The sequence below is a fragment of the Pseudomonas sp. MDT2-39-1 genome (assembly GCF_054898085.1).
In genome coordinates this window covers 4,105,172-4,220,514 of record NZ_CM142716.1, presented here as the reverse complement: position 1 = coordinate 4,220,514, position 115,343 = coordinate 4,105,172, and the positions used below count along the sequence as shown (strand labels likewise).

98 protein-coding genes, 3 tRNA genes, 1 other RNA gene and 2 pseudogenes (2 of these 104 running past the window's edge) are annotated in these 115,343 nt (G+C 57.2%); 40 read left to right on the top strand and 64 right to left on the bottom strand.

What is annotated here, in order from left to right; genetic code table 11:
- The 4 genes from ACYZTM_RS19725 to ptsP form a co-directional block, all read right to left on the bottom strand.
- Positions 1-40, bottom strand: partial view of an alkaline phosphatase D family protein gene (locus tag ACYZTM_RS19725; protein WP_461984184.1) — the start only. Its footprint begins 1,502 nt before the window's first position; the window shows 40 of its 1,542 coding nt (coding positions 1-40); its start codon is at positions 38-40; the stop codon falls past the left edge of the window.
- A gap of 166 nt (positions 41-206) precedes the next feature.
- Positions 207-1,946 carry a PTS fructose-like transporter subunit IIB gene (locus ACYZTM_RS19720; RefSeq protein WP_461984182.1) on the bottom strand — a complete coding sequence of 580 codons (1,740 nt, stop codon included), beginning with the start codon at positions 1,944-1,946 and terminating at the stop codon, positions 207-209.
- A gap of 11 nt (positions 1,947-1,957) precedes the next feature.
- Positions 1,958-2,899 (bottom strand): 1-phosphofructokinase, encoded by a 942-nt coding sequence (gene pfkB, locus ACYZTM_RS19715; protein ID WP_461984180.1) that lies wholly within the window; start codon positions 2,897-2,899, stop codon positions 1,958-1,960.
- Positions 2,899-5,760, bottom strand: coding sequence for a phosphoenolpyruvate--protein phosphotransferase (ptsP, locus tag ACYZTM_RS19710; RefSeq protein ID WP_461984178.1), 2,862 nt, complete (start codon positions 5,758-5,760; stop codon positions 2,899-2,901). Before ptsP ends, pfkB begins: the two co-directional genes overlap by 1 nt.
- A gap of 283 nt (positions 5,761-6,043) precedes the next feature.
- Here ptsP and cra point away from each other — a divergent pair, with 283 nt between their 5' ends.
- Entirely contained in the window at positions 6,044-7,039 is a 996-nt protein-coding gene (cra, locus tag ACYZTM_RS19705; RefSeq protein WP_131062975.1) for a catabolite repressor/activator, read from the top strand.
- A gap of 3 nt (positions 7,040-7,042) precedes the next feature.
- A complete protein-coding gene (locus ACYZTM_RS19700) occupies positions 7,043-7,819 on the top strand; it encodes a TatD family hydrolase (RefSeq protein ID WP_461984175.1) in 777 nt (258 codons plus the stop codon).
- 127 nt (positions 7,820-7,946) lie between these two features.
- Here the strand turns inward: ACYZTM_RS19700 and ACYZTM_RS19695 are convergent, their stop codons facing one another.
- From ACYZTM_RS19695 to ACYZTM_RS19680, 4 genes are all read right to left on the bottom strand, one after another.
- A complete protein-coding gene (locus ACYZTM_RS19695) occupies positions 7,947-8,651 on the bottom strand; it encodes a methyl-accepting chemotaxis protein (protein ID WP_371928437.1) in 705 nt (234 codons plus the stop codon).
- 1,645 nt (positions 8,652-10,296) lie between these two features.
- Positions 10,297-11,133, bottom strand: coding sequence for a regulatory signaling modulator protein AmpE (gene ampE / locus ACYZTM_RS19690; protein ID WP_131062956.1), 837 nt, complete (start codon positions 11,131-11,133; stop codon positions 10,297-10,299).
- Positions 11,130-11,690, bottom strand: coding sequence for a 1,6-anhydro-N-acetylmuramyl-L-alanine amidase AmpD (gene ampD, locus ACYZTM_RS19685; RefSeq protein WP_131062955.1), 561 nt, complete (start codon positions 11,688-11,690; stop codon positions 11,130-11,132). Before ampD ends, ampE begins: the two co-directional genes overlap by 4 nt.
- A gap of 64 nt (positions 11,691-11,754) precedes the next feature.
- Positions 11,755-13,953 (bottom strand): DUF1631 domain-containing protein, encoded by a 2,199-nt coding sequence (locus tag ACYZTM_RS19680; RefSeq protein ID WP_131062954.1) that lies wholly within the window; start codon positions 13,951-13,953, stop codon positions 11,755-11,757.
- A gap of 284 nt (positions 13,954-14,237) precedes the next feature.
- Between ACYZTM_RS19680 and nadC the strand changes: the two genes are divergently transcribed.
- Entirely contained in the window at positions 14,238-15,086 is an 849-nt protein-coding gene (gene nadC / locus ACYZTM_RS19675) for a carboxylating nicotinate-nucleotide diphosphorylase (protein WP_461984172.1), read from the top strand.
- A gap of 40 nt (positions 15,087-15,126) precedes the next feature.
- Here the strand turns inward: nadC and ACYZTM_RS19670 are convergent, their stop codons facing one another.
- Positions 15,127-15,432, bottom strand: a complete 306-nt coding sequence (locus ACYZTM_RS19670) for a DUF6388 family protein (RefSeq protein ID WP_059403417.1) — start codon at positions 15,430-15,432, stop codon at positions 15,127-15,129.
- Between the two features lie 315 nt (positions 15,433-15,747).
- Between ACYZTM_RS19670 and ACYZTM_RS19665 the strand changes: the two genes are divergently transcribed.
- Positions 15,748-16,539 (top strand): hypothetical protein, encoded by a 792-nt coding sequence (locus ACYZTM_RS19665; RefSeq protein WP_461984170.1) that lies wholly within the window; start codon positions 15,748-15,750, stop codon positions 16,537-16,539.
- Between the two features lie 180 nt (positions 16,540-16,719).
- Here the strand turns inward: ACYZTM_RS19665 and ACYZTM_RS19660 are convergent, their stop codons facing one another.
- Both ACYZTM_RS19660 and ACYZTM_RS19655 read right to left on the bottom strand, forming a co-directional pair.
- Positions 16,720-16,857: a hypothetical protein gene (locus tag ACYZTM_RS19660; protein ID WP_461984168.1), complete on the bottom strand. Its 138-nt coding sequence runs from the start codon at positions 16,855-16,857 to the stop codon at positions 16,720-16,722.
- A 41-nt stretch (positions 16,858-16,898) separates the two neighbouring features.
- Positions 16,899-17,090 (bottom strand): hypothetical protein, encoded by a 192-nt coding sequence (locus tag ACYZTM_RS19655; protein WP_461984166.1) that lies wholly within the window; start codon positions 17,088-17,090, stop codon positions 16,899-16,901.
- A 627-nt stretch (positions 17,091-17,717) separates the two neighbouring features.
- Between ACYZTM_RS19655 and ACYZTM_RS19650 the strand changes: the two genes are divergently transcribed.
- From ACYZTM_RS19650 to ACYZTM_RS19640, 3 genes are all read left to right on the top strand, one after another.
- Positions 17,718-19,109, top strand: coding sequence for a clostripain-related cysteine peptidase (locus ACYZTM_RS19650; RefSeq protein ID WP_461984164.1), 1,392 nt, complete (start codon positions 17,718-17,720; stop codon positions 19,107-19,109).
- A 125-nt stretch (positions 19,110-19,234) separates the two neighbouring features.
- Entirely contained in the window at positions 19,235-20,995 is a 1,761-nt protein-coding gene (locus ACYZTM_RS19645) for a matrixin family metalloprotease (protein ID WP_461984162.1), read from the top strand.
- Between the two features lie 24 nt (positions 20,996-21,019).
- Complete coding sequence (locus ACYZTM_RS19640) at positions 21,020-21,850, top strand: hypothetical protein (RefSeq protein WP_461984160.1); 831 nt, start codon at positions 21,020-21,022, stop codon at positions 21,848-21,850.
- Positions 21,851-22,358: 508 nt separating this feature from the next.
- Here ACYZTM_RS19640 and ACYZTM_RS19635 read toward each other — a convergent pair.
- Both ACYZTM_RS19635 and ACYZTM_RS19630 read right to left on the bottom strand, forming a co-directional pair.
- Positions 22,359-22,553 carry a hypothetical protein gene (locus ACYZTM_RS19635; protein ID WP_461984158.1) on the bottom strand — a complete coding sequence of 65 codons (195 nt, stop codon included), beginning with the start codon at positions 22,551-22,553 and terminating at the stop codon, positions 22,359-22,361.
- A complete protein-coding gene (locus ACYZTM_RS19630; RefSeq protein WP_461984156.1) occupies positions 22,550-22,741 on the bottom strand; it encodes a hypothetical protein in 192 nt (63 codons plus the stop codon). Before ACYZTM_RS19630 ends, ACYZTM_RS19635 begins: the two co-directional genes overlap by 4 nt.
- 366 nt (positions 22,742-23,107) lie before the next feature.
- Here ACYZTM_RS19630 and istA (ACYZTM_RS19625) point away from each other — a divergent pair, with 366 nt between their 5' ends.
- The 3 genes from istA (ACYZTM_RS19625) to ACYZTM_RS19615 all read left to right on the top strand — a co-directional run bounded on the left by istA (ACYZTM_RS19625) (position 23,108) and on the right by ACYZTM_RS19615 (position 26,056).
- A complete protein-coding gene (istA, locus tag ACYZTM_RS19625) occupies positions 23,108-24,622 on the top strand; it encodes an IS21 family transposase (protein ID WP_461983466.1) in 1,515 nt (504 codons plus the stop codon).
- Between the two features lie 20 nt (positions 24,623-24,642).
- Positions 24,643-25,398, top strand: coding sequence for an IS21-like element ISPsy14 family helper ATPase IstB (gene istB / locus ACYZTM_RS19620; RefSeq protein WP_025163932.1), 756 nt, complete (start codon positions 24,643-24,645; stop codon positions 25,396-25,398).
- Between the two features lie 97 nt (positions 25,399-25,495).
- Positions 25,496-26,056: a recombinase family protein gene (locus ACYZTM_RS19615; RefSeq protein WP_461984154.1), complete on the top strand. Its 561-nt coding sequence runs from the start codon at positions 25,496-25,498 to the stop codon at positions 26,054-26,056.
- A gap of 93 nt (positions 26,057-26,149) precedes the next feature.
- On the opposite strand, the gene ACYZTM_RS19610 is transcribed toward ACYZTM_RS19615, so the two are convergent.
- The 5 genes from ACYZTM_RS19610 to ACYZTM_RS19590 all read right to left on the bottom strand — a co-directional run bounded on the left by ACYZTM_RS19610 (position 26,150) and on the right by ACYZTM_RS19590 (position 30,354).
- Entirely contained in the window at positions 26,150-26,971 is an 822-nt protein-coding gene (locus ACYZTM_RS19610; protein ID WP_165557509.1) for a hypothetical protein, read from the bottom strand.
- 92 nt (positions 26,972-27,063) lie between these two features.
- Positions 27,064-27,279, bottom strand: coding sequence for a hypothetical protein (locus ACYZTM_RS19605; protein ID WP_131062944.1), 216 nt, complete (start codon positions 27,277-27,279; stop codon positions 27,064-27,066).
- A complete protein-coding gene (locus ACYZTM_RS19600; RefSeq protein ID WP_165557508.1) occupies positions 27,266-27,436 on the bottom strand; it encodes a hypothetical protein in 171 nt (56 codons plus the stop codon). The genes ACYZTM_RS19605 and ACYZTM_RS19600 overlap by 14 nt, the downstream gene beginning before the upstream one ends.
- Before the next feature lie 645 nt (positions 27,437-28,081).
- On the bottom strand, positions 28,082-30,028 hold the full coding sequence (locus ACYZTM_RS19595; protein WP_461984151.1) for a hypothetical protein: 1,947 nt from the start codon (positions 30,026-30,028) through the stop codon (positions 28,082-28,084).
- Positions 30,025-30,354, bottom strand: coding sequence for a hypothetical protein (locus ACYZTM_RS19590; RefSeq protein WP_461984149.1), 330 nt, complete (start codon positions 30,352-30,354; stop codon positions 30,025-30,027). The genes ACYZTM_RS19595 and ACYZTM_RS19590 overlap by 4 nt, the downstream gene beginning before the upstream one ends.
- 634 nt (positions 30,355-30,988) lie before the next feature.
- On the opposite strand from ACYZTM_RS19590, the gene ACYZTM_RS19585 reads away from it, so the two are divergent.
- Both ACYZTM_RS19585 and ACYZTM_RS19580 read left to right on the top strand, forming a co-directional pair.
- Positions 30,989-31,231, top strand: a complete 243-nt coding sequence (locus ACYZTM_RS19585; protein ID WP_172792239.1) for a hypothetical protein — start codon at positions 30,989-30,991, stop codon at positions 31,229-31,231.
- Positions 31,224-31,892 (top strand): hypothetical protein, encoded by a 669-nt coding sequence (locus ACYZTM_RS19580; protein ID WP_461984147.1) that lies wholly within the window; start codon positions 31,224-31,226, stop codon positions 31,890-31,892. The genes ACYZTM_RS19585 and ACYZTM_RS19580 overlap by 8 nt, the downstream gene beginning before the upstream one ends.
- On the opposite strand, the gene istB (ACYZTM_RS19575) is transcribed toward ACYZTM_RS19580, so the two are convergent.
- Complete coding sequence (gene istB, locus ACYZTM_RS19575; protein ID WP_461984145.1) at positions 31,853-32,641, bottom strand: IS21-like element helper ATPase IstB; 789 nt, start codon at positions 32,639-32,641, stop codon at positions 31,853-31,855. The two genes, ACYZTM_RS19580 and istB (ACYZTM_RS19575), sit on opposite strands and share 40 nt — an antisense overlap.
- Positions 32,638-33,660, bottom strand: coding sequence for an IS21 family transposase (gene istA, locus ACYZTM_RS19570; RefSeq protein ID WP_461984143.1), 1,023 nt, complete (start codon positions 33,658-33,660; stop codon positions 32,638-32,640). Before istA (ACYZTM_RS19570) ends, istB (ACYZTM_RS19575) begins: the two co-directional genes overlap by 4 nt.
- Before the next feature lie 23 nt (positions 33,661-33,683).
- On the opposite strand from istA (ACYZTM_RS19570), the gene ACYZTM_RS19565 reads away from it, so the two are divergent.
- From ACYZTM_RS19565 to ACYZTM_RS19555, 3 genes are all read left to right on the top strand, one after another.
- Positions 33,684-34,121: a hypothetical protein gene (locus ACYZTM_RS19565; RefSeq protein WP_461984141.1), complete on the top strand. Its 438-nt coding sequence runs from the start codon at positions 33,684-33,686 to the stop codon at positions 34,119-34,121.
- On the top strand, positions 34,118-34,630 hold the full coding sequence (locus ACYZTM_RS19560) for a hypothetical protein (RefSeq protein ID WP_461984139.1): 513 nt from the start codon (positions 34,118-34,120) through the stop codon (positions 34,628-34,630). Before ACYZTM_RS19565 ends, ACYZTM_RS19560 begins: the two co-directional genes overlap by 4 nt.
- 360 nt (positions 34,631-34,990) lie before the next feature.
- Entirely contained in the window at positions 34,991-37,738 is a 2,748-nt protein-coding gene (locus ACYZTM_RS19555; protein WP_461984137.1) for a pentapeptide repeat-containing protein, read from the top strand.
- A gap of 406 nt (positions 37,739-38,144) precedes the next feature.
- Here the strand turns inward: ACYZTM_RS19555 and istB (ACYZTM_RS19550) are convergent, their stop codons facing one another.
- The 19 genes from istB (ACYZTM_RS19550) to rlmE all read right to left on the bottom strand — a co-directional run bounded on the left by istB (ACYZTM_RS19550) (position 38,145) and on the right by rlmE (position 57,635).
- A complete protein-coding gene (istB, locus tag ACYZTM_RS19550; RefSeq protein WP_461984078.1) occupies positions 38,145-38,900 on the bottom strand; it encodes an IS21-like element ISPsy14 family helper ATPase IstB in 756 nt (251 codons plus the stop codon).
- Between the two features lie 20 nt (positions 38,901-38,920).
- Positions 38,921-40,435 carry an IS21 family transposase gene (gene istA, locus ACYZTM_RS19545; RefSeq protein WP_461984080.1) on the bottom strand — a complete coding sequence of 505 codons (1,515 nt, stop codon included), beginning with the start codon at positions 40,433-40,435 and terminating at the stop codon, positions 38,921-38,923.
- 302 nt (positions 40,436-40,737) lie between these two features.
- On the bottom strand, positions 40,738-41,958 hold the full coding sequence (locus tag ACYZTM_RS19540) for a tyrosine-type recombinase/integrase (protein WP_461989165.1): 1,221 nt from the start codon (positions 41,956-41,958) through the stop codon (positions 40,738-40,740).
- Between the two features lie 165 nt (positions 41,959-42,123).
- Positions 42,124-42,199: transfer RNA gene (locus ACYZTM_RS19535), tRNA-Thr, on the bottom strand.
- Positions 42,200-42,329: 130 nt separating this feature from the next.
- On the bottom strand, positions 42,330-44,435 hold the full coding sequence (pnp, locus tag ACYZTM_RS19530) for a polyribonucleotide nucleotidyltransferase (protein WP_007942868.1): 2,106 nt from the start codon (positions 44,433-44,435) through the stop codon (positions 42,330-42,332).
- A gap of 195 nt (positions 44,436-44,630) precedes the next feature.
- Complete coding sequence (rpsO, locus tag ACYZTM_RS19525) at positions 44,631-44,900, bottom strand: 30S ribosomal protein S15 (protein WP_003176135.1); 270 nt, start codon at positions 44,898-44,900, stop codon at positions 44,631-44,633.
- Positions 44,901-45,017: 117 nt separating this feature from the next.
- On the bottom strand, positions 45,018-45,935 hold the full coding sequence (gene truB, locus ACYZTM_RS19520; protein ID WP_461957185.1) for a tRNA pseudouridine(55) synthase TruB: 918 nt from the start codon (positions 45,933-45,935) through the stop codon (positions 45,018-45,020).
- A 3-nt stretch (positions 45,936-45,938) separates the two neighbouring features.
- Positions 45,939-46,340 carry a 30S ribosome-binding factor RbfA gene (gene rbfA, locus ACYZTM_RS19515; RefSeq protein ID WP_007942872.1) on the bottom strand — a complete coding sequence of 134 codons (402 nt, stop codon included), beginning with the start codon at positions 46,338-46,340 and terminating at the stop codon, positions 45,939-45,941.
- A 159-nt stretch (positions 46,341-46,499) separates the two neighbouring features.
- Positions 46,500-49,031 (bottom strand): translation initiation factor IF-2, encoded by a 2,532-nt coding sequence (gene infB, locus ACYZTM_RS19510; protein WP_131060781.1) that lies wholly within the window; start codon positions 49,029-49,031, stop codon positions 46,500-46,502.
- Between the two features lie 27 nt (positions 49,032-49,058).
- A complete protein-coding gene (gene nusA / locus ACYZTM_RS19505) occupies positions 49,059-50,540 on the bottom strand; it encodes a transcription termination factor NusA (RefSeq protein ID WP_131060782.1) in 1,482 nt (493 codons plus the stop codon).
- A gap of 47 nt (positions 50,541-50,587) precedes the next feature.
- On the bottom strand, positions 50,588-51,046 hold the full coding sequence (gene rimP, locus ACYZTM_RS19500; RefSeq protein ID WP_010463487.1) for a ribosome maturation factor RimP: 459 nt from the start codon (positions 51,044-51,046) through the stop codon (positions 50,588-50,590).
- Positions 51,047-51,184: 138 nt separating this feature from the next.
- Positions 51,185-51,261, bottom strand: a tRNA-Met gene (locus ACYZTM_RS19495).
- A 96-nt stretch (positions 51,262-51,357) separates the two neighbouring features.
- Positions 51,358-51,443 (bottom strand) — tRNA-Leu (locus tag ACYZTM_RS19490).
- A gap of 22 nt (positions 51,444-51,465) precedes the next feature.
- Positions 51,466-51,849, bottom strand: a complete 384-nt coding sequence (gene secG / locus ACYZTM_RS19485) for a preprotein translocase subunit SecG (protein ID WP_017336473.1) — start codon at positions 51,847-51,849, stop codon at positions 51,466-51,468.
- Between the two features lie 4 nt (positions 51,850-51,853).
- Positions 51,854-52,609 carry a triose-phosphate isomerase gene (tpiA, locus tag ACYZTM_RS19480; protein ID WP_461984134.1) on the bottom strand — a complete coding sequence of 252 codons (756 nt, stop codon included), beginning with the start codon at positions 52,607-52,609 and terminating at the stop codon, positions 51,854-51,856.
- 66 nt (positions 52,610-52,675) lie between these two features.
- Positions 52,676-54,013, bottom strand: coding sequence for a phosphoglucosamine mutase (gene glmM / locus ACYZTM_RS19475; protein ID WP_131060784.1), 1,338 nt, complete (start codon positions 54,011-54,013; stop codon positions 52,676-52,678).
- Between the two features lie 16 nt (positions 54,014-54,029).
- The gene (gene folP / locus ACYZTM_RS19470; RefSeq protein WP_131060785.1) at positions 54,030-54,881 is read right to left on the bottom strand and encodes a dihydropteroate synthase; all 852 of its coding nucleotides are present in this window, start codon (positions 54,879-54,881) and stop codon (positions 54,030-54,032) included.
- 8 nt (positions 54,882-54,889) lie between these two features.
- Positions 54,890-56,803 carry an ATP-dependent zinc metalloprotease FtsH gene (gene ftsH, locus ACYZTM_RS19465; protein WP_109627910.1) on the bottom strand — a complete coding sequence of 638 codons (1,914 nt, stop codon included), beginning with the start codon at positions 56,801-56,803 and terminating at the stop codon, positions 54,890-54,892.
- 202 nt (positions 56,804-57,005) lie between these two features.
- Complete coding sequence (rlmE, locus tag ACYZTM_RS19460; RefSeq protein ID WP_008005470.1) at positions 57,006-57,635, bottom strand: 23S rRNA (uridine(2552)-2'-O)-methyltransferase RlmE; 630 nt, start codon at positions 57,633-57,635, stop codon at positions 57,006-57,008.
- Positions 57,636-57,740: 105 nt separating this feature from the next.
- Between rlmE and ACYZTM_RS19455 the strand changes: the two genes are divergently transcribed.
- The gene (locus tag ACYZTM_RS19455) at positions 57,741-58,049 is read left to right on the top strand and encodes a YhbY family RNA-binding protein (RefSeq protein WP_008057408.1); all 309 of its coding nucleotides are present in this window, start codon (positions 57,741-57,743) and stop codon (positions 58,047-58,049) included.
- A gap of 9 nt (positions 58,050-58,058) precedes the next feature.
- Here the strand turns inward: ACYZTM_RS19455 and ACYZTM_RS19450 are convergent, their stop codons facing one another.
- The 8 genes from ACYZTM_RS19450 to grpE form a co-directional block, all read right to left on the bottom strand.
- On the bottom strand, positions 58,059-58,463 hold the full coding sequence (locus ACYZTM_RS19450) for an MFS transporter (protein WP_131060786.1): 405 nt from the start codon (positions 58,461-58,463) through the stop codon (positions 58,059-58,061).
- 28 nt (positions 58,464-58,491) lie between these two features.
- Positions 58,492-58,968 (bottom strand): transcription elongation factor GreA, encoded by a 477-nt coding sequence (gene greA / locus ACYZTM_RS19445; RefSeq protein WP_131060787.1) that lies wholly within the window; start codon positions 58,966-58,968, stop codon positions 58,492-58,494.
- Positions 58,965-62,186 carry a carbamoyl-phosphate synthase large subunit gene (gene carB / locus ACYZTM_RS19440; protein ID WP_131060788.1) on the bottom strand — a complete coding sequence of 1,074 codons (3,222 nt, stop codon included), beginning with the start codon at positions 62,184-62,186 and terminating at the stop codon, positions 58,965-58,967. Before carB ends, greA begins: the two co-directional genes overlap by 4 nt.
- A gap of 121 nt (positions 62,187-62,307) precedes the next feature.
- Positions 62,308-63,444, bottom strand: a complete 1,137-nt coding sequence (carA, locus tag ACYZTM_RS19435; protein ID WP_131060789.1) for a glutamine-hydrolyzing carbamoyl-phosphate synthase small subunit — start codon at positions 63,442-63,444, stop codon at positions 62,308-62,310.
- Between the two features lie 258 nt (positions 63,445-63,702).
- Positions 63,703-64,506 (bottom strand): 4-hydroxy-tetrahydrodipicolinate reductase, encoded by an 804-nt coding sequence (dapB, locus tag ACYZTM_RS19430; protein WP_131060790.1) that lies wholly within the window; start codon positions 64,504-64,506, stop codon positions 63,703-63,705.
- 10 nt (positions 64,507-64,516) lie between these two features.
- The gene (dnaJ, locus tag ACYZTM_RS19425) at positions 64,517-65,641 is read right to left on the bottom strand and encodes a molecular chaperone DnaJ (RefSeq protein WP_109627906.1); all 1,125 of its coding nucleotides are present in this window, start codon (positions 65,639-65,641) and stop codon (positions 64,517-64,519) included.
- A 297-nt stretch (positions 65,642-65,938) separates the two neighbouring features.
- Positions 65,939-67,855 carry a molecular chaperone DnaK gene (dnaK, locus tag ACYZTM_RS19420; RefSeq protein ID WP_131060791.1) on the bottom strand — a complete coding sequence of 639 codons (1,917 nt, stop codon included), beginning with the start codon at positions 67,853-67,855 and terminating at the stop codon, positions 65,939-65,941.
- Positions 67,856-67,957: 102 nt separating this feature from the next.
- Positions 67,958-68,524, bottom strand: coding sequence for a nucleotide exchange factor GrpE (gene grpE, locus ACYZTM_RS19415; RefSeq protein ID WP_131060792.1), 567 nt, complete (start codon positions 68,522-68,524; stop codon positions 67,958-67,960).
- A 239-nt stretch (positions 68,525-68,763) separates the two neighbouring features.
- On the opposite strand from grpE, the gene recN reads away from it, so the two are divergent.
- Complete coding sequence (recN, locus tag ACYZTM_RS19410; RefSeq protein WP_131060793.1) at positions 68,764-70,437, top strand: DNA repair protein RecN; 1,674 nt, start codon at positions 68,764-68,766, stop codon at positions 70,435-70,437.
- Positions 70,438-70,512: 75 nt separating this feature from the next.
- Here recN and fur read toward each other — a convergent pair whose 3' ends face one another.
- Positions 70,513-70,917, bottom strand: a complete 405-nt coding sequence (gene fur / locus ACYZTM_RS19405) for a ferric iron uptake transcriptional regulator (protein ID WP_003197684.1) — start codon at positions 70,915-70,917, stop codon at positions 70,513-70,515.
- Between the two features lie 97 nt (positions 70,918-71,014).
- Between fur and ACYZTM_RS19400 the strand changes: the two genes are divergently transcribed.
- Entirely contained in the window at positions 71,015-71,542 is a 528-nt protein-coding gene (locus ACYZTM_RS19400) for an outer membrane protein assembly factor BamE (protein WP_010463534.1), read from the top strand.
- 61 nt (positions 71,543-71,603) lie between these two features.
- Here ACYZTM_RS19400 and ACYZTM_RS19395 read toward each other — a convergent pair whose 3' ends face one another.
- The 3 genes from ACYZTM_RS19395 to ACYZTM_RS19385 are packed head-to-tail and all read right to left on the bottom strand — an operon-like array spanning position 71,604 to position 73,756.
- On the bottom strand, positions 71,604-71,918 hold the full coding sequence (locus ACYZTM_RS19395; RefSeq protein WP_461984128.1) for an RnfH family protein: 315 nt from the start codon (positions 71,916-71,918) through the stop codon (positions 71,604-71,606).
- The gene (locus ACYZTM_RS19390) at positions 71,911-72,345 is read right to left on the bottom strand and encodes a type II toxin-antitoxin system RatA family toxin (RefSeq protein WP_131060795.1); all 435 of its coding nucleotides are present in this window, start codon (positions 72,343-72,345) and stop codon (positions 71,911-71,913) included. Before ACYZTM_RS19390 ends, ACYZTM_RS19395 begins: the two co-directional genes overlap by 8 nt.
- A 7-nt stretch (positions 72,346-72,352) precedes the next feature.
- Positions 72,353-73,756: a sodium-dependent transporter gene (locus ACYZTM_RS19385; protein WP_461984126.1), complete on the bottom strand. Its 1,404-nt coding sequence runs from the start codon at positions 73,754-73,756 to the stop codon at positions 72,353-72,355.
- Between the two features lie 118 nt (positions 73,757-73,874).
- On the opposite strand from ACYZTM_RS19385, the gene smpB reads away from it, so the two are divergent.
- Positions 73,875-74,357 carry an SsrA-binding protein SmpB gene (smpB, locus tag ACYZTM_RS19380; RefSeq protein ID WP_131060797.1) on the top strand — a complete coding sequence of 161 codons (483 nt, stop codon included), beginning with the start codon at positions 73,875-73,877 and terminating at the stop codon, positions 74,355-74,357.
- Positions 74,358-74,488: 131 nt separating this feature from the next.
- Here the strand turns inward: smpB and ACYZTM_RS19375 are convergent, their stop codons facing one another.
- A complete protein-coding gene (locus ACYZTM_RS19375; RefSeq protein ID WP_131060798.1) occupies positions 74,489-75,256 on the bottom strand; it encodes a GntR family transcriptional regulator in 768 nt (255 codons plus the stop codon).
- 261 nt (positions 75,257-75,517) lie between these two features.
- Between ACYZTM_RS19375 and ACYZTM_RS19370 the strand changes: the two genes are divergently transcribed.
- The 15 genes from ACYZTM_RS19370 (at position 75,518) to ACYZTM_RS19300 (ending at position 94,059) form a co-directional block, all read left to right on the top strand.
- Positions 75,518-77,212, top strand: coding sequence for a lactate permease LctP family transporter (locus ACYZTM_RS19370; RefSeq protein ID WP_461984123.1), 1,695 nt, complete (start codon positions 75,518-75,520; stop codon positions 77,210-77,212).
- Positions 77,213-77,358: 146 nt separating this feature from the next.
- Positions 77,359-78,183: a (Fe-S)-binding protein gene (locus ACYZTM_RS19365; RefSeq protein ID WP_461984121.1), complete on the top strand. Its 825-nt coding sequence runs from the start codon at positions 77,359-77,361 to the stop codon at positions 78,181-78,183.
- Entirely contained in the window at positions 78,180-79,634 is a 1,455-nt protein-coding gene (locus ACYZTM_RS19360; protein ID WP_461984119.1) for a LutB/LldF family L-lactate oxidation iron-sulfur protein, read from the top strand. Before ACYZTM_RS19365 ends, ACYZTM_RS19360 begins: the two co-directional genes overlap by 4 nt.
- Positions 79,634-80,305 (top strand): LutC/YkgG family protein, encoded by a 672-nt coding sequence (locus ACYZTM_RS19355; RefSeq protein WP_461984117.1) that lies wholly within the window; start codon positions 79,634-79,636, stop codon positions 80,303-80,305. The genes ACYZTM_RS19360 and ACYZTM_RS19355 overlap by 1 nt, the downstream gene beginning before the upstream one ends.
- Entirely contained in the window at positions 80,302-83,121 is a 2,820-nt protein-coding gene (locus tag ACYZTM_RS19350; protein WP_461984115.1) for an FAD-binding and (Fe-S)-binding domain-containing protein, read from the top strand. The genes ACYZTM_RS19355 and ACYZTM_RS19350 overlap by 4 nt, the downstream gene beginning before the upstream one ends.
- Positions 83,122-83,239: 118 nt before the next feature.
- Positions 83,240-83,515, top strand: coding sequence for a hypothetical protein (locus tag ACYZTM_RS19345; RefSeq protein WP_461957164.1), 276 nt, complete (start codon positions 83,240-83,242; stop codon positions 83,513-83,515).
- Positions 83,516-83,928: 413 nt separating this feature from the next.
- On the top strand, positions 83,929-84,207 hold the full coding sequence (locus ACYZTM_RS19340) for a hypothetical protein (RefSeq protein WP_461957163.1): 279 nt from the start codon (positions 83,929-83,931) through the stop codon (positions 84,205-84,207).
- Between the two features lie 95 nt (positions 84,208-84,302).
- Positions 84,303-84,700, top strand: a transfer-messenger RNA (tmRNA) gene (gene ssrA, locus ACYZTM_RS19335).
- A 562-nt stretch (positions 84,701-85,262) separates the two neighbouring features.
- Positions 85,263-85,469, top strand: a complete 207-nt coding sequence (locus ACYZTM_RS19330; protein ID WP_461984113.1) for a hypothetical protein — start codon at positions 85,263-85,265, stop codon at positions 85,467-85,469.
- Positions 85,469-86,356 (top strand): hypothetical protein, encoded by an 888-nt coding sequence (locus ACYZTM_RS19325; protein WP_461984111.1) that lies wholly within the window; start codon positions 85,469-85,471, stop codon positions 86,354-86,356. The genes ACYZTM_RS19330 and ACYZTM_RS19325 overlap by 1 nt, the downstream gene beginning before the upstream one ends.
- 183 nt (positions 86,357-86,539) lie before the next feature.
- A complete protein-coding gene (gene hsdR, locus ACYZTM_RS19320) occupies positions 86,540-88,906 on the top strand; it encodes an EcoAI/FtnUII family type I restriction enzme subunit R (protein WP_461984109.1) in 2,367 nt (788 codons plus the stop codon).
- An 88-nt stretch (positions 88,907-88,994) separates the two neighbouring features.
- Positions 88,995-90,464 (top strand): type I restriction-modification system subunit M, encoded by a 1,470-nt coding sequence (locus ACYZTM_RS19315; protein WP_461984107.1) that lies wholly within the window; start codon positions 88,995-88,997, stop codon positions 90,462-90,464.
- Positions 90,461-92,812 carry a restriction endonuclease subunit S gene (locus ACYZTM_RS19310; RefSeq protein WP_461984105.1) on the top strand — a complete coding sequence of 784 codons (2,352 nt, stop codon included), beginning with the start codon at positions 90,461-90,463 and terminating at the stop codon, positions 92,810-92,812. The genes ACYZTM_RS19315 and ACYZTM_RS19310 overlap by 4 nt, the downstream gene beginning before the upstream one ends.
- 281 nt (positions 92,813-93,093) lie before the next feature.
- Positions 93,094-93,297: a hypothetical protein gene (locus tag ACYZTM_RS19305; protein WP_461984103.1), complete on the top strand. Its 204-nt coding sequence runs from the start codon at positions 93,094-93,096 to the stop codon at positions 93,295-93,297.
- Positions 93,298-93,681: 384 nt separating this feature from the next.
- Positions 93,682-94,059: a DUF6124 family protein gene (locus ACYZTM_RS19300; protein ID WP_131060806.1), complete on the top strand. Its 378-nt coding sequence runs from the start codon at positions 93,682-93,684 to the stop codon at positions 94,057-94,059.
- Between the two features lie 131 nt (positions 94,060-94,190).
- Here the strand turns inward: ACYZTM_RS19300 and ACYZTM_RS19295 are convergent, their stop codons facing one another.
- The 9 genes from ACYZTM_RS19295 to ACYZTM_RS19255 all read right to left on the bottom strand — a co-directional run bounded on the left by ACYZTM_RS19295 (position 94,191) and on the right by ACYZTM_RS19255 (position 107,920).
- A complete protein-coding gene (locus tag ACYZTM_RS19295) occupies positions 94,191-94,613 on the bottom strand; it encodes an organic hydroperoxide resistance protein (RefSeq protein WP_131060807.1) in 423 nt (140 codons plus the stop codon).
- 149 nt (positions 94,614-94,762) lie between these two features.
- Positions 94,763-96,133: an exopolysaccharide Pel transporter PelG gene (pelG, locus tag ACYZTM_RS19290; protein ID WP_461984100.1), complete on the bottom strand. Its 1,371-nt coding sequence runs from the start codon at positions 96,131-96,133 to the stop codon at positions 94,763-94,765.
- On the bottom strand, positions 96,134-97,648 hold the full coding sequence (pelF, locus tag ACYZTM_RS19285; protein WP_461984098.1) for a GT4 family glycosyltransferase PelF: 1,515 nt from the start codon (positions 97,646-97,648) through the stop codon (positions 96,134-96,136).
- The gene (locus ACYZTM_RS19280) at positions 97,645-98,634 is read right to left on the bottom strand and encodes a HEAT repeat domain-containing protein (protein ID WP_131060810.1); all 990 of its coding nucleotides are present in this window, start codon (positions 98,632-98,634) and stop codon (positions 97,645-97,647) included. Before ACYZTM_RS19280 ends, pelF begins: the two co-directional genes overlap by 4 nt.
- The gene (locus ACYZTM_RS19275) at positions 98,612-99,979 is read right to left on the bottom strand and encodes a PelD GGDEF domain-containing protein (protein WP_461984096.1); all 1,368 of its coding nucleotides are present in this window, start codon (positions 99,977-99,979) and stop codon (positions 98,612-98,614) included. Before ACYZTM_RS19275 ends, ACYZTM_RS19280 begins: the two co-directional genes overlap by 23 nt.
- Before the next feature lie 5 nt (positions 99,980-99,984).
- A complete protein-coding gene (locus ACYZTM_RS19270; protein ID WP_461984094.1) occupies positions 99,985-100,506 on the bottom strand; it encodes a penicillin-binding protein activator LpoB in 522 nt (173 codons plus the stop codon).
- A gap of 28 nt (positions 100,507-100,534) precedes the next feature.
- Positions 100,535-104,134, bottom strand: coding sequence for a tetratricopeptide repeat protein (locus ACYZTM_RS19265; RefSeq protein ID WP_461984092.1), 3,600 nt, complete (start codon positions 104,132-104,134; stop codon positions 100,535-100,537).
- Positions 104,112-106,925, bottom strand: a complete 2,814-nt coding sequence (locus ACYZTM_RS19260) for an endo alpha-1,4 polygalactosaminidase (RefSeq protein WP_461984091.1) — start codon at positions 106,923-106,925, stop codon at positions 104,112-104,114. The genes ACYZTM_RS19265 and ACYZTM_RS19260 overlap by 23 nt, the downstream gene beginning before the upstream one ends.
- 62 nt (positions 106,926-106,987) lie before the next feature.
- The gene (locus tag ACYZTM_RS19255) at positions 106,988-107,920 is read right to left on the bottom strand and encodes an NAD-dependent epimerase/dehydratase family protein (RefSeq protein ID WP_131060815.1); all 933 of its coding nucleotides are present in this window, start codon (positions 107,918-107,920) and stop codon (positions 106,988-106,990) included.
- 247 nt (positions 107,921-108,167) lie between these two features.
- Here ACYZTM_RS19255 and ACYZTM_RS19250 point away from each other — a divergent pair.
- The 5 genes and pseudogenes from ACYZTM_RS19250 (at position 108,168) to ACYZTM_RS19230 (ending at position 111,719) form a co-directional block, all read left to right on the top strand.
- Positions 108,168-108,584, top strand: a pseudogene (locus ACYZTM_RS19250) (hydrolase).
- 235 nt (positions 108,585-108,819) lie between these two features.
- A complete protein-coding gene (locus tag ACYZTM_RS19245) occupies positions 108,820-109,263 on the top strand; it encodes a Panacea domain-containing protein (RefSeq protein WP_131060817.1) in 444 nt (147 codons plus the stop codon).
- Between the two features lie 485 nt (positions 109,264-109,748).
- Positions 109,749-110,672 carry a hypothetical protein gene (locus ACYZTM_RS19240; RefSeq protein ID WP_461984088.1) on the top strand — a complete coding sequence of 308 codons (924 nt, stop codon included), beginning with the start codon at positions 109,749-109,751 and terminating at the stop codon, positions 110,670-110,672.
- A 385-nt stretch (positions 110,673-111,057) separates the two neighbouring features.
- On the top strand, positions 111,058-111,429 hold the full coding sequence (locus tag ACYZTM_RS19235) for a DUF6124 family protein (RefSeq protein ID WP_461984086.1): 372 nt from the start codon (positions 111,058-111,060) through the stop codon (positions 111,427-111,429).
- Between the two features lie 35 nt (positions 111,430-111,464).
- On the top strand, positions 111,465-111,719 hold the full coding sequence (locus tag ACYZTM_RS19230) for a hypothetical protein (protein WP_438657976.1): 255 nt from the start codon (positions 111,465-111,467) through the stop codon (positions 111,717-111,719).
- A gap of 53 nt (positions 111,720-111,772) precedes the next feature.
- Here ACYZTM_RS19230 and ACYZTM_RS19225 read toward each other — a convergent pair whose 3' ends face one another.
- From ACYZTM_RS19225 to ACYZTM_RS19215, 3 genes and pseudogenes are all read right to left on the bottom strand, one after another.
- Positions 111,773-112,675 (bottom strand): nucleotidyl transferase AbiEii/AbiGii toxin family protein, encoded by a 903-nt coding sequence (locus ACYZTM_RS19225; protein ID WP_461984084.1) that lies wholly within the window; start codon positions 112,673-112,675, stop codon positions 111,773-111,775.
- Positions 112,662-113,231 (bottom strand): type IV toxin-antitoxin system AbiEi family antitoxin, encoded by a 570-nt coding sequence (abiEi, locus tag ACYZTM_RS19220; protein ID WP_461984082.1) that lies wholly within the window; start codon positions 113,229-113,231, stop codon positions 112,662-112,664. Before abiEi ends, ACYZTM_RS19225 begins: the two co-directional genes overlap by 14 nt.
- A gap of 96 nt (positions 113,232-113,327) precedes the next feature.
- Positions 113,328-114,029 (bottom strand): annotated as a pseudogene (locus tag ACYZTM_RS19215) (HipA domain-containing protein); the annotation flags it as partial.
- Positions 114,030-114,231: 202 nt separating this feature from the next.
- Between ACYZTM_RS19215 and istA (ACYZTM_RS19210) the strand changes: the two are divergent.
- Positions 114,232-115,343: the 5' portion of an IS21 family transposase gene (istA, locus tag ACYZTM_RS19210; protein WP_461984080.1), read on the top strand. The gene runs 403 nt beyond the window's last position; only the first 1,112 of its 1,515 coding nucleotides appear in the window; it begins with the start codon at positions 114,232-114,234; its stop codon lies beyond the right edge, outside the window.

Below are 115,343 nucleotides of genomic sequence, written 5' to 3'. Positions count from 1 at the left end.
CTTGCATGACACGACGGCGGCCGAGGTCGAATTCGCTCATGGTGTTCTCCCTGAAAAGGAAAACTAAAGCACGTGTGCATGAAACCGGTGTGACACCACGACTTGTTGGAGCGAGGCTTGCCCGCGAAGGCGATTTAACATCCAACAAAGATAGTGACTGTCAGGCCGTCTTCGCGGGCAAGCCTCGCTCCTACAAAGGTTTTGTGTCAGGCCTTTACGGGTTCCAGTGCCAGCTCTACCGTTTCCGGTCGCTTGAGCAGCGCATACGCCACCGCCGTCAACAGACTCCCCGCCACAATCGCGAACAGATACAACAGCGCATGATTGATCGCATTCGGGATCGCCAGAACGAACAACCCACCGTGCGGCGCCATCAGTTTGCAGCCGAAATACATCGACAACGCACCGGTCAGCGCCCCCCCGGCAATGCTCGCCGGAATCACCCGTAGCGGGTCTTTGGCGGCAAACGGAATCGCGCCTTCGGAGATGAAACACAGCCCCAATACCAGCGCCGCCTTACCTGCCTCGCGCTCGGTCTGGGCAAACTTGCGACGCGCAATAAACGTGGCAATCCCCAAGCCAATCGGCGGCACCATGCCGGCGGCCATGGTCGCGGCCATCGGTGCATAACTTTGCGAGGCCAGCAGCCCGACCGAGAACGCATACGCGGCCTTGTTGATCGGCCCGCCAAGGTCGACGCACATCATCCCGCCGAGCAGCACACCGAGCAGAATCGCGTTGGTGGTGCCCATGCTGTCGAGGAAGTGCGTGAGACCTTCAAGCATCCCCGAAACCGGTTTGCCGACGATGTAAATCATTACCAGACCAGTGAACAGGCTCGCCAGTAACGGGATGATCAGAATTGGTTTCAGCGCTTCAAGACTTTGCGGCAAGCGTGCATAACGATTGATCGCCTGCGCCGCATAACCGGCGATGAAACCGGCAATGATTCCGCCGATAAAACCGGCGCCCAGGGTGCTCGCCAGCAGGCCACCGATCATCCCCGGTGCCAGGCCCGGACGGTCGGCGATCGAGTAGGCGATGTATCCCGCCAGCAACGGCACCATCAACTTGAACGCCGTCTCGCCGCCGATCTGCATCAGGGCTGCCGCCAACGTGCCCGGTTCCTTGAACGCGGTGATGCCGAACACGAACGACAACGCAATCATCAGACCGCCCGCCACCACCATTGGCAGCATGAACGAAACGCCGGTCAGCAGGTGTTTATAGACGCCAGTCTTCTCCTGCTTGGTCGGGCCTTTAGCACCGGTCGCAGCGGTTTCCTGCTTGCCTTCGGCCAGCGCCTTGTTCAGCGTCGCTTCGGCTTGCTTCAGGGCAATGCCAGTGCCGCAACGGTAAATCTTCTTGCCGGCGAAACGTTCGGTGGCGACTTCGATATCGCAGGCCAGCAGCACCACATCGGCATCGGCAATCGCTGCGGCGCTGAGTGGATTGCGCGCACCGACCGAGCCCTGGGTTTCCACTTGCAGGTCGTAGCCCAGACGCTTGGCCGCTTGCTGCAAGGCTTCGGCGGCCATGAACGTGTGAGCGACACCGGTTGGACATGCGGTGATCGCCACCAGACGTGGTGCGCTTTGAACAGTGACGGCAGATTGCGCGACAACTTCGGGCGCGACATACACCTGAGCTTCTTCAGCACCTCGGCGCAACACCGCTTCTACATCCTGCAGGGCGTGCGCGGGTGTGCTCTGGAACACTTTCTTGCCGACGAATCGCGACATGTCCACCGGCGTGCTGGTCACCAGCAACACCCACTCCGCGGCCTCAATCGTAGCCGCCGACAGCTGACGTTCCGGATGCGCGGCATCAACCACTTCGACGCTGGTGCTCCAGCCCTGACGCTGGGCCGCTGCATCGAGCAAACGGGCGCACAGCACACTGGTGACCATGCCGTTCGGGCAGGCCGTAACAATGGCTAACTTCATGACAAACCCTCTTATTGTTCTGTCAGGGGGCGCACGCGCACACCCTGTTCGAGCCGCGCCAACTGCGCTGCATCGCCAATACCGAAACCGATCTGCGTGACCGCCATCGCGGCAATCGCCGTGGCGGTGCGCAGGGTCTGTTCAGGCGTGTCGGCGCTGAGCAAACCGTGGAGCATGCCGGCCAGCAACGAATCGCCCGCGCCCACCGTGCTGACGACGCTGACCTTGGGCGGCGTGGCATGCATCGCCGAGCCGACACTGAACCAGTTCACACCATCGGCACCGTGGGAGATCACCACATGCTCGATGCCTTGAGCGTGCAAACGGCTCGCCGCTTCGGCTTGTGCCGCCACCGATATCACCTCGCAGCCCAGCGCATCGGCCAGCTCTTCGGTGTTCGGCTTGATCAGCCACGGGCCAGCCTTGAGCGCCACACGCAAGGCTTCACCACTGGTGTCGAGAGCGACCTTCAAACCGAGGTTTTTCAAACGCTCAATCAACGCCTGCAACCACTGAGGACTGATCCCTTGCGGCAGGCTGCCGGCGACGACGACCGCGTCATGACCGGGGGCAATCTGATCGAGTCGATCCAGCAACGCTTGCTGCGCCGCCTCATTGACCATCGGCCCCGGACCGTTGATGTCGGTGATGCGCCCATCATTTTCCGCCAGTTTGATGTTGCTGCGCGTCTCGCCGGGAACCCGAATGAACGCATCGACAAAACCGCGCCTGGCGAAAAGGGTCTCGAACGCTTGGAGGTTGTCCTCACCGAGGAAACCGCTGACCGTCAGCTGATGCCCGAGGTCTGCCAGCACCTGCGCCACGTTCACGCCTTTACCGGCGGCGTGGGTGTGCATTTCGTCGCTGCGATTGACTTGGCCGGGCTCAAGGCGCGGCAGCTGCACCGTCAGGTCCAGCGCCGGGTTGAGCGTCAGGGTCAGTATCCTGGCCATTACAGGGCCTCCACTAATGCGCGCACTTCATTGGCGCTGCCCACGGCCAGGGCCTGTTGGGCGAGAATTTTGGTTTGGCTCAGGCTGAGTTCGCGGATGCGCGCCTTGACCTCGGCAATGCTGCGACCCGACACGCTCAGCTCATCCACGCCGAGGCCGACCAGCACCGGCACCGCCAGCGGATCGGCCGCCAGCTCGCCGCACACGCCCACCCACTTGCCGTTGGCATGGGCCGCGCGCACGGTGATGTCGATCAATTGCAGTACCGCCGGATGCAAGCCGTCAGCCTGGGCCGACAAGGTTGGGTGACCCCGGTCGATGGCCAGGGTGTATTGGGTCAGGTCATTGGTGCCGACGCTGAAGAAGTCGACTTCCTTGGCCAGCACCGGAGCAAGCAGCGCCGCCGACGGCACCTCGATCATGATCCCCAGTTGCAGGTCGGAGACCGGGATTTCCAGACGCAGACGTTCGGTCATGTCCCGCGCCTGGCGCCACTCATCGACGCTGCCGACCATGGGGAACATGATCCGCAGCGGGCGGTTGTCCGCCGCTCGGAGCAAGGCGCGCAATTGCGCTTCCATGATCTGCGGACGCTGCAAGGTCAGGCGGATGCCACGCACACCGAGGAACGGGTTTTCTTCTTTCGCAATCGGCCAGTACGGCAGCGGTTTGTCGCCCCCGACGTCGAGGGTGCGAACCACCAAGGGACGACCGGCCAGGCCATCGAGGACGCGACGGTATTCGACTTCCTGGGTCGCTTCGTCGGGCGCCTGGGAATGGGCCATGAAAATCAGTTCGGTGCGCAGCAAACCGATGCCTTCGGCGCCCTGCTCCACCGCGCTGGTCACGCCAGCGCTTTCGCCGATGTTAGCGAACACTTCGACCGCGTGACCGTCAGTGGTCAATGCCGGTTGATGGCGTTGTTCGGCCGCCGCCTTCAGGCGTTGCTCGCGGGTGTCACGTTCTTCGGTGGCGCGCTGCAAGGTTGCTGCGTCGGCGTCCACGTGCAGGCGACCGCGCTGACCATCAATCAGCAACGGCGTGCCCGGCGCCAGCAGCAACACCGCTGCACCGGCGCCGACCAGGGCCGGAATGCCAAGCGCCCGGGCGACAATCGCGCTGTGAGCGGTCGCGCCGCCACGGGCCGTGAGAATACCGGCCACGCGGGTCGGATCGAGACGGGCGACGTCGGACGGACCGACCTCGTCCATCACCAGAATGTACGGCTGATCGGGTTCATTCGGGGTTTCGACGCCACTGAGTTGCGCCAGCACCCGACGGCCGATGTCGCGCAAGTCGGCAGCCCGTTCGGCGAGCAACGCATCCTGCAGCGATTCCTGTTGCTTGGCCGCCGCTTCGATCACCGCCATCCACGCCGCTTCGGCGCTTTCGCCTTGCTTGAGGCGGGTGTCGACTTCATCGGTCAGTTCCGGGTCGTCGAGCATTTCCTGGTGGGTGATGAAAATCTCGCGAATGGCCTTGGATTTGCTGCGCTCGATCAGGCCTTCGATGTCGCCACGCACGTGCACCAACGCCTGCTTGAGACGCTCGCGCTCGATCGCGGCAGACTCGCCACGCAGCGGGTAATCGATGGTTTGCAGCACTTGAATGTGCGCCGGACCGATGGCGATGCCCGGTGCGGCGGCAATCGCCTGAACCAGACTACCGGACGCTGGCGCGAGGAGCACTTGGGCCACATCGGCAAACACTTCGCGCTGCTGGCTCACGGCTGGCAACGGTTCGACTTCTTCGCCCAGGCCTTCTTCGATGGCGGCGAGCAAGGCTGGCAACGCATCAGCGGCGATGCTCGGTTCGGCGACGAACTCCAGCACCTGACCGCGACGGGCGCCGAGGCTGAGCAGTTTGCTCAAGCTCTTCACCGACACGGCGCTGTCCTGGCCATCGACGATGCGCACGCGGATTTCGCCTTCAAAACTCTTAGCCAATTGCGCGAGGATTTTCGCCGGGCGGGCATGCAAACCGTGGGCGTTGGCCAACGCAATGCGCGCGCTCGGCCAATCCGCCGGCAGTTCACCGCCCAGCACTTCAAGAACTTTACGGCTGCTGGTGGCGCGGCCCAATTCGTGGCCACGACCTTCGATCAGCAACGCACAAAGGCGTTCGAGCAAGGCCTGATGCGCCTCGCCGAGGCTGGCCAGACAGAACAGGCCACTGAGCGGCTGGCCAAGGTAGCGCATGGGTTTGTCCGGCGTGACGAAGGCGAGGCCCGGGCGCTTGACCGTTTGCTCGCTGTGCAACCACCACAGGCCATCGCCCAGCGGCAGCGCTTCGACTTGCTGCAACACGGCGGAGAAACCGTTGCTCACGCAATCTGCCTGGCGCAGCAAACGCGCACCGCGCCACACCAGCTCTTCGAAGTCATCGGCGGAGACACCGAGGCCGATCATCTGTGCATCCAGCGCCAGTTCTTGCGGTGCGCCTTGCAGCAGCTTCAATAAAGCTTCGGCGGAACTGGCGCGACGCAAGGCCTGGCCCAGGTCGGTCTCACCGAGGGCCCGGGTCAGCAGTTGCAGCAGTCGCAAGTGTTCATCGGATTTGGCGGCGATACCGATCGCCAGGTAAACAATCTGGCCGTCGCCCCAGTCCACGCCTTCGGGGAACTGCATCAGTCGCACGCCAGTGGAATACACCTGATCGCGGGTTTCCGGCGTACCGTGGGGGATGGCAATACCTTGACCGAGAAAGGTCGAGCCCTGGGATTCGCGTGCTTGCAAACCGGCAAGGTAACCCTCGGCCACCAGGCCATCGGTGACCAGATGCCGGGCCAGCAGTTGCAAGGCTTCGGATTTATCCACCGCCGATTGGCCCATGGATATCTGCTCTATAGTGAGCTCGAGCATACTTTCTCCTTTTTGGCGTCTGTTGGCGCCAGGTATTGTTTTGAATGATTCCAGCTTAGGCGCTTAGCCATCACTTTTGGCGGTTTCGCGGCAGAACCGGCCAAATGCGCTTATAACGTGGAAAATACGCTTGCTGAAACGTTTAATCTAGAATGATTGGCACGTTACTCGATTATGTCCCATCCTTGAAGTCCAACTTGTCGGAAGCGTTGCGACAATGGTCGTCTACCGTAATCGGTTAGGATTGGCGAAAATGTCGGCCGAAAAACAAGGAAAGCCCGCGTTGAAACTCAGTGATATCGCACAATTGGCCGGTGTGTCCGTTACCACCGCCAGTTATGTCATTAATGGCAAGGCCGAACAGCAACGTATCAGCAGTGCCACCGTCGAGCGCGTTCGTGCGGTCGTCGAACAACATGGCTTCACACCCAACCCCCAGGCCGCCGGGCTGCGCAGCCGGCACACGCGCACCTTGGGCTTCATTCTGCCGGACCTGGAAAACCCCAGTTACGCACGCATTGCCAAACTGCTCGAGCAAGGCGCCCGGGCTCGCGGCTATCAACTGCTGATCGCCAGCTCCGACGATGCGCCGGACAGCGAACGGCAATTGCTGCAACTGTTCCGCGCCCGGCGCTGTGATGCGTTGATTGTCGCCAGTTGCCTGCCGGCCGGTGACGACAGCTATCGTCAGTTGCAAGCCAAGGGCATGCCGATCATCGCCATCGACCGGGTGATGGAACCTGAACATTTCTGTTCGGTGATCAGCGATGATCGCGAGGCCAGCCTGCAACTGACCCGCAGCCTGCTCGATCCGCTGCCCAAGCAGATCGCGCTGATCGGTGCACGGCCCGAGCTGAGCATCAGCCAGGAACGTGCCGCCGGGTTTAAGGAAGCCCTGACCGGGTTCAAAGGCGAAGTGCTGATCGAGCACGCCGAGTCGTTCAGTCGCGAGTGCGGCAAGCAGTTGATGGAAGAACTCCTTGAGCGTCTGGGGCATTTGCCGGATGCGCTGGTGACCACGTCCTACGTGCTGCTTCAAGGCGTGTTCGATGCCTTGCACGACTTTCCGCTGAAAACCCGCCCGCTGCGCCTCGGCACCTTCGGCGACACGCAGTTGCTGGACTTCCTGCCGCTGCCGGTCAACGCCATGGCTCAGCAGCATCAGTTGATCGCCGACAAGGCACTGGCACTGGCACTGGCCGCCATCGAGCAGTCCGATTACCAACCCGGCGTGCAGGCCATCGCGCGGACCTTCAAGCAGCGTATTCGCCAGGACTGAACCGTGGAGCTGATCGACAGCCACACTCATCTGGATTTTCCGGACTTCGACGAGGACCGCTCGGCGCTGCTCGCCGAGAGCCGTACCCTTGGAGTGCGCCGGATGGTGGTGCTGGGGGTTTATCAGGGGAATTGGCAGCGGGTCTGGGACCTGGTGCAAAGCGATCCCGATCTGCATGCGGCGTTCGGGTTGCACCCGGTGTATCTGGACCAACCTCGCCCTGAAGACGTACCCGAACTCGGTGATTGGCTGACCCGCCTGGCGGGTCATCGGCAACTGTGTGCGGTGGGCGAGATCGGTCTGGATTACTTCATCGAAACCCTGGACCGTGAACGCCAGCAGGCCTTGTTTGACGCGCAACTGCAACTGGCGGTGGATTTCAATCTTCCGGCGCTGATTCATGTGCGGCGCAGCCATGCAGCAGTGATTGCCACGCTCAAACGTTTCCGGCTGAAACGCGCGGGAATCATTCATGCCTTCGCCGGTAGCAAGGAAGAGGCTCGCGAGTACATCAAGCTCGGCTTCAAGCTGGGCCTGGGCGGTGCCGCGACCTGGCCGCAGGCGTTGCGCATGCACCGCGTGCTCGCCGATTTACCCCTTGAGTCGGTGGTGCTGGAAACCGACTCGCCGGACATGGCGCCTGTCATGTTTCCCGGCCAACGCAACAGCCCGGCGCATTTGCCGGCGATCTGCTCGGCACTGGCCGGGATCATGGGGATCACTTCGGAGCAATTGGCTGCGGCCAGCACGGCCAATGCCTGCGAGTTGTTCAGCTGGTAATCAGCCCTGCACAAAAACCTGTGGGAGCGAGCCTGCTCGCGATAGCGGTATGACAGCCGACACTGATGTCGACTGAAAGACCGCTATCGCGAGCAGGCTCGCTCCCACTTTTGGTCCCTGTGTGCTGTCAGACCCGGAACGCGCTGATCAGTTGTTTGAGTTCCACCACCTGGGCCGACAACGCGCGACTGGCATCCTCGGTCTGGTGCGCACCTTCGGCGGTGCGTTCGCCAGCGCGGTTGATCTCGACGATGTTCTGGTCGATGTCATGGGCCACCGCGGTCTGCTGCTCCACTGCCGCGGCGATCTGCTGGTTCTGGTCGACGATCATGCCGACGGCGCCGAGGATGTTTTCCAGCGCTTGCTGAACCTTTTCCGACTGCCCGACGGTGCCATCGGCCACCTGATGACTGACACCCATGGCTTTCACGGCCGCGCCGACACCGTTTTGCAGCTTGGTAATCATCTGCTCGATTTCTTCGGTCGATTGCTGGGTGCGCTTGGCCAGTGTCCGGACCTCATCGGCCACCACCGCAAATCCACGCCCCTGCTCACCGGCCCGAGCGGCTTCGATCGCGGCGTTGAGCGCCAGAAGATTGGTCTGCTCGGCGATGCTTTTGATCACTTCCAGTACCCGACTGATGGATTGGCTGTCGCTGGCCAATTGATTGATCACCCGCACCGACTGATCGATCTCACTGGCCAGTTGCGCGATGCTGCCCTGCTGGGACGCCACCAGGCCGCGACCGCTGATGGTCTCGTCGTTAACGCTGTGAGCGCTGCTGACCGCCGCGGCGGCACTGCGCGCCACCTCAAGTGAGGTGGCCGACATCTGGTTCATGGCCGTGGCGACCTGCTCGATCTGCGAGCGCTGCCCCGCCACCGCCTGGTTGCTTTGGGCAGAAACACTTTCGACCTGCCCGGCCTGACGCTCGACCTCATTGACGGTCTGGCCTACGCGTTCGATCAGGTCATGGATTTTCTTCACGGTGCCGTTGAACACCTCGCCCAACTCGCCCAACTCATCGCGGCTTTCGGCGCGGAAGGTCACTGTCATGTCGCCCGCCGCGACTTTGTCCAGCGTCGCGCCAAGTCGCTTGAGGGTGGTGCGGGTCGAGGCGTAGAAGCCGCCGTAGAGGTAAAAAATCAACACAAACACCACCGACAGCGCCACGGCCTGCAAGACTATGTGGGTGCGGTTCTGCTCCAGTCGTTGCTGTAACTGGGTGCCGAGAAAGGTCAGGGTGGCTTCGTTGAGTTGGTAGGTCTGGTCCATCAGGCCGGTGACCTGATCATAAAAGGCCTGCCATGGCGCATCGAGGGTGTCCGCCATCACTACCTGTTCTTCGAACAGTTCACTGGCCTTTTTCAGGGAGGCCTTGCTGCTCTCGGCCTGGGCCGCCAGGGTTTCACGCGCCGCTTTGCTGGAGCCCAATGCATCATTCAGCTTCAGACCGTATTCACCCTGGAGCTTTTCGATCTGCGCCAGCAGCTCATCGAACCGGGTGCTTGACGACGAATTCAGAAAACCTTGCCCCAGCGAATAAGAACCCATCGCGCGGCCGTCACCCAGGATCTGGGTCACCGGCGGAGTGACGTTGGTAATGAGTTCGCTCAGCTGACGCATGTCGCTTTGACTGTCGCGGCTCAGGCCGGCTTGAGTGGCGATGATCTGACTGAAAATCTGTGCATTGCCGAGTAATTTGCCGATCAGCGCACTTTTACTTTGCAGGGAGCTTTCCGCTTGCTGGGCCTTGAAGCCGGCGATCATTTCATCGCGTTTGCCGTCGAAAACGGTGATCTGTTCCGGGTCCGAGGTCATCGCCGCCAGCCCTTGCAGGCGGGCCAGAACACCTTGCTCCAGCGTGCTGATCTTCGTCTCGACGTTGCCGGCCTTGCCGGACTGGCCAAGGGTGACGTTGATTTGCACCAGATTGTTCAGGGTTTCCAGATCACGCCGCAGGGTCAGGCTGCTGCCGAGCAGGTCGAGGCTTTGCAGTTCGACTTGGGTGCCCTGAAATTCACGATAGGAATCGCGGACCAGATAGAAATTGGTCACCAGCATCGGCACGAGGAACAGCACACTGATCAGGCTGAACTTCATGCCGAAGCTCAGGCGATTCATCAGTGCGACGGCGGGATAGAGCAAGCTCTTCACTGGAAGTCTCCCTTTTGATTCTTATTTTTATTGGCAGGCGCGGGTCGACGGCAGATAGCCACTATTTAGCGCTGACTCTGTATAGCTTAAATCGGCAGGGGGTTTTGTAACTTAAGGTTAACGGCAGGATGCGCACCTGGGACGATTGATATCCCTGTGGCGAGGGGGCTTGCCCCCGTTCGGCTGCGAAACAATCGTAAATCCAGACAACTCGGTCTGTCTGAAGGGACACTGGGGCCGCTTCGCGACCCAACGGGGTGATGCAGCATTCCGACAAGCCCCTCGCCACAGGGAGCCCGTTCACCCCAATGGATTTGGGTTAAGGCAACACCGTCCACAACGCAAAACCTGCATACCAGAGCACCGCCGCACGCAGCAGTAACTCCCAGATCCGGTCCAGGCTGTTAATGCCATCCGGTCCGACGACCGGCGCAGGAATTTCACCGGCCACCAGCCCGACTTTCTCAATTAGCTGAGCGGCGCTGATGTTCCAGTTCAGCAGTTCATGCAGCATGACGCGGCTGACTGCAACAAAGTTTCCGACCAGCGCGAAACTCGCCGCCAACAGACGCACCGGCACCCAATCAAACGCATGACGCAACTGTGCAGCGCGTTCGACCACGGCCGGGTTCTGCCCGTGTTCTTCGGCCAACGCCAGCAGTCGGTAGCTCAGGGCTGCGACCGGGCCCAGCACGAAGTACCAGAAAATCACCGCGAAGAAGCTCTGGTAAGCCTCCCACAGCAAATGGCCTTCGACCCGTTCAAGCAGTTGCTCGCCGTTATCGGCGCAGATGTCCAGGTCGCGCTTGGACACATGGGCAGCCGCTTGCAGGTCTTCCCTGCGCCAGGCATCGCGAAACGGCCCGAGGCCGGCCAGCAAATCGCCGCGGCCCAGGCTGTAAATCACCACCAGCAAGTGCACTGGTAACGCCAGCAATCCGTAGGCCACCGGCTCAAGCACCACCAACAACAAACCCAGCAGCGCTACCGGCAGCAACACCAGCACCACCAATATCAGCCATGGCCGATTGATCAGACGTGGACTGACTTCAAGCTTGTTCAGTTCACGTACCCAACCGCCATCACGTTGGACCCGATGGCGCAGGGCCGAGAATTTCTCGATCCAGACTGCCAACAGCAACACCAGAAAACTCATTGTCCTTCCTCTTTTGCCAGGGCCGCGCGATAGCGTGCCCAGTCGAACGCGGGTCCCGGATCCGTCTTGCGCCCCGGTGCGATGTCGCTATGCCCACAGATGCGCTGTGCGGTGATCGCCGTAAACGTGCTTTGCAGCTGTCGGGTCAGCGTCGTCAACGCTTGATATTGGGCGTCGGTGAACGGCAGATCATCCGTGCCTTCGAGCTCGATGCCCACGGAAAAATCGTTACAGGTTTCACGCCCCTCGAAACTCGAGACACCGGCGTGCCAGGCGCGCTCAAGACAAGAGACAAACTGAGTGACCGTGCCGTCACGCTCAATCAAAAAGTGCGCAGACACCCGCAGGTCAGAAATCCCTTCAAAGTAGGGATGCTCCGTGACATCCAGACGATTCTGGAAAAATTCCTGCACCTTGCCGGTGGCGAACTGCGCGGGCGGCAGGCTGATGTTGTGGATCACCAGCAGGGAAATTTCGCCCGAGGGGCGCGCATTGAAGTTGGGCGAGGGGCATACATCCACGCCCTGACACCAACCGCTCGCGGGGTCCAACTGCATACAGGTTCCTTCAACGACGACTGTGTTGGCGACCAGTATGCCGCGATAGGCCCTCGGGGCGCGATCACTTGCCGCGATTGAGTCGCCGCAGATTGCCCAGCACCGACTCCAGGGCCCGATCGAACAGCAAGGTGTCGTCCAGCGCCCGCACCGCGCCACGGCTAAATTCCAGGGCCAGGCCGGTGCGGTTGCGCTCCAGCACCTTCATCCCGGTGCGGTTGACGAAGATGTATTTCCCGGTCGCTTCGATGATCGCTGCCAGCTTGCAACGCAGGGTATTTTCATCGTCTTCCTGAAACTCGACCCAGCAGCCGGGACGCAGTTGATCGACCTGGACCAAACCGGCATCGTCCGCCGGCAACCGTACTGACACCGTATCGGCGGGGCCCTCGTCGGCGGTGCGCAGCACGACTTCCTGCAGCACTTCGACCATCACCGGCTGCTCGGCGAGCGGTTCAACCGCATGGTCCGGACGCTCGAACAATTGCACGTGCAAGGTTTCCAACTCACTGAAAAACTCACTGGTGGCGAACGGATCGAAGGCCGAACTGCTCAGCCCGTCACGCAAGGACTTCAGCAACCCCGGCACCAGCGCCAACAGACGCAGGCCAGCATCGGGCTCGTCATGGCGCTGCACGCTCCAGATCAATTGCTCCATGGTCTGCACATCGGCATGCCATTGCGCCGACGCGTCACCGTGCTTGAGGCAAGTCAACAACAGCACTTTGCTCCAGGCTTCCTGGACGAAGACCACCACACCTTGCGGCAGCATTTTGCCCAACAACGCCTGATTCAGCGCCTGCTCGACACGCTGGCGAGCCAGTTCGGTCCTGGCGCGGCCTTCTTCGGCGTCACGGGTGCGCTGCTCAAGCAGTTCACTGCGACGGCGCTCGTCACTGGTGAAGGCGAGAAAATCCGCCAGCAACTCGGAAAAGATCGCCGGATCGTCAACAAAGTCATTCAACAGGCGCTGCACCACTTGCTCGATGCGCAGGTACAGGCTGTCACGCTCGTGGTCATCGCACTCGCCCCAACCCATGGCGGCAGCGGCGATCTCGTTAAGCAGACGCCGGGCCGGGTGACTGGCACGGCTGAAGAAGCTCTTGTCGAGCACCGCCACTTTGAGCATCGGGATCTGCAAACGGGCAATCAGCGCCTTGAGGGAGTCCGGCAGGTTGCGGTCATCAAGGATGCATTCGAAGAGCATCGCGATCAGGTTGATCACGTCTTCGTCAGCCACGCCGACCACACGCGACTTGCCACTCTTGACGCTGACCCGGGTCAGCAGTTGTTCGAGCTGGTTACGCAGATCGAAGTCGTCCTGTGTCGCCAGCGCCGGCACGTATTGCTGCAAGTGCGAGAGCAGGCGCAACAGGTCGCGGGTGGAAATGGGCTGGGTCTGGGCACTGGCTTCGAGGGTGGGTGCGACACTGCCGCGCACGTGTAACAGCAGCTCCTGCAACGCGGCGAAGACTTCCTGCACACCGTCGTCGATCGGCGTGTGGATGCCGGCCTCGATAGGTTCGGCATGGGCACTGGCGGCCGCCTGATCGGTGGCTCGCCTCGCGGGCGCGGGCTTGAGGTCCGGCAACACCCCGGTAGCGATGAGCAGTTGATTGGCTTCGGCGTACAGCTGATCAGCGCTGCTGAGCACGTAGCGGTCGAACAGCTTGAGAATGATCAGCTTGACCTTGATCTCCACCCCCAGGTTGCGCCAAGCCTGCAAGAAATACTCACAGAGCCTCGCCGGCCCCAACGGGTTGTGCTGATCGTCCAGCGCATTGCCCAGCAGAGCACTGAGTCGGGCCGTCAGTTGGTCAAGGGCGAAACCGTCGCGGTTTCGAACTTTGCTGACCATGGCCTCCACCGCAACGCGGCGCTCCAGGTCGTCATTGGGCGCAGCACCGGCATCGAACGCCAATGCTCGAGGCAAGGCCTCTTGGGTGCTGTCGTACTGCGAGAGGCTGACGAATGCTTCAAAGAATTGTTCGAGAAATCCGCGCTCGATGCTTTTTCGCTTCAGTCGCAAGTCGCGCATGGCTTCGAAGAATCGGTTCTGCTCGACGTCGTTGCGAGCCCGATCGGCCATTTCGAACAGCGTGTCGTCGGCGTTATCAAACAGTTCCTGCAAGCCATGCCTGAGCTGTTGAGTGGCCTTGTCGCGAACCTGAAGCAGAATCACAGGCAGGCGGGCGAGCGGCGATTGAATCGCCTGATCCGTAGCTGCCTTGTGCAAAGGCACTACATTCCCGTCGTTGTGCATCCGAGCCTCCTGAAACGGTGATTCTGCGAACAATCGTGAACCCAAAACACGTCAAACCCATGACGTCAAAAGCAAGGCGGATTATCTTGCAAAAGCGCCCCCGTGTGCCAGCAGACTCTGTGCTTCGCATTGATATAGACGCGTAGGGAAGACGCAGACTTAGTGCCGATGATTCAAGGGAATCGACCAAATGCAGGTTTGCATGCGACGGGAACGCCTCTGATGCCTTGGGTTGCCTCACGCCATGGCCCTATAATCGGGCCACTTTGTTTGTGGAGCCCGTTATGCCGAATCTACGTCTCGCCGATTTGACCGCCGAAATCGAAGCCAACGTGCGCCGTGCGTTGCTCGAAGACATCGGCAGCGGCGACATCACCGCGCAGCTGATCCCGGCCGAACGCCTGGCCAAAGCCACCATCATCACCCGCGACGCTGCGATCATTGCCGGCACCGCATGGGTCGATGCCGTTTTCCGGCAACTCGATCCACGGGTCGCGGTGCACTGGCAGGTGCGCGACGGCGAACGGGTGAAACCCAATCAGGCGCTGTTTCACCTCGAAGGTCCGGCACGCTCGTTGCTGACCGGCGAACGCTCTGCGCTGAACTTCCTGCAATTGCTCTCGGGCGTGGCCACACGCGCGCAATACCTGGCGGATTTTGTCGCCAAGACGCAGGTGAAGTTGCTCGACACCCGTAAAACCCTGCCGGGGCTGCGTCTGGCGCAGAAGTACGCCGTGACCTGCGGCGGTTGCCACAACCACCGTATCGGCCTGTACGACGCCTTCCTGATCAAGGAAAACCACATCGCTGCCTGCGGGGGCATTCCTGAAGCCATTAACGCTGCGCACAAGATCGCCCCGGGCAAACCGGTCGAGATTGAAGTGGAAAGCCTGGATGAGCTCAAAGAAGCCCTGGCGGCGGGTGCGGACATCATCATGCTCGATGAGCTGAGCCTGGATGACATGCGTGAAGCCGTGCGCCTGAACGCAGGCAAGGCAAAACTGGAGGCCAGCGGCGGTATCAACGAAAACACGCTGCTGCCGATCGCCGAAACCGGGGTAGATTACATTTCGATTGGTGCGATGACCAAGGATGTGAAGGCTGTCGACCTGTCGATGCGTCTGAGCCTCTGAGAATGAAAAAACGCCAGCCTCATTGAGGCTGGCGTTTTTGTCAGACCACCAGATTGTTCATCTCGCAGTACTCTTCCCACTCGACGCCCAACACCTCGGCCGCCTCCTTGTGCAGCACCAGGCGCGCAGCCTCGAACTCCTCCGGAGTCGAGGTGTACTTGAGCGTCAGCTCCCACGGCTGCAAGCCCTGGGATTCCGCCTCATCCTCGAACGCCCACTGGATCTGGTCTTTCTGATCGTCGGCTGGCAAGTCCTTGATCTCTTCGGCTAACTGGGGCGAATCCAGCAAGTACTTTTTCAGCGCTTCTTCGTGTCTGGCTTCTTGAGTCAATTCTTTAACGGTCATGTCGTTCTCGCTGATCTGGGGAATGGAAGATGGATCTGGATCATCAAGGATCTCTCTGACGCAAAAAACCGTTTGAAGCCCGGTTTGTCTGGCCTTCAGAACCATTCGGGGATCATCTGAAAACTGCAAAGTGGTGCGTGTTCAACGTTCGAATATAGGACGTTTGGACGACGATTTATATGGACTTTTACATCAAATCTACAAAAAAACCGTTGATCGGGCTTTCTGAAAATTTTCCTTCGCTAACCAGGAACAACGTTCAAAAGGTAAAGTCATAGCGATGTGCCATATAGGCACCTCACAAGGAACCCGGTGATGCGCAATTTTTCCAAGCTTCCGTCTACCCTGTTTGCAACCGGCATGACTGTCCTTCTTCTCGGCAGCCTGGCATTGCCCAATACCGCTCAAGCCGGTCTGGAATACAAATCCGACAGCGCTAACTCTTCTGATAAATTACTCGCCTTCCATAATTATTACGGCACATACGTGATGGTCAGATCCGACGTCAGTACTGATGACGTGGAACAACTGCAACGCATTGTCAAAACCAATACGGCTGATCTGGAGGTTCTGAAGAAAACCGTCAGTGAGCAGGCGCGCCTCATCGAAGAGTTCAAAAAGAACACGGGTTCCAGTTCAAGCTCGAATGCCAGCGAAGTGGACAAACTCAAGCGCACCGTCAGCGAACAGGACACTGGCCTGAAAAACCTCGCCAAGGCCATGGACGAACTCAAACGCAATAGCAGTTCGAATACCAGCTCCAGTTCCAGCGAAGTCAGCGACCTCAAGCGCACGATCAGCGAACAGGAAAACGGGCTGAAAAAACTCGCCAGTCAGATGGACGATCTGAAACGCAGCGGCGGCTCGAACTCCGGTTCAAGCTCCAGCTCGAGCGAGGTGAGTGACCTCAAGCGCACCGTCAACGGGCAGGAAAACGACCTCAAAAGACTTGCAGGCCAGGTGGAAGACCTCAAGCGCAGTGCAGGATCGAGTTCCAGTTCAAGCTCCAGCGACCTGTCCAGCCTTAAGCGGGAAGTCAGCGATCAGGATAATCAACTGGATCAGCTCAAACGCACCTTGGAGGATCTGAGCAGAAAAGTGAAATAACAGGGGGAATGGTGCCCGAGACAGGAATCGAACCAATCGACTCAAGCTCAGTAAAAACGGTAAGACTTATAGCTACAAAAACAAAATAGGTACTCATTAAGGGACTCAGCCAAAACCAAGCCCTGCCGTCAGCTCTTAACTGCTGTGCCACATCAGCTTAGCCCAGGCGCTGCGCTTGGGCTACTGTTCCATCATCACGGTCAGGCTGCGCATGTATTCGTCATCCTGGCGATTCCGCATCTGCTCGGCCTGCCATGGATCGACCTTGGCGATTGATTCGTTCCAAGCGGCTGTTTGTTGCTCGTCGGTGTGGTGCATGGTGTTGCTCCTTTGTTAGAGGATTCCATGCTACGGGGCCGCTAGCGGTGCTTTACGAGCGACTTTCCCAAATCGGCGGCGGCCTCGCGGGCCTGCTCTTCCTCAAACTCCAGAAGCCAGTTCTGCGCGTTGTCCAGGATGAGGAGCGCCATGTGTTTCCCGCGACCAAGCTGTCTTGCCAGCGTGGCCATGACGGGCTGTATCCACTTGAATGAACCAGGTTCACCAGCCATCGGCCTTTGCTCTTGGGCACCAGGCGTAATTGCATGGACTTGACCACCCATTTACATTGCCACTGACCAGTCAATTGCATCCGTGCTGACCAACCGTTTACATTCGACTTGACCAGCAGGCGCCGCAGTGACGACAGGCAGAGAACGGCCAGAAGCGGCCGGTGAGCCATATCCACCCGTGCAGGACATGGCAAGAGCGCGACACAAAAATGTAATCAAAGGTCGAACGTTCATGAGCGGAAGCGAACGCAGGACATTCATATGTCAGGACACCGCGGACGGAAGCGGCGAAATCATCGTCGATTCAACGTCAGAATTACTTGCAAAATTGGGCTTTGGCTATGCAGACGAGCTAACTATCGCGGTAACTGATGGCGCGATGTCCTGAAGCCAATACGCAGTACATCTCCCTCGCACTGAACTCTATCCCCTTCGAAAATTCGATTTCCACTTTACACCCAGCTTGCATATTCAAAAAGTGAGCTATGGTGTTCATATAGGCAAAGATACCTAAGTCAGTGTTTCTCGACTGGGTGCCCGACGCGTTTCCAGGTCTTTGTCATCACCAGCGTTAAACTGCTATCGCTGTGGACTAGGTAAAATGCCTAATCCTGGCTGGGAGGAAGGATGCGTATCTCATTGGGCTGGGCGTGGGTTTACGTCTTCGTCAGCATGACCAGCAATCTCTTTGTAGAAAGTGCAACAGCACAAGGGATTCCAGAGCGTGAGTGGACGGTCATGGTTTACATGAACGCCAAGAACAACCTTGAACCTTACGCTCTGTCCAACTTTCACAGCATGGCGCAAGTAGGAAGCTCGACAAAAGTAAACTTGGTGGCGCAACTTGGAAGACCCAAGTGTGATCGGAAGCTCATAAGCACTTGCTATACCACTGAAGACGGCAACTGGTCGGGGGTATATCGCTTTCTGGTTAACAAAAACACAAACCCTAGACCGGAACAGGCACTGGTAAATGTAGCAGCCTCAGGAGACTCCACTGACATGGGTTCTCCATTGGCTTTAAAACAATTCATTCGCTGGTCCAAAAAAACTTACCCGGCCAAGCGCTATATGCTGGTTATATGGAACCATGGGCAAGGTTGGCGTTTCCAGCTCGCCGCAGATCGGAGCCTTCGTAGTAAAACAACACGCTCCCCACTTCCACAAGAGTTTGCAAACGCAGTTCCTGAAACGACCCCAATTGCTGGCGGGTTCCGTGCAGTGTCTAGCGACGACGACACTGGTTCAATTTTGTACAACCGCGATGTTCAGGACGTCATTGCTAGCGAGTTTTCCTCTTCCAAGCTTGACCTGTTGGGCTACGACGCTTGCTTGATGGCTATGATCGAGACTGCCTACGGCTTAGTTCCTTCGGTTGATGTCATGGTTGCTAGTCAAGAACTTGAGCCCGGTACTGGATGGCGATATTCGACTTGGCTGGATAAGCTTGTAGCAAACCCTACGATGGGATCAAGTGATCTTTCTAAGGCAGTTATTGAATCTTACAGGCAACAGTATGGGGACGAATATCTAACCACCCTATCAGCTGTTAGGTTGTCAGATGTCACCGAGATTGCAAAAAGCCTCAGTGGATTTTCTGATGCTCTACATCAAGCTGGAGATATTGAACTAAGTGCTATGCGAAAGGCAAGAGCAAAAGTTCAGGCCTATGGTGCCTCCACCAATCCTCCTCTGCGAACATCGGTGGACATTACTGCACTTCTGAAAGCATACGAAAACAACACAAATAACGCTGGACTGCGCACAAAATCCGCCAAGGTTCGATTTGCTTTAGCCAAGTCTGTCATTAGCAACTACGCAAGTGCTAGAAGCCAATATCCAGACTATGATCTGCCATACGGCTCCGAGGGGCTGGCTATTTACTACCCCAAATCGGCCGACGAATTCTATAAAGACTATTACCACAAGGGCTACTTAAAGCAAAACAATGACCGGCCTGTAGACTTTGTCCAAAAAGAAAGCTGGGCAGACCTTCTATATAAACTTCTCGAAATTTAAACGCCGTGCGCTCCGGTACTAGCTTCTTCGTTAGTTTGGTCCTGTTCGCATTTCTTGCCTTAACAGAGGCTGTAGCAGCACCAACTATGTTACCGGTTGCCGATCACGAATACCGGGACTTAACAATGCCATTCGATGGACAGCGAGTTGCCCACTTTTTTGGTGTATCCAAACCTCCCTTTGGCGAGTCGGTAATTCTTCGAGCAAGAGGCTCAGTTTTATTGCAACTCCATCGCAATGGCTCCGAATTACCAGGAGGAGTCCAAGTCCATGTCTTAGTCAAAAATGTAGCCGGAGCCACACTTGCCAGCTGGGTGACTGATCTTAATCCAATAACCATACTTGGTTTCATCCGCCGCCTCGACCTTCCTGACGATGCGGCGTCAATTATGGTAACCGCGATTGATAGTGCGGAGGGAGGCCCAACCGGCCGATTACCTTACACACTGATTCTGGAGACTTGGCCACTCAATGCAGAGTCGATTGTGGAGCTTCCGGCCGAGGCTGTTGATGCCGAGTCGGCCTTTCCCTTCCGGCTCCCTTCTGTGGCAACGTGCAAAATGGTAGATGCACCTTCGAAGCGTCACGATTACATCGAAAAATTCGCCAGTGTTAACCTCTCCAGCCTTCCTATGAATGTACCTATTCAGAGGCTCTTTTCTGCGGGTGGGTACTTGTTGGTTTCGCCCCCCAGCGGAATGGATCTAGGGGAAAAACTGTCGGTACGACTATTAGTTAAGCACTCTGGGGATGGTCCGTACGTAGAAGTCTGCCCGCCGACAATTATTCTGGGTGAGTCAACTCAGGCGTTAGAGGCAACACTTACAGGACAGCAAGATTATTCGATCTGGCGGGTGGAACTCGTAATGGAGAGTTCAACTGCCACCACGAATAAGGCAAAACTGGACTTTACCCGCGAACGTGTCATGGTTTCTCCTGACCCCTTCCGCGCAGAGCCTGGCTGGAACAATGCACGAGGATTGGTCTGTTTCGACAGAACAGTGCAAGGCGCGGGAACGACTCAGTCCACGAGCGCTTTTGCAGGTCGAACTCGACTCAAAATTGTTCTACCTTCAGCGGGATCCGTCCCAATTGACGAAGCCCAGCGAAAGGCTGCAGAAACCGTATTGCTGCAAGCAGCGTCTTTATGGGTGTACTCCTGTGTTGCCTGCATGCCGGATAACCTCGCTATCGTCTCAATTAATGACAGGGTGTACGTTTCCGAAACTCTTTACGCGATGATGGGGCCCGGCCGAATACCTTCGCCTGCCAAGGGTCTTACCTCGTCTGATTTAGAGCACATGTTTGTCGATTTCCTAGGTAATTCACGCGTTGGCACAGGCAACCCGTTTTTACCGTATCGACTCACCGAAACTCCCCAGAAAGACTTCGAGTCTGTCTGTTCACTCAAGGCAGATGAGAAAAGCACACCAACACTTAAGCGAATACAGGATGCCCTGTGTACAAGTTCCTTATTCGGATCGACTGCCACTATTCGTGTGAGCTTTAAATATGGTGACACCTCATGTGGTGACGATCCGAATATCGTTGGATGTAGAGCGGATCATGAACTAACCCAATACAACATCCGCGACTATCGCTTCGTAGCCCAGCCAAGTGGAACTCAAACTGGTAATGGGCCAGTCGAAGTCGACCTGCTACAAGCTATAGTGCATGAAATGGGGCATTGGATTGGGCTTAGCCACCTCAATTCGACGGAGTCCATTATGGCCGCATCTTTAGAGCAGGCTAGATGTATTGATTTTGAGACGGTGAAGGCTCTGGCCAATCAGACAAAAAATCCTGAGGACGCAGGTGAGTTGGAGGAACCGCAAGCATTTATGCTACGCAAGCATTCTACGACTATATTACCAACTGCCAACTGACAACCTTACATAAATGGGCTAAGCATGAGAACTAAAACTATCAGCATATTGGCTACGGCCACATCGCTTTTACTCGCTGGCTGCGGAAGTCTGACACCACCAAAGTACGAAAATGGACAATATGTTCCACCGCCAGCGAAGCATTCGCTTCAGGTTGATCTTGCACCCTCAGCCTGTGGCGCAAGCGGACCACCTAGAGCTCTGCTTACGCCACTGATTGCGGTACTTGGAACAGCCGTGATTAACCAGAGTTACGACAGGTTCGTAAACTGGTTAGATGAGAAAAAGGCGAATATGTCAGCCTCCTCAACCGGGATCACAACCACAAACTTCCTGGTCGGTCAAAATCCGAAACGATGTCTGACATTGGTACGGGACAGCTCCATGGTAGCGATGTTCTCCATTGAACCGACAGCTTCCGGTGGCTACTGGCACATGAGTCCATATTCGCTAAAATTCCTAAGCTCAGAAGCAAAGGAAGATGCGGATGGTGAGAAGTCAATTGTCGCAGATATACAATTTTCAACACCGGGGACTGACGGGACTTTGACAACGTTCTTCCAAGCAACTTTTGATCTAGGATCTCATAAGGCAGGACCACAGACCATCGACACAAAAGCATTTGTAGGGCAGGACAGTGGCCCTTATGGGCTGCCGAAAGTGCCCGAAAGCGATGCACTAGTGACGATGAAAATCACGGCGTCTCTCATTGAGCATGGTGAAGGTCGAGATTGGATTCGCGGTGTTACAGATTCACTCCGCGAGAAAGAAAATCGCGAAAAAATTCTTAAGCCAATTTTCGAATTACTTGCCGAAAAGACGGAAAAGACCGAAGAGACCGAAGAGACCAAATAAATCATCAGCGGCTAACGCACTAAACCGAAGCTCGATCCCGACAATAGGGCTGCTGTCATTTCTTGCCGATTTGGCTCAACGTTAGCTGCTGATTGCGTTAGACATACCCGCGTTTAGAAAGAACTGAATCGTTACGCCCGCCAACATCGAACGCGCGCTGCGTGCCACTGAGCTTCCAAAGGCACGGTCTACCTCACGGAAAGCGAACAACGCACGGGTGCGAGCCAATGCCTCTATAAAGCGCTACTGTCTATCCTCTCGCGTCAAATGTTCCATTCCCCTTCGACAGCGGCGGGCAGCACGTGCGACGGGGCTTCAGCTGAGGCAACAGAGTAGTCCGCCGAGCGAGCCATGCATGTACCCAGAAATCGCGGACTGAACCTGTAGATGGGTCATTCAGCCGATTTGCGTAGTCCCGATGCAGAATTATCTTTAATGGCTGCTTCGGGTCGTTCTCTGCCGGCCATGGCCACGAAGCGTGCTGGTCAAATCCGGTGCAAATGGCTGGTCAGGTCGAATGCAAACAAATGGGCAAGTCTTTGCAATTACCCAGCACCAGGGTAATGGTGAAATCCTCAATCCGCGCTGCGTGCGAGCCGTCGCCAAGCTCAGTCCATACCGTGTCGCCGTAGGTGCGCCCCAGGCGGCGCTTGAAGCGCATCATCTGCCGAACCAAGGCGAGCAGCTCACCCGAGACTTTCACTTCCCGTTCAGGGCGCGATTGATACCCCGGTGGATCGTTTTGGGCGACCGGTAGTCACCAAGGGAAACCATCCGATCCATGAGCGCTACAGGCGTCCACTCCAAGGTCGCAAGAGCGCTGCGCAGATCGTCGGCCAGCTCTTCCGCCGTGCGTTCGCTGCCCAGTACCAGGTCGTTATCGTCAGCCATGTCCAACCCCTTTGGCGCGACAGACAAGGAGTAGTCGTTGGCGTGTCGCATTTGTCCTAAATTATGCGACAAGCTCTCGCTTTCTGAATTTGCCGGGTTCGCGCTGTCGCACAAGTCTGTCGCTGGTGCTAACTTACTTGCGACAAGTTACGCGACAGGTGCTGAATGGAATATGTAAGCCAGCTTGCGGATTCCACGGCCATCCGGCCACCTATTCCATGAACATACGGCCACTGATTCCACGGTGATCCGGCCACCCGTTCCACGCTCATCCGGCCACCCTTAAAGCAGGCAGCAACGCAGGATTAATTCACTACCATCGACCTCTTTTATCGAAGCGGAGAGGTCGTCGTGGAGCGGTTATCCATGCGTAAGATTCGAGAAGTACTACGTCTCAAATTCGAGGTCGGCCTATCTGCCCGCCAGGTCGCTGTCAGCTTGCAAGTGGGTCGAGCCAGCGTCGGTGAGTACCTCAATCGCTTTGCTGCCAGCGGCCTGACTTGGCCGTCTGCGCTAACGGACGCCGAGTTGCAACGGCGGCTTTTTCCACCGCCGCCCGCCGTTCCCAGCGATCAGCGTCCGATGCCCGACTGGGCATGGGCTCATGCCGAGTTACGTCGCCCCGGCGTCACCCTGGCCCTGCTTTGGCAAGAGTATCGGCTCAGCCACCCGCAAGGTTTCCAGTACAGCTGGTTCTGCGAGCACTACCGCCTCTGGGCCGCCAAGGTCGACGTGGTCATGCGCCAGGAACACCGTGCCGGCGAGAAGCTGTTCGTTGATTACGCCGGCCAGACCGTGCCAGTCATTGATCAGCGAACCGGCGAGATCCGCCAAACGCAGATCTTCGTCGCCGTCCTCGGCGCATCCAGCTACACCTTCGCCGAGGCCACCTGGTCGCAGAAACTGCCCGACTGGCTGGGCTCGCACGCCCGCTGCTTCGCTTTTCTTGGCGGCACATCGCAGATCTTGGTGCCCGACAATCTGCGCAGCGGCGTCACCAAGGCGCATCGCTACGAGCCGGACATCAACCCCAGTTACCGCGATCTCGCCGAGCATTACGGCGTAGCCGTACTGCCCGCGCGTTCGCGTAAACCCAAGGACAAAGCCAAGGTTGAAGTCGGCGTACAGGTCGTCGAGCGGTGGATCCTGGCGGTGCTGCGCAACCGCCAGTTCTTCTCCTTGGGCGAACTCAACACAGCCATCGCGCTGCTGCTGGATCGCCTCAATCAGAAGCCCTTCAAGAAGCTGCCCGGCTCACGCCGGTCAGCCTTCGAGACCATCGACCAACCTGCGTTGCAACCGCTGCCGGAACACCCTTACGTCTACGCCGAATGGAAAAAGGTACGCGTACACATCGACTACCACGTCGAGGTCGACGGCCATTACTACTCGGTGCCGTACCAGCTGGTGAAGCACCAACTCGAAGTGCGGCTAACCGCTAAGACCGTCGAGTGCTTCCACGCCAACCAGCGGGTGGCCAGCCATCTGCGCTCGCCGCACAAAGGCCGCCACACCACCCAAACCGAGCACATGCCCAAAAATCACCGCGAACATGCCGAATGGACGCCGCAGCGACTGATCCACTGGGCAGAGCAGACAGGCCCGAATACGGCCGGCGTCATCGCCTACATCCTCGAACGCCGGATCCATCCGCAGCACGGCTTCCGCGCCTGCCTGGGGATCCTGCGTCTGAGCAAACAGCACGGCGAAGAGCGGCTGGAAGCCGCTTGCCAGCGAGCGCTGGCACTGGGCGCGTGCAGCTACAAAAGCCTTGAATCGATCCTGCGCCAAGGGCTGGAACGGCTGCCGCTTGCCCAGCAAAACCTGCCGTTACTGCCCGAAGAACACATCAACCTGCGCGGCCCTGGTTACTACCACTGACCTGAAAAAGGAGCACCAAAATGCTGCCCAACCCGACACTCGACAAGCTACAAACCCTGCGCCTGCACGGCATGATCAAGGCGCTTGGCGAACAACACGCAACGCCTGACATCAACGATCTCAGCTTCGACGAACGCCTCGGTCTGATGGTCGACCGCGAGCTGACCGAGCGCGAAGACGCCCGCCTGACTACTCGCCTCAAGGCCGCACGACTGCGCCATAACGCCTGCCTGGAAGACATCGACTACCGCAGCCCGCGCGGCCTGGACAAATCTCTGATCCTGCAACTGGGTAGCGGCCAGTGGCTGCGCGACGGCCTGAACCTGATCATCGGCGGCCCAACTGGCGTAGGCAAAACCTGGCTCGCCTGCGCGCTGGCTCATAAGGCCTGCCGCGACGGTTACAGCGTGCGTTATCTGCGCTTGCCGCGCCTGATGGAAGAACTGGGCCTGGCCCACGGCGACGGCCGCTTCGCGAAACTGATGGCGGGCTATGCCAAGACCGACTTGCTGATCCTGGACGACTGGGGCCTGGCGCCGTTTACCGCTGCGCAACGGCGCGACATGCTTGAACTGCTGGACGACCGTTACGGCAACCGCTCGACGCTGGTGACCAGCCAAATGCCGGTGGACAAATGGCATGCGCTGATCGGCGATCCAACCTTGGGCGATGCGATCCTCGACCGGCTGGTGCACAACGCTTATCGGATCGAACTGAAGGGCGAATCGATGCGCAGACGCGCAACGAAATTGACGGCGACAGAGACTTCAGACTAACAATGCAAACCTGCGTCGCTGCGCTCCGACTGCCCGGCCGGATGACCGTGGAATAGGTGGCCGGATGTTGGTGGACTGAGTGGCCGGATGGCGTGGAATGCGCAGCCAGCTAATCGGATATGCACGGGTTTCAACGCAAGGCCAGAATCTAGAGCAGCAACGCGTCATGCTCGGCCAATACGGATGCCAGCGCATTTTTGAAGAAAAAGTCAGTGGAGCGCGGATAGATCGATTACAGCTAGAGCGCTTGTTTGATCACTTGAGGGCGGGGGATATTGTTGTAGTCACTCGTTTGGATCGCTTGGCTAGGTCAACAACGGATCTTCTTCATATAGCTGAGAAAATCAAAAAAATTGGTGCTGGCTTACGATCATTGGCAGAGCCGTGGGTTGATACCACATCACCGGCTGGGCAAATGGTTCTGACGATTTTTGCGGGTATTGCAGATTTCGAGCGAGCGCTGATTGGTGAGCGCACCAGTGCCGGGAGAGCAGCAGCCAAAGCCCGGGGCGTTCGGTTTGGGCCTAAACCGGTATTAACACCGGAACAGGTCAGCCATGCGCGACAACTGATTGCCGAAGAGCAACGGCCAGTGGCAGAGGCTGCCCGCCTCTTGGGGGTTCATAGAGCGACCCTGTATAGAGCGCTGTCCAGGTAGTGAGCGCCGTCCGTGTTTAGATTGATTTGACGACAACCGGCGAGTGCCCTTGGGTATTCGCCGATCACAAGGCAGGCTGTTGTCACCAGGGTGTCACGGGTTACCGGCCATCTGACGGGCATAATGACGGTCACTTAGATCCTTCTTAGGATCAGCCTTGGCCCAACGCTCCGACTTCGAACAGTCCATGCAGGTCAGTATCATTCTGTCGGCGCTGAGGGTGTACAGGTGAGCTTTGGGGGCATCGCCGATCTTCAAGCCAGTGTCGGTGAGCTCGAATCTAGGAACCTCGTGCCCCAGACGATAATCCATGTTCTCAAAGTTGAACGACCACCTTTTGATCTGGCTTTTGCGCCAAATGGTCATAATGGTCAGCGGGTCTTTTTTCGTGGTGCGTTGATAGACCCAATCGCCTTCATAAGGTGTCAGCTTCGGGGCTTCTGCATCACGTCGACCTTGCTCCAGGGCTTTCTGCTGAATTTTTTCCAGCTCGGCATTCATTGCTTCCTCATCCTTGCGAGCCTGATCCTTCAGCAGCTGCTGTACGTCATATGGCCCTTTAGGGTCATATTCCCAAACCAGATCGTCCTTCTTCAGGCCTATTACCTTGCAGTTAAGACAGTCAAGGCTTTGCTCATCAACGTTGCGCCTCATGGCCAGGCGTGCAGAGCCGTTTACATCATCAAGAAGAAGTTTTTCATCTTTTACCGAAACCTTCAGTTTAGCGAGAGGCTTGATACGGCCTTTCCCATCGTCCCCAAAGATTTCTGCTTCATCGCCATGAACATTGAGAACCATTGTCCTCTGAATATTTGAGTCTTTAAACCGATAAGCCCCTGTGAAGTCTTCGCCACCACAGGCAGCAAGGCCTGAACCGGCAACAGCAACTGCCACTAACTTGAAAAAAGTGCGCATAACATCCTTTCGTTCTGTTGATGACGCTGTTTCCTAGCGCCCTGTGAGTTGTTAGATGGGAGTAGCAGCCAAAAGTAAACCGTCTAAGTGTGTCATTTTGCCATCATTACCTTCTCCCTACCATTGAGCTCGCAAACAAACAATTCAGCGCGAAATGGATCCTGCCGCAGCGGCACTGGCATCCAATACAGCCGCAGCACCGTTTCATCACTCGCAACGATCACAGGCCGCGTCGAGGATGCCGACCAGACCAGCTCCGGACAGAGAAAACTGACGAGCATTAGCTCATCTAGATCAGCGCTCATCATGGTCTGCCCCCTCCCGATGCTCCAGCCACGCCGCCCAGCCCCACAAAACGTTGCCCAGTACCGCCAGCGCAACAATGCCCCATAGCGGCAACCAGCGATTTGAACCGACCCAGAACCCCAGTCCACCGAAGAAAAGCGTCATCCACAGTCGCTTCATCTCACACCTCAGATTTCGTTCGAGCGACGGACGTTAATCCAACCTTCCAGTGTGTCAGCGCCGGCCGTGTAAAAATCGTCGTTTCCCCTAATTGGAATTGAGAGTCTCGCGATGGGATACCAGGGAAGGGCAACGGCACCAAAAGAAAGTAATGGGCGCCACTGTGAATATTGATGATTTCTCAGTGGTATTTGTGTGATTGCTACTGGCTCGCCGGATTTTCCCGGCGTAGGGCAGCGGGCCGACTGTATGTGCATTGTGCTTCCCAACGTAACCTAGTGGAGGCACAGATATTTCAAGCGGCTTTTAAAAGGAACGACTGGGAACCTGGGTGGTTTCTCAGTGGTATTTGCAGGATTTCTGAAGGCTTACTGAGTTTTTCCGAAAAGTAAAAATAATAATGAGTGCCCGCGGAGAGAATGGAAGATCAGCCGTTATGATCAGTGAGGGCAAGAGGCTCACCGGTCGAGTGAGCTGGTGATGCTGAGGATGTCGGAACCGACACACAGCATCACATGCCTATCCCCCTTAATCAGATACCTACGCACTCAGCTCGATAGATGGGCCTGCGCTGCGGCGTGTCTAACCAAGCGCATCCCCCGCCGCACCAGCTCACTCGACCGGTGAGCCTCCAGCCCTAAAAAATTACTGCTTCGGTGGAACCTTCTGTGGTGGAATCAGAGCCGAGCGACGCGTTCCAATCGATCTATCTGTAGTGGGCGTCGTGGGCCAATACGCCTTTGCCACGCTACCGGAAGCATTGGGATCTCGCGCCGGACGAGCGTGTGGTGCCGAGCTAGATCCTGTAGGGCTTGGCGGGATCGGTCGTGGGGGAGTCGTACCACCAGAACCACCAGAACCACCACCAGGACTTCTCCCCTTGCCACCAGCAGCGCCTAAAGCACCTAGCCGGCTAATCGCCATAACAGTTCCCACCGCACGTGTAACAAACCCACCGACACCACTGGCCGTGGCCATAGCCCCTGTCAGGCTGCCAGCCAGGCCGCCCACCGAAACGCCAGTCAGACTTGATGCAATCCAAGTCGTAATAGCCAGCAGGATGGCTGCAATCGCTCCCATAAACCCGCGTACCGCATCAAAGTCAGCACCTGATCCTGACCACCCGCTAGCAGCGGCAGCCTGGCCGATGGCAACAGCGGCCATAACGAGGGATACAGCCACAATTAGTGCGTGTGCGAACAGCATCGCGATCACGGGGAAAAATAGGAGGGAGAGCCAACTGACCAATACTCCAACGCCACGCAACGGAGCCAGCAACAGCGCCAACGGCGCAGCGAGTAATACGATCCAGAACAGCCATGCTGACAACAGCACGTATCCCGGCAGCAGGGTTTGAAGATCTAGCCAGCCAGACCAATCCTTGAACATTTGAACACTGGCAAGAATGCCAGCTCCGACTTCGGCGCCATCCGGCGAAAGGCCGGTGGTTTTCTCCAGTGATCGCGTAATGAAACGCTGCCAGGCCACGGCCGTGCTCACGGCGCCCACCTCAGCACTTACCCGCTGGCCACCTGCGATTGTTCCCCCAGCTTCTTTTAAGGCTAGGTAGGCCTGCTCAGCCCCCAACTGAGCAATTTTATAGGCCTCCAGGCAACTGGTTGGTTGGAACATCATCGCATTATCATCAACCCCGATAACCTGAGACTTCTGACCTGGAATCAACGTTATGGGTAGATACGAGGGTGTTGAATCCGGCTGCCCGGCGAATAGCGCTTGCCAATGGACTTTGGTCGGCAGTGCGTAACGGTCTCCCATAAAAGGCCCGGCGCTGCCCAATGCAGCTATTCCTGCCTCACGGCGCGCTTGAACCGAACCAAGGTCTACCGCTTTCTCAATCCCTTTCCGGGCGGCACCTCCACCCAGAAGGTAGTTGAGCCACCCGCCGTTTTCCTCAGCCGATCCGGTCATATAGGTCGTGATGCCGCCGCCCGCCGCCTTAGCTTGAGCAATCAGACTAATTTGCTCATCAGGAATCCCCAACCCGCCGCCGCCGAGCAGGCCGACAGCATGCATTGCTTCAATTCTCGTCGCATGCTCAGCCCCTCCCAGTTCGGCCCGACTCGGTGCACAGCTGGTGTTGTAGTCGTGTATCAATCGGGCCAAATCGGTGCCTTGATAGATCTGCGCGCCCCTCGCTGCAATGTCATCAACTGCCGCCTGTGCCGGCACAATCGATCCCGCAATGGTGTGTTCGCTGAGGACGCCATCCAGAGCAGACCTGTACATGCGATGCACGGCCATAGCCACTTTCAGGGTCGTTGCCTGCGCATCAATTAATGTAACCGAGACCCCGCTGGGCAACTGAACGGTCGCTGGTTTCATCCCTAAAAGCATGACAAAAAAAATGACCACGCCTCCCGCCAGGCCACGAGCCAGCCCGCCGTCGGCCACCCTCAACATAATCATGATCAGCCATATGATTCCCACGCTGAAGACCAGTGTTGAACTGCTGTTGTTAAGGGCGGTGAAAATCGGCTGGGTGGCTGCGAGCATCGTCATGCCTACATCCTCCCAAAGCGCAAATATCCAGCTGAACCCCGCGTACCCCTCCGGGGTTGCAGAGGCGCTCATGCGGAACGCCTCATCAGCCACCAACGCACAGCCAGAACCAGCCTAACCCCCCATAAACCGATCCACAGTACGCACAATGTGAAACCGATGAGTATCAGGTACTGGGCGAATGGAGCGACCAGCACGTCGCCGGTTCGCTGCACCAGATCGTACTGTTCCAGGACGCGCTTTCCATACACACCGGGCATTAAAAACATCGCCGCCATGTGGAAAAAACCAAGCACAGGCCCAAGTACGATGCCGGACCAACCGGCCCATTTGGTGATCGCCGGCATACGCTCGTATGCCGCGTCCAAAACTCCTGCGATTTTTTGCCGTTTCGACATTCGCCATCTCCCTCATTTGTGTTGGCTTTAGCCAGCCTAAAGGGGGAGCCCCTAGCATCTCCACTCAAGTCACTGCACTTTCTATGCTGCGTCAAATTCATCGATACAGCCCGCTATGTAACGCGCCTAATCGGCGCTTTACATAGCGGGCTTACTGGGTATCTATGATTTAGCGCAACAAACATAACGCAACCCTAAACGATTGCGTCGTCCCCCGAGGCTCTCGTAAGCTGACCAGGCTCAAAACCGCCCTGCCCGGCCGCTCGTGCCCGTGTTGTTCATGGGTATAGGCAATGGCAGAGGGCTCCTGTTCTGCGTCATCGCAGGCAGGGCCTTATCGATTACGCGCCGCGTCATCGCTCGCGTAACCGGCTTGGCCCCGACCGATTTATCGGGAACATCAACGACCACCAGAGGAGAAACGACAACTTAACCAGGTCAGCCAGACCAACAATGGCAACCGCACCTGAACGGTTAATCAGGAACCCGCTCGGAGACTCCGAATAGGCGTGAACAGTCCCCGCCTGCACACCAGTGCAAAGGGGGGCGAACAGGCACACAACGAACCATCTTCGGATGGTGTGTCGCTGAACCGGCAACGGTCAGAAGTTCTTACACAACCAGAGAGCTTCCCATGAGCGAATTCGATGCGCAGACCATTGCTGCGCACCTCAAATCCGAGTCTAGGATTCGGAGAAAGCCCCGAACTTATGCCCAGCGGCGCTCATTACTTGATAACTACAAACACGAGCTGTTGCAGCTTGATGCAGTAGGTTGCAATGGCAGCGAGTTACAACGCTGGATAGCCGAGAAAGGCATTACAGTCGAACGCTCGACCGTGAACCGCTGGCTACATCGGAACCGCCAGCATGGCTAAGTTCGCCAAACCGGCGAAGCAAGCAGCGTCCGTGATGAAGCAGCTGCAAGGCAGCCACATCAAATCGGTCAGCACCGTACGGAACTATGAGCAACGCTTAAAGCAGATCACTGTCCATCTCCAAGAGCACCGCCTGGGCAGCCTTCGTGATATGACTCCGACTCGTGCCCTCGAGTATCTACGACAACGTGCCGAAGTTGTTGGCCAAAAGACGCTAGATATGGAGCGGCAAGCCCTGCAAGCGATGATGCAGCACGTCACTCATCAGCTCCCACCAGGTCAAACTCTGGTTGTCATCAAAAGCACCGCACCGGCAACCCAAAAAGGAAAGGCCGGTCAGCCAACATTAGGTCGCCGATTAGCCGAGCAATCGAGGTCATATACCCCTGAGCAAGTGACCCTCATAGCCGCTCGCCAGTCGCCACACAACGCCCTAGCAACCGAGATTTCCCATGCATCAGGCCTGCGTGCCCATGAGTTACTAACGCTGCGCCGTATCCACCACAAAGCCCCAGATGTTCGCCCTGCGCATGCTTTGAAGTTTTCCTGTCAACACCGGTTGAAAACTGACCCACCCTACCGAAGTAAAACTGACCCACCCCGGCGGTGTTTGAGGTCTGTTTATTTCTGTGGCGAGGCCGTTTCTCTCGGCACCACCTGACCTGATCTCAGCTTGTCCTTTAGTCGATAACTCTGTCCGCTGACCTGGACGATATGCGCATGGTGCAGAAGCCGATCCAGCAGCGCAGCGGTCAGTGTCGAGTCGTCCGCGAAGGTCGTTGCCCACTGGCTGAACGGCAAGTTACTGGTCAGCACCAAGCTGCCATGTTCGTACCGTTTGGCGATCACGTTGAAGAACAAGTTGGCTTCGTCACGGCCGAACGGCAAATAGCCGATCTCATCAATCACCAGCAGTTTCGAGCGTTGAACAACGCGACTGAAATACTGAGCCAGGCGCCCTTGATGGTGCGCGGCGACGAGTTGCAAAGTCAGGTCGGCGGCAGAGATGAATCGGGTGGAAATGCCTGCCATGATCGCCCGATGAGCCAGAGCGCTGGCCAAGTGTGTTTTGCCAACGCCCGAAGGCCCCAGCAGTACGACGTTTTCCTTACGCTCGATGAAGGCCAGCCCGGCCAGTTCCAGGATCTGGCTTTGCGGCGCGCCGCTGGCGAATTTGAAGTCGTATTGTTCAACCGTTTTCACCGCCGGCAGCCCGGACTGTTGCAGCAGCGCTTGCCGCCGACGCTCGTTTCGGGCGCGATCCTCGCTCAGCAGAAGCTGTTCCAGGAAGTCGGCATAGCTCGTTTCTTTTTCGGCCGCTTGCTGGGCCAGTGCCGGCCAGTCCGTCGCAAAAGTGTCCAGCTTGAACTGTTGGCAAAGAGACTCGATGCGCAGATGTTGAAGGTTCATGGACGTACCTCAAGCAGTGCCTGATAGACCGAGAGCGGATGCTGCAAGCTTTCCACCGGCATGGGTTGGACGACCGAAATCATGCTGCTCGCACCCCCTTGGATCTCTGGCAGGGGCAACAAGTGGTGCACTTCGGTATCCAGTCGGTGTTGCGGTATTTCGCCCGTCGTCGCATGTGTTCGGGCGTTGGCGACCTCCATCAACCAAGGGCCGATCTTGCTGTTCGCGACCTCAACGTCCAACAGCAAGTTGACCTGGTTAAGTGACGCGGCCAGTGGCACTACGAAGCTGTTTTTCAGGTAGTGGTTGAAGCGCTCGACCTTGCCCTTGGTCTGCGCCCGATAAGGCCGGCAAACTTTCGGTGTGAAGCCGTAGCGCTCTGCCAAATTCAATAGCGCAGGATTCCAGCGGTGCTGACCGGGGCCATAAACATCGCGTTCCTGGATGATGGTTTTGGCGTTGTCGAAGAGTAGCTTTCGCGGCGTACCGCCGAAGAAACGCAGCGCCTTTTCGATACCGGAACACCAGGCCGCGGAGTCTTCGCGACGGGAGAAAACGACGTAGGTCGCACGGCTCCAGCCCAACGTTGCAACGAATGCCAACAACGGATCGCGGCCACGCCGAATGACGGTGAAGTCCACCTGCATCTGCTCACCGGGCTCGGTTTCAAAGCGAACGACGGCTTCGTTTGCCTTGGATTTCAAGGTCAGCAGAAAGCTGGTGAGGATGGAGTATCCGCCTTCGTAACCCTGTTCGCGGATCTCCCTCAACAGCACGATGGCGGGAATCCAATGGGGTCGAGCGGCTTCTACGCGCTGGCGCAGATAGGCCTCGAAAGGCACAAGCTTGCCCACGCGCTGCGCGCGCGGGCCATAGACGACGAGCTGGCGCTGGGCCTGTAATTTGAGGTGGCGTCGAATGGTATTGCGAGAGCAGCCCACCTGCCGGGCGATGGCCCGAATAGACAAACCCTGACGAATAAGAACACTGATTTCCACGTGTTGCTCCTGGGACAGCATGGGCAGCTCGCAAAAGCTGCATTTTGCCCAAGTGGGTCAGTTTTCAACCGGTAGGGTGGGTCAGTTTTGCATCGGTACTGACATCCAGCATCCGGGAAGACTCCATTGCCTACACCGTCCACGGTAAAGGGGGTCTTACCCGCGAGGTACGTATTCCGATTCACCTGGCCAAGCGTCTGGAAGTCACACGTCTACCAGAGGCTCGTAGCGTTACAGATCGAGGTGTTCGCTACCAACAGTTCTACGAACTTGGCGGCGGTCAGCCCTGGAGCAAATCATTCGGTGCGGCTTCAAAAACAGCGCTCGGCTGGTCCAACGGAGCCCATGGGCTCCGTCACAGCTATGCCCAGGAACGCCTTAGCACGCTGCAACGCTATCTCACCCGTGAAGAAGCAAAGCGCGTCGTCTCTCAGGAGCTTGGGCACTTTCGTCCAGAAATTACCGAGATCTATCTACGATGACACCCATAAATATCGACTCCAGTTGGCTGAATGGCAGCCTGCTATTTGTAATCGGCGTACTTTTGATTGTCGCCGTTGTGCTGGTACTGCTGCTCATAGATGCCAAAAGAGCGAAAACGAAGGTAGATGCCACTTTGGAAGGCAGCATAGCTCGACACAAAGTGTTGCTCCTGGAACAACGTGCAGAGATCGGAATAATCGAGCAAAGGCATCAGGAGACATTGACGGTCGTTGCGAAAGCGCATCACAACGAAGTGGAAGCCTTACGGGGGATTCTTGCTATCTCTGATCAAGATCGGGATGAAGCGCTGAACACGGCCTACAGGGCTCAACGTCACGCCGACATGCTGCAAGAAAAAGTTGATCACTTCTCCACGTTAATGTCGTCATGGGCAGTGGGCAACGATGAGACGGCGACAGCTGTAATGCACGCTCTTAGAGCAGATCATGCCACCACCAAGGTGCAAACTCGTTGGGGCTCCCCTCTAATGGATGACATGCCTGCGTAGCCAAAACCCCTCTAGGGGAACCAGCTCGGATTTGACCAGCACGCTTTGTAACCATGATCGGCAGAGAACGGCCAATTGCGGCCATTCATGATCGGCAGCACTCGGTTAAGGGAGGCTATTTGGAGAGTCGACTGCAGTTGAGTAATTGATCTCGCTGAACAACTTTAACCTGTGCAGGAAGGGCTTTACGTCATTGGCTGAATTCACAACTGCTGCAACAGCATTCAGAAAACGCTTTTTATAGTGGCTTTTTGATGCCTTGCGTGGCAGTCTACTGTTTGTTTATAAAACCCTGATTAAAAAAAACATTATTATCCGATATTTTATAAGAATTATTTAGCGTGAGCAGGAATAAATACTATGCAAGGACTGGATTTGGAAGCGTCGCTGACTGTAGCAAAACCAAAGTCTCTTCTAAATACTCCGCTGAAACTAGATGCAAAAGCATTGGCGGTATCGCTGGCGAAGGGAGTGGGACATGCTTTACTCGGAAAGTTTGACGATTTAGCTGACGACGGTGTTGATGCAGCGTCTGCAATTGGATTTGAAAATAAAACTCCAGAACAACTTCTTTATCGATTATTGCAGCGCTCTACGTTGTTTGCGCTTTCGGGTCTCCTGCTCGATTCAAAAGATCAACTGCCAGAACAATACGACTTTTCGTCACTTGAGCCATTGCTTGAGGAAAAGATCCTTGCTTGCAAGGTGAATAACGACTTTTTCAAAAATCCGGTAAAATTCCAACTAATAAATTCTATTAAAGAAGCAATATTTGCTTGGCTTATGGATGTTGGTGTCTCGCAGGCGAAATCGCACACAATCTCCTCGAGATTGCCTGGGTATTTCCCTCATGCCCTTCATAAAGAGTGGCAGTCTAACTCGGCAGTATATCAAGATATAATTGCCTCTTTAAATTCTCCATTTAGTTTATCCGTTGAGCGTGAGCTGTCTTGGAAACTCTATGACGCCCAATTACAACGTCGCTTGGAAGAGTCTGTTTTCGGAGAGCCGTTTGGTCTTAGGCAAATATATATACCACTCAATGCTTATTATGAGGAGTGCCCAGTAGCGACAGACATCTCAGATAATCACGTGAGTAATCGTAAAGTTGCTGTACGACTTAATGAGGAGCTCGATAGATGGTTGCTTACATCTAAAAAAGAGGACGCTGTCCGCGCGATAAGTGGAGGACCGGGTAGTGGCAAATCTTCCTTCTCAAAAATTTACGCAGCGCATGTATCAAAGCAAGGAAGGATTAAGGTTCTATTTATTCCACTGCATTATATTGATCCTTCGCGCGACTTTGTTGAAGAAGTTGGAAGGTTTTTGAATGACGAAGGTATAATTAAAATTAATCCTCTGAAAAGAGAGGAACTCACTTCCGACCTTTTAATAATACTGGATGGTTTGGACGAACTTGCTAGTCAGGGCCGTGCAGCCGCTGAAACTGCGCGAGACTTTGTGCGCTCGGTACAGTTGACTGTTGATCGAATTAATATGAATGGGTTGTGCGTTCGAGTTTTACTTAGTGGGCGTGAAGTAACAATACAGGGTTCTGAGAGTGAGTTACGGCAGGTAAAGCAAGTTTTGACAGTTCTGCCTTACTATACTGACAACTCCGGAGCCAGCCGAAGTCAGAGTGAGTTTGAAGATCCAAAGTCGATTCTTTCTCAAGACCTTAGAACGGACTGGTGGACAAACTACGGTAGTTTGACAGGTCTAGGCTACAGTGGGCTTCCTGAGGATTTAAAGCGCGCAGATCTCGATGAAATTACAGCGCAACCCTTATTGAACTATCTCTTGGCTCTAAGCTATTGCAGAGGGAAGCTAAATTTTTCGAAGGGTGTCAACCTCAATCAAATTTATGATGATTTGGTTGAGGCAATATATGAACGGGGATATGAGAATGGGCGGCGACATGGCCCGATAAAGCTTCTTAAAGAAGCTGATTTCTTCCTGATTCTTGAAGAAATAGGACTGGCTGCATGGCACGGTGACGGAAGAACAACGACCATTAGTGAAATTGAACACTACTGCGAGCTAGGTGGATTGAAGACGCAGCTTAATGTTTTTCAGGAAGGAGCGGAAGCAGGAATAACTTCGTTATTAGCTGCCTTCTTCTTTAGGCAACATGGCTCACGTCCAAAAGGCGATCCGACCTTCATATTTACTCATAAGAGTTTTGGTGAGTATCTGACGGCGCGCCGACTCGTAAGGGCAATGCGAGAAATTGTAGAGGAAACTAACAGACGACAGGGAAGAGCGAGAGGTTGGGGAGAGGCAGAGGCGTTGGCGTATTGGGTGGAAATGTGCGGTCCTGCTGCATTATCTAAAAATATCCATGATTTTCTTCGATCGGAAGTAAAGCTCCAAACTCCGCCAGTTATTGAAGCGATGCATAAATGCTTCGTTTCTCTATTTAACTATATTTTGGCAAATGGCATGCCAATGGAAAAAATTACTAAATTGGTGTCATTTCCCAAAGCATTGTTTCAGGCTCGAAATACCGAAGAAGCTTTGTTTGCTGCGATGAATGCCTGTGCATTAGCATCTTCCCAAATAAGCGATATAGTTCACACTGATAAAACTGCTTTTGGAACATGGTTAAAGCGCATTCAAGAGCAGAGGAGTGGCCCAGAGCCCACCTTGGTCTTATCTTGCATGTCTTGGCTGAATCTATCCGGTCTTTCTTTAGATTTGGCAGATTTTTATGCGGCAGACGTTTCCAATTCAAACTTTGAAGGTGCCAATGGCTTTAGAATTGTATTGGGAAGAGCGAATGGTACCAAGACCAATTTTAAAGGCGTGAGTTTTAATAACGCTTTTTTCTGCCTCGGAGACTTTGAGGGAGCCAACTTTGAAGGTGCTCGATTACAAAAATCCAACTTCGACAACACCACTTGCACAGAAGCAAATTTTTCGGGATCGAATCTGTCGGAATCAACATTTGATGAGGCAACTGTAATGGGGGCTATATTCGCCGGGGCCGATATTACTGGCGTTGAATTTGCTCTTGGTGAGCGACCGCGATTCAAAAGTATTAAAAAAAGAAATAAAACGCGAAAAATCGCTATTACAAATGACAGCACCCTCAATGTTGATGGCTGACTAGATCTTCACGATTTAAACAAGAATTTAGAGCTTGGGTCGTTAGTTATTTGTCCCAAGCTCTTCTCTTAATCAACCGTGGGATAACAAAATTTTCACCACCCCTGAGGCCGACCGGCATGTAACATAGCTTACTTTCTAAGATTTTTTTCCTTAAATCTTTGCTACTGCTGCTATACGACCAGTACGGCCGATGTTTATATAGTTGAAGAGCTACGCTCGTGAATTTCTAAGTGACTTTGGCTGTTCCCTATGGTCAAAAGACGCGCGTTGCGAATGTGCGGATTCCACGACACTTGGACACTCAGCCCACGATCATTTGGACACTCGTTCCACGCTCACTTGGACACCTGATCCACGTCCACTTGGGCAGGCAGTCGGAGCGCAGCGACGCAGGCTTGCATTGTTAGTCTGAAGTCTCTGTCGCCGTCAATTTCGTTGCGCGTCTGCGCATCGATTCGCCCTTCAGTTCGATCCGATAAGCGTTGTGCACCAGCCGGTCGAGGATCGCATCGCCCAAGGTCGGATCGCCGATCAGTGCGTGCCATTTGTCCACTGGCATCTGGCTGGTCACTAGCGTCGAGCGGTTGCCGTAGCGGTCGTCCAGCAGTTCAAGCATGTCGCGCCGTTGCGCAGCGGTAAACGGCGCCAGGCCCCAGTCGTCCAGGATCAGCAAGTCGGTCTTGGCATAACCCGCCATCAGTTTCGCGAAGCGGCCGTCGCCGTGGGCCAGGCCTAGTTCTTCCATCAAGCGCGGCAAGCGCAGATAACGCACGCTGTAACCGTCGCGGCAGGCCTTATGAGCCAGCGCGCAGGCGAGCCAGGTTTTGCCTACGCCAGTTGGGCCGCCGATGATCAGGTTCAGGCCGTCGCGCAGCCACTGGCCGCTGCCCAGTTGCAGGATCAAGGCCTTGTCCAAGCCACGCGGACTGCGATAGTCGATGTCTTCCAGGCAGGCGTTATGGCGCAGTCGTGCGGCCTTGAGGCGAGTAGTCAGGCGGGCGTCTTCGCGCTCGGTCAGCTCGCGGTCGACCATCAGACCGAAGCGTTCGTCGAAGCTGAGATCGTTGATGTCAGGCGTTGCGTGTTGTTCGCCAAGCGCCTTGATCATGCCGTGCAGGCGCAGGGTTTGCAGCTTGTCGAGTGTCGGGTTGGGCAGCATTTTGGTGCTCCTTTTTCAGGTCAGTGGTAGTAGCCAGGGCCGCGCAGGTTGATGTGTTCTTCAGGCAGTAACGGCAGGTTTTGCTGGGCCAGCGGCAGCCGTTCCAGCCCTTGGCGCAGGATCGATTCAAGGCTTTTGTAGCTGCACGCGCCCAGTGCCAGCGCTCGCTGGCAAGCGGCTTCCAGCCGCTCTTCGCCGTGCTGTTTGCTCAGGCGCAGGATGCCCAGGCAGGCGCGGAAGCCGTGCTGCGGATGGATCCGGCGTTCGAGGATGTAGGCGATGACGCCGGCCGTATTCGGGCCTGTCTGCTCTGCCCAGTGGATCAGTCGCTGGGGCGTCCATTCGGCGTGTTCGCGGTGACTTTTGGGCATGTGCTCAGTTTGGGTGGTGTGGCGGCCTTTATGTGCTGAGCGCAGATGGCTGGCCACGCGCTGGTTGGCGTGGAAGCACTCGACGGTTTGCGCAGTCAGCCGCACTTCGAGTTGGTGCTTCACCAGCTGATACGGCACCGAGTAGTAATGGCCGTCGACCTCGACGTGGTAGTCGATGTGTACCCGCACCTTTTTCCATTCGGCGTAGACATAAGGATGCGCTGGCAGCGATTGCAGTGCGGGTTGGTCGATGGTCTCGAAGGCCGAGCGGCGTGAGCCGGGCAGCTTCTTGAAGGGCTTCTGATTGAGGCGATCCAGCAGCAGCGCGATGGCTGTGTTGAGTTCGCCCAGCGAGAAGAACTGGCGGTTGCGCAGCACCGCCAGGATCCAGCGCTCGACCACCTGGACGCCGACTTCAACCTTGGCTTTGTCCCGAGGTTTGCGAGATCTGGCAGGCAACACGGCCACGCCGTAATGCTCGGCGAGGTCGCGGTAACTGGGGTTGATGTCGGGCTCGTAACGATGCGCTTTGGTAACGCCGCTGCGCAGATTGTCCGGTACCAGGATCTGCGATGTACCGCCGAGAAAGGCGAAGCAGCGCACGTGCGAGCCCAGCCAGTCGGGCAGTTTCTGCGACCAGGTGGCCTCGGCGAAGGTGTAGCTGGACGCGCCGAGGACGGCGACGAAGATCTGCGTTTGGCGGATCTCGCCGGTTCGCCGATCAATGACCGGCACGGTCTGGCCGGCGTAATCAACGAACAGCTTCTCGCCGGCACGGTGTTCCTGGCGCATGACCACGTCGACCTTGGCGGCCCAGAGGCGGTAGTGCTCGCAGAACCAGCTGTACTGGAAACCTTGCGGGTGGCTGAGCCGATACTCTTGCCAAAGCAGGGCCAGGGTGACGCCGGGGCGACGTAACTCGGCATGGACATGAGCCCAGTCCGGTATCGGACGTTGATCACTGGGCACCGTCGGCGCTGGCGGGAATAGACGTCGCTCCAGTTCGGCGTCCGACAACTGCGTGGGCCAAGTCAGCCCGCAAGCGTTGAAGCGGTGCAGGTAATTGCCGGCACTGCCGCTGCTAATGCGCAGGCTGGTAGCAATTTTGCGCACGGACAGGCCGGCGTCGAACTTTAGGCGTAGTACCTCTCGGATTTTACGCATGGATATACGCTCCACGACGACCTCTTCGCTTCGAGAAAAGAGGTCGATGGTAGTGAATAATCCTGCGTTGCTGCCTGCCTGAGCTTGGGTCGGATCAGTGAGAGATCACTGTCCAAGTGCTCGTGGAATGAGTGTCCAAGTCAGCGTGGAATCGCTGTCCAAGTGTTCGTGGACTGGGTGTCCAAGTGCGCATGGAATCCCCACAATCAGCTCATGCAGAGCATATGCAGCTTCTTGAGGACTAACTTTATAGTGGCGAGCGTACTTCGGCACCAAATCAGATAAACGTATCACATCATCGCTCATGCGATTTCCTCCACGCCTGTAATGGAGGAAGACCCGGCATTGCTGCGCGGCAAAATATCCAGATAGTCGGCATACCACTGAAGCATCTCTCGTCGCCCCTCCAGATACTGAGCATGGTTGTAGGTGCCGCGTATGCTGTTCTTGTCCACGTGCGCCAACTGGGTTTCGACCCACTCACTGCGGTATCCCTGCTCATGCAGAGTGGTGGACATCGTGTGGCGAAATCCATGACCTGTGGCGCGACCGTCGTAGCCAGAGCGCTTCAGCAATTGGTTGATGGCTGCCTCGCTCATGGGCTTGGCCGGATCGTTACGACCAGGGAACGCAAGCGTATAGCCGCCAGTGATGCCTTCTAGTTCACGCAGTGCAACCACCGTTTGCTTAGATAGAGGGACTAGATGAGCGCGGCGCATCTTCATTCGCGCAGCCGGGATCATCCAGAGCTCTTTATCGAAGTCGAACTCAGACCAAGGAGCCCCTCTCAGCTCAGCAGTTCGAACCCCCGTCAGGATCAGCAGACGGGTAGCGATTTTCACCACGTCATGCCCAGGACACGCCTGAAAGCTGCCTATCAACTCCGGGATTTCTGCAATCGGCAGGAAGGGATAGTGTCGGCACGTAGGGGTCTGAAGTGCCCCTCCGATATCTGCGATTGGGTTGTACTCAGCACGACCAGTGGCAATAGTGAAACGGTAGACCTCTTGGCAGCGTTGTCGAACCTTGCGCAGCTTCTCCAAAGCACCTCGCGACTCTATACGGCGAAAAACCTGTAACCACTGCATGGGTTTAATATCGGTCAGCGGCAAACTTCCCACTTGGGAAAAGATGTCCAGCTCGAAAGCTTCCATAACGTCGCTGGCATAACCTACCGACCATCGTGACGACTTATGTTGGTGCCACTCCAGCGCAAGGCTCTTGAACGTATTAGCGCGAGAGATTGCCGCCTTGGCCCGCACAACCTTCCGCTCAAGCCCAGGATGCCGCCCCTGTGTCACAAGCTGGCGAGCTTCAAAAGCAAGCTGACGCGCCTGTGCGAGGGTTACCTTGTCGATGGTGCCAAGAGAAATATGAGACTGCTTGCCATCCAGACGGAATCGGAAGCGCCAAGACTTGCCGCCTGCCGCCCGAACCCAAAGGAATAGGCCACCGCCATCGGCAAGGCCATAGTCCCTCTCACGTGGCGCAGCATTCTTCACCTGCAGAGCCGTCAAAGCCATGCCGAGTACCCATAGATTATTGAATGGGCTAATGGTACTCATGGAGGTACTCACAAAACAAGCGCTTGGATGAAACCGGATGGCACCGCATGAAATAGAAAGCCCGCACTAGGCGGGCTTAATTAGATTTCATGACACTGCTTGGCACTGCATGAATCTGGTCAATGGTGCCCGAGACAGGAATCGAACCTGCGACCTTCGCGTTACGAGTGCGCTGCTCTACCGGCTGAGCTACACGGGCGGTGGGCTAAACCTAGCACCGGGTTCGAGGACCAGCAACTTCAGGCCCTGTTTCACAGACAAAAAAATGCCCCGCAGTTTTCACAGCAGGGCATTTTTTATAACGTTGAAACGGTCAGGCGAGGGGGTAATTAAACGCCCGAAGCCTTGGCCGCTGCTACGTCTTTGATGGACAGCTTGATACGGCCGCGGTTGTCCACGTCCAGTACCAATACTTCCACTTCCTGGCCTTCTTTCAGGATGTCGGTCACTTTCTCTACGCGAGCGTCGCTCAACATGGAGATGTGAACCAGACCGTCCTTGCCAGGCAGGATGTTGACGAACGCGCCGAAGTCGACGATGCGCTCAACCTTACCAACGTAGATCTTGCCGATTTCAGCTTCTGCGGTGATGCCCAGAACGCGCTGACGTGCTGCTTCAGCCGCTTCCTTGGTTTCGCCGAAGATCTTGATCGAGCCGTCGTCTTCGATATCGATCGAAGCTTTGGTCTCTTCACAGATCGCACGAATGGTCGCGCCGCCTTTACCGATGACATCACGGATTTTGTCGGTGTCGATTTTCATCGCGATCATGGTCGGAGCGTTTTCCGACAGTTCGGTACGCGACTGGCCAATGATCTGGTTCATCTGACCGAGGATGTTCAGGCGCGCTTCCAGGGCTTGGCCCAGAGCGATTTCCATGATTTCTTCGGTGATGCCTTTGATCTTGATGTCCATCTGCAGCGCGGTAACACCTTTGGCGGTACCGGCTACTTTGAAGTCCATGTCGCCCAGGTGGTCTTCGTCGCCCAGGATGTCGGTCAGGATGGCGAATTTCTCGCCTTCTTTAACCAGACCCATGGCGATACCGGCAACCGGTGCCTTCATCGGAACGCCGGCGTCCATCAGAGCCAGGGAAGCGCCGCAGACCGAAGCCATGGAGCTGGAACCGTTGGATTCGGTGATTTCCGATACAACACGGATGGTGTACGGGAACACGTCAGCGGCAGGCAGCATGGCTGCAATCGAACGACGGGCCAGACGGCCGTGACCGATTTCGCGACGACCAGCGCCACCCATGCGACCACACTCACCTACCGAGAACGGAGGGAAGTTGTAGTGCAGCATGAACGGGTCTTTTTTCTCGCCTTCCAGGGTATCCAGCAGCTGTGCATCACGGGCGGTGCCCAGTGTAGCAACGACCAGAGCCTGGGTTTCGCCACGGGTGAACAACGCCGAACCGTGGGTCTTTGGCAGAACACCGACTTCGATGTTCAAAGGACGTACAGTCTTGGTGTCGCGGCCGTCGATACGTGGCTTGCCGTTTACGATGTTTTCGCGAACGGTGCGGTATTCGATTTCGCCGAAAGCCGCTTTGACTTCGCTGGAGGAAGGCTGGCCTTCTTCACCGGACAGCTTAGCCACAACCTGGTCTTTCAGTTCACCCAGACGAGCGTAACGGTCGGCCTTGATGGTGATGGTGTAAGCCTGGGAGATCGCGTCGCCGAACTCGGCACGGATAGCGCCCAGCAGAGCGGTGGCTTCTGGTTGAGGAGCCCAGGTCCAGGTTGGCTTGGCAGCTTCGGCAGCCAGTTCTTTAACGGCGTTGATCACAACCTGGAACTCGTCGTGAGCAAACAGTACCGCGCCCAGCATCTGGTCTTCGGTCAGCTCTTTGGCTTCCGATTCAACCATCAGAACGGCTTCCGAAGTACCGGCAACGACCATGTCCAGGCTCGAAGCTTTCTGTTGTTCGTAAGTCGGGTTCAGCAGGTAGCCGGTGCTTTCGTGGAACGCAACGCGGGCAGCGCCGATCGGGCCATCGAAAGGAATGCCGGAGATGGCCAGCGCAGCCGAGGTACCGATCATCGCAGCGATGTCCGGATCGGTCTTCTTGCTGGTGGAAACGACGGTGCAGACAACCTGCACTTCGTTCATGAAGCCTTCCGGGAACAGCGGACGAATCGGACGGTCGATCAGTCGGGAAGTCAGGGTTTCTTTCTCGGAAGGACGGCCTTCACGCTTGAAGAAACCGCCAGGGATCTTACCGGCAGCGTAAGTCTTTTCCTGGTAGTGAACGGACAGAGGGAAGAAGCCCTTGCCTGGATCGGCTTGCTTGGCACCGACTACGGTCACCAATACGCTGACGTCGTCGTCAACGGTGACCAATACTGCGCCGGAGGCCTGACGGGCGATACGGCCGGTCTCGAGGGTAACGGTCGACTGACCGAACTGGAATTTTTTGATTACCGGGTTCACGGTGTCCTACCTTCTTTTGTGGCTCTTGGGGAACTTGTCTTCTTGCGAAATTCTTGGGCAATGTCGGGAATCGGCCCAACGCCTGTCCAGGGTAAAACGACTATCCAGATAAAACTTGAGGCTGGGAGCCTGCCATGGGCCAGCGGAAATCCCACTGACACACGGCAAACAACCAACCTCTAGCGCAATCGCTTATTAGCGACGCAGACCCAGGCGACCGATCAGAGCCTGGTAACGGCCCAGATCCTTGCCTTTCAGGTAGTCCAGCAGCTTACGGCGCTGGTTTACCATGCGGATCAGACCACGACGGGAGTGGTGATCTTTACCGTTGGCCTTGAAGTGACCTTGCAGCTTGTTGATGTTGTGGGTCAGCAGTGCAACTTGCACTTCTGGCGAACCAGTGTCACCAACAGCTTGCTGGTAGTCAGCTACGATTTGAGCTTTTTCTTGAACGTCGAGAGCCATGAGGCAATCCTTTTATCAGGAAACTGTTTCAAAGAAACAGCTTCAACAGGCCAGGGACAAATCCCTGTATCTAAAAATGAGTAGTGACCGTGCCTGTTAACAGCCACCCTCGTCCGGTCATTCTGACCGAATCAGTCGACGCGGCGCGATGCGCCCGTCTTCGCTCACTTCACCGATACCGATGAAGCGACCGTTGTGATCCTGTACTCGCACCATGCCAAATTTCGGGGCATCCGGGGCACGTACCGGCTGGCCGTTGAGCCAGTAGAACGCGCTCGCTTCCGAGAAATGCAACAACGGCCAATCCAGCAGGCCGCTGTCCGAAGGCATCAGGAAGCGGTCGACCGCTTCGTTGCCGCCTTCGGCATGTACCGCTTCCAACTCTTCAAGCGTGACCGTCTGCGCCAGCGTGAAAGGCCCGGCCTGGGTACGTCGCAATTCAGCCACGTAAGCGCCACAACCGAGTTGCTCACCGATATCCTCCACCAGGGTGCGAATATAGGTGCCTTTGCTGCAATCCACCGCAAGCCGCGCAGTATCACCCTCAAAGGCCAGCAATTCCAAGCGCGCAATAGTAACAGAACGCGGTTCGCGCTCCACTACTTCGCCTGCACGGGCCAGCTTGTACAGCGGTTGACCATCACGCTTGAGCGCCGAGTACATCGGCGGTATCTGACTGATTTGCCCACGAAAACCCGGCAATACAGCTTCGACATCGGCGCGACCAACGGTCACCGGGCGTTCCTGCAAAACGTCACCTTCGGCATCGGCCGTGGTGGTGGTCTTGCCCAGTTGCGCCAGGGTTTCATAAGCCTTGTCGGAATCGAGCAGGTATTGCGAGAACTTGGTGGCCTCACCGAAGCACAACGGCAACACGCCAGTGGCCAGCGGATCGAGACTGCCGGTATGACCGGCCTTCTCGGCGTTCAGCAACCAGCGAACCTTCTGCAACGCGGCGTTGGAGGTAAACCCCAACGGCTTGTCGAGCAGAATGATACCGCTGACGTTACGACGGATACGTTTGACCTGAGCCACCGATTACTCCTTGGCGTCTTCGGGTTCAGCCGCTACCGGGTGCTGATTGTCTTCAGCCACCGCACGCTCGATCAGGGCCGACAGGTGCGCGCCACGCACGACGCTTTCGTCGTAGTGGAAGTGCAGCTGAGGAACGCTGCGCAACTTCATTTCGCGAGCCAACTGCATACGCAGGAAACCGGCGGCGGAGTTGAGCACCTTGATGCTTTGTGCGATGTCTTCGGCGTTGTCCTGGCCCATCACGGTGATGAAGATCTTGGCGTGACCGACGTCACGGCTGACTTCAACAGCGGTAATGGTGACCAGGCCGACGCGCGGGTCTTTGACTTCACGACGGATCAGCTGTGCCAGCTCACGCTGCATCTGATCGCCGATACGTTGGGTACGGCTGTATTCTTTTGCCATGTCTTGTTACCTGTTACTGCCCCACGGTGAAACCCGAGGGGTCTGAAAGCGGCAAACGCCCGGCCTGACAAAAGCCAGACCGGGCGTTGCGTTTAGAGTCCTGACGCGGTGCCGCGCATTTGCATGCAGCGGCTTGGCGTGGCCCTTGAAGTGCGCGAGTTAGAGGCTGCGAGCAACCTGAACCTTCTCGTAGACTTCGATCTTGTCGCCAGCTTTGACGTCGTTGTAGCTCTTGACGCCAATACCGCATTCCATGCCGGCACGTACTTCGGAAGCGTCATCCTTGAAGCGGCGCAGAGATTCCAGCTCGCCTTCGAAGATAACGATGTCTTCACGCAGTACACGGATTGGACGGTTACGGTGAACAACACCTTCGATAACCATGCAACCGGCGATCGCGCCAAACTTCGGCGAACGGAACACGTCACGCACTTCCGCGGTACCCAGGATGTTCTCGCGAACATCGCTGCCCAGCATACCGGTGAGGGCTTTCTTGACGTCTTCGATGATGTCGTAGATTACGTTGTAGTAACGCATATCCAGACCTTCCTGCTCGACGATCTTGCGAGCGCCAGCATCGGCACGCACGTTGAAGCCAAACAGTACAGCGTTGGAGGCGAGTGCCAGGTTAGCGTCGGATTCGGTGATACCACCGACGCCGCCACCAACAACACGCACTTGCACTTCGTCGTTACCCAGGCCATTCAAGGCGCCGTTCAACGCTTCGAGGGAACCACGGACGTCAGATTTGAGGACGATGTTGAGCGTCTTCTTCTCTGCCTGCCCCATGTTTTCGAAGATGTTTTCCAGCTTGCCGGCGTGAGCGCGAGCCAGTTTGACTTCGCGGAACTTGCCTTGACGGAACAGAGCCACTTCACGGGCTTTCTTCTCGTCCGACAGCACGCTCATCTCGTCGCCAGCGTCCGGGGTACCGTCCAGGCCGAGAATCTCGACAGGGATGGATGGACCGGCTTCCTTGATTGGCTTGCCGTTCTCGTCGAGCATGGCACGTACACGGCCATAGTTCGAACCGACCAGCACCATGTCGCCTTGGCGCAGGGTACCGTCTTGAACCAGAACGGTTGCAACCGGGCCACGACCTTTGTCGAGACGCGACTCAACCACAACACCACGACCTGGAGCCGACGGAGTTGCTTTCAGTTCCAGAACTTCAGCTTGCAGCAGAACAGCTTCGAGCAACTCGTCCACGCCGGTACCGACTTTCGCCGAAACCGATACGAACGGGGTGTCGCCGCCCCACTCTTCCGAGGTCACGCCGTGAACCGACAGTTCGCTACGGATGCGATCGAGATCGGCGCCCGGCTTGTCGATTTTGTTCACAGCAACTACCAGTGGAACACCGGCGGCCTTGGCGTGCTGGACAGCTTCAATGGTCTGCGGCATCACGCCGTCGTCCGCTGCAACGACCAGGATCACGATGTCAGTCGCCTTGGCACCACGGGCACGCATTGCGGTAAACGCGGCGTGACCCGGGGTATCGAGGAAAGTGACCATGCCGCGATCAGTTTCAACGTGGTACGCACCGATGTGCTGGGTGATACCGCCGGCTTCGCCAGCAGCTACCTTGGCACGACGGATATAGTCGAGCAGCGACGTCTTACCGTGGTCAACGTGGCCCATTACGGTCACGACTGGCGCACGGGAGAACGTCTCACCTTCAAACTTCAGGGACTCGGCCAAGGAATCTTCCAGGGCGGTGTCGCTGACCAGGGTCACTTTGTGGCCCAGTTCTTCGGCTACCAGTTGAGCAGTTTCCTGATCAAGCACCTGGTTGATGGTCGCTGGAGTACCCAGTTTGAACATGAACTTGATGATTTCAGCAGCCTTGACCGACATCTGATTGGCGAGATCGCCAACAGAGATGGTCTCGCCGATCTGCACATCACGCACGACAGGACCGGTTGGGTTCTGGAAACCGTGAGCGTTGCGTTTCTTCAGCTTGGCCTTGCCGCGACCACCACGACGGAAGCCATCGCTTTCTTCGTCGGTAGTACGTGGGGCAACGCGTGGAGCAGGCGCTTTCTCTTTGACCGAGGCACGATGCGGAGCGTTTTTACGCTCGCCGTCGCCACCACCGCTGCGACGATTGTTATCGTCGGCACGTGGTTTATCCGGACGGCGCTGTTCGTTCTGCTTGTTGCGAACGTCAGCAGACGGTGCTGGAGCAGCGGCTACAACCGGTGCGCTTTCGCGTACTGGCTCGGCAACTGCAGCAGGCGCTGCAACGGCGTCGTTAGTAGCGGTTTGCGCAGCAGCAGGCTGGCGACGCGCTTCTTCTTCGGCGCGACGCTTGGCTTCTTCTTCAGCCTTCTGACGAGCAGCATTGTCTACTGCGCGACGTTCTTCCAGCTCGCGTTTGCGCTCGGCTTCGATCTCTTCCGGGCTGCGCTGTACGAAGACTTTCTTCTTGCGTACTTCAACGCTGATGCTTTTGCTGCCAGCAACACGCAGCGTGCTGGTGGTTTTGCGCTGCAATGTAATCTTGCGCGGTTCTTCCACTTTCGCCTTGTGGCTGCTCTTCAAGTGAGTCAGCAAAGACTGCTTCTCACTATCGCTCACACCTTCATCGGCGGCGGTGTGCGGCAGACCTGCCTCACGCATCTGCTGCAACAGGCGCTCTACCGGTGTTTTGACCTCATCGGCCAGTTGTTTCACCGTGACTTGCGTCATGCACTTCTCTCCTCAGGCCGCGCCTAATTACTCGAACCAGTGGGCTCGGGCGGCCATGATCAACTTGCCGGCACGATCATCGTCAATGCCGTCGATGTCGAGCAGATCGTCAATAGACTGCTCGGCCAGGTCTTCGCGGGTAACTACGCCGCGCACCGCCAGTTCCATCGCCAAATCCTTGTCCATACCCTCAAGCGAGAGCAGGTCTTCGGCCGGATGGGCGTCTGCCAGCTTTTCCTCAGTAGCGATGGCTTTGGTCAACAAACGATCCTTGGCGCGAGCGCGAAGCTCGTTGACGGTTTCTTCGTCAAAGCCGTCGATGTTGAGCATTTCTTCCAACGGTACGTAGGCAATCTCTTCCAGGCTGGTGAAGCCTTCATCTACCAGCACCTGTGCCAGGTCTTCGTCGACTTCCAGCTCGTCGATGAAGTTGCGCAGGATGTCGCCGGTTTCTGCTTGCTGCTTAGCCTGGATGTCCGATTCTGTCATCACGTTCAGGGTCCAGCCAGTCAACTGGCTAGCCAGACGCACGTTCTGACCACCGCGACCGATGGCCTGAGCCAGATTGTCTGCGCCAACGGCGATGTCCATTGCATGGGCATCTTCGTCAACGATAATTGCCGCCACTTCAGCCGGCGACATCGCATTGATCACGAACTGAGCCGGGTTGTCGTCCCAAAGGACGATATCAACACGCTCACCGCCCAACTCACCCGACACTGCCTGGACGCGCGAACCGCGCATACCGATGCAAGCGCCTTGCGGGTCGATGCGTTTGTCCTTGGAGCGGACCGCGATCTTGGCGCGCGAACCCGGGTCACGGGATGCTGCCATTACTTCGATCAGGCCTTCAGCGATTTCCGGCACTTCGATGCGGAACAACTCGATCAGCATTTCCGGCGCGGTACGCGACAGGATCAGCTGCGGGCCGCGGTTCTCGGTGCGGATTTCCTTGAGCAGCGCACGCAGACGCACGCCAACCCGGAAAGTTTCGCGAGAGATGATGTCTTCACGAGCCAGCAACGCCTCAGCATTGTTGCCCAGGTCGACGATCACGTTGTCGCGGGTGACTTTCTTCACGGTGCCGGAGATGATTTCCCCCAGGCGCTCGCGATAGGCATCAACGACTTGAGCACGCTCGGCTTCGCGAACTTTCTGCACGATGACTTGCTTGGCAGTCTGTGCAGCGATCCGGCCGAACTCAATGGATTCGATCTTATCTTCGACTACATCACCGACCTGAGCACCCGGATGCGTTTCGGCAACCTTGCTCGGCCAGGTTTCGATGGCCGGATCGTCCAGGTTTGCTTCTTCGACGACCGTCCAGCGACGGAATGTCTCATAAGCACCCGTGTGGCGATTGATTTCCACACGCAGATCGACTTCGTCCTCGAACCGCTTTTTGGTAGCAGTGGCCAGAGCCAGCTCCAGCGCTTCAAAAATTACGTTTGCCGGTACGCCCTTTTCATTGGATACCGACTCAACAACCAGCAGTACTTCTTTGCTCATCGTACGCCTCGCCTTTCGCAAGCCATTGGATCCGCGGGATCCGCGTCTCAGTCAAAACTGGGAATAATGTTGGCCTTGTCGATCATATCGATCGGCAACAGGAACTCATGGTCTTCTACCTGCACCACGACGTCCTGCTCTTCTACGCCGCGCAGAAGGCCCTGAAAGTTGCGTCGTCCTTCAAAAGGCGAGCGCAGCTTGATCTTCACTTGTTCACCGGCAAATTTTGCAAACTGCTCAATAGTGAACAGTGGGCGTTCCATGCCAGGCGAGGAAACTTCAAGGGTGTATTCAACGGCGATTGGATCTTCAACATCCAGGACACCGCTGATCTGACGGCTGACGATGGCACAATCGTCCACCAGCACACCGCCCTCTTTATCAATATAAACGCGCAACATTGAGTGGCGACCTTGAGCCGAAAACTCAATACCCCAGCATTCATAGCCCAGGGCCACGACCACCGGGGCCAACAAGGCCTGCAACTCTTCTAGCTTGCTCGACACCTGAACCCCCTCGTGCATGTATGTGCATGCTTTGCAAAATAAAAAAATGGGCGAAACGCCCATCCTTGAAACGCCGTCGAACAGCGGCGTAGAAAGTGTCCAGCTAACAAAAAGCCCCTTAAAAGGGGCTCCTTAAACTGGTTGCGGGGGCCGGATTTGAACCGACGACCTTCGGGTTATGAGCCCGACGAGCTACCAGACTGCTCCACCCCGCGACAAAGCTGGGGCGGAAGTATACGACCGATCCCTGACAGGGTCAATGTAACCTTCCACCTACAAGAAAGCCCGCAACAGCGGGCTATCCTGATAATTGGTACCGAGAAGGGGACTCGAACCCCTACACCCTATGGGCACAACCACCTCAAGGTTGCGTGTCTACCAATTCCACCACCTCGGCAATACTACGTTTGAAACCCTTCTTACTTTTGCTCTTGAGCTGGAGGCACGTCAGTCGCTGGAGTAGCCGACTTTTGCTCTTGAAGCACCGGTACATCATCAGAAGCCGGTTGTTGCTTTGGAACTTCCAACACTGCCGGGTTTGGCAGACCTACTTGAGTCAGCTGGTGAGCTTTCTCTTTAGCAAAGTAACCTAACCCTAAGCTGGTTATGAAGAAACCGGCGGCAAGTATAGCAGTAAACTTACTAAGAAAGGTAGAGGAACCTTGGCTTCCGAACACAGTATTTGAAGCACCTGCTCCGAAAGACGCGCCAGCATCCGCACCTTTACCCTGCTGCAGCAATACCAGAGCAACTACGCCCAATGCACCCAGCAGATGAAAAACGACTACGACTGTTTCCAGCATTTTTTCAGTTTCCCGCGGCGCGACAAATCGCACCGAACTCATCTGCATTCAGGGAAGCTCCACCAATGAGCCCCCCATCGATATCCGGCATGCCGAACAGTTCGACCGCATTGGCCGCCTTCACGCTGCCGCCGTATAGAAGCCGCACACCTTGTGCGACCTCAGAATTCTCTGCCGCCAACTGCGCGCGAATGGCTGCATGCACATCCTGCGCTTGTTGCGGCGAAGCAGTCAGCCCGGTGCCAATGGCCCAGACCGGCTCGTAAGCAATTACTGCATTTGCAAAGGCACCGACACCCAGCTCCTCTATGATACTGCCTAGCTGACGCCCGACAACCTCAAGAGTTTTACCGGCTTCGCGCTGCTCAAGGGTTTCCCCTACGCACAACACCGGAATCAAGCCACATGCCTGTGCCGCTGCGAACTTGCGAATCAGCATACCGCCCTGCTCGCCCATAATCTGGCGGCGCTCGGAGTGCCCGACAAGCACCAGGGAACACCCTGCATCCACCAATTGACTCGGCGAGATTTCACCGGTCAGCGCACCTTGCATGGATTCCACCGCAGAATTCTGCGCGCCGACCAAAATCGACTTGCCTTCCAAGCCATCAATCACTTGATTGATATGCAAGCAAGGCGGGAATACCGCTACATCAACACCGCTCGGCAAGGCCAGATGACGAAGGCCATTGATTAGCTCAGCGACGCTGGCGCGGGTACCGTGCATCTTCCAGTTACCAGCTACCATAGGGCGACGCATGCTGTACCTCGTCGGTCAAAGTGGGCGCAGATGTTACCCAACACAATCATGGCTGGCAAGCCGAATTCAGGCAGAAACTTCACTAACCAGTTTTGCCAGCTCTTCGGCGTAACCACGAACCTGTGTTTCGTCCTCGCCTTCGACCATGACCCGCACCAGCGGCTCCGTCCCGGACTTGCGCAACAGCACGCGCCCGCGACCGGCCATAGCCTCGGTAACACGGGCGCTGGCCTCCTTGACAGACGGATGATCGAGCGGACTCGCCCCTCCGCCGAACCGGACATTGATCAGCACCTGAGGGCACTTGCGCAGCGCCTGACGGGCTTGAGCCAGACCTTCCGAGCGAGTTTTCAGCGCCATCAGCACCTGCAACGCAGCGATGATCGCATCACCTGTGGTGGTGTGATTGAAGCAGACGATATGACCCGAATTCTCACCGCCTACCAGCCAGTTGCGCTCCAGCAAGTCGGCGATCACATAGCGGTCGCCAACATTGGCTCGCACAAAAGGAATCGACAAATCCGCCAGGGCCAATTCCAGCCCGAGGTTACTCATCAATGTACCGACCACGCCGCCTTGCAGTTTATCGCGCTCGTGTAAATCGCGAGCGATGATGTACAGCAGCTCGTCACCATCAACAATGGTGCCAGTGTGGTCGACCATCAAGACACGATCACCGTCACCGTCGAAGGCAATACCCAGATCGGCGTGCTCGGCCAATACGGCAGCCTGCAATTGGCCCATATGGGTCGAACCGCAATTTTCATTGATGTTCAGGCCGTTAGGCTGCGCGGAAAGCACAACGACTTCAGCACCCAGCTCACGGAACACGCTGGGCGCAACCTTGTAGGTGGCGCCATGAGCGCAGTCGATCACGATCTTCAGGCCAGAGAAGTTGGTACCGGTCGGCACGCTGCTTTTGCAGAATTCGATATAGCGACCAGAAGCGTCGTTGATTCGCGACACTTTACCGATCTTGCTCGACTCAACCACGGTCATCGGGGTGTCGAGCAACTCTTCGATCATCAACTCGACTTCATCCGGCAGCTTGGTGCCCTTTCCGGAGAAGAATTTGATGCCGTTGTCATCGTGAGGATTGTGCGAGGCGCTGATCACGATACCGGCTTCAGCATGAAAGGTACGCGTCAGGTAAGCGATCGCCGGAGTCGGCATCGGGCCCAACAGCATCACGTCAGCACCTGCCGACGTCAGCCCGGCCTCGAGTGCGGACTCGAACATGTAACCGGAGATCCGGGTGTCTTTGCCAACCAGCACCTTGCAGGCGCCCATTTTGCGGAACGCCATGCCCGCAGCCCAACCAAGCTTGAGCATGAAATCAGGAGTAATCGGGTATTCGCCGACCCGACCACGAATACCGTCGGTGCCAAAGTATTTTTTGCTCATAACTGCTCCATCATTCTTATTCGGCTGATTCCACTGCGGCGATCATCCGCACCACGTCCACTGTTTCGGCTACATCATGGACGCGCAATATACGCGCACCCTTGGCCGAAGCCAGCGCCGCGAGCGCCAGACCACCAAACAGGCGCTCTCCAACCGGGCGATTCAAGGCCTGACCTATCATGCTCTTTCGCGAAACCCCGACCAACAGGGGCCGCCCCAAGGCATGCAGCTCCTCCATATGTTTGAACAAGCTTAGATTGTGCTGCAAGCTTTTCGCGAATCCAAAGCCTGGATCAAGAATAATCCGCTCAGCCGGAATTCCCACCAACGCACATTGGGCCATGCGCTCGGCGAGAAACTCGCCGACTTCTCTAGTCACGTCCTGGTAGTGCGGATTGTCCTGCATGTCGCCCGGCTCACCGAGCATATGCATCAGACATACCGGCAATCCGGTGGCAGCTGCCGCATCCAGGGCACCATCTCGACGTAGCGAGCGCACATCATTGATCAAACCCGCTCCAAGCCGTGCGGTTTCGCGCATGACCGCTGGAGTGGATGTATCGACCGAAATGATCACATCCAACTCACGATTGATACGCTCAACGATAGGCGCGACGCGTTCCAGTTCTTCTAGTGGCGAAACCGCCCGTGCACCGGGCCGGGTCGACTCGCCACCAACGTCGATCAGCGTTGCGCCCGCCGCAACCATCGACTCGGCATGGCGCAGGGCCGCGTCGAGCTGGCTGTAACGGCCGCCGTCAGAAAAGGAATCAGGAGTGACATTGAGAATGCCCATGACATGCGTCTGGGCCAAATCAAGAACCCGGTTGCCGCAAGGCAACCGGGTCGAGGACTGAACAGAAGTCATTTCAAGCCTTATACGTCAGCAGCCGGGCCGCCGATCGGTGTTTCCGGACGCTCATCCTGTACCACCGGAGGTGTCCCGGAAGTACCGGTACCGCCGCCTGACCAGTCGCGTGGTTCGCGAGGCGTACGACCGGCCATGATGTCATCGATCTGATCGGCATCGATCGTTTCATACTTCATCAAGGCATCGGCCATGGCGTCGAGCTTGTCGCGGTTATCCGTGAGGATCTGCTTGGCCGTGCCGTAGCACTGGTCAATGATGCTGCGCACCTCGGAGTCGATCAGCTTGGCTGTCTCACCGGAGAAGCTTGCACCCTGACCACCGCCGCCGCGACCGAGGAACACTTCGCCCTCTTCCTCGGCATACATCAACGGACCTAGTTTTTCCGACAAGCCCCACTTGGTCACCATATTCCGCGCAATCTGGCTGGCACGCATGATGTCGTTGGAGGCGCCGGTGGTAACACCATCGAAGCCCAAGGTCATTTCTTCAGCGATACGGCCACCGTACAGCGAGCAGATCTGGCTGATCAGTGCGCGCTTGGACAGGCTGTAGCGATCTTCTTCCGGCAGGAACATGGTCACACCCAGCGCACGACCGCGCGGGATGATCGACACCTTGTAGACCGGATCATGCTCTGGCACGACACGACCAACGATGGCGTGACCTGCTTCGTGATAAGCGGTGTTCTGCTTCTCTTTCTCGGACATGACCATGGATTTGCGCTCGGCGCCCATCATGATCTTGTCTTTGGCCAGCTCGAATTCTTTCATTTCGACGATGCGCTTGCCGGTACGGGCAGCGAACAACGAAGCCTCGTTCACCAGGTTAGCCAAATCGGCACCGGAGAAACCAGGAGTACCACGTGCGATCACCGCCGGAGCGACATCGTCACCCATTGGTACTTTGCGCATGTGAACCTTGAGAATCTGCTCACGACCACGAATATCCGGCAGACCCACCACGACCTGACGGTCGAAACGGCCCGGACGCAGCAACGCAGGGTCCAATACGTCTGGACGGTTGGTTGCGGCGATGACGATGATGCCGTCATTCATTTCAAAGCCGTCCATCTCAACCAGCAATTGGTTGAGCGTCTGCTCGCGCTCGTCGTGACCGCCACCCATGCCGGCGCCACGGTGGCGACCGACGGCGTCGATTTCATCGATGAAGATGATGCATGGCGCGTGCTTCTTGGCCTGCTCGAACATGTCACGAACACGACTGGCACCGACACCGACGAACATCTCGACGAAATCGGAACCGGAAATGGTGAAAAACGGCACTTTGGCTTCGCCGGCAATCGCCTTGGCCAGCAAGGTTTTACCGGTACCCGGAGGACCCACCATCAGCACGCCGCGTGGAATGCGGCCGCCCAGACGCTGGAACTTGCCCGGATCACGCAGGAACTCGACCAACTCACCGACTTCCTCCTTGGCTTCGTCGCAACCGGCAACATCACCCAAGGTGGTTTTCACCTGATCTTCGGAGAGCAGGCGTGCCTTGCTCTTGCCGAAGCTCATCGGCCCGCCCTTGCCGCCCGCACCGCCCTGCATCTGCCGCATGAAAAACATGAACACGGCGATGATCACCAGGATCGGGAAGCTTGCAACCAGGAGTTGAGTCCAGATGCTTTGCTGCTCAGGCTGCTTGCCTTCGACCACAACGTGGTTATCCACGAGGTCGCCGATCAGACCGTTGTCCTGGATTGCAGGACGAATGGTCTTGAAGCTGTCGCCATCGTTGCGTTTGCCGGTAATCACATAGCCGTCAACTGCTACGCGCTCGACCTTGCCATCCTTGACCTGCTGGATGAAGTCGGAATAGTTGAGGGTCTGCGGCTCGTTAGGGCTGGAGAAGTTGTTCATCACCGTCACCAGGACAGCCGCGATGATCAACCACAGGATCAGATTCTTTGCCATATCGTTCAATTAACTACCCTCTGAAGCAAGCTCCGCTAATGGCGCGCGCTTCGCATGATATTCACCGGCCTAACTTACTACATTACCTACGGCTCTGGCAGGCGCCGTCTGTAACCCTTTGTGAAACACTTTCTACACAATATTCGCTATTTCCCACAGGGCGAAATACGAAAATCCTATCGACCCGCAAAAAAACCTCGATTTACTCACTACGGCCGCGGTAGCCCCAAGCCAGCATGTATTGCTCGCGGGAACTGCCACGGGAAGAGTCCGGCTTGATCATCTGGACCTTGTCGAATTTCTGACGAGCGTCCTTCACGTAAGCATCAAACCCTTCGCCCTGAAACACCTTGATCACGAAATTACCACCCGGTTTGAGTATCCGAGCCGCCAGATCAAGAGCCAGCTCACATAGAAACATGGCTTTTGGCATGTCCACCTCAGGCGTACCACTCATATTGGGGGCCATATCGGAAATCACAAGGTCCACCTGCGAATTACCCACGGCTTCAAGGATCTGAGCGAGCACTTCGTCCTGGGTAAAGTCACCCTGGATGAAAGTCACGTCCGGAATGCTGTCCATTTCCAGGATGTCCGAGGCGATCAGACGCCCCTGACCACCGATCAGCCGACTAGTGACCTGCGACCAACCGCCGGGCGCCGCCCCCAGGTCGACAACGCTCATACCCGGACGGATCAGCTTGTATTTCTCCTGAACCTCCAGAAGTTTATAACTCGCACGCGAGCGGTAACCATCCTTCTGCGCCTGCTTCACATAGGGATCATTGACATGTCTTTGCAGCCACTTAAGGCTTGTCTTGGAACGGGCCACGGGCCACCTCGAAAATAAAACGGGTCGTGATTAACTGGGCGGTCCCGGACTCGCTCGGGTAAACTGGCCGCCGCTTTTTACAAGATCAGACGCAGGGGTCAGATTATGCCGCTCACTCAAGAGCAGAAGAAACAGTACAAATCCATTGGCCACCATCTGAAACCAGTTTTGATTGTGGCTGACAACGGTTTGACTGAAGGTGTGTTAGCCGAACTTGAACGCGCTTTGGCGGATCACGAGCTGATTAAAATCAAGCTCAACATCCTCGATCGCGAGTCGCGCCTGGCGAACATTGCAGAACTGTGCAAGGTCGGTAAAGCGGACCTGGTTCAGGTCATCGGCAAGATGGCACTGATTTACCGCAAGAACTTCAGCGTCAACAAGCAGCTGTCGAACGTCCATCGCTTCAAGTGATCGCAAGGGTCAAGGGTGCGCTTCGCGCACCCTGCCACTCCATCCCGGCACCGGCTGCAGCACCAGCACCAGCCCGGAAAAGCCCAGAACAAGATAGCTGAACACCTGCCAGCGCACTGCATCCGGCCAACCGACGCGAACTGCGAAAAACATCGCACACGCATACAGCGCCATCAGCAGCAGTTGCCCACGAATATCGCGCCATAGACTGGCAAGACCCTCGGCCTGAATCAGCACCAAAGCCTGAAAAATCACACACGCTGCGGCGAAACCCGCCATCAGCGCATTCAGCACGCCTGCAATTTCGTCGATCAGCAGCGGCGCCAGACCTATCTGGCCCAGCACCGGCAGCAGACCGATGTGTAACAGCCACAGACCGCCAACCCACAACATCTGAGTCAGCTGCCAAAGCATGGCGCCCGCACGGAGCGGGCGCCTTCTTTCAGATGTGGCGGACTTCGACAATCTCGTACTCGATAACGCCACTCGGCGTTTTCACGGCAACCACGTCTCCCTCTTCCTTGGCAATCAAGGCGCGGGCCAGTGGTGAACCCACCGAAATCTTGCCGAGTTTGAAGTCAGCTTCATCCTCACCCACGATGTGGTAAGTGACGCTTTCATCAGTCTCGACGTTGGCGATTTCAACGGTGGTGCCGAAGATCACTTTGCCGGTGTGAGGAATGGACGTAACGTCGATGATGACCTGATTCTGAATCCGGCCTTCGATGTCACGAATCCGCGCCTCGACCATCCCCTGCTGCTCGCGGGCAGCGTGGTATTCGGCGTTTTCCTTCAAGTCACCCAACTCGCGGGCCGTCCCGATGTCCTGGCTGAGCTTCGGACGGACGACCTTGGTCAGGTGAGCGTGTTCTTCTTCCAGGGCTTTCGCGCCCTGGACGGTCATTGGGTACTTGATCATGCCTTCAATCCTGCGTGTAGATCCTGCAAGCGGCGCACGGTCTTCTCGGGACCGAACTTCAGCGCTTCGCAGATGGCTTCGCCAGCAGCAATGGTGGTGGTGCAGTAGATCTTGTGCTGCAAGGCATTACGACGAATGGAGTACGAGTCAGCGATCGACTGACGACCTTCGGTGGTGTTGATGATCAGGGTGACTTCGTCATTCTTGATCATGTCGACCACGTGCGGACGACCCTCAGTCACCTTGTTCACACGACGCACTTTCAGGCCTGCGGCTTCGATCAGCTTGGCAGTACCGGCAGTGGCAACCACATCGAAACCCAAGTTGATCAGATCACGGGCCACGCCTGCAACCAGTGGCTTGTCGTCGTCACGCACGCTGATGAACGCAGTACCACCGGTCGGCAGCACTTCGCTGGCGCCCATCTGGGCTTTGGCGAACGCTTCGCCGAAGGTGTCGCCCACGCCCATCACTTCACCGGTGGACTTCATCTCCGGGCCCAGGATCGGGTCCACGCCAGGGAATTTGGCGAATGGGAACACCGCCTCTTTCACGCTGTAGAAGTTCGGAATGATTTCTTTGGTAAAGCCGATTTCTTTCAGGGTTTTACCCGCCATGACGCGAGCCGCGATCATTGCCAGGGAAACACCGATACACTTGGACACGAACGGTACGGTACGGGAAGCGCGCGGGTTGACTTCGATGACGTAGATGTCTTCGCCTTGCAGCGCCAACTGAACGTTCATCAGGCCGACAACGCCCAGTTCCAGGGCCATTTTCTTGACCTGTTCGCGCATCTCGTCCTGGATGTGAGCCGGCAGCGAGTATGGCGGCAGGGAGCACGCGGAGTCACCGGAGTGAACGCCAGCCTGCTCGATGTGCTGCATGATCGCGCCGATCACCACGTCGGTGCCGTCGCAGACCGCATCCACGTCCATTTCGATGGCGCAGTTGAGGAAGTGGTCGAGCAGCACCGGGCTGTCGTTGGACACTTTCACCGCGTCACGCAGGTAGCGCTTGAGTTCTTCTTCTTCGTAGACGATTTCCATCGCGCGGCCGCCCAGTACGTAGGACGGACGAACCACCAGCGGATAACCGATCTTGGCAGCGGCACGAATCGCTTCGTCTTCGCTGCGCACGGTGGCGTTTGGCGGCTGACGCAGGTTCAGGCGCTCAACCATTTGCTGGAAGCGCTCACGGTCTTCGGCACGGTCGATGGCGTCAGGGCTGGTGCCGATGATCGGTACGCCAGCTTCTTCCAGGGCACGAGCCAGTTTCAGCGGGGTCTGGCCGCCGTACTGGACGATCACGCCTTTCGGCTTCTCGACGCGGACGATTTCCAGTACGTCTTCCAGGGTCACTGGTTCGAAGTACAGGCGATCGGAGGTGTCGTAGTCGGTGGAAACGGTTTCCGGGTTGCAGTTGACCATAATGGTCTCGTAACCGTCTTCGCGCAGCGCCAGTGCCGCGTGTACGCAGCAGTAGTCGAACTCGATACCCTGGCCGATACGGTTTGGACCGCCGCCGAGGATCATGATCTTGTCGCGACCCGAAGGCGCGGCTTCGCACTCTTCCTCGTAAGTTGAGTACATGTAGGCGGTGTCGGTGGCGAACTCGGCCGCGCAGGTGTCAACGCGCTTGTAGACCGGGAAGATCTCCAGCTTGTGACGGTGGCGACGCAACGCTTTTTCGGTCACGCCCAGCAGCTTGGCCAGACGCATGTCGGAGAAGCCTTTGCGCTTGAGCTTGAACATCAAGTCGCGGTCGATACTGGCCAGACCCAGGGTCTTGACCTTCTCTTCTTCCTTGATCAGATCTTCGATCTGTACCAGGAACCATGGGTCGATCATGTTCATGCCGAAGATGTCTTCGACCGACAGGCCGGCGCGGAAGGCGTCAGCCACGTACCAGATGCGCTCGGCGCCCGGCACGGTCAGTTCGCGCTTGAGCACGCTCATGCTTTCCGGATTGCTCAGGTCCAGTTTCTCGTCCAGGCCACAAACGCCCACTTCCAGACCACGCAGGGCTTTCTGCAGGGATTCCTGGAAGGTCCGGCCGATGGCCATGACTTCACCCACCGACTTCATTTGAGTGGTCAGGCGTGCGTCGGCTTTCGGGAATTTCTCGAAAGCGAAACGCGGCAGCTTGGTCACGACGTAGTCGATCGACGGCTCGAAGGACGCCGGAGTAGCGCCGCCGGTGATTTCGTTCTGCAGTTCGTCCAGGGTGTAGCCGATCGCCAGCTTGGCAGCGATACGCGCAATCGGGAAACCAGTGGCTTTCGAGGCCAGCGCCGAAGAGCGGGATACACGCGGGTTCATCTCGATCACGACCATACGACCAGTGTCCGGGCAGATGCCAAACTGAACGTTGGAGCCGCCGGTTTCCACGCCGATCTCACGCAGTACCGCCAACGAGGCGTTACGCATGATCTGGTATTCCTTGTCCGTCAGGGTTTGTGCCGGAGCAACAGTGATCGAGTCACCGGTGTGCACGCCCATTGGGTCAAAGTTTTCGATCGAGCAAACGATGATGCAGTTGTCCTTCTTATCGCGGACAACCTCCATCTCGTATTCTTTCCAGCCGATCAGGGATTCGTCGATCAGCAGCTCTTTGGTCGGCGACAGGTCGAGACCGCGAGCACAGATTTCTTCAAACTCTTCACGGTTGTAAGCGATACCGCCACCGGTACCGCCCATGGTGAAGGACGGACGAATGATGCACGGGAAGCCAAGCTTCTCGAGGACCACGTTGGCCTCTTCCATGCTGTGGGCGATACCCGAACGCGGGCAGTCCAGACCGATGGATTTCATCGCCTTGTCGAAGCGCGAACGGTCTTCAGCCTTGTCGATGGTGTCAGCGTTGGCGCCGATCATCTCTACGCCGAACTTCTCCAGAACGCCTTCGCGCTCGAGGTCCAGGGCGCAGTTCAGAGCGGTCTGGCCACCCATGGTCGGCAGCAGCGCGTCCGGACGCTCTTTCTCGATGATCTTGGCAACGGTCTGCCACTTGATCGGCTCGATGTAGGTGGCGTCGGCCATGTCCGGGTCGGTCATGATGGTCGCCGGATTGGAGTTCACCAGGATGACGCGATAACCCTCCTCGCGCAGGGCTTTGCAGGCCTGGGCGCCGGAGTAGTCGAATTCGCAGGCCTGGCCGATCACGATCGGGCCAGCGCCGAGAATCAGGATGCTTTTAATGTCTGTACGTTTTGGCATGGGTTTGTCACTCAAATCCGCAGGTCAGTCGGCAAGCCGTCTCGTTCAATCTTTGAAGCCTTGAGGGGGGCCGCCGGTTTTCGGGACCGCCCCTCAAGCTTTGCAACATCAAGGCGAGCGATTAGCGTCGCTTGGCCATTTCGTTGATGAAGCGATCGAACAATGGCGCTACGTCGTTCGGGCCAGGGCTGGCTTCAGGGTGACCCTGGAAGCTGAAGGCGCTCTTGTCGGTACGCTCGATGCCTTGCAGGGTGCCGTCGAAGAGCGATTTGTGGATCGCGCGCACGTTGGCTGGCAGGGTCGCTTCGTCTACCGCAAAACCGTGGTTCTGGCTGGTGATCATCACAACGCCTGTGTCCAGATCCTGGACCGGGTGGTTGGCACCGTGGTGGCCGTGACCCATTTTCAGGGTCTTGGCGCCGGAGGCCAGGGCCAGCAGCTGGTGACCGAGACAGATACCGAATACCGGAATCTCGGTTTCCAGCACGTCTTTGATCGCCTGGATCGCGTAGTCGCAAGGCTCCGGATCACCAGGGCCGTTGGACAGGAATACACCGTCAGGCTTCATCGCCAGAACATCGGCGGCTGGCGTTTGAGCCGGCACCACGGTCACGCGGCAACCGCGCTCGACCAGCATGCGCAGGATGTTTAGCTTGACGCCGTAGTCGTAGGCCACCACGTGGTATGGCAGCTCGGAGGCTGAGAGGGTCGCGTGGCTGTCGGTTTTCAGGTCCCAGACAGTCGAGCGCCACTCGTACTTCTCTTTGGTGCTGACGACTTTCGCCAGGTCCATGCCTTTGAGGCCAGGGAAGCCTTGGGCTGCAGCGATGGCGGCTTCTTCGGAGATGTTGTCACCGGCCATGATGCAGCCGTTCTGCGCGCCTTTCTCACGCAGGATGCGCGTCAGGCGGCGGGTGTCGATACCGGCGATGGCCACAACGTTGTTGGCTTTCAGGTAGTCGGACAGGGACATCGTGTTACGCCAGTTGCTCGCAACCAGTGGCAGGTCACGGATGACCAGGCCAGCGGACCATACGCGGTCGGACTCGGCGTCTTCCGGCGTGGTGCCGGTGTTGCCGATGTGCGGGTAAGTCAGGGTAACGATCTGTTGGGCGTAGGAAGGATCGGTAAGGATTTCCTGATAGCCGGTCATGGCGGTGTTGAACACCACCTCACCAACGGTCTGACCGTCGGTTCCAATTGCTTCGCCGCGAAAAATGCTGCCGTCAGCAAGGGCGAGTATGGCTGGCTTAGTCAAGAAGACCTCCCGTAAATAAAGCCTGAAAGGGCGATCGCAGGTGTAAAAAAGCGGAGTGACGTATGGACACGTCACCCCGCTCATTCACTGAATTATTCTGCGCGCTTTTAGTGAACACACTAAAGCTGTAGCTTACAGAAAAAGGCATTTTTGGTCTACCGCCAATGAGCCTTAAAGGCCGGAGAATGCGACAGGACGTCGCTTGGCGGAGTAAAACCGGGCTCAAACGCTGGGTTTGAACCCAATTTCGGGGACGTCTTAACGCAGGTCGAGCACGTCTTGCATGTCGTAAAGACCAGGTTCACGACCGTCCAGCCACAAAGCTGCACGAACGGCACCCTTGGCGAAGGTCATGCGACTGGACGCTTTGTGCGTGATTTCAACTCGCTCACCATCGGCGGCGAACAGCACGGTGTGATCACCCACGATGTCACCGGCACGCACAGTGGCAAAGCCGATTGTTTCCCGAGCACGAGCACCGGTTTGACCTTCACGGCCGTAAACCGCCACTTTCTTCAGATCACGCCCCAGCGCATCGGCAATCACTTCACCCATGCGAACGGCAGTACCGGACGGCGCATCGACTTTATGCCGATGGTGGGCTTCGGTGATTTCGATATCGACATCATCACCCAACACGCGAGCAGCGGTGTCGAGCAGCTTCAGGCAAAGATTGACGCCAACACTGAAGTTAGCCGCGAAGACAATCGGAATGTCCTTGCCCGCTTCCGCCAGCAACTGCTTCTCTTCAACGCTGAAACCGGTGGTGCCGATGATCATCGCCTTGTGATGCTTGCGGCAGAACGCGAGGTTTTTCAGGGTCACCGTCGGGTGCGTGAAGTCGATCAGCACGTCGAACTCGTCGACCACGCGATCCAGACCACCCGACAACGGCACTCCGATACGACCCAGCGCAGCCAACTCACCGGCATCCGCACCGACCAGCGAGCTGTCCGGACGATCAATGGCAGCCGTCAGACCCGCGCCCGGCTGTTGCTGCACGGCTTCGATCAGGGTTTTGCCCATGCGCCCGGCGGCGCCCATCACTGCAATACGTCGCATGCCTGTCTCCTTACAAATCGCCGAAGAAGCGCTTCACGCCTTCGAACCAACCGGTGGTTTTCGGCGAATGGCTGTTGTCGTCCGCCAGCGAACTGCGGAACTCTTCCAGCAATTCGCGCTGACGACGACCCAGATTAACCGGGGTTTCGACCGCCACACGGCACATCAAGTCACCGGCACCACCGCCACGCACGGGCGCAACGCCCTTGCCGCGAACACGGAACTGCTTGCCGGTCTGAGTCCCTTCAGGGATTTTCAGTTTGACTCGACCATCCAGGGTCGGAATCTCCAGTTCGCCGCCCAGCGCCGCATCAACAAAGCTGATTGGCACTTCGCAGAACAGGTGCTTGCCGTCGCGCTGGAAGATCGCGTGTTCACGCACATTGATGACCACGTACAGGTCGCCCGTCGGACCGCCCTGCGCACCCGCCTCGCCTTCGCCGGACAGACGAATGCGATCACCGGTATCAACACCGGCCGGCACTTTCACCGAGAGGGTCTTGTACTCTTCGACACGGCCTTCGCCATTGCAGGAGTTGCACGGGTCGGAAATGATCTTGCCTTGGCCATGGCAGCGCGGGCAGGTCTGCTGCACCGAGAAGAAGCCCTGCTGCATGCGCACCTGGCCAATACCGCCGCACGTCGGGCAGGTCACTGGCGAGGAGCCTTTCTTGGCACCCGAGCCGTCGCACGGTTTGCAGTTGACCAGTGTCGGAACGCGGATATTCACGGTCGTGCCGCGCACCGCTTCTTCCAGGTTCAGCTCAAGGGTGTAACGCAAGTCGCTGCCACGCTGAGCGCCGCCACGGGAACCGCCGCGACCGCCACCGAAGAAGTCACTGAAGACATCACCAAAGATGTCGGAGAAGTTCTGACCGCCAAATCCGGCACCGCCGCCACCCATGCTAGGGTCGACGCCGGCATGACCGTACTGGTCGTACGCCGCGCGCTTGCTGGAGTCGGACAGCACTTCGTAGGCCTCGTTGGCCTCTTTGAACATCTCTTCCGACGCTTTGTCATCGGGATTACGGTCCGGGTGGTGCTTCATCGCCAGGCGACGGTAGGCCTTTTTCAGGTCCGCTTCGCTTGAGCCGCGCTCAACACCCAATACTTCGTAATAGTCACGCTTTGCCATAAGTCTTTGCACTCTTAAGGACGTTCGGCAAACCTCTCCTGAGCCTCGCCAAACTCGTTGAGCCCCAATACAGGCCCGGACCCAACTCACGTCAATTCAACGATCCTGGTCTTTGATTCAATGCGGTACTTTCGGCTCGAAAAGCAGGAGCATTCCCGGCCATACCATCAGCACCCGAGCGTTGTCGCATGCTGTAAAAATTCGCTAACTCCAGACACGCCAACGCGGGAGCAAGCTCCCGCGCGGCGACATCCTACCAGTCACCGCCTGAAGGCAGTCAACCGGGCGACCAACAACTTACTTGTGGTCTTTGACTTCTTCAAACTCAGCGTCGACAACGTCGTCAGCCTTTTCAGCTTTTTCGTCATGCGGTGCAGCGCCTTCAGCTGGCTGAGCCTGTTCGGCATACATCTTCTGCGCCACTGGAGCGGAGACTTTCGACAGCTCTTCAACCTTGGCGTCGATTGCAGCCTTGTCGTCGCCTTTGACGGCGGCTTCCAGGGCAACTACTGCGGCTTCGATTGCAGTCTTCTCTTCAGCGGTCACTTTGTCGCCAGCGTCAGCGACCATTTTGCGCGTCGAGTGAACCAGCGCATCGCCCTGGTTACGGGCAGCGGCCAGCTCTTCGAACTGGCGATCTGCGTCGACGTTGGCTTCAGCATCGCGAATCATCTGCTGAATCTCTTCCTCGGACAGACCGGAGTTGGCCTTGATCACGATCGACTGAGTCTTGCCGGTAGCCTTGTCTTTGGCGCCTACGTGCAGAATGCCGTTGGCGTCGATGTCGAAGGTCACTTCAATTTGTGGCACGCCACGTGGTGCTGGTGGAATCTCGGCCAGGTCGAACTTGCCCAAGGACTTGTTCTGAGCGGCCTGCTTACGTTCACCTTGCAGCACGTGAATGGTCACAGCGCCCTGGTTGTCGTCGGCAGTCGAGAACACTTGCGATTTCTTGGTAGGAATCGTGGTGTTTTTCTCGATCAGCGCGGTCATCACGCCACCCATGGTTTCGATACCCAAAGTCAGCGGGCTGACGTCGAGCAGCAGAACGTCTTTCACGTCACCAGCCAATACGGCGCCCTGGATAGCAGCACCCATGGCAACGGCTTCGTCCGGGTTCACGTCTTTACGTGCTTCTTTACCGAAGAATTCGGTCACCAGCTTCTGAACCAGTGGCATACGGGTCTGACCGCCGACCAGGATCACGTCATTGATTGCGCCAATGTCGATGCCGGAGTCTTTCAGAGCGATGCGGCAAGGTTCGATGGTGCGTTGAACCAGGTCCTCTACCAGCGCTTCGAGCTTGGCGCGGGAGATTTTCACGTTCAAGTGCTTAGGACCGGTGGCGTCTGCAGTGATGTACGGCAGGTTCACGTCGGTCGAATTGCTCGAAGACAGTTCGATCTTGGCTTTTTCAGCGGCTTCTTTCAGGCGCTGCATGGCCAGCGGATCACCCTTAAGGTTCATGCCGCTTTCTTTCTTGAATTCGTCGACGAGGTAGTCGATCAGACGAATGTCAAAGTCTTCACCGCCCAGGAACGTGTCGCCGTTAGTGGCCAACACTTCGAACTGGTGCTCACCATCGACTTCAGCGATTTCGATCACGGAAACGTCGAAAGTACCGCCGCCCAAGTCATAAACGATCACGGTGTGATCGCCTTTCGCCTTGTCCATACCGTAAGCCAGAGCAGCTGCGGTTGGTTCGTTGATGATACGTTTTACGTCCAGACCAGCAATACGACCGGCGTCTTTGGTCGCTTGACGCTGACTGTCGTTGAAGTAGGCCGGAACGGTGATCACAGCTTCGGTCACTGGCTCGCCGAGGTAGTCTTCGGCGGTCTTCTTCATTTTCTTCAGAATTTCAGCCGAGATTTGTGGCGGCGACATTTTCTGGCCGTTCACTTCAACCCAAGCGTCACCGTTATCAGCCTTGGCGATTTTGTACGGGACCATCTTGATGTCTTTCTGTACGACTTCTTCGTCGAACTTACGACCGATCAAACGCTTCACCGCATACAGGGTGTTGTGCGGATTGGTCACTGCCTGACGCTTGGCCGATTGACCAACGAGGATCTCACCATCGTTGGCGTAAGCGATGATCGACGGCGTGGTACGCGTGCCTTCGGCGTTTTCAATAACTTTGGCTACGCCGTTTTCCATCACGGAGACACAGGAGTTGGTAGTCCCCAGGTCGATACCGATAATCTTGCCCATATTCACTCTCCCGAAACTTTGGATTTGGTTGCCGCAGCAGTGGTGGCTAACTGCGGTAGCACTTAAACGCTTGACTTATAAATGGGGGCCTTGCGGCCAATTTCAAGCCTGCTCGTCAATCGAAGGCGAAACCGGCGCAGGGGCCTTACTGACCACGACCATGGCCGGGCGCAGCAGACGACCGTTGAGCTGATAGCCCTTCTGGAACACCTTGAGCACGCTGTTTGGCTCGACGTCGGCGCTTTCCTGCATGGCCATTGCCTGATGCTGAACGGCGTTGAACGGTTCGCCATGCGGATCGATCGCTTCCAGCTGATAACGCTTCAGGGTGTCCTGGAACATTTTCAGGGTCAGCTCGATGCCTTCGCGCATTGGGCGGATGCTTTCATCATCCGGGTTGGACAACTCCAGACCACGCTCCAGGCTGTCGATGATCGGCAACAAATCGCCAGCAAATTTTTCCAGGGCGAATTTGTGAGCTTTTTCTACATCCTGCTCGGCGCGACGGCGGACGTTCTGCAGATCAGCTGCTACACGCAAAGCCTGATCATGAGCGCCAGCCAATTGCTCTTCGAGCACTTGAACACGAGCCGCCAGTTCATTACCCGAATCCTGGGCAGCCTGATCGGCGTCTAGATTTTGCGTATCCACTGTCTGTTCGTCAGCCATAGAATTCTCCTTTCAATAACGTCCGCGAGCTCAACTCGCGCTTCTGTCCCGGTATATGGGGCCGCAAAAATCAGCTTCAAGGGGCGGGTTGCGATTAACCCTACAAAAAACACTGCATTGCGATACTCGATGGACCAAGCATTTCGTCAGACCGAGTAAATCGAGCTAAGCAGGGGCATTGTCAGCCGCAAATAAAACACTGTATAAATAACCAGACCTAAAGCCTGGGAGCGGCCTTTATGCTGGTGCACCTGTCCGTACATAACTACGCCATCGTTGAACATCTCGATCTCGAGCTCGATCGCGGGATGAGCGTGATAACCGGGGAAACCGGCGCCGGCAAGTCGATCATGCTCGACGCCCTCGGCCTGACCCTGGGCGATCGCGCCGACAGCGGTGTGGTTCGCCCCGGCGCCGACAAGGCCGATATCCTGGCGACCTTCGACCTGATCGACATCCCTGAAGCCAGCGCCTGGCTGGCGGAGCGCGACCTGGAGAGCGATGGCCCGTGCATCCTGCGCCGGGTGATCACCGCGGAAGGACGCTCGCGCGGATATATCAACGGCACGCCCTGCCCTCTCGGCGATCTCAAAGCCCTCGGTGAATTGCTGATCGATATCCACAGCCAGCACGAACACCAATCCCTGCTGAAGACCGACACTCACCGCCGCCTGCTCGACGAATACGCCGGCGCCACCGACCTTGCCCGCCAGGTGCAACTGGCCGCCCAGCGCTGGCGCCAGACTCGCCAGGAACTGGAGCGACTCTCCAATTCCGGCGACGAGCAGCGCGCTCGTCATCAATTGCTCAGCTATCAACTCGAAGAGCTGGAAAATCTCGGCCTCGGCGAAAACGAGCTGGAACAGCTGGAACAGGAACACAAGAACCTCACCAACGCCGAAACCCTGCTGGGCATTTGCCGGCAGGTGGTCGAGCAATGCAGCGAAAGTGATTCAGGGAATGTCCTGAACGCCCTGACCGCCAGCCTTAACCGTCTTTCGAGTGTCAATAACTCGATAGGTGCGCTGGGTGAAGCCAGCAGCCTGCTGACCAGCGCCCAGATCCAGGTCGAAGAAGCCGTGGGGGAACTGAACCGCTTCCTTGATAACTTCGATGCCGATCCGGCGCGTCTTCAGTACCTGGAGGAACGCCTTGATGCGATCTACACCATGGCGCGCAAACACCGCATCCAGCCGACCGAAGTGGCGGAGATGCAGCAGAAGTTGCTCGATGAAATCGAGACCCTGAATGCCAACGACGAATCCATCGAGCGCCTGAGCGATGAATTGGCCTCCTATGCCCGTCATTATCAGGAAAAGGCTCGTGAACTGAGCGATTTACGCCATCAGGCGTCGAGCAGCCTGGCTAGCGCCGTGGAGCAGGAAATCCAGCGGCTGGGCATGCCCGGCGGACGCTTCACTATCGAATTACGCCCCAACAGCAGCGATGAACTGCTGCCCAATGGGCTTGAGCAGGTCGAGCTGCTCGTAAGCGCCAACCCTGGGCAACCATTAAAAGCCTTGGCCAAAGTGGCCTCGGGGGGTGAGCTGTCACGAATCAGCCTGGCTATACAGGTGATTACCGCGCAGACCTCGCGCGTACCGACGCTGGTATTCGATGAAGTGGACGTGGGCATCGGCGGCCCAACCGCCGAGATCGTGGGCCAATTGTTACGTCGGCTCGGGGAGCGCGGGCAGGTTCTGACGGTGACTCACTTGCCGCAAGTCGCTGCGCAGGGTCATCAACATCTATTTGTCCACAAGGTCCGCGGTGAAGAGGCGACCCACACCGCTGTTTCCAAGTTGAGCAAGAATGATCGAGTCGAAGAAGTGGCGCGGATGCTGGGTGGCATCGACCTGACCAAGGAATCACTGGCTCACGCGAAAAAAATGGTCGTTACCGCAAAAATTTAAGAACGGCAGACAGCACGAAGGCGACCCTGGGGTCGCCTTCGCTCGTTTCGCGAATGTGAAATTCGCGCGACATGCTTACTTTTTCTTGCGCACGTACAGCACCAGATTGTGATCAACCATCTCGAAGCCGTACTTGTCGACGATGGCTTTCTGCAGACGCTCGATTTCTTCGTCGAAGAATTCGATCACTTCGCTGGTTTCGACGTTGACCATATGGTCGTGATGCTTGCCGTCATCCAGCTCGAAGACCGCATGGCCTCCGTCGAAGTTGTGCCGCACCACAAGGCCAGCTGCCTCGAACTGAGTCAGTACACGGTAAACCGTGGCCAGACCGACGTCCTCACCAGCCTCCATCAGCGCCTTGTAAACATCCTCGGCACTCATGTGGCGTTGCTCGGCGGAATCGAGCATTTGCAGAATTTTGACCCGTGGAAGGGTCACTTTGAGGCCGGCTTTGCGTAGTTCGCTATTTTCAACCATGGTCAGCTTTCTCGCGATGCTGCTTCGCAGCTTCTCTTAATGCGGGTATGATCGGCGTTTACGTTGTCCCAGCCAAGATAGTGGAAGTCGCCCACCGATGCAAAACACCAAGCTCTTGCTAACCAGTTTCACCTTTGTGGGACTGCTCGCACTCGCCGGTTGTTCATTCCCCGGGGTTTACAAAATCGACATCCAGCAGGGCAATGTCGTCACGCAGGACATGATAAACCAGTTACGCCCGGGAATGACCCGAAAGCAAGTACGGTTTATCATGGGCAACCCCCTGCTGACCGACACGTTCCATGCCGATCGCTGGGATTATCTGTACAGCCTGCAACCGGGTGGCGGTGAACGCCAACAGGAACGCATTAGCGTTATCTTCAACCCAAATGATCAACTTGTCAGCCTCTCTGGTGATTTCATGCCAGGCGTGAGCCGCGACGAAGCCATTCTCGGCAAGGACAGTGGCACAACAGTCACTGCACCAGCAGAAAACGCCGAGAAGCCAAAACCGGAAAAACCGGTCAAGCCAGGTTCGTTGCTGGACCAGATCCAGAAGGACGTAGACGGTGTAGAAACCGTTCCGGTCCCGACGCCAGAACCTCTGGAAACCTCGCCGCAATAATTTGCGACGCAATAAAAAACCCGGCATGTCCGGGTTTTTTATTGTCTGGCGTTTGGGCGACTTACTGATTCCGGGCTTTAGCCTCGGCAGCCTTGGCGGCACGCAGCCGACGAACTTCTTTCGGATCCGCCAACAATCGCCGGTATATCTCGATGCGATCACCCGCCTGAACAGGACGAATGTCCGGGTCAGTGATCACTTTACCAAAGATCCCAACCGGGCAATGGGCCAGATCCAGCTCCGCAAAGGCCTCGCCGACGCCCGACTTCAGCAAAGCCGCCCGCACGGTCGTTCCTGCCGGCACCGTCACCGAGAGAAGCACCTGACGATCGACAGCGGCGTACACTACCTCGACATCAACCATCGACTCAACCATGCATTTGCTTGGCGCGCTGGCAAAACGCGTCCACCAGCGTATTCGCAGCCTGATTGAACAACGGCCCCAAGGTCGCGCGGACAATCGGCCCGGCGTAATCGAACGACAGATCGAGACTGATCTTGCAGGCCTTTTCGCCCAACGACTTGAACGTCCAGACGCCATGCAACTGATTGAACGGGCCTTCTTCAAGGTTCATCTCAATCGATTGCCCGGGCACCAGCGTGTTTCGCGTTACGAAATGCTGGCTGAGACCGCCTTTGGCCACGCCTACGCTAGCGCGCATATGCTCAGGCGTGCTTTCCAGCACTTCGGCGATCGAACACCACGGCAGAAATTCCGGGTATCGCGCCACGTCGTTGACCAGGTCATAAAGCGCTCGCGCCGGGTATGGCAGCAGAGCCGAACGTTGAATGTGTGTCGTCATGTCAGCGTCACTTCCACAGCTGTGCGGCAAACACTACGAGAATGCCGAGGGGCGCCACATAGCGCATCAAGAACAAGGACAGGGCGAACAACGCAGGGTTGCGGATCGACAATTCGTCGCGTACCGCTTCACGCCCCATCACCCAGCCCGCAAACACCACGAAACACAAACCACCGAGTGGCAACATGATCCGCGAAGTGAAGAAATCGATCACGCCAAAGAAATCCAGGCCACCGACCGCACCCCATTGATAGAGATGGAACAGCCCGTCTTCGCTCACGAAAAATTTGGCTTCCTTCCAGATATTGAAGGAAAACACCGTACCCAGCCCCACGAACCAGCAGATAAACGCCAGCCAGAAAGTCACCCAGGCGCGACTGACTTTTGTGCGCTCAACCAGGTAAGCCACCATCGGCTCAAGCAGGGAAATCGCCGAGCTCCAGGCAGCCACCGCGACCAGCACGAAGAACACTACGCCCATCAACTGGCCGAACGCTACGTTGCCGAAGGCAAATGGCAGGCTGACGAACATCAGGCCCGGGCCTTCGCTCGGGTTCAGGCCCGCAGCGAACACAATCGGAAACAATGCTAGACCGGCCACCAACGAAACGAAGGTGTCGAGCAGCGCCACGCCGACCACGGTGCCGGAGATCGACGAATGCTTGGGCATGTAAGCGCCGTAAATCATGATCGACCCAACGCCCACACTCAGGGAGAAAAAGGCGTGCCCCATGGCTGGTAACAAGCCGTCGAGGACTTTTTCCGGGTGGAAGTCGAACATAAAATGCACGCCTTCCATGAAATGGCCGGTGGTCATGCTGTAACCCAGCAGCACCAGAATCATCACGAAGAGCAGTGGCATCATGATCCGCAGGCTGCGTTCAAGCCCGGCAACCACGCCTTTAGCGATGACGACGGCAGACAGCAGCATGAAAATCGTGTGCCAAAGTGTCAGGCGCCATGGATCGGCGATCACATTGCCAAAGTACGCGCCAACCTGATCAGGCGTTGCACCCTGGAAGTCGCCACGACCCATGTCGATGATGTAATCCAGCGACCAGCCGCCGACCACACTATAGAAAGACAGTATCAGCAACGCCGTGATCATCCCGGCGAATGCACCCCAGGACCACTTGCCCGAATGCCCCGCCTCCACCGCCAGGACCTTCAAGGCGTTGGCCGGGCTCTGCCGTGCGCGGCGGCCGATCAGGGTTTCGGCCAGCATGACCGGCACACCGATCAACGCGATACAGGCCAGGAACATCAGCACGAAGGCGCCGCCGCCGTAGACGCCGACCATGTAGGGGAATTTCCAGATACTACCCAGGCCCACGGCCGAACCGGTCGCGGCGAGTATGAAGACCCAGCGGCTAGCCCAACTGCCGTGGACAGAAACCTTGTCTGTCGACATCGTTATCACGCCCAAGCGTTCAAAAAAGAGGGCGCATTGTCCGGGATTCAATCAACCTGCTCAAGCACGTAGCGATACCGTAGCCGACTCGCGTGCAACTCCCTATAATGCCGCCCCTATGGCTAAACAGAAGAAACACCCTACAGGGACCATCGCGCAGAATAAAAAGGCGCGACACGATTACTTCATCGAACATCGGTTCGAGGCTGGTCTGGTCCTGGCCGGCTGGGAAGTAAAAAGTCTGCGGGCAAGCAAGCTGCAACTGGTTGACAGTTACGTGCTGCTCAAGGATGGCGAAGCCTGGCTGCTCGGCAGCCACATTACGCCGCTGATGACTGCCAGCACCCACGTCATCGCTGACCCGACCCGCACCCGAAAATTGCTGCTCAACCGCCGCGAGCTGGAAAAACTCGCCGCCGCCGTGCAGCAAAAAGGTTACGCCTGCGTGTGCCTGTCCTGGTACTGGAGCAAGCACATGGTCAAGTGCGAGATCGCTCTGGGCAAGGGCAAGAAGGAATACGACAAGCGTGATACCGAACGCGAACGCGACGCCGGTCGTGAGTTGCAGCGTGCGGTGCGCAACAAGGGCAAGGAAGAGTAATTCTCTTTTTGCCTGAGGCCCCCATCGCGAGCAAGCTCGCTCCCACATTTGTATTGTGTCGTTCACAAATCCAATGTGGGAGCGAGCTTGCTCGCGATGGCGATAGCACAAATCACCACAAAACCGACTGACTAGATCCCCTTACGTCGCTCCGCCCGGGCCATGCGCTGCACTTCCTGACGCACCTCTTCCAGCACTTCCTGCACATACAAGATGTGTCGGCTGGAGACTTCCCGCGCCTGCTCGGCCCTTCCCTCGATAATCGCCATGTACAACTCCCGGTGCTGCGTGATCAGCATGTCGCGGGTTTCCGTGCGCTGTTTGTACATGCCGCCGATGTTAGTCACCACGTTACGCTTGAGCAGATCGAACAGCCCACGAATGGTGTGCAGCAACACGGCGTTATGACTGGCTTCGGCAATCGCCAGGTGAAATTTTGCATCCGCCGCGCCCTCTTCCGCCCGGCTCACTTCGTCATGACGCGTATAGCAGTCCTGCAATTCATTGAAGGCCGCGGTCAGCCGCTCGCGATCGACATCGGTGGCGCGCAGTGCCGCGTAATAGGCACAGGACGCTTCCAGCGTATGACGAAACTCCAGCAGATCGCGCTGGGCTTCGGGGTTACTTTCCAGCAGGTGCAACAGCGGATCGCTGAAAGTAGAACCCAGGGACTCCACCACATAATTACCGCCACCCTGGCGACTGACCAGCAAGCCCTTCGCCGCCAGTTTCTGGATTGCCTCGCGCAACGAAGGGCGTGACACGCCGAACTGCTCGGCCAACGCGCGTTCGGCCGGCAAGCGCTCGCCAGACTTCAACGTGCCTTCGAGGATCATCCCCTCGAGCTGCTCGACAATATCGTCAGACAAACGGCGCTGACGAATCTGATCAAACCCCATAACTCAATTCTCCACGGTCCCGACGGCTCGCCGGGCTCTCTATTCTGGCCTATCGGCGCTTTGCCAGCACCTACCAGACGACATTTGTTAAAGCGGATCAAACACGCGCCACAGCGCTTATTCGACAAAAGTTTTAGGGCGACAAATTGACACGCCGCCTACAAGGCTTTTACCCTAGCCAACAGCGATTGTAAATTGGTATTACCAATTACCCAATACGCTGACCAGTGCCTGACCAACAACAATTAGGGGCCACCCCATATGCAAACCTGGCAACAGCTCTATACCCCGCTCGGCAGCCTTGGCTTCTCCGCGCTCGCCGCCGTTATCCCCATCGTGTTTTTCTTCCTGGCATTGGCCGTGTTCCGGCTCAAAGGACATGTGGCCGGCAGCATCACGCTGGCGCTGTCGATTGCAGTAGCAATCTTTGCCTTCCAGATGCCGGTCGACATGGCCTTCGCCGCCGCAGGCTATGGCTTTGCCTATGGTCTTTGGCCAATTGCCTGGATCATCGTCGCCGCCGTGTTCCTCTACAAACTGACGGTCAAGAGTGGTCAGTTCGAAGTGATCCGAAGCTCGGTGTTGTCAATCACCGACGACCAGCGTTTGCAGGTTCTGCTGATCGGTTTCTGCTTCGGTGCATTCCTGGAAGGTGCCGCCGGTTTCGGTGCGCCGGTAGCGATTACCGCCGCCCTGCTTGTAGGGCTGGGCTTTAACCCGCTGTACGCCGCCGGTCTGTGCCTGATCGCCAACACCGCGCCGGTAGCTTTCGGTGCCCTGGGGATTCCGATCATCGTGGCCGGGCAAGTGACCGGCATCGACGCGTTCAAGATCGGCGCCATGACCGGTCGCCAACTGCCGCTGCTGTCGTTGTTCGTGCCGTTCTGGCTGGTGTTCATGATGGATGGCCTGCGCGGCGTGCGGGAAACCTGGCCGGCCGCACTGGTCGCCGGCTTGAGCTTTGCCGTCACCCAGTACTTCACCTCGAACTTCATCGGCCCGGAACTGCCGGACATCACCTCGGCCTTGGCCAGTCTGATTTCCCTGACGCTGTTCCTGAAGGTATGGCAGCCGAAACGCGCAGCGGGCCAACACATCGTCGGCGCCGTCTCGGCTTCCGTGGTCGGCGCCAGCGCCGGCGGTTTCGGTCAGCCGCGCAGCACCGTGGCTTCGCCCTACAGCTTCGGTGAAATCCTCAAAGCCTGGTCACCGTTCCTGATCCTCACCGTACTGGTCACTATCTGGACCCTGAAACCCTTCAAGGCAATGTTTGCTGCTGGCGGGTCGATGTACAGCTGGGTGTTCAACTTCGCGATCCCGCACCTGGACCAAATGGTGATCAAGGTCGCACCGATCGTGGCCACCCCGACCGCTATTCCGGCGGTGTTCAAACTCGACCCGATTTCCGCGACCGGCACGGCGATCTTCTTCTCCGCGCTGATCTCGATGCTGGTACTGAAGATCAATTTCAGAATTGGTCTGACCACTTTGAAAGAGACCTTCTACGAACTGCGCTGGCCGATTCTGTCCATCGGCATGGTGTTGGCGTTTGCCTTCGTCACCAACTTCTCGGGCATGTCGTCGACCATGGCCCTGGTGCTGGCAGGCACCGGCGCAGCGTTCCCGTTCTTCTCGCCGTTCCTTGGCTGGCTGGGCGTATTCCTGACCGGTTCCGATACATCGTCCAACGCGCTGTTCGGTTCATTGCAAGCGACCACTGCGCATCAGATCGGTGTCAGCGACACCTTGCTGGTCGCGGCAAACACCAGCGGCGGCGTCACCGGCAAAATGATCTCGCCTCAATCGATCGCCGTGGCCTGTGCCGCGACCGGGCTGGTGGGCAAGGAATCGGATCTGTTCCGCTTCACCCTCAAGCACAGCCTGTTCTTTGCAACGATCGTTGGCCTGATCACCTACATCCAGGCCTATTGGCTCACCGGGATGCTGGTGCACTAAGGACTACAGACAACGCCGAAAAAACCGACGCCGGACCACGAATCCGGCGTCAGCTATTCACCACCCGGTCTGTAAGGCTGCTGAAAGCTTGCCTCTCTATATTCAGCAGCCTCAACGGACGGATAACCGGCCGAGAGACACGCCTGATGAGCGAGCTTTTTTACAACGCTGTGCCGAACGCGACCCGTGTCGCCCCGCCACTGCCCGAGCCTCGGCAATACCCCAGCATAAAGCCGCCACGGGTTTACCTGTTCGGAACTTGCGTGGTGGATTTGTTCTACCCGGAAGCTGGGATGGATGCGATTCATCTGCTGGAACGCGAAGGCATTCGTGTCGAGTACCCGCAAGGGCAAAGCTGCTGCGGGCAACCGGCCTACACCTCGGGTTACACCGAGCAGGCAAGGACCGTGGCGCGCTCGCAACTGGCGCTGTTTGCCGGGGACTATCCAGTGGTGGTGCCGTCAGGATCGTGTGCCGGCATGTTGCGCGAACACTATGCCGACTTGTTCAAGGATGAGCCGCAAACGCTGAAACAGGTTCAGGCACTGGCCGCCCGGACCTACGAGTTGGCCGAGTTCCTGTTGTTTGTCTGCAAGGTGCAGCTCAAGGACAGCGGCACACCTGTGAAAGTGGCGCTGCACACCTCGTGTTCGGCACGTCGTGAGATGAACACCCACCTGCACGGCCGTGAGTTATTGGCGCAGCTGAGTAATGTGGAGCGAGTCGACCATAGCCATGAAAGTGAATGCTGTGGCTTCGGTGGGACTTTCAGCGTCCGTATGCCAGACATTTCCGGCGCGATGGTGGCTGACAAGACCCGATCGTTGAAGGAGTCCGGTGCGCACAAGGTACTGAGTGCCGACTGCGGTTGCCTGATGAACATCAACGGCTCGCTGGAGAAACAGAGGGAAGCGTTGCGCGGCCAACACCTGGCCAGTTTCCTTTGGCAGCGAACCGGAGGTGTTCTATGAACGCTTCCGCGATTATTCCTACGGTTGCCGTGGAAGAAGATTTTCGCACCCGGGCTCATAAGGCGTTGGGTGACAAGCAACTGCGAAATAACTTTCGCACTGCGATGGATTCACTGATGACAAAACGGGCAGCGTCCTTCAGCGATGCCCACGAAAGAGAACATTTGCGAGCGCTGGGCAACGCTGTCCGCGCCCGTGCGTTATCCAAGTTGCCCGATCTGCTCGAGCAGCTTGAACAGAACCTGACCCGCAACGGTGTGACAGTGCACTGGGCGGAAACGGTGGACGAGGCCAATGGCATCGTCCTCTCGATCATCCGCGCTCACGAGGGGCGGCAAGTGATCAAGGGCAAATCGATGGTCAGCGAAGAGATGGAGATGAATCACTTCCTCGCTGAACAGGGCATTGAATGCCTGGAATCGGACATGGGCGAGTACATCGTCCAGCTCGACCACGAGAAGCCTTCACACATTATTATGCCGGCGATCCACAAGAATGCCGGTCAGGTCGCGTCCTTGTTCCACGACAAACTTGGCGTGGAGTACACCAAGGACGTTGACCAACTCATTCAGATCGGTCGCAAAGTCTTGCGACAGAAATTCTTCGAAGCGGACATCGGCGTCTCCGGCGTCAACTTCGCCGTGGCCGAAACCGGCACCCTGCTGCTGGTGGAAAACGAAGGCAACGGGCGCATGACCACCACGGTGCCGCCAGTGCACATCGCCGTCACCGGCATCGAAAAAGTCGTGGAAAACCTGCGCGACGTGGTGCCCCTGTTGTCACTGCTGACTCGCTCGGCCCTCGGCCAGCCGATCACCACCTACGTCAACATGATCTCCGGCCCGCGCAAGGAACATGAACTCGACGGCCCCCAGGAAGTGCATCTGGTCCTGCTCGATAACGGTCGTAGCCAGGCCTTCGCCGACAGCGAATTGCGCCAGACCCTGAACTGCATTCGCTGCGGGGCTTGTATGAATCATTGCCCGGTCTACACCAGAATCGGCGGCCACGCCTATGGGGAGGTTTACCCCGGGCCTATCGGAAAAATCATCACCCCGCACATGGTCAGCCTGGCGAACGTCCCGGACCATCCGAGCGCGTCGTCGCTGTGTGGCGCTTGCGGTGAAGTCTGCCCGGTAAAAATTCCTATCCCCGCACTGCTGCGTCGCCTACGGGAAGAAAACGTCAAAGCGCCGGACAGCCCGCATCAAGTCATGCGCGGCCAGGGCAGCAAATACTCGCGCAAAGAACGTTTTATCTGGAACGCCTGGGCTAGGCTCAACAGTTCGCCGACGTTGTATCGACTGTTCGGCTTTTTCGCCACACGGCTGCGCGCCCTGGCACCAAATAATGTTGGCCCCTGGACGCAAAACCACAGCGCACCGAAACCCGCTGCCCGCTCACTGCACGACATGGCCCGCGAGCATCTGGCCAAACAGGGAGATCGTTGATGAGCGCCAAGCAAAACATCCTCGCCAAGTTACGGAAAAGTCTGACCGGCACCACACCGGTGCCTGACGAGTTCAACGTCGAACTGGTGACGGCGCCTTACACCTACACCGCCGAGCAACGCATCCCGCAACTGCGAAAGCTGATGGAAGCGGTGCACACCGAAATCCATCTGACGTCCGGCGAAGGTTGGCCGGCGCTGCTCGCGCAATTACTGCTGGATCGTCAATTGCCGAGCCTGTTGATCGCGCCGACTACACCTCACGGTCAACGAATCACTCAGCACTGGGCGAATAATCCTGGTCTGCCAACACTCAAGTCCTACGACCGCCCGGTTGAAGAATGGAAAACCGAGCTGTTCAACGACACCCCGGCCAGCCTGACCACTACCCTCGGGGCAATCGCTGCCACGGGGAGCCTGATTCTCTGGCCGACGCGGGAAGAGCCGCGCCTTATGAGCCTGGTACCGCCGGTGCATTTCGCCCTGCTCAAGGCCAGTGAAATCCGCGACAACTTCTATCAGGTGCAGCAGGAATTCGAGTGGGCCCAAGGCCTGCCAACCAACGCCTTGCTGGTGTCCGGCCCGTCGAAAACCGCTGACATCGAGCAAGTCCTGGCCTATGGCGCGCACGGTCCGAAAGACCTGGTGGTTTTGATCCTGGAGGACCAATGAGTCTACCGGCGGCTTTCCTGCGAGATGCGCAGCAACTGATTCCCCAAGAGCGACGTTTCGACGACCCGCTGTCGACTTTGGCCTTCGGCACCGACGCCAGTTTCTATCGGCTGATTCCGAAACTGGTGATCCGTGTCGAGTCCGAAGATGAAGTGGTCGCGCTGCTCAAACTGGCGCAACGGGATCAAGTCCCGGTGACCTTCCGCGCGGCCGGCACCAGCCTGTCTGGCCAGGCCATCAGCGATTCGGTGCTGATCGTGCTTGGGGATAACTGGAACGGTCGCGAGATTCGCGGCCAAGGCACACAAATCCGCCTGCAACCGGGGGTGATTGGCGCGCAGGCCAACGCCTGGCTGGCGCCGTTCGGACGCAAGATCGGTCCGGACCCGGCCTCGATCAACGCCTGCAAAATTGGCGGCATCGTTGCCAACAACGCCAGCGGCATGTGCTGCGGAACGGCGCAGAACACCTATCACACGCTGGCCGGCATTCGTCTGGTGCTGGCCGACGGCAGCCGTCTCGATACCGAGGATTCGGCGAGCGTCGCGGCGTTTCGCCAGAGTCATGCCTCACTGCTTGAGCGTCTGGCGACATTGGGTCGCGAGACCCGCGCCAATGCCGAACTGGCTGCCAGAATCCGCCACAAATACCGTCTGAAAAATACCACCGGCCTGTCACTCAATGCGCTGGTGGATTTCGACGAGCCTGTGGATATCTTGAGCCACTTGCTGGTGGGTTCCGAAGGCACCCTCGGCTTCATCAGCGCGGTGACCTACGACACCGTGATCGACCACCCGAATAAGGCCTCGGCGCTGATCGTGTTCCCGGATGTGGAAACCTGCTGCAACGCCGTCACCGTGCTGAAAAGCCAACCGGTATCGGCCGTGGAACTGCTGGACCGGCGCAGCCTGCGTTCGGTGCAGGACAAACCCGGCATGCCGGCTTTCGTACAGCAACTGTCGAACAATGCCTGCGCGCTTCTCATTGAATCCCGCGCTGCATCGACCACTTTGCTACAAGAACAGCTTGCGCAGATCATGACGTCGTTGACCTCGTTTCCGGTGGAGAAACAAGTCGACTTCACCGAAGACCCGCTAGAAAACGCCCGGCTCTGGGCGATCCGCAAGGACACCTTCCCCGCCGTCGGCGCGGTGCGCAAAACCGGCACCACGGTGATCATCGAAGACGTGACCTTTCCGGTGGAACAACTGGCCATCGGTGTGAACCGCCTGATCGAGCTGTTCGACAAACATCACTACGACGAAGCGATCCTTTTCGGTCACGCGCTGGAAGGCAATCTGCACTTCGTCTTCACCCAAGGCTTCAACAACCCGGAAGAAGTCGCACGCTACCAGGCGTTCATGGACGACGTGGCGCAGTTGGTGGCCGTGGAGTTCGGCGGTTCACTGAAGGCCGAACACGGCACCGGACGCAACATGGCGCCCTTCGTCGAGCTGGAATGGGGCAGCGATGCCTATCAGCTGATGTGGCAGCTCAAACGCCTGCTCGATCCCAATGGCATTCTCAACCCGGACGTGGTGCTCAGCGAAGATCCGCAGATCCACCTCAAGCACCTGAAACCGCTGCCAGCCGCCGACGAGATTGTGGATAAGTGCATCGAGTGCGGTTTCTGCGAACCGGTGTGCCCGTCGAAAGGCCTGACCCTGAGCCCGCGCCAGCGCATCGTGATCTGGCGGGATATCCAGGCGAAGAAACGCGCAGGCGTCGACACCTCCGAGCTTGAAGCCGCCTACGAATACCAGGGCATCGATACCTGCGCCGCCACAGGGTTGTGTGCGCAACGCTGTCCTGTAGGCATCAATACCGGCGAGCTGGTGAAAAAGCTCCGCAGCCGCAAAGCGACGCATACGAAAACCGCCAACTGGCTGGAAGGAAATTTCGCCACCGCGTTGCAAGGCGCGCGCTTCACCCTGCATGTGTCCAACGGCGCCCGAATGCTGCTCGGGGCGCCGCGTCTGGCCAAGCTGTCGGCGACGTTGACTAAATTGTCGAAAGGCCAGGTCCCGCAATGGACCAACGCCATGCCCCAGCCGGAAAAAGCCATTCGCTTCAGCCCGGTCGTATCGGACGAGCGCCCTCGCGTGGTGTATCTAGCGGCGTGTGTCTCGCGGGTCATGGGCCCGGCGGCGGGGGATAAAGAGCAGATGTCGCTGTACGACAAAACCCGTGGGCTGCTGGAAAAGGCCGGTTACCAGGTAGTCTTTCCGGACAACCAGGACAGCCTCTGCTGTGGCCAGCCGTTTGCCTCCAAGGGTTACGCCGAACAGGCCGAACACAAGCGTCAGGAATTGATTGGCGCGCTTTTACACGCCAGTCGCGGCGGGCTCGATCCGATTTATTGCGACACCAGTCCGTGTACGTTACGGCTGGTTCAGGATTTGGGCGAAGTTCGACTGGACCTGTACGACCCGGTGCGATTCATCCGTACGCATTTGATGGATCGCCTGGATTTCACACCGCAGGAAGCGCCAATTGCGGTGCATGTCACTTGCAGCACCCAGCACCTTGGCGAGAGCCAGGCACTGATCGATCTGGCGCGCAAATGCAGCAAAAACGTGGTCATTCCCGAGGGCATTCACTGCTGCGGATTTGCCGGGGACAAAGGCTTCACCACGCCGGAATTGAACGCTCACTCGTTGAGGACGCTCAAGGATGCGGTGCAGCAATGCAGCGAAGGGATTTCGACCAGTCGCACCTGTGAGATCGGGCTGACGCAACACGGCGGAATTGATTACCACGGACTGGTCTACTTGGTGGATCGGGTAACGCAGGCGAGGGTCATGCAAGAAAAATAGAACCCTGATGCGCTGCCGTAGTCCACAGAATAAGCCCGGACAAACCGGGCTTTACCCAAACTCGGCAGCCCGTCCTGACGGCCAGCGAAGCCTGGACCCTCAGTTCAAGGAGATATACATGAAACGTTCTGTACTGTTAGGTCTGTTCGTTACTGTCTCGCTGATGGCGTCCACCTCGTTTGCCGCCGAAGACCTCTGTGCGGTCAACTTGAAAACCATCGAAAATGCCAAGGCACAGATTCCTCCGGAGATGACTGAACAGGTGGCGGCCTCCGTCAAGAAAGCCAAAGCCGATCACGCATTGGGCACCAAGAAAGGGACTGAAGATTGCATCGCTGAGACTAACCAGACCATGCAGGAACTTCAGAAGTTAAGTGACGGTGGCAAACAATAGTCCCCGCAAAGGCCAACCTTCGGGTTGGCCTTCTACCCCCTCTGGCGCCACCCAACACGAACAAACCAAAACTCGCCAATTGCGGGTTTTGTTGCATCTGGAGATAGGTCATGTGTTAGCCGCCCGCATCGCTGGGAAAGAACTCGACACCATGCCTGAATCAGCGGGAGCCACGCGCCCCACAGAAGCGAGGCCCTGGAAAAGCCCACCAGCTAATAGAGACAATGGCGCACCTGTTTACTGCCATCACTTCTATAAGGCAGTTTTGTAATAGCCTTTTTTGCAAAAACCGAATTCTTGCGCAATGCCGCAGTCTTTTAAGTACGCCCCATAAATTGTGGCTTGCTTTCCGACCTCGGCCGAGCCGCCCACCCATACGGCAGCACCGAGACCATCAGTTCAAGGAGATACCCATGAAACGTACCGCACTCGCTGGTATTTTCATCTCTGCTGCAATGTTGGCCTCCCCCGTATTTGCTGCGGACAACGACCTTTGTACGAGCAAGCTGCAGGAACTCAAAAACAAAGTGAGTTCACTGCCAGCGAGCTCCAGCAACGCCACAATGGAGATCAAAAGATTGATGGCCAGCGCCGAAGCGTCCAAAGCCTCCGGGGACGACAAAAAATGCGTCACCGAGGCCACTCAGGCATCGTCACTCGCTGACCAACAGCGCAACCAACCCACCCCATAATCTGTGGTAGTCAACCTTCGGGTTGGCCTTCTCTCGCGTGTTGGCGTACACTGCACAGGCTTGTTGCTCACCATGATTCACAGAGCAACAGGCACGGGGCCGTTTAGGATTCGACGCCGGTCGCGAAACTTTAGGTGCATGCCGAGTTGGTAACAGAACTCGTAAATCCACTGTTGCAACTACTTATAGTTGCCAATGACGAAACCTACGGCCAGGAATTCTCTCTCGCTGCGTAAGCAGCTTTAGATCCTGAGCTTCTGGTACCTTCGGGTCCAGCAATCACCAGGGGATGTCTGTAAACCCAAAGTGATTGTCATATAGAACAGAATCGCCGTGCAGTACGTTGTGGACGAAGCGGCTAAAACTTACACAACTCGCCCAAAGCACCCTGCCCTTCGGGTCGCTGAGGGTTAACTTAATAGAAACGGCTACGCATGTAGTACCGACAGCGGAGTACTGGCGGACGGGGGTTCAAATCCCCCCGGCTCCACCACTTCAACGAAAAAAGACGTCCAAGGACGTCTTTTTTTGTGCCTGAAACTCAGTTCATTCAAGGGTCTCAGCGCCAAGCTTCCGCAGAAGAATTTTGAGTTCCGCTCGTTTTGGTATTCCAAATGGTATGCCAAGCATCCCTGATGCTGATTTGGAATAGCCATGCGCTGCCTGAGGTAGCTCTCATGTCCGCTCAAGCCCACTGCTATCCGACCGCCAGCGAAAGACAACCAAGGCAAAAGATAATCTTGAAGGGACTAGGGAGGAGCTGGCTTTTATCTTGATTTCGAAGACAAACTGGCTCAGCCAAGTTGCATCGCCTACCGTGTTGACATTTCACTTGACAGATGCCTATCCTTGTAAAGATTGTGGCGCTCGCGTTCGTTAAGAGCCGTCCAGGTGCAAAGGGCCGGCAGAGCCTGGCCCTTTGCACCTGGACGGCATGATGACTACACACTTCGTCGGTTAATGCCGTGCAATCACAGCCCTTCGCCTGTAAAAACGCCGACTGGATGTGCTAACCTCAAACTCAAGTCTATTTTCACCCTTATGGGTACTTCGCCATGATCAGCGGCCACCAGCATTCAAAAGACCTTAGCTTTGCGGAAATGATGAGCCTTAAAAGTAGCTCACGTGACCGCCAAGTTAATGCTGTCTATGCAGCTGACCCTCAGAAGCTTGAAATGGCTGCTGCCCGCGCCAAAGCTGCCCTTCGTGGCAATTCTGCTTCAATCGCTCGCCCACAACGATTCTCTGCGCTTAACAATTGATGCCCGAAGCGGTAAACGAAGATGCTCCGTTCGCCCTACTAGAACGATCAGATCTCTTCGCTTTCCTGCTCGATCTAATTCAGCGTGTCTACCGCCCCTCAATTCAATCAGCTGTCACCGATTACGGCCTTGTGATCGTTGGCGGGCAATCGCTTACGCTTTGGGCCCGGCAATACCTCATCGACGAAATGACAGGCGAAGATGTCGGATTCGTCACTAGCGATGACCTGGACTTTATCGGCAATCCCAACTCCATTGATTATTGCGCCCGCATGATCGGAGTCCCTTTTCGCAAAGCGAAAATGGAAGACAATACGATCAATATTGCCGCCGCGTACATTGACTGGGTTGACGGTAAAGAGGTCATCGTCGATATCCTGGAAATGGACAGCGTTGGGGGCGCGCCCAAAAAAGAGATTTTCAAGTATTTATCCGTCCTGGATATCGAAGGTGTGCAGGTCGCCGTCATCGACCCGATCACATGTCTGAAGTCTCGTTTATTCAATTTATTCGCTTACTGGCAGGATCGGCCACATCGGGAATCCGTGCGGGTGAAGATTGCACTTCGCGCGTCGAACCATTATCTGCGCGACTTGCTGGTAAATGATGGATATCGAGTCATATCAGAGCATATCCGCCGGATTAAGGCGTTGGCCCAGACACCGCTCGGCAAGCGTGTTTATGTCGAATATGGAATCGACGTGCTGGACGCCATCCCCTACGATCCGGCAATGTTTCCAGCGGCCTACTCGGATCGGGAGCGACCAAACATGCTCCGCCAAATTGGTGACTTACGCCGACGAAAGTTAATTCAGTACCAACGATTCGCCTGTGGACCTATTCACCCTAGCCATCTTCAGCTCGCTATTGAGAACGATCCCAGATAAAAGAATCTGGACGACGCGAAACAATCGCGCTGACATGACCTCGACTCATCTTGCTACAGCTTCAGTCACCAAAATCTGATCTTCCCCCGCGCCAGCATCAAACAAGGTACATTTGCGCCAATCGAGCACGATCAGCAGTGCCGGAATGGAGCGACCAGGCCGGTTTAAACGGGAATTGGGGTTATGGACAAAAAGTCACTTTCCGAGCGGGACATCTGCAGCAAGTACATCGCCCCAGCCATTCAACAAGCTGGGTGGGACATGCACAAGCAGGTGCGCGAGGAAGTCAGCTTTACCAAAGGCCGCATTATCGTTCGGGGCAAACTGCACAGCCGTGGTGAAGCACGCCGCGCAGACTTCATCCTCTACCACCAGGCCAACCTGCCTATCGCAGTAATCGAGGCAAAGGACAACAAGCACTCTATTGGCTCCGGCATGCAGCAAGCTCTGGGCTATGCAGAGGCGCTGGACGTACCGTTCGTGTTCTCCAGCAATGGCGATGGCTTCCTGTTTCACGACCGCAGTGGCACAGGCAGCCAAGTAGAAACCGAACTCACCCTCGATCAATTCCCCAGCCCCACCGAACTTTGGCACCGCTACTGCCAGTGGAAGGGGCTGGATACAACAGCCCAACACAAGATCGAAGCGCCCTACTACGACGACGGCTCCGGGCGCATGCCGCGCTATTACCAGATGAATGCCATCAACCGCACCGTCGAGGCTGTGGCGCGCGGCCAAGACCGTATCCTGCTGGTGATGGCTACGGGCACCGGTAAGACCTACACCGCTTTCCAAATCATCTGGCGTCTGTGGAAATCGAAACAGAAGAAACGCATCCTGTTTCTGGCCGACCGCAACATCTTGGTCGACCAGACCAAAAACAACGACTTCAAGCCCTTCGGCCAGGCGATGACCAAAATCGCCAAACGTCAGATCGATACCTCATACGAGATCTACCTGTCGCTCTATCAGGCCGTCACCGGCACTGATGAAGAGATGAACATCTACAAGCAGTTCTCCCGCGACTTCTTCGACCTGATCGTGATCGACGAATGTCACCGTGGCAGCGCCTCCGAGGATTCCGCATGGCGTGAAATCCTCGACTACTTCTCCAGCGCCACCCATGTGGGCCTCACTGCTACACCGAAGGAAACCAAAGAGGTATCCAGCATCACTTACTTCGGTGAGCCGATTTACAGCTACACCTTGAAGCAAGGCATCGAAGACGGCTTTCTCGCCCCCTACAAAGTGGTGCGAATCGACTTCGATAAAGACCTGCAAGGCTGGCGGCCACCCAAAGGTATGCTCGATAAAAATGGCGAGCTGATCGAAGACCGCATCTACAACCTCAAGGATATGGACCGCACTCTGGTTATCGAGGCGCGCACCCAACTGGTGGCCCAGAAGGTCACCGAACTCCTCAAGGCCACAGATCCATTTCAGAAAACCATCGTTTTCTGCGACGACATCAACCACGCTGAGCGCATGCGCCAGGCACTGGTCAACCTCAACCCCGAGCGTGTGGCTGAGAATCGCAAATACGTTATGCGTATCACCGGCGATGACCAGCAAGGCAAGGCCGAACTGGACAACTTCATCAACCCGGAAGAGCGTTACCCGGTGATTGCCACCACCAGCAAGCTGATGACCACTGGCGTCGATGCTCAGACCTGCAAGCTGATTGTGCTCGACCAGCACATCAAATCGATGACCGAGTTCAAGCAAATCATCGGTCGCGGCACTCGAATCAACGAGGACTACGGCAAGTACTGGTTCACCATCATGGACTTCAAAAAGGCCACCGAGCTGTTTGCCGACCCGGCCTTCGACGGTGACCCGGTGGTGATCTACGCCCCGGAAGGCGATGACTCCCCCGTACCGCCGGATGACCCGTTTGCCGATGAAGATGGCATCAGCGCAGGCAACGATAGCGAGGGCGATGACCTGGATTTTACCGGCGAAGATGACGAAAAAAAACGCATCAAGTATGTCATCGACAACGTCCCGATTTATGTCGTCGCCGAGCGTGTGCAGTACTACGGCCCGGATGGCCGACTAATCACCGAATCGCTGCACGACCACACCCGCACCTGTGTGCAAAAGCAGTTCGCCTCGCTGGATGATTTCCTCCGGCGCTGGAGTGATGCCGAGCAAAAGAAAGTCATCATCGAAGAAATGGCCGTTCAAGGCGTGATGTGGGAAGCCTTGGCTGAGGAAGTGGAAAAGAAACAGGGCAAACCACTTGATCCGTTCGACCTGATCTGCCACGTCGCCTTCGATCAGCCAGCCCTATCACGCCGCGAGCGGGCCGAGCAGGTGAAAAAGCGCAACTATTTCGCCAAATATTCTGGCGCAGCTCGCCAGGTACTGGAGGCGTTGCTGGATAAATACGCCGATACCGGCATCGAGCATATTGAGGACATCAAAATCCTGCAGCTTGACCCTTTCAGCCAGATCGGTGCGCCCATCGAGCTGGTCAAAGCATTTGGCGGCAAGGCTGGCTACAACAAGGCTATTCATGAGCTGGAAGACGAACTTTACGCAAGCTAAGGGCTAAACACCGACGACATGCCAAAGCAGTCGCCCCCACTATCCGGTAGAATTTCGCCCCCCTTGCGGTACGCGTTGAGAGAATTTCATGTCCATTAGCTCCACCATCAAGTCCATTCAGGACATCATGCGCAAAGACGTTGGCGTAGACGGCGACGCCCAGCGCATCGGTCAGTTGGTTTGGCTGTTGTTCCTGAAAATCTTCGATGACCGCGAGCTGGAATGGGAGCTGATGGACGACAACTACCGTTCGCCCATCCCCGACAGTTGCCGCTGGCGTAACTGGGCCGCCGATCCGGAAGGTATGACCGGTGATGGGCTGAAGGACTTTATCGACAACAACCTGTTCCCCCAGTTGCAGAACCTGAATGAGTACAGCAAGACGCCTTCGGCCTATGTGGTACGCAGCGTGTTTGAAGACGCGTACAACTACATGAAGTCGGGGCAGTTGCTGCGCCAGGTGATCAACAAGATTCAGGAAGGCGTGGACTTCAATAAAGCCCAGGAGCGCCACGAGTTCGGCAACCTCTATGAGCAACTGCTGCGAGACCTACAGAACGCGGGTAACGCTGGCGAGTTCTACACCCCGCGCCCAGTCACCGAGTTTATGGTGCGCATGGTCGATCCGAAGTTGGACGAAAAGGTCATGGACCCGGCCTGCGGGACAGGCGGCTTCCTAACCTGCACCATCGAACACAAACGCAGCCGCTATGTAAAAACCGCCGAAGACGAACGCACCCTGCAGGCCAGCATCTTCGGCGTGGAAAAAAAGCCGCTACCGCACCTGCTAGCCACCACCAACATGATCCTGCACGGCATCGAAGTACCCAGCCAGATCCGCCATGACAACACTCTGAGCAAACCGCTGATCAGTTGGGGCCCGAGCGAGCGCGTGCACTGCATCGTCGCTAACCCACCGTTCGGCGGCATGGAGGAAGATGGCATCGAAACCAACTTCCCCGCCGCTTTCCGCACCCGAGAAACCGCCGATTTGTTTTTGGTGCTGATCATGCAAATGCTGAAAGACGGTGGACGCGCAGCCGTGGTACTGCCCGACGGTTTTCTATTTGGCGAAGGAATTAAAAGCCGGATTAAGGAAAAACTGCTGACCGAGTGCAACCTACATACAATCGTTCGCCTGCCCAACGGCGTGTTCAATCCCTACACAGGCATCAAGACCAACCTGCTATTTTTCACCAAGGGCACACCGACCAAACAGGTTTGGTTCTACGAGCACCAGTATCCGGCCGGAGTGAAGAACTACTCCAAGACCCGCCCCATGCGTGTCGAAGAATTCGACGTGGAAGAAGCCTGGTGGGGCAGCGAGGCCGATGGCTTTGCCACACGGGTGGAGAACGAATTTACCTGGAAGGTAAGCGTCGAAGAACTGCAGGCGCGTAAGTGGAACCTAGACTGCAAGAACCCGCATATATGTGAGCAGACCAACCACAATCTTGACGAACTGCTGCGCAACTACTCCAGTCTGCAAGGCGAAATCGGCGACCTGCGCGACCAGCTTAAAGCGGTGCTGGCCGAAGCCCTGGAGCGCCAGGCATGACAGCATTGTTGACCGACAATCTGCCGCTCCTGGCCGGTGCGCCCAACGGCATTAAGAAACTACGTGGGTTAATCCTGGAACTGGCAGTACGCGGCAAGTTGGTGCTGCAAGACCCGAATGATGAACCGGCCAGCGAGTTGCTTAAGCGTATAGCCAAGGAAAAGGCGCAGCTTGTGGCTGATGGCCAAATCAAAAAGCAGAAATCACTGTCTGCGATGGCTGAAGAAAAGCAACTCTTTGAGTTGCCTGCAGGATGGGAATGGGCCAGTACAGCGACGCTGACCTTGCTCATCACTGATGGGACCCATCATACGCCCACGTATATAAGCTCGGGCATCCCATTCATTTCTGTGAAAGACATTAATGGGAAAACTATTTCTTTTGATAATTGCAAATACATTTCACAAGAAGAGCACATAGCAATAAATTCGCGCTGCAATCCTGAACAGGGAGACATTTTACTATGCCGGATTGGTACGCTTGGACGGCCAACTATTGTAGATACTGATGTTCCTTTCAGCTTATTCGTGAGTGTTGGCCTCTTGAAACTGCCAAAGAAAACGAAGTTTTCTCGGTATTTTCACTGCGTGCTATCAAGTCCCTTGATGTATCGCCAGTACGATCAGATAAAGGCTGGAGGCAGCCATACAAACAAATTAAATCTAGGTGACATTCCCCGCCTGTTTGTTCCAGTTCCGCCACTCAACGAGCAACACCGCATCGTCTCCAAAGTCGATGAATTGATGGCCATGTGCGACCGCCTGGAGGCCCAGCAGGCCGACGCCGGAACCGCCCACGCCCAACTCGTGCAAGCGCTGCTCGGCAGTCTGACCCAAGCCAGCGACTCCATCGACTTCGCCACCAACTGGCAACGCCTGGCCGAACAATTCCACATCCTGTTCACAACCGAACACAGCATTGATGCCCTCAAGCAAACAATGCTGCAACTGGCTGTGATGGGAAAACTAGTTCCACAAAAGCCCAGCGATGAGCCGGCCAGCAAGTTGCTGAAGCGGATTTCAGAAGAGAGAGCGCGGCTGATAGCGGAGGGCAAGCTCAAGAAACAGAGGCAGCCAGCACAGATCACTGAGACTGAAAAATCGTTTGAATTACCGGAAAACTGGGAGTGGGTACGCTTAGAGGAAATTGCGCAAGTAGGAACAGGCGCAACCCCACTCAGAACAAATCCTAAGTATTTTGCGCCAGCAACGATTAACTGGGTGACAAGCGGCGAGACATCGCAAGACTATATCCATGAGTCCGAGCAGAAGGTTGCGCCTCTTGCACTAACGGAGACAAACCTAACCGTTTACCCACCGCATACGCTGATCATCGCCATGTACGGTCAAGGAAAAACACGAGGGCAGATTTCTGAGCTTTTGATAGATGCTTGTACGAATCAGGCATGTGCCGCAATTCAGCTGTTTGATCAAAACGAGTCGCATCGGCGTTTTGTGAAATATTTCTTCGTTAAGAGCTATGACGATATTCGTTTGCTCGCGGCTGGGGGTGCGCAGCCGAATCTGAATTTGGGAAAAATTAAAGAGGCTGTTCTTCCTCTGCCGCCAGTTATTGAACAACACCGCATCGTCGCCAAAGTCGATCAACTGATGATCCTCTGCGACAAACTCAAAACCCGACTAACCCAGGCCCGACAGCTCAACGAACAGTTGGCCAGCACCCTCGTCGAACGAGCCCTTACCGAAGATGGCCAGCAGGCTCCAATTGCCACAGATCGGCAAGTATCTCGCACCCTACTCGCAGCAGAAATCACTCACCGGCTACATAGCCAACGTACCTTCGGCCAACGCAAGCTGCAGAAAGTGATTTACCTGGCCGAGCATGCAGCCAAGATTGCCGCTATCCAGGGCGCTTACCTGCGCGACGCCGCCGGTCCCCACGATCGCCAGTTGATGAATCAGATCGAAGGTGAATTGCAAAACCGACAGTGGTACGAGCGCATCGAACGCGAGACTGTTGGCCATGCTTACCGCCCACTTTCCCAAGCAGGGCAGCATCGGCTGGCGTATAGCAGCGCCTGGTCGGTCGCTGAGCGCGCCACCATTGAGCAGGTCATCGAGTTAATGCGGGACTGGGATACGGATCGTTGCGAAATGACTGTGACGCTCTATGCCGCCTGGAACGATATTATTCTCGAAGGCCGCCCTGTTTCCGATGGAGCCATCGTGGACGAAGTCATGCATAGCTGGAATGACACCAAGCTACGCTTTGGAAAAACCGAATGGTTAGCGGTACTCGCAGAGATGAAGAAGCACAAAATCCTCATGCCCAGCGGCTTTGGCAAACGCACCACAGGCGGCATGCTCAGCTTGCCCGGTTTCGATTAAATAAATGATCCTTTTGGCCGTCCTTTGCAAGATACGGAAACGAAGCATAATGCTCATCCCAGCTTCTCTCGGTATTCCAATCGGTATTCCAAAGAAATTTAAAAACTCACATTAAACAACTAAATCAAATACCTAAAAATACAATTCAAATTACCCCGGCCCACCAAATACGAAGCAAGACAAAACCCGCCAAGTGCGGGTTTTGTTGCATCTGGGGGGTGGGGATTTGTGGTTAAACACAACCAGACCTATGCTGGCGATCTACCCGCAAGGATGTCGCCATGAAATTCAAAGTACTGATTGCCGCGCTATCCCTTTCCCTGACGTCCGGTTGTGCGCACTACAACGACCGCACCACCGACACCAATAAAACCGGGCGGATTGCCTGTGATGCCGAGCCCAAGAATCAGGCTGGCTGCTATACGAAGCAGTCGAAGGACTGGAATTGGGGTGGGTTGAAGTTTGGGGTTGGGGCTTCGAACTAGGTTCGGAACTCGCAGAAACCGCTGATTTTGGAAGCCTCTTTTAAACAGAAATCTCGTTCTGATCCTACAGACGCCGTGATTCTTCGGGATGTTTCCGACAGGTTCCGGCGGTTGTCAGGTAGGAAGGCGAGTGGATAGGCTTTGTCGGTCGCTGCACATCAGCGACCGGGCCTGGAAACCCGAGGGAATAGAGCTAATCAGTAGTCCACATGACATACTGCGGCGTTTTTTTCAGCCTGCAGTTCAATGTTATGGCGGCTGTGTGCGGGAGACCTTCGGGTCTGCCAAGGGTTAGCTCCTACCTCGGTTTCCAGCCCTCGCACAGCTGCCACCCACTCGCCTGGAAATGAAAGTGGCAGCTCCAATTATTTAGGAGCTTTTACCATGATCAAAGAAACCCCAAACCCGCCTGCCGCGGACGACGTTTCCCCCTATGAATCCATCGATTCAAAAAAACTCCACGACGCCGCTGACCGCGCGCTCGATCACTACCTCAACCCCTCCGCCCTCAAATCACCCGTTGCCCGCAAACCAAGCACGATGTTTCTCGTTGCGCCGGATTTAAAGGACGAAGACCTGCTCGCCCACACCTGTGAATCGTTGGCCCAGGCCAGTGTAATGGCGAGTGATTTTGCCGGGTATCTGGAAGGCCCACATCGACATAGAGCGATGGCGATTCAGCAGGTGGTGATGCTGGCGGAACTGGCGGTGAATCGGATGCTGGATAATGTTGATGTGCCGAAATCTGCGCCACGCAGTTGATCCCCTGTGGGAGCGAGCTTGCTCGTGATTGCGGTGTGTCAGTCGACACCAATGTTGAATGAACAATCGCTATCGCGAGCAAGCCCGCTCCCACATTGGTTAGGGGTATGGCAGGGATTTTCTCAGTGCACTCAAAGCACTTTCAAATCCACCGACACATGCCCGCGCGTCATCCGAGAATACGGGCAGATCTGGTGCGCAGCCTCGGCCAGTTCCCGTTTCACCCCCTCCTCCAGCCCGGGAATGTTGACGTTCAACCTGACCGCCAACTGGAAGTCCCCGCTACCGACCTTGCCCAAGTCCACCTCGGCATCGACCGACGTGTCTTCCGGCAGTTTGATTTTCATCTTGCCCGCCACCACCTGTATCGCGCCGATGAAGCAGGCCGAATACCCGAGTGCAAACAGTTGCTCCGGATTGGTGCCAGGCTTGCCCGATCCCGGCGAGCTGAATTTGACATCGAGCTCCCCATCGCTGGATTTTCCAGTGCCTGTACGGCCGCCGACGGTGTGGGTTTTGGCGGTGTATAGAACGGTTTCCAGTGCAGTGCTCATGATCGTGACTCCTGATGGGAAGCAACAGATGATGGGGCCGGGAGTTCAAGCCTAGCAGCGCAATCAAGACTGACAAGTGACGTCAGTCGGACGAAAAAAAGGCACTGAGCGATAATCGCCACTGCCTATTTTCACGCCTGAAACAACGATCAGCGCGACAACATAAACGTGTCGTACTCCAAATCCTCCAGCGCCGTTGTAAGCCTGTGTAAACCCAGCAATACACAAATCAGCAACGACAGCGTAAACCCGTACCCGAAGAAGCTTGGCCCCAGGTACATGCTGAACAGCGTCAACATCGCGTTCAACACTGCAAATAGCACGCACAGTTCCAGCACCACCGTGCGCTTGTCGAGGTAGAAGAACACGTTGAGCAACGCCATAAACACCACTTGAATGCTCACACCGATCAGGTCGATGTAGAACAGCGGCAGGTAATAACTGGAGATGCCCAGCCAGTCCAGCAGGCGCGGTGCGAACAGGAACAACAGCACCGCCGTCAGCCCCTGCACCTTGCAGATTTCCAGCAGACCCTGGCGGATCGACAAGGTCATTTCAGTTTTCAGCTGGCCGATGTGTTGCAGGGTTTCGCCTTCGCGGATCGCCCGGAACAGGCGGTCGTACCACTCGGCAAAGTCGGTCTCGATGCGCACCAGAAACACCGCCATGCCGGGGATGATCGCCAGGTACGCGAGGAAGATCGGCAGGTCGTAAAGGATCGAGGCGCGCAGCGGGCCGACGATTTCGTTGGAGGTGCCGGGGTTGAACCAGAACAGGAATTTGTCGATCCAGATGCCCAGGTTGTAGAAGAAACCGGTGGCCAGCAGGCTGAGGAAAACGTTGCGCCGGTCGAGGAAGTCGAAGGCGATCAGTTTCTCGGCGCGGTACTCGCGCAGGATGTCGTAGAGGAACAGAAACAACAGCGTGCTGTGCCCGATCAACAGCGCCAGCAGCAAGCCCGGCATCTGCAAAAAGCTCAGTACGTAGGCACTCGCGACCATCAGCGTATAACCCACCAGCATCACCAGCAGAATGCGGTTATAGGCCTTCATCCCCGAGAGGAAGATGATCACCAGCCACAAGTTGCACAGCACCACGAAGTTCGCCAGTACCAGCACGCGGTAAATCAACGGCTCATCGAACAACAAGCCCAGCACGACGATTCCCAACAACCCGGCACCGAGCGTGACCAGCAACAACACGCCCAACAGGTTGGGCAGGATCTGATCGTACTTGTGCTCGAACAAGCGGTCGGACACAAAGCGCGTGAAAAACAACTGCAAGCCGCCGGTCAGGATCAACGAGGTGGCCATCAGGTACGTCACGGTCACGAGGAACTGCCCCACCAGCATGTTCGGCAGCAGCAGGCCGATGCTGATGATGCCCACCAGCATCACGCTGATGATTGACAACACCCACGGGCCGGAGCTGATCAGTCCCGCGTAGACGTAGGCGTGCAAGGTCGCGGTGTAGGAATCGCGCGAAAGGATTTTTCGCAGTTCAAAGCCAATACCGGCCATTTAGCTGTTCTCCATGGCGGCTTGATACAGGTCGCGGTAACGCTGCAGCATCAAGGCTTCGGTGTAATAACGAGTGACCCGCAACAAACCGCTGGCCTGGGCGGCCTGCCAGCGTCGCGGGCTGCGCAACAGTTCAAGGATCGCGGCGCTCGTGGTTTGTGGATCGGCAATCGCCACCACTTTGCCGGCGTGCCCCAGGTCTCGGTCTTCGGCGCTACCACCTTCGATCAATTCGCGGCATGAACCCACGTCGCTGCTGACCACCGGCGTACCGGCGGCCCAGGCTTCGAGGATCACCAACGGCTGCGCTTCACTGATCGAGGTCAGCACCATCAGGCCCAGTTTCGGCAAGATGTCCTGAATGCGCTGGAAGCCGAGGAAATGCACCTTGCCTTCCAGGCCCAGGCTGGCCATCAGGCTGCGGCATTCGCTGACGTATTCCGGGTCTTCCTCCTCGGGGCCGACGATCCAGCCTTCGGCTTGCGGCATGGCGCTGATCACGCCGCGCATCGCCCGCAGAAAGGTTTTCACGTCCTTGATCGGCACCACACGCCCGATCAAACCGACCACGGGCGCAATCCCGTGAGCGCGGGATTCCAGCGCCGCGGTCCACACCGGCAAGTCGATGCCGTTGGGAATGACTTGGGTGCGGGCCGCGAGGGCGCCGTCCTTGATCTGCCGCTGACGGTTGCCGTCGTAGAGCGCGATGATGTTGTCGGCGCTGTTGTACGTCAGCTGGCCGATGCGCTCAAAGAAACGCACCCACAACGTGCGGATATAACCCGAGCCGGCATCAAGGCTGCGGTTCAGCGCCTGACCGGAACTCTCGGCGATCCAGCTGGCCTGGGCCAGGTCAATCTTGCGTTCCTTGGTGTAGATCCCGTGTTCGCTGAGCAGATAGGTGCAGTTCCAGCGCTGCTTGAGGATGCAGCCGAGGAAGCCCGCATACCCGGTGGAAATCGAATGCAGCACCCGCGCTTTCGGCATCCGTTGCGCGGCTTCGGCGAGCATCAGCAACGGCGACTGCATCGCGCGCAGGGTCCAGAAATAATTGACGAAAGACGGGTCGGCGCAATGCTGACGATAGCCTTCGCTCAACGACTCCCAACTGGCGCGGCTGCGCAGCACATCGTCGAGGGTCATGCGGCCCTGAGCGATGCAGTCGAGCAAGCGTTCGCCCAGTGCAGGGTCCGGCGCATCCGGGTGATGCAGGAAGCGATACAAGTCCTGCAACTGCTGTTCGTCGGCCTCGCGGGGCACCACCAACCTGTCGGTCGGATGGGTTGCATCTTCGAGGAACACTTCTTCGATGTGCAGCACGTTCGCCGGCACTTCGTAGCGCCGGGCCGGATAGGCCTGACGCTGGCCGCCGATGAACATCACCGAAAAGGTCAGTTCCGGCAGGCCGAGGATCATCTGGTGAATCCAGCTGGAAACGCCGCCACGCACGTAAGGCCAGGTGCCTTCGAGCAGCAGACAGATGTCGGCAACCGATGCCTGTTCCTTTTGACTCATGTCCAGCTCCTGACCAATGCGGCGAACGGCGGCCGCTGACGGGTTTCCTCGGGAAGGCGTGCGAGCAGTGCGGGGATTTCGTGGTAACGGCCGGCCTCGAACGCCAGCTCGGCGCGAAACGGCAGCACTTGTGCCGCGCCCATGCCGTTTTCCTGAGCCTGACTCAGCAGCACCTCGGCACGCTCGACGTCACCTCGCTCCAGCGCGATGCGCCCGGCCAGCAGCACCAGTTCACCGCCCTCACCCGCGGCCAGGCCAAGCTCGGCATGTTCGCTGGCTTGATTGAGCACGTGGTCGAGCACGCTGCCTTGGGCCAGGCCCAGATACGCCAGCTCCCAATACCAACGCGCCAGCCTGCCGTGCAGCGCACCCGCCGCTTTGGCATTGGCGTCGACCAGTTCGCCGAGCGCGATCTGGATGTGCAGGTTGATGTCGCTTTCCTGCTTGTCGAGCATCGAATACGCCAGCAGCCGCACGTCGTCACTCGGGTCACCGAGGGCCAGTTTGAGGATCGGCACCGCTTCTTTGCCGGGCATGCGCCGAGTGGCCAACAGGGCTGCCAGACGCTGATCCGGATCCGGCGCGTGACGCAACACGTCCTGCAAACCGCCATCGGCATAGATCGGCGAGTGCAGTTGCACCTGCGCCCGAAACGGCAGTTTCGGGATGCCCACCGCTTGCCACGCTTGCTTGTCGCGTTTGCGCGGCAGGTACAGCGCCGGGAAGATCGCCGCCACCACGCCGACCGCGCCGAGCACCGGCACGAAGAACGCCAGGCTGAAGATAAACAGCGGGCTCCACGGCAGCGGCGACCGGTAGCGCGCCGGCAGCAACAGCCACACGGCCGCGCACAACATCACGCACGCCAGGCCATGGCTGAGGGTGAACACCAGCAATTGTTGTAACTCGGGCGCCGCGAGCCACAAACTGGCCCAACTGCCCGCCTCTAACAACAAGGCTCCGCTAAACAGCCACTTGCTGATCATTCAGGCCACACTCGTTGAACAGGAAATTACGCAGCCCGTTGCGTTCACAGCCAGGCTCCAGGTTGAACGGCAACACGCGCACGCCGAGGCTGTCGAGGCTGCTTTCAATGCCAAAGTGTTCGTGCAGCATCAGGTTCATCCGCGCCAGATAACCTTCGGTGCCTTGCGGACTGGTCAACGGCAACAGCACCAACAACAGCTGATGATCGCGGTTGTTACGCAGCGGCAACTGCAGATCGAGGCCACGCTGGCTGCGTTCGAACAGACGCGACAGCTCATCGTTGGGACGGGTGATTTCAAAGGCGAAAAGACCGGCCGCCAGTTTGTGCTGCTCGACGTCCACCAGCGAACGCTTGAGTTGCAGCGTGAACTGCTGCGCATCGGCGTCGGCCAATTGCAGCACTTGCGGGTCGCGGCGCAACAGGTCGGCGATGTGCCCGGCGAGCAACGACAACAGGCTCAGCGTGCGATCCTGGAAAGCGAAGAACGGCATCTGCCGCACCGCCAGAATCGCCAGCAAACGCCCCTCGGCATCAATCAACGGAATGCAGGCCTGCAACGACGAGAACTGCGCCGAGCTGCCGGCATCAATCAGTTCCTGACGCACGCTGACCAGTTCGCCACGCTCCAGGCACAACTTGACCAGACCGTCTTCGGTGCCCAAAGGCCCCATGACACCGATGGTCGCCAAGGCTTCGGGCAACACGTTCTCTTCACGCTCATCGACGCGGTACAACCCGGCCACGCGCAACGTGCCGTACTGTCCCAACATGGTCACGATCGGATCGGCCAGCGCGGCCAATGCATCGCCTTCGTCCGGCATCACTCGCAGTTTGTCGCGCAAGCCCAGCAACGAACTGCGCAAGCTTTGATCGCTGCCCGCCACGCGCTGCTCCAGCAGGTCGTGGGAGACCCGCAGAATCTGGTGCGCGCGGGTGAATTCGTCGAGTCGATACTGGCGGTAATCGTTGGCCATCTGCAGACGCTGCAAGCGCCGTTCCCACAGATCGCGAACCTCGCCCACCAGCATGCCGCTGACCAGTACGCCGACAATGAAGGACGGATCGAGCTGGGCGTAGGCTTCATGCCCGATGTAACGCAGTGCAAACAGTGCCGCCACCAACAGGCTGGCGCTGAGCAAGCCGCGCACGAAACCGTAGCGCACGCCTAACAACAACGGCGCCAGCACCGGCCAGGGAAAACCGGCGTGCATTTGCAGCGGGTCTTCGGGGGTCAGCCACAAGCCCAGGCCGATGGCTGCGCCGGTGACCAACAGCGTTTCCAGCCAAGACACCGGGCCGCTGGCACGCGGCGCGAGGCTGTAATCCATGTGAGGAGAATTCATTGCATTCACTCGAACCGAAGGGCGCCAACAAGTGTGTCGAGCACCGTTTGCGCGGTGCCGGCGAGGCTTTCACGGGACCAGCCCGCGCGTGCGCCGCTTTTGCTCCAGAGCACACGACCGCTGCTGGCTTCGAGCACGCGCAGGCTGATGCCCACCGCCGGTTCGCCGTCCAGACCGTTCTTGTACTGCCACTCTTCAACGCTGCCGGCGACCACGTAATCAAGCTTCTGATCCCGTGCCCAGTCGAGGGCGCCGGCCAGGCGCTCGTTGTCATCCATCAGCGCTTGTTCGCCCTGAGTGCTGACCGGGTAAACCCGTGGTTGCAGACCATGGCTGCTGAGCACGCTGAGCAGAATCTGCTCGGCGCGTTCACCGGCCTGCGGGGTTTGCGAATAGTTGATCATCGGCACGGTGCCCCACTTCGCAGTACGCGGAAGATTCGGGCTGGTATCGCCGCCAGTGAAGCTGGCGCAACCGGCGACAAACAGGACTGCCAGAGCCAGGCTCAGATTACGAATTGCTTGCATCAGTTTTTCTCCTGTAAACATTTCATGATCAGCGTCCGAATCGCACGCCGTAGCTCACACCCAGTGTTCCGCCCGCCTGACCGTCCCCGCCTTGTGGCGCGGATTGGTAGCCGACGGTAAGGGCCAATTCGTCACCGCCCAGCACTTCGACGCCAATCCCGGTGTTGATGCCGTAGTTGAAGGTTTGATCCAGCCATTGCCAGCCCGCCGTCACGTCCACCAGCCAGGTGTATTGCGGGCGAGTGCGCACCAGGGCGCCCGGCAAACCGCGACGCCATGAGCTGCCGACATACAGTTGGCCATAACGGCTTTGCAGCAAGTCGTCGGCCGTCACGATCGCGGGGTCGTCCGAGTCATCAACGCTTTTCACCGGGCCGTCGTTGGCGCTGGACAGGTAGTCCAGCGTGCGGTCCTTGACGTTGTTGTGCTGATAATCGACGCCGCTGCGTACGGTCCAGTTAGGCCCCGCAAATTCCAGCGTGTGGTTGTATTCCATCTTCAGCGCCTGGCCGTTGCCCAGGGCATCGCCCGCACGGGTGGAGAACGATTTCTGTGCGACTTCCCAGCTGATCTGATCCCGCGCCGAGAGCCCGTGACGACCGCCGACCCACACACTGTCGTGCTGGCCGAAAGCGCGCATCAGGCCGCTGTCTTCGCTTTTGCGATGCCAGTCCAGGCCGGTCTCGATCTGGTCACTGGCGCTCAACTGCCAGGTCCGGGACAGGCCCAGGCCGGTGCGGTCATCGTCATCGCGCTGACTGGTGTCGGCGAACAGTTTGTAGCCACCGTCCTCCACCGAACGTTGCAGGGTCAGCGCGGCGTTGCGCTCATCGCCCATGCGCGATTCGATCAGTTGATCGCTGTTGTAAGTGCCGTTCTCCAGCTCAAGGTTGGCGTACCACTGACTGCCGAGGTTGTGCGCGATTTGCAGGCGCGGTCCGTTGAATTCCAGACCGCCGAAATCCTGCTGATGCCAGGACAGCTGCGCACCTTGTGGCGTCAGTTCCTGTAGCTCAACAGCCTGGCGACGCAGTTGCTCGCGCACGGCAGCGGGTTGATCGTCACCCAGCGCGGACTCGCTTAGTTCGAGGGCTTCGTCGAATCGGCCCAGACGGCTGAGCGCCTGAGCACGTTGCGCCGGGTTCAGATCGCTACCGGCCAACAGCGTTTCGACTTGCGCCTTGTTACGGCTGCGCAAGGCTTGCTGAATTTCTTCGTAACGCTGGACCTTCAAGCCTTGGCTGCGCGCCCAATCAAGCCATTGGTCTTTCTGCGATTCCTGGTTGGTCGCGTCGAGACGTGCCAGCAAGCGTTCAAACCACAATTGCAGCATTGCTGGCGAGCCGTCCTTCCACTTCGCCACTTCCTGCTGCGCCTTGGCCGGCGAATAACTGCTGGCCATCAGGCGCAACCAGATCGCGTAACGCTGGGACGGTGGCTGAATGTTTTCGCCTTCGGGGCTGCGCAACAGCTTCAAGCGCAACCGTTGGGCCGCATCCTGATAACCGGCGCTTTCGAGGGCATCGGCATACGCCGCGCGCACCAGCCAATCCTGCGGACTGGTCTTGAGGTACAGGCGATACCAGGCCAACGCTTCGGCGTCGCGACCGAGCATCTGACTGGCACTGGCGAACGGCAGCCACAGGATTCGATCCTGACGCGCCTGGGGTTTCCATTCCGTCAGCAACGGCTTGAGCGCGGCGGTGTTGCCTTGATCGACGTACAGCCACATCAAGCGCTCGCGGAACAGGTTGTCATCCGGGAAACGCGACAAACCCAAGAGGTACAAGCGCTGCGCTTCGTCGATATTGCCCTGCTGCACCGCCAAGGCACCGCGTATCGCCAGCACTTGTGCTTGCTCGTTGGCGTCCGGGTATTGCTCGGCGTCTTTGAGCAGCGCGACCACTTGCGGCCAGTCCTGCAACTCCTGGGCTTGCTGCAAGGATTCAACCAAACGCTGCGGATCACGGGTGCGCTTCCAGCTGCCGACCATCATGGTCAGGGCGCGTTTCGGATCGCTGCTGCGATACATCGTGATCAGCTGACTTTCGTCGCCACTGTTGAGCGAACCCTTGAGCGCGAGGAGTCTTTCCAGGGAAACCTGCAGCTCATTGTCGAGCTCCAGATCCCACGCCAAAGCAGCGCGAAGGCGCCAGTAGCCCTCATCGGTGATTTTGCGGTTATCGATCTGCAAAACGTCCCACGCCGCCTGGTTATCAAACAGCTTCAGGTCGGTATTGGCCCAGTCGATGCGCTCGGTCGTGGTCAGTGCGAAGCGTTTCGAGTAGCGCTTGTAGACCTCGGTTTTCTGCGCGAACTGCCCAGTGTTTTCGAGGTTTTGCAGCAGGCGTGTCCAGGCCAGACGATGCGCCGGGTACTTGCGCAAGTAGGCGTGCAACCAGGCTTCGGCTTGCGTCGGTGTGCCTCGCGATTCGTGACCGTAGTTCAGCGCATCGAGTTCGACGTCAGTGAGTGCGCGCTGCTCCATGATCTCGGCGAGCAAAGGAATCGCCCGGTCAAAATCGTATTGCTGGCTTGCCAGACGCCAGGCGTGTTCGCGGGTTTGCGGGTCTTCGTGCAGTTTCAGCAGGCGAATCCAGTAGCCCAGAGCGGCCTGACTGTCGCCACGCCACTCGCCCAGATGCCCCATTTGCTCGAGCAAGGCCAGGTCATCCGGGTGTTCAGCCACGAGCTGCTGACCACCGTCCCACGCACCGGCAAGGTCGCCGAGGGCCAGGCGCATGCTGAATTCTTTGCGCAGAATTTGCGGGTTGTCCGGCTGCAACACTCGCCATTGATCCAGAAAACGCTGGGCCAGATCGAAGCGTTTGCTGCCGACGGCGACGTCGACGCCTTGCTCCAGCCACGGCGAATCGGTTTGCGGATCCTTGAGCTGATCCAGTTCATCGGCCAGTACGCGTGCGGCCTGATCACCACGGCCGGCGGCCAACAGACTGTTGAACGCCAGTTGCGCGTATTCACGACGCCCGGACGCTTGTTGGCTGTCCTGTTTGAGCAGCAGATAGATGTCGGCGGCGCGCCCAGGTTGTTCACCGGCCAAGTACCACTGCGCGGCGGACTTGAGCGAAGCAATGCGCTGAGCCGGATCGCGATCGGCGATTTCTTCGTAAACGCTGGCAGCGAACGCCGGCGCCTGTAACGTCAATGCCAACTTGGCCAGGCTCTGCAGTTGCGGCAGCGGCAGCGGCAGCATGCGGTGATCGAAGCTTTTCAGGCGTTCGATCAAGGCTTTCTGCGCGACCGGATCATCGGCCTTCGCCGCTTCCAGCGCATCCAGTTCCAAGCGGTAATAGGCCTGCAACTCGCGTTCCGGTTTCGGCCAGCTCTCAAGGTACTGGCGCGCCTTCGGGTAGTCGCCAAGACGGATCAACAGATCGACCAGCTGCAAGCGCAGGTGATCGTCATCCGGGTGCGCCGCCAACAGCAATTCGGCGTAATTGGCCGACACCGCATCTGGCTCGCGGCCATCGGGCTGGAACACTTCTTCGCGCTGGAACGTCACCCACAGCAGGCCACCCACGGCCACCGCCACCACCGCCAATGCCCAGGGATTGAGGAGGCGGCTGTTTTTAGTTGCTGATGAGTTAGATGCAGTAGAGCTGACCATGACTCACCTGCTTCATTGGTATTTGAAAAGTCCACAGGCCGGCGGATGCCTTGCCTGCAAAATGTTGCCCGTCCACTTCTACCCGGCAGCTGCTCGCCGAACGCACGGAGAAGGTCAGGTCGACCTGCCCGGCAAACGAAAAGCTCACGTGTTTTTCATCCACATACTTCCAGTCCAGCAACGGCAGATTGGCCTCCTCCAGCGCCGGCCGTTGATCCCGGTCGGGGCGCAACACCAGCAACGCCTGGTCACTGCTCAACGCCACATAGCGGCCTTGCGGCAGGTCGCGAACACCGGCGACGCCTTGCGAGCGCAGCAGGTCCGGCCAGCCCATTTGCGGGTCGAGTCGAAGGGTGCGCAGCGCGTCCATCCCGCGAACCTGCCAGTCACCCTCGGCGGTGCGCGCCAGACTGGCCTGATACAAACCGTGCACACGATCGAGGTAGTCGCTCATCCACAGCGACATCGGTTGCTGGTCCTTCATGTAGCCGTAGATCTCGTTCATCGCCTTGATCGAGGCCTGCTTGGTGCTCGAATAGAAGTGGTAATACAGGTGCAGTCCGCGCAAACGCCGTGGGCTGTCGGTGAGATCGAAGGTGTCGATCACATCGCGAAAGCCGTAATACGGCCCCTTCCACAGGTTGGTGTAGAGGTTTTCGTTGATGATCGGCGCGTAGTACTGCAAGCCGCCTTCGGTGGGGCGCAGTAATGGATTGAGGCCGGTCAGCGACGGATTGGCCTTGGTCAGCATGGTCTCGGCGCCGTTGACGTTTTTCAGACCCGCGTCGTAAGCCAGCTTCAGCGTGGCTGCCGAGGGCAAGGCATCGCCCGGCCAGAAGATCAGCTTCACCGGTTTTTCCGGGGTGGTGAGCTGCTGGTTGATGTAGTCGCGCGAGCCAAAAATCTCACGGCGGAAGTCGATTTTGTCGTAGCCCGGAATGGCCATTTTCAAGCCGTATTCCGGTTTGAAATTTTCACGCTTCTGCGCCACTTCCGGCTGCATGAAAAACGGATGGCTGAAGGTGTGGCTGGCGACTTCGACTTTCGGGTTGGCGAACAACTCACGGGCAATCGGCTCCAGCTCGCGCGCCAGGAACGGGAACATGCCGCGCGGTGAGATCTCGCCTTCGACGATCGACACCGAGGTCAGAAACGGGTTGGGCCGAATGAAATCATCGAGCACCTGCTTGCCGGCATATGGCGTGCCGCGCACTTCCGCACGCGACGGAAAACCATCGCCATCGATGTGCACGGTGGCGATGCGGCGGCCGTTTTCGGTAGTGGTGTCCGGGCGCGGCTGAACCGGTAGACGCAGGCTGGCCTGGAGGAAGGCGAACGGATCGAGAATCCAGCGGCTGCGTTCGTTATTCGTTTCGAGAACGTACGGCGCGAGGGCTACACCGCCCCACTCGGCGACTGCCACCGGGGCAAATGTCTGGCCGTCGGCAGCGGTCAGCAGCAACGCGGCTTTCGGACCGTTGGGCAGCAGGGAAATCGCGGTCAGGTCACGGGATCGGGGCTGCACCGGGGCTTCGAAAGCGCCGATCAGCGCCTTGTCCTGATAGCTGATGGTCAACGCTTGAGTGCCGATCGGCGCCGAGCGGTTCAGGCCCAGACGCTTGAGCAGCAGCGGGTCTTGAATCGGCAGGCCGGAAAAGAACACCACCGGGACGTGTTCGTCCAGACGCTGGCCGATCCAGCTATTGAAGGCCGGTGCGTCCTGCGGCGGGCCGCTGGTCATCCAGGTAATGATCCCGGCGTACAAGCCGCTGAAACGGTGCTCCGGTAAGGAGGCGTCGGCGGGCAGGTAATCCACGCGGTAGCCGAGGTATTCGAGCAAACCACCGAGCGATGTGTGCCCGGCGTTGCGCACCAGGTCGCCTTCGCGCGGATCGTAAAGCAGCGCGATTCGGCGCGGCTGAACTTCAATGCTGCTGATGCCCATCGAGTCCAGCTCAGGCGTGCCGATGTAGGGAATGAAGCCCTCGTCGCGCAGCCGCTTGGCCAGTTTGCGCGCTTCATCGCGACGTTCCGGCGGCAAGTAGTCGATGGCTACCAGCGGAATGCCTTTGGCACGCAACGGTTGGATCTGGGTTTCCAGCCACTGCCGATCGGCTTCAGGCACCGGGCGATAGCGCTTGGCGGAAGCGTCCCAGCCGGCGTGAATGGATTCGATCGCCACCGCGGCCGCTACGCCATCGAGCTCGGGCAACACTTCAAATCCACGGTTGAAAAACAGCTTCAGGTTCGGCTGACGCTGGTGCAATTCCCGCAGGAAACCGGCGAGTGCCAGACGCTGTGTTTCTCGCGCCGACTCCGGCAACAACTGGAAGCTGTCGAGGGTGTCGAGAAACAACCCGGCGTAGCCTTCTGCCTGCAACGCCTTGGCTCGGCCGAACAGGTGTTCACGCCAGGCAGGCGCCGCGAGGTCCATGACCTGACTGTCCCACGCGCCATTACGCACCGGGCTGACCGCCCCCGTGAGGGATGCCTTGTCGAGTTCGGCCTTGCCACCATGGAACTCGCCCACCGACAGATAGGCGAACGGCTGGCTGCCCAATTTGCGCAGGGTTTTAACATCGCCCGCTGTCAAATGTCCTGGTTCGACCACCGACCAGTCGAACTGAGCCAACTCGGAAATGGGCGGTTGATCGGCGTACCAAAAAACCACGCTGGCGGGTTGCGGCAATGCTGCGGCCTGGACGGCAGGCCCGCTCACGAACAACGCTAAAGCGGCGAGCAGCCGTTTAGCGGCCGCGCGGACACGCGTCCTGCGAAAAACGATTTCCATAACTCACTCTTGAATTGACTGAACCGATACTGCTTGGACGTCGGACAGTAGAACCGGCCGGGTTAGAGGCTGCGGATAAGCTGCGCCAGGCCTTTGCCGATGGCGGTCGGTTCCGGGAGCGTGAAACGCTCGAGCAGGCGGCTGTTGTTGGCGCGCGAATGGCGAATGTCGCCTTGACGTGGCGCGTGATGAATCACCTTCAGCGGGCTGCCGGTGACGGCGCACAATTCAGTGATCAGGTCGTTGAGGCTGGTGGAACGACTCAGGCCAACATTCACCGCGCCGGGGCTCGGTTCGCTGACTTCCAGGGACTGAACGAGGATGCTAACCAGGTCCTGGACATAGACGAAGTCGCGGGTCTGCGCACCGTCACCGAAAATCGCCACCGACTGCTCGGCCATGGCCAGCTTGGTAAAGATGCTGATCACGCCGGAGTACGGCGATGAAGGATCCTGGCGTGGGCCGAAGATGTTGAAGAACCGAAAGATCATCGGTTCCAGACCATGTTCGCGGCGATAGAAATCCAGGTATTGCTCACTCGCCAGTTTGTCGCTGGCATACGGCGTGAGCGGGGATTTTGGCGTGTCTTCGTGAATCGCCGTCCCTTCGCCATTGTTGCCGTAGATGGCCGCGCTGGAAGCGAATACCACGCGCTTGATCCCGGCCTTCACCATGCTTTCGCACACGTTGAGGGTGCCGACGAAGTTGCTTTGGTGGGTACTGACCGGATCATCCACCGACGCTTGCACCGAGGCCACCGCCGCCAGGTGAACGACAGCACCGCAATCGCGCATGGCCTGTGCTACCACGGCGCCGTCGGCGACATCACCGATGACCAGGCTCAGATTGGCATTATCCATCGGCAGATTGCTGACCTTGCCGGTCGACAAATTATCCAGCACGCGGACTTTGTAGCCTTTACCCAGCAACGCTTCCACGAGGTGCGACCCAATGAACCCTGCACCGCCAGTCACCAGTATTCGCTCAACAAACATGAAATCTCTCCCTGAACAGTAGAGCGGATACGAGTGGTTAAAGTCCGCCGATTTTATGGCGCAAGGCCACCAAAACGCGGCCGATAATGGGAGATCAAATGGGCACTGTCAATACTTTGTCTAATTTATCGCCGAGCGGTATTTCGCCCTATAAACCGTCACTTATTTGACGACATTTATTAACTACAGGCTGTCATACAATTGCCATTCCAGACCGTCAAACTGCGTCTAGACCGGAACTCTCGCCATGTCTCAAGTCCTCCTCATCATCGACGTCCAACCCAGCTTTTCCCCACCGCAATGGCTCATCGACGGCATCCGGAAAATCATCGGCAGCCTGCCTAGCGTCGCCACTGTTGAACGTCACGACGATCAAAAACACCCTTTGAGAAACAACTTGGATGGCACCCTGCTTCGGACGATGACAGCCTGATCGAGGCGGATCGCTTCTTTATCAAGCACGCTTATGCGCCTTCCCTTGAGTCCATTGAGTATTAAAAGACTGAAGGTCGATCGCGTGTTGGTGTGCGGGCTTCAGACCGAGACCTGGGGCCTTGCGACAGGGTTTGCATTGTTTAATGCGGGGTCGCAGCCGACGTTGATTACGGATTTGACGGTGGGGTCATCGCTGGATCGGACGGGGGCGTTGGGGGTGAGGCTTTAGGAGCATTTTAAGCACACGGTGAGATTAAATGAGGTGTCGCGCCTTTAGATTTTGTGGCGCCTGGTCCTGCGCTGCACAGATACAAAATACTGTATTTACATACAGCAGATCGAGAGCTAAGGTGACTCAAGTGACCGCTCAATTGACTTCACCCAAGTCAAGCGGATAATCGGCGACCGCTTAGCAATCGCTATGCTATACACGTTCATTTACAGGACTTTGACCAGGAGGTCATATGGCCAGCTCTATCGACGCAGCGAAATTTTTCCTCGCCCAAGCGAATGAAGATGCAGGCGATCTTGTGTCGAACCTGAAGCTTCAAAAACTTGTGTATTACGCACAAGGATTTCATCTCGCAGTCTTCGACAGACCTCTTTTTGACGATCAAATCGAGGCATGGACTCATGGCCCGGTTGTGCCATCTGTTTATCATCACTACAAGCAGCATGGCAGTGGCAGCATTCCTTTCCCGGCCGACTTCGATGCAAGCGTTTTCTCTGCGGAACAAATGGATCTGCTAAACGAAGTCCAGAAGATTTATGGTCAGTACTCTGCTTGGCGCCTGCGAGAGTTGACCCATGAAGAAACGCCATGGAAGAACAACTTCAAGCCTGGTGCTGTGAGCCTCGAGATTCCAGTGGAAGAGATGCGCACGTTCTTCAAGGGATTAGTCAAATAAGGAAGTGGGCTGATGGGGCATCTCAAGGATAGAGCACTAAAGCAAAGTCAGGTTTTGGGGTCGCTCGGAACCTGCCGACAATCCGGACTTGAAGCCTCCGGTTTTCTCGTTTGAGTATTTGCAACAAGGCTATTGCGTCAGTGACTGCTCATCTGAAGAGCGCGGCGGTGTGCTTGGCAAAATTCGCGTGCTAAGCCAGCTCACTTGGCAGCAGCTCAGACAAGCACCAAGACACGGCCTGGGCTACGAAACAATCGATCGATCCTCCCTCAAGTCTGCAGTTCCACTCGTCGTTACAGAGGATGTGCATCTCATCGCCTTTCGGGCAATTGGAAAGGCGCCGATGGTGGGGTTTCGGTTCGGTAGAATCTTCCATGTTCTTTGGGTAGATCGGGCATTTACGCTTTACGATCACGGCTGATTAGCTTTTCATCGGGTCAGGTATTACGCCAAAGTAACTCGCTCCTTTCTTTCGGGAAGATGAAATGAATATCGGGCTCATAGCCGTCTTGGCTGCCATGCTTTCTATGTCTGTACAGGCCGCCGCCGAGGTCTCCCCTCGTGTCGAGCAGGTCCCGTTCGACAAGGGCACCGATGCCGTCGAGATCAAACAGTCCATCCAGGGCCGGCTCACTGCGCAATACCGTGTGAGTGCGAAGGCAGGCCAGATGCTGACCGTCGACCTCAAGCCTTCCAACACGTCTGCCTACTTCAGTATCATCGCCAAAGGCGCGGACTATGCGCTGTTTAACGGCTCAATCATGGGCAACCATTTCATGGGGCCGTTGCCCGTCGACGGCGAATACACGGTTCAGGTGTACCTCATGCGCAATGCCGCACGGCGAAATGAGGTGGCGAACTACAGCCTTTCGTTGAACCTCAGCCCCTCTGATACCTCGGACAGCACTCAGCCGTTTGACCAGACGCTTGAATTGCAGGGCATTCGTTTTCATGTAACCGGGGAATGGGTCGACGGAAACCCTGCCGTGCGCATCTCGCCTCATGGGCTTGAGGTCGATAATTCGGATATCACCCGGTCGCTGACCGGCAACATCGTCCGGGCGGAAGTCGCGGACCTTGATCAGGATGGTTCGCCGGAGATTTACGTCTTCGTCAGATCCCCTGGGCGTGGGTTGCCGGGGGAGCTGGTTGCGTATGCGGCCAATCGCAAGAAATCGCTGAGCGAGATTTATCTTCCGGTCGTTAGTGAGAATGCGAAAGCAGCGGAGGGTTATCAGGGTGAGGATGAGTTTGCTGTGGTGGAGAATACGTTGGTGCGGCGGTTTCCGGTTTATGAGAGTGCGGATGCTGGGGCGGGAAGGACGGGGAAGATGCGGCAGGTTCGGTATCGGTTGGTGGCTGGGGAGGCTGGGTGGGTTTTGCGGGGGGATGGGGTTACGGAGTATTGAGGAAATCAGATCAGGCATAACACCAAAATCGATATGCCCCCTGAGCAGCTACTTATTTTTGTAGGACCGTAGTCCCTGTCCTAGGAAACTTCCCGCAACTCGTATCGACTTTCATGAACTGGCGGAAGCGGTTCTGCGTCGATAGCCTTCAGGTGTCGCTGCAAATCAGCGATCGGCTTTGACAGGCTGACAACCAGAAACTTTCACTCTTCCTGATAAAACGGCATCCTTGCGCGTGTGCAGTTTTTTCATGGCGGCTGTGCGTGGGGCATCTTCGGATGCACCGGTTTCTGGTTTGCCGGTCTGTCAACCCGCGTATGGCTGCCACCCTTCCCTGTTTGACAGCAGGGGCATGGCAGCTCCCTTTGCAAACCGGAGATACACCATGAAAAAACACAGCCCAAATCCGCCAGACTCGGCAACAGAGTCTCCTGATTTATCGGATCTCGCCAAAACCATCGAACGCATCATCAGCGCCCGCCTCCGTAACCCAAACCACCCCGATCCCATCAGCCACATCTTCACCATCCTCCCCGACGTCGACACGCCAACCCTGCTCACTCACGCCTGCGAAACCCTGGCCTCACTCAACGTCATGACCACCGACCTCGCCTGCGATCTCGAAGGCTCGCGCCGCAACGTGGCACTGGCGATTCAGCAGTTGGCGGTGCTGGCCGAACTGTTGGTAAACCGAGCGCTGGACAACCTCGACCCGCCCGATGGCGTGTCCGAAGTTCCGTCCGCCAGCCACCACTGAGTGGTTGCGCTCTTTTACCCAATGGAGGTTTTGTCATGGATCGATACATGCCTGTCACCGGCATCGACTGCACCATCGCGTCGCTGTTGATCGACACCCAAGCACCGCTGGACGTACTGCACGAAACTGCGGCTTACCGCATCCGCACCGCGACTCAATTGCTGGAGAGCTTTGCTGTGAGCGAGGGGGTTCACAGTGAATTGGCGCGAGTGTTGGTGACATCACTGCGCGATGGTTGCGATTTGATGGATGTCGTCGGCCGACGATTGCAGGCGCAGGTTTCGGCATAGAAAAAAAATGGGCGACCTCACTGAGATCGCCCATTTTTTATGACTGCTGGACTTTACATCTTGAAACCAAAACCCGGAACGCTCTCAGCTCCGGCCAACGCGTTCTCCGTTGTCACATACAACTCACGTATATGCCCAACCAAAAACGTCCAGAACGCCGGTTCATTAACGGTTTGCGCGGCCAGTTCTCCTGGCAGGAACCGACTCATCTCCTTGCGAAACTCGAGCACAACTTTCGGATCAGCGTCGAGCAGTTCCGAACGCTCCTTGAATAGCGTCAAGAACTCATCCTGTTCGCAGTGATGATCGCTCAGTTTCTTCCCAATCAAATTCAGTTGCGGCGTTACACCTTGCTGGCGCAGCCAGACCATGTCCCAGAGATCCCGGTTCTTGATTCGGTTAGGACGCAGAGCGAACGCCACAATTTTGTCGGCATAGATTTCTTCGCGTGTTTCTGCCTGCAAAATCAGGCCACTCGTGCCCATGTCGACGCCATATGGATTGAGCAGCAACATGGGTTGTGGCTGATAACTCGGAATGGAACACACATCGATGTTGATGCGCTGCGCCGGAAGGTCTTTGCGCCCGGGCCGGGTCTGAACCTTCAGCTTCCAGGTATCGACATTCCCCTCCTCACGGACAGGCTCACCGACTTCAACCTCAAGGCCATATTTGGTTTTCAGCGTTGAGACAAGAACGTGAGCGAGCGCAGTCAGACTCTCGCGATTGAAGTCAGCGCCACCGGTGAAATACAGATCCTCGCTCAAGCGGTTTGAGCCGTAGCAGGCACGCAAGCAGGTTCCGCCGATGAAGGTCAGTTTGGCGAGCATGCCGGCAGAACTCAGTGCGAGCATGATGTCGTGGTGCAGCAATTCCTTTTCCACCACGACGCGCAATGGCGCCAGATCCTGTTTGTTTTTAAGTGCTTCATCTACCAGCTCATCAAACAAACTCATTGGCGACGCTCCAATCGATCAAATCCATGTTTCGTTTCGCGGCCTTCATGTCCCGCAATGCTTGTTGCGGTGTTGCCCGCCATAGGCGGCAACGCGCGTCATAGTGAACCTGGCCAACCAGGTCCTGAGGTTTCTGGCGGGTGTGCACGAACTCGATGGTGCCCCAGCGCCCGCATGAAAGGGTGCTGCTGCGACCGGAAGACATCAGCGTGATCCAGTTGATGGGGATCTGAGAGATGACGCCGCTATCGCTCAATGCCGTTTCAAGGCTGATGTAGTTGAACTCCTTGGCACGTAGCCTGGCAGCGGCGTGAAACAGCACCAATCCGCTGGACGGTTTGGCCGCCTCAAACAGGTAAAGCCCTCTACACACTCGCGTCAGATGACCATCCGAGGCTGCGCGACTCAACAAGGTTTTGTAGGCACCTTCGGAAATATCGGGCACCACTCCCCGGAGATCGTTGGGAGTGAACAGGTAGCGTTCTTCGCTGGCCAGACGGGTCAGTTTTTGGAGAAGCCGCCCCATTGGCTGGGTGGATTTTGAGTGTGGATGCATACCCATGACTCTACAGAAGGTTTCACTTTGTGTAACTTACTGTTGAGTCGTTGAAAAAGCCATTATTCTTTTTTCGGCCGTAACCCGAAACAAGCATTACCCAAACGTCAGCGCAAACGGCGCCGCCGCTTGTTGAATGGCACTCACAACATGAGGTGCTCGCTCCCGATGCTGCGGGTAACGTTCAAGCACCACTTCAAGCGCAGTAAGCAAGTTCTGAATACGTTCATTGGGCTGTTCGATCTCACACGTACCTGCAAACTCCAGCAACCCTTGGCGAGACGCAAACAAAGACTTGTTACCCGCAAGATCCAGCGCCAATACATCCCCGGGGATATAGGCCGTAGTGTTGACGATGTCGTAAGCCGGTGCCAAGCGTGCATCGCGTTGCGTAGGTTCCGAGTAGAGCAAGCCAAAATTCTTCAGGTGAGCGTCACCGTTTCCGACGATGCAGCTCAAGGCAACGCTATCGAACAGTTGATCAAGGGAAGATCGCAGATGTTTAGCGGGGCAGAAGAGTCGTACCGCCTTGGCGATTGCCGCGTAGCTCTTGCTGTATTTCTGATCGGCCGAAAGCCCCATCAACGCGGCCATGTCTTCGAAACCGATCGGGTTTTGCTGATCATCTCGGTCAAAGCGCCGCATGACAAACAGCTGTGCATTATCGGACAGGAAAAACTCTGGAACGGGAATACCTGCTTCCTTGGCAATGGACATGCAAATGAACTCGTTGACCGCCAGACCCGGAAACTCATCTCGACCACTTTTGATGATCAAGTCCGGGGTTTTTGAGGTGATGGGGATTCCATGCGCACTTGGACACCCAGTCCACGAACACTTGGACAGCGATTCCACGCTGACTTGGACACTCATTCCACGAGCACTTGGACAGTGATCTCTCACTGATCCGACCCAAGCTCAGGCAGGCAGCAACGCAGGATTATTCACTACCATCGACCTCTTTTCTCGAAGCGAAGAGGTCGTCGTGGAGCGTATATCCATGCGTAAAATCCGAGAGGTACTACGCCTAAAGTTCGACGCCGGCCTGTCCGTGCGCAAAATTGCTACCAGCCTGCGCATTAGCAGCGGCAGTGCCGGCAATTACCTGCACCGCTTCAACGCTTGCGGGCTGACTTGGCCCACGCAGTTGTCGGACGCCGAACTGGAGCGACGTCTATTCCCGCCAGCGCCGACGGTGCCCAGTGATCAACGTCCGATACCGGACTGGGCTCATGTCCATGCCGAGTTACGTCGCCCCGGCGTCACCCTGGCCCTGCTTTGGCAAGAGTATCGGCTCAGCCACCCGCAAGGTTTCCAGTACAGCTGGTTCTGCGAGCACTACCGCCTCTGGGCCGCCAAGGTCGACGTGGTCATGCGCCAGGAACACCGTGCCGGCGAGAAGCTGTTCGTTGATTACGCCGGCCAGACCGTGCCGGTCATTGATCGGCGAACCGGCGAGATCCGCCAAACGCAGATCTTCGTCGCCGTCCTCGGCGCGTCCAGCTACACCTTCGCCGAGGCCACCTGGTCGCAGAAACTGCCCGACTGGCTGGGCTCGCACGTGCGCTGCTTCGCCTTTCTCGGCGGTACATCGCAGATCCTGGTACCGGACAATCTGCGCAGCGGCGTTACCAAAGCGCATCGTTACGAGCCCGACATCAACCCCAGTTACCGCGACCTCGCCGAGCATTACGGCGTGGCCGTGTTGCCTGCCAGATCTCGCAAACCTCGGGACAAAGCCAAGGTTGAAGTCGGCGTCCAGGTGGTCGAGCGCTGGATCCTGGCGGTGCTGCGCAACCGCCAGTTCTTCTCGCTGGGCGAACTCAACACAGCCATCGCGCTGCTGCTGGATCGCCTCAATCAGAAGCCCTTCAAGAAGCTGCCCGGCTCACGCCGCTCGGCCTTCGAGACCATCGACCAACCCGCACTGCAATCGCTGCCAGCGCATCCTTATGTCTACGCCGAATGGAAAAAGGTGCGGGTACACATCGACTACCACGTCGAGGTCGACGGCCATTACTACTCGGTGCCGTATCAGCTGGTGAAGCACCAACTCGAAGTGCGGCTGACTGCGCAAACCGTCGAGTGCTTCCACGCCAACCAGCGCGTGGC

Coding starts and splice junctions, on each gene's coding strand:
- ACYZTM_RS19720 (WP_461984182.1), bottom strand. CDS start 1,946: ATGAAGTTAGCCATTGTTACGGCCTGCCCGAACGGCATGGTCACCAGT.
- pfkB (WP_461984180.1), bottom strand. CDS start 2,899: ATGGCCAGGATACTGACCCTGACGCTCAACCCGGCGCTGGACCTGACG.
- ptsP (WP_461984178.1), bottom strand. CDS start 5,760: ATGCTCGAGCTCACTATAGAGCAGATATCCATGGGCCAATCGGCGGTG.
- ACYZTM_RS19695 (WP_371928437.1), bottom strand. CDS start 8,651: ATGTCGGCCACCTCACTTGAGGTGGCGCGCAGTGCCGCCGCGGCGGTC.
- ampE (WP_131062956.1), bottom strand. CDS start 11,133: ATGAGTTTTCTGGTGTTGCTGTTGGCAGTCTGGATCGAGAAATTCTCG.
- ampD (WP_131062955.1), bottom strand. CDS start 11,690: ATGCAGTTGGACCCCGCGAGCGGTTGGTGTCAGGGCGTGGATGTATGC.
- ACYZTM_RS19680 (WP_131062954.1), bottom strand. CDS start 13,953: ATGCACAACGACGGGAATGTAGTGCCTTTGCACAAGGCAGCTACGGAT.
- nadC (WP_461984172.1), top strand. CDS start 14,238: ATGCCGAATCTACGTCTCGCCGATTTGACCGCCGAAATCGAAGCCAAC.
- ACYZTM_RS19670 (WP_059403417.1), bottom strand. CDS start 15,432: ATGACCGTTAAAGAATTGACTCAAGAAGCCAGACACGAAGAAGCGCTG.
- ACYZTM_RS19665 (WP_461984170.1), top strand. CDS start 15,748: ATGCGCAATTTTTCCAAGCTTCCGTCTACCCTGTTTGCAACCGGCATG.
- ACYZTM_RS19660 (WP_461984168.1), bottom strand. CDS start 16,857: ATGCACCACACCGACGAGCAACAAACAGCCGCTTGGAACGAATCAATC.
- ACYZTM_RS19655 (WP_461984166.1), bottom strand. CDS start 17,090: ATGGCTGGTGAACCTGGTTCATTCAAGTGGATACAGCCCGTCATGGCC.
- ACYZTM_RS19650 (WP_461984164.1), top strand. CDS start 17,718: ATGCGTATCTCATTGGGCTGGGCGTGGGTTTACGTCTTCGTCAGCATG.
- ACYZTM_RS19645 (WP_461984162.1), top strand. CDS start 19,235: ATGCCATTCGATGGACAGCGAGTTGCCCACTTTTTTGGTGTATCCAAA.
- ACYZTM_RS19640 (WP_461984160.1), top strand. CDS start 21,020: ATGAGAACTAAAACTATCAGCATATTGGCTACGGCCACATCGCTTTTA.
- ACYZTM_RS19630 (WP_461984156.1), bottom strand. CDS start 22,741: ATGGCTGACGATAACGACCTGGTACTGGGCAGCGAACGCACGGCGGAA.
- istA (WP_461983466.1), top strand. CDS start 23,108: ATGCGTAAGATTCGAGAAGTACTACGTCTCAAATTCGAGGTCGGCCTA.
- istB (WP_025163932.1), top strand. CDS start 24,643: ATGCTGCCCAACCCGACACTCGACAAGCTACAAACCCTGCGCCTGCAC.
- ACYZTM_RS19615 (WP_461984154.1), top strand. CDS start 25,496: ATGCGCAGCCAGCTAATCGGATATGCACGGGTTTCAACGCAAGGCCAG.
- ACYZTM_RS19610 (WP_165557509.1), bottom strand. CDS start 26,971: ATGCGCACTTTTTTCAAGTTAGTGGCAGTTGCTGTTGCCGGTTCAGGC.
- ACYZTM_RS19605 (WP_131062944.1), bottom strand. CDS start 27,279: ATGATGAGCGCTGATCTAGATGAGCTAATGCTCGTCAGTTTTCTCTGT.
- ACYZTM_RS19600 (WP_165557508.1), bottom strand. CDS start 27,436: ATGAAGCGACTGTGGATGACGCTTTTCTTCGGTGGACTGGGGTTCTGG.
- ACYZTM_RS19595 (WP_461984151.1), bottom strand. CDS start 30,028: ATGAGCGCCTCTGCAACCCCGGAGGGGTACGCGGGGTTCAGCTGGATA.
- ACYZTM_RS19590 (WP_461984149.1), bottom strand. CDS start 30,354: ATGTCGAAACGGCAAAAAATCGCAGGAGTTTTGGACGCGGCATACGAG.
- ACYZTM_RS19585 (WP_172792239.1), top strand. CDS start 30,989: ATGAGCGAATTCGATGCGCAGACCATTGCTGCGCACCTCAAATCCGAG.
- ACYZTM_RS19580 (WP_461984147.1), top strand. CDS start 31,224: ATGGCTAAGTTCGCCAAACCGGCGAAGCAAGCAGCGTCCGTGATGAAG.
- istB (WP_461984145.1), bottom strand. CDS start 32,641: ATGAACCTTCAACATCTGCGCATCGAGTCTCTTTGCCAACAGTTCAAG.
- istA (WP_461984143.1), bottom strand. CDS start 33,660: ATGCTGTCCCAGGAGCAACACGTGGAAATCAGTGTTCTTATTCGTCAG.
- ACYZTM_RS19560 (WP_461984139.1), top strand. CDS start 34,118: ATGACACCCATAAATATCGACTCCAGTTGGCTGAATGGCAGCCTGCTA.
- ACYZTM_RS19555 (WP_461984137.1), top strand. CDS start 34,991: ATGCAAGGACTGGATTTGGAAGCGTCGCTGACTGTAGCAAAACCAAAG.
- istB (WP_461984078.1), bottom strand. CDS start 38,900: ATGCTGCCCAACCCGACACTCGACAAGCTGCAAACCCTGCGCCTGCAC.
- istA (WP_461984080.1), bottom strand. CDS start 40,435: ATGCGTAAAATCCGAGAGGTACTACGCCTAAAGTTCGACGCCGGCCTG.
- ACYZTM_RS19540 (WP_461989165.1), bottom strand. CDS start 41,958: ATGGCTTTGACGGCTCTGCAGGTGAAGAATGCTGCGCCACGTGAGAGG.
- rpsO (WP_003176135.1), bottom strand. CDS start 44,900: ATGGCTCTCGACGTTCAAGAAAAAGCTCAAATCGTAGCTGACTACCAG.
- rbfA (WP_007942872.1), bottom strand. CDS start 46,340: ATGGCAAAAGAATACAGCCGTACCCAACGTATCGGCGATCAGATGCAG.
- infB (WP_131060781.1), bottom strand. CDS start 49,031: ATGACGCAAGTCACGGTGAAACAACTGGCCGATGAGGTCAAAACACCG.
- nusA (WP_131060782.1), bottom strand. CDS start 50,540: ATGAGCAAAGAAGTACTGCTGGTTGTTGAGTCGGTATCCAATGAAAAG.
- secG (WP_017336473.1), bottom strand. CDS start 51,849: ATGCTGGAAACAGTCGTAGTCGTTTTTCATCTGCTGGGTGCATTGGGC.
- tpiA (WP_461984134.1), bottom strand. CDS start 52,609: ATGCGTCGCCCTATGGTAGCTGGTAACTGGAAGATGCACGGTACCCGC.
- glmM (WP_131060784.1), bottom strand. CDS start 54,013: ATGAGCAAAAAATACTTTGGCACCGACGGTATTCGTGGTCGGGTCGGC.
- folP (WP_131060785.1), bottom strand. CDS start 54,881: ATGACTTCTGTTCAGTCCTCGACCCGGTTGCCTTGCGGCAACCGGGTT.
- ftsH (WP_109627910.1), bottom strand. CDS start 56,803: ATGGCAAAGAATCTGATCCTGTGGTTGATCATCGCGGCTGTCCTGGTG.
- ACYZTM_RS19455 (WP_008057408.1), top strand. CDS start 57,741: ATGCCGCTCACTCAAGAGCAGAAGAAACAGTACAAATCCATTGGCCAC.
- ACYZTM_RS19450 (WP_131060786.1), bottom strand. CDS start 58,463: ATGCTTTGGCAGCTGACTCAGATGTTGTGGGTTGGCGGTCTGTGGCTG.
- greA (WP_131060787.1), bottom strand. CDS start 58,968: ATGATCAAGTACCCAATGACCGTCCAGGGCGCGAAAGCCCTGGAAGAA.
- carB (WP_131060788.1), bottom strand. CDS start 62,186: ATGCCAAAACGTACAGACATTAAAAGCATCCTGATTCTCGGCGCTGGC.
- dapB (WP_131060790.1), bottom strand. CDS start 64,506: ATGCGACGTATTGCAGTGATGGGCGCCGCCGGGCGCATGGGCAAAACC.
- dnaJ (WP_109627906.1), bottom strand. CDS start 65,641: ATGGCAAAGCGTGACTATTACGAAGTATTGGGTGTTGAGCGCGGCTCA.
- dnaK (WP_131060791.1), bottom strand. CDS start 67,855: ATGGGCAAGATTATCGGTATCGACCTGGGGACTACCAACTCCTGTGTC.
- grpE (WP_131060792.1), bottom strand. CDS start 68,524: ATGGCTGACGAACAGACAGTGGATACGCAAAATCTAGACGCCGATCAG.
- recN (WP_131060793.1), top strand. CDS start 68,764: ATGCTGGTGCACCTGTCCGTACATAACTACGCCATCGTTGAACATCTC.
- fur (WP_003197684.1), bottom strand. CDS start 70,917: ATGGTTGAAAATAGCGAACTACGCAAAGCCGGCCTCAAAGTGACCCTT.
- ACYZTM_RS19400 (WP_010463534.1), top strand. CDS start 71,015: ATGCAAAACACCAAGCTCTTGCTAACCAGTTTCACCTTTGTGGGACTG.
- ACYZTM_RS19395 (WP_461984128.1), bottom strand. CDS start 71,918: ATGGTTGAGTCGATGGTTGATGTCGAGGTAGTGTACGCCGCTGTCGAT.
- ACYZTM_RS19390 (WP_131060795.1), bottom strand. CDS start 72,345: ATGACGACACACATTCAACGTTCGGCTCTGCTGCCATACCCGGCGCGA.
- ACYZTM_RS19385 (WP_461984126.1), bottom strand. CDS start 73,756: ATGTCGACAGACAAGGTTTCTGTCCACGGCAGTTGGGCTAGCCGCTGG.
- smpB (WP_131060797.1), top strand. CDS start 73,875: ATGGCTAAACAGAAGAAACACCCTACAGGGACCATCGCGCAGAATAAA.
- ACYZTM_RS19375 (WP_131060798.1), bottom strand. CDS start 75,256: ATGGGGTTTGATCAGATTCGTCAGCGCCGTTTGTCTGACGATATTGTC.
- ACYZTM_RS19370 (WP_461984123.1), top strand. CDS start 75,518: ATGCAAACCTGGCAACAGCTCTATACCCCGCTCGGCAGCCTTGGCTTC.
- ACYZTM_RS19365 (WP_461984121.1), top strand. CDS start 77,359: ATGAGCGAGCTTTTTTACAACGCTGTGCCGAACGCGACCCGTGTCGCC.
- ACYZTM_RS19360 (WP_461984119.1), top strand. CDS start 78,180: ATGAACGCTTCCGCGATTATTCCTACGGTTGCCGTGGAAGAAGATTTT.
- ACYZTM_RS19355 (WP_461984117.1), top strand. CDS start 79,634: ATGAGCGCCAAGCAAAACATCCTCGCCAAGTTACGGAAAAGTCTGACC.
- ACYZTM_RS19350 (WP_461984115.1), top strand. CDS start 80,302: ATGAGTCTACCGGCGGCTTTCCTGCGAGATGCGCAGCAACTGATTCCC.
- ACYZTM_RS19345 (WP_461957164.1), top strand. CDS start 83,240: ATGAAACGTTCTGTACTGTTAGGTCTGTTCGTTACTGTCTCGCTGATG.
- ACYZTM_RS19340 (WP_461957163.1), top strand. CDS start 83,929: ATGAAACGTACCGCACTCGCTGGTATTTTCATCTCTGCTGCAATGTTG.
- ACYZTM_RS19330 (WP_461984113.1), top strand. CDS start 85,263: ATGATCAGCGGCCACCAGCATTCAAAAGACCTTAGCTTTGCGGAAATG.
- ACYZTM_RS19325 (WP_461984111.1), top strand. CDS start 85,469: ATGCCCGAAGCGGTAAACGAAGATGCTCCGTTCGCCCTACTAGAACGA.
- hsdR (WP_461984109.1), top strand. CDS start 86,540: ATGGACAAAAAGTCACTTTCCGAGCGGGACATCTGCAGCAAGTACATC.
- ACYZTM_RS19315 (WP_461984107.1), top strand. CDS start 88,995: ATGTCCATTAGCTCCACCATCAAGTCCATTCAGGACATCATGCGCAAA.
- ACYZTM_RS19310 (WP_461984105.1), top strand. CDS start 90,461: ATGACAGCATTGTTGACCGACAATCTGCCGCTCCTGGCCGGTGCGCCC.
- ACYZTM_RS19305 (WP_461984103.1), top strand. CDS start 93,094: ATGAAATTCAAAGTACTGATTGCCGCGCTATCCCTTTCCCTGACGTCC.
- ACYZTM_RS19300 (WP_131060806.1), top strand. CDS start 93,682: ATGATCAAAGAAACCCCAAACCCGCCTGCCGCGGACGACGTTTCCCCC.
- ACYZTM_RS19295 (WP_131060807.1), bottom strand. CDS start 94,613: ATGAGCACTGCACTGGAAACCGTTCTATACACCGCCAAAACCCACACC.
- pelG (WP_461984100.1), bottom strand. CDS start 96,133: ATGGCCGGTATTGGCTTTGAACTGCGAAAAATCCTTTCGCGCGATTCC.
- pelF (WP_461984098.1), bottom strand. CDS start 97,648: ATGAGTCAAAAGGAACAGGCATCGGTTGCCGACATCTGTCTGCTGCTC.
- ACYZTM_RS19280 (WP_131060810.1), bottom strand. CDS start 98,634: ATGATCAGCAAGTGGCTGTTTAGCGGAGCCTTGTTGTTAGAGGCGGGC.
- ACYZTM_RS19275 (WP_461984096.1), bottom strand. CDS start 99,979: ATGAATTCTCCTCACATGGATTACAGCCTCGCGCCGCGTGCCAGCGGC.
- ACYZTM_RS19270 (WP_461984094.1), bottom strand. CDS start 100,506: ATGCAAGCAATTCGTAATCTGAGCCTGGCTCTGGCAGTCCTGTTTGTC.
- ACYZTM_RS19265 (WP_461984092.1), bottom strand. CDS start 104,134: ATGGTCAGCTCTACTGCATCTAACTCATCAGCAACTAAAAACAGCCGC.
- ACYZTM_RS19260 (WP_461984091.1), bottom strand. CDS start 106,925: ATGGAAATCGTTTTTCGCAGGACGCGTGTCCGCGCGGCCGCTAAACGG.
- ACYZTM_RS19255 (WP_131060815.1), bottom strand. CDS start 107,920: ATGTTTGTTGAGCGAATACTGGTGACTGGCGGTGCAGGGTTCATTGGG.
- ACYZTM_RS19245 (WP_131060817.1), top strand. CDS start 108,820: ATGGCCAGCTCTATCGACGCAGCGAAATTTTTCCTCGCCCAAGCGAAT.
- ACYZTM_RS19240 (WP_461984088.1), top strand. CDS start 109,749: ATGAATATCGGGCTCATAGCCGTCTTGGCTGCCATGCTTTCTATGTCT.
- ACYZTM_RS19235 (WP_461984086.1), top strand. CDS start 111,058: ATGAAAAAACACAGCCCAAATCCGCCAGACTCGGCAACAGAGTCTCCT.
- ACYZTM_RS19230 (WP_438657976.1), top strand. CDS start 111,465: ATGGATCGATACATGCCTGTCACCGGCATCGACTGCACCATCGCGTCG.
- ACYZTM_RS19225 (WP_461984084.1), bottom strand. CDS start 112,675: ATGAGTTTGTTTGATGAGCTGGTAGATGAAGCACTTAAAAACAAACAG.
- abiEi (WP_461984082.1), bottom strand. CDS start 113,231: ATGCATCCACACTCAAAATCCACCCAGCCAATGGGGCGGCTTCTCCAA.